Source organism: Pseudomonas mendocina (genome assembly GCF_003008615.1).
GTDB classification, from domain to species: domain Bacteria; phylum Pseudomonadota; class Gammaproteobacteria; order Pseudomonadales; family Pseudomonadaceae; genus Aquipseudomonas; species Aquipseudomonas mendocina_C.
This window is the reverse complement of record NZ_CP027657.1, coordinates 2,767,887-2,881,313: the sequence shown is the minus strand read 5'-3', so window position 1 is coordinate 2,881,313 and position 113,427 is coordinate 2,767,887. Positions and strand designations below refer to the sequence as shown.

At 62.6% G+C, this 113,427-nt stretch carries 114 protein-coding genes and 1 other RNA gene (2 of these 115 running past the window's edge); 84 read left to right on the top strand and 31 right to left on the bottom strand.

Annotated elements, in window-relative coordinates; all coding sequences use genetic code 11:
• The 7 genes from purU to C7A17_RS13395 form a co-directional block, all read right to left on the bottom strand.
• Positions 1–572: the 5' portion of a formyltetrahydrofolate deformylase gene (purU, locus tag C7A17_RS13425; RefSeq protein ID WP_106738508.1), read on the bottom strand. Its footprint begins 292 nt before the window's first position; only the first 572 of its 864 coding nucleotides appear in the window; it begins with the start codon at positions 570–572; the stop codon falls past the left edge of the window.
• 123 nt (positions 573–695) lie between these two features.
• Entirely contained in the window at positions 696–1,325 is a 630-nt protein-coding gene (locus tag C7A17_RS13420) for a sarcosine oxidase subunit gamma (protein ID WP_106738507.1), read from the bottom strand.
• On the bottom strand, positions 1,318–4,341 hold the full coding sequence (locus tag C7A17_RS13415; protein WP_106738506.1) for a sarcosine oxidase subunit alpha: 3,024 nt from the start codon (positions 4,339–4,341) through the stop codon (positions 1,318–1,320). The genes C7A17_RS13420 and C7A17_RS13415 overlap by 8 nt, the downstream gene beginning before the upstream one ends.
• Positions 4,338–4,664 carry a sarcosine oxidase subunit delta gene (locus C7A17_RS13410; protein ID WP_064495107.1) on the bottom strand — a complete coding sequence of 109 codons (327 nt, stop codon included), beginning with the start codon at positions 4,662–4,664 and terminating at the stop codon, positions 4,338–4,340. Before C7A17_RS13410 ends, C7A17_RS13415 begins: the two co-directional genes overlap by 4 nt.
• A gap of 194 nt (positions 4,665–4,858) precedes the next feature.
• The gene (locus tag C7A17_RS13405) at positions 4,859–6,109 is read right to left on the bottom strand and encodes a sarcosine oxidase subunit beta family protein (protein ID WP_106738505.1); all 1,251 of its coding nucleotides are present in this window, start codon (positions 6,107–6,109) and stop codon (positions 4,859–4,861) included.
• Between the two features lie 66 nt (positions 6,110–6,175).
• Positions 6,176–7,429: a serine hydroxymethyltransferase gene (glyA, locus tag C7A17_RS13400; RefSeq protein WP_106738504.1), complete on the bottom strand. Its 1,254-nt coding sequence runs from the start codon at positions 7,427–7,429 to the stop codon at positions 6,176–6,178.
• 691 nt (positions 7,430–8,120) lie between these two features.
• Positions 8,121–8,420, bottom strand: coding sequence for a hypothetical protein (locus tag C7A17_RS13395; RefSeq protein ID WP_106738503.1), 300 nt, complete (start codon positions 8,418–8,420; stop codon positions 8,121–8,123).
• Positions 8,421–8,660: 240 nt separating this feature from the next.
• Between C7A17_RS13395 and C7A17_RS13390 the strand changes: the two genes are divergently transcribed.
• On the top strand, positions 8,661–9,701 hold the full coding sequence (locus C7A17_RS13390) for a threonine aldolase family protein (protein ID WP_106738502.1): 1,041 nt from the start codon (positions 8,661–8,663) through the stop codon (positions 9,699–9,701).
• 115 nt (positions 9,702–9,816) lie between these two features.
• On the opposite strand, the gene gbcB is transcribed toward C7A17_RS13390, so the two are convergent.
• Positions 9,817–10,920 (bottom strand): glycine-betaine demethylase subunit GbcB, encoded by a 1,104-nt coding sequence (gene gbcB, locus C7A17_RS13385; RefSeq protein WP_106738501.1) that lies wholly within the window; start codon positions 10,918–10,920, stop codon positions 9,817–9,819.
• Positions 10,921–11,233: 313 nt separating this feature from the next.
• Between gbcB and gbcA the strand changes: the two genes are divergently transcribed.
• The 6 genes from gbcA (at position 11,234) to C7A17_RS26770 (ending at position 18,777) form a co-directional block, all read left to right on the top strand.
• Complete coding sequence (gene gbcA / locus C7A17_RS13375; RefSeq protein WP_106738500.1) at positions 11,234–12,526, top strand: glycine-betaine demethylase subunit GbcA; 1,293 nt, start codon at positions 11,234–11,236, stop codon at positions 12,524–12,526.
• 253 nt (positions 12,527–12,779) lie between these two features.
• On the top strand, positions 12,780–14,423 hold the full coding sequence (locus C7A17_RS13370) for a methyl-accepting chemotaxis protein (protein ID WP_106738499.1): 1,644 nt from the start codon (positions 12,780–12,782) through the stop codon (positions 14,421–14,423).
• Positions 14,424–14,661: 238 nt separating this feature from the next.
• On the top strand, positions 14,662–15,744 hold the full coding sequence (locus C7A17_RS13365) for a helix-turn-helix transcriptional regulator (protein ID WP_106738498.1): 1,083 nt from the start codon (positions 14,662–14,664) through the stop codon (positions 15,742–15,744).
• Between the two features lie 29 nt (positions 15,745–15,773).
• On the top strand, positions 15,774–17,342 hold the full coding sequence (locus tag C7A17_RS13360; RefSeq protein ID WP_106738497.1) for a hypothetical protein: 1,569 nt from the start codon (positions 15,774–15,776) through the stop codon (positions 17,340–17,342).
• Positions 17,342–18,223 (top strand): hypothetical protein, encoded by an 882-nt coding sequence (locus C7A17_RS13355; protein WP_106738496.1) that lies wholly within the window; start codon positions 17,342–17,344, stop codon positions 18,221–18,223. Before C7A17_RS13360 ends, C7A17_RS13355 begins: the two co-directional genes overlap by 1 nt.
• Before the next feature lie 329 nt (positions 18,224–18,552).
• Positions 18,553–18,777 carry a hypothetical protein gene (locus C7A17_RS26770; RefSeq protein WP_158704665.1) on the top strand — a complete coding sequence of 75 codons (225 nt, stop codon included), beginning with the start codon at positions 18,553–18,555 and terminating at the stop codon, positions 18,775–18,777.
• Between the two features lie 78 nt (positions 18,778–18,855).
• Here the strand turns inward: C7A17_RS26770 and C7A17_RS13350 are convergent, their stop codons facing one another.
• From C7A17_RS13350 to thiI, 3 genes are all read right to left on the bottom strand, one after another.
• Complete coding sequence (locus C7A17_RS13350) at positions 18,856–19,605, bottom strand: hypothetical protein (RefSeq protein ID WP_106738495.1); 750 nt, start codon at positions 19,603–19,605, stop codon at positions 18,856–18,858.
• A 164-nt stretch (positions 19,606–19,769) separates the two neighbouring features.
• Positions 19,770–21,590, bottom strand: coding sequence for a translational GTPase TypA (gene typA / locus C7A17_RS13345; protein WP_106738494.1), 1,821 nt, complete (start codon positions 21,588–21,590; stop codon positions 19,770–19,772).
• 130 nt (positions 21,591–21,720) lie between these two features.
• Positions 21,721–23,175 carry a tRNA uracil 4-sulfurtransferase ThiI gene (gene thiI, locus C7A17_RS13340; protein ID WP_106738493.1) on the bottom strand — a complete coding sequence of 485 codons (1,455 nt, stop codon included), beginning with the start codon at positions 23,173–23,175 and terminating at the stop codon, positions 21,721–21,723.
• Between the two features lie 329 nt (positions 23,176–23,504).
• Here thiI and glnA point away from each other — a divergent pair, with 329 nt between their 5' ends.
• The 5 genes from glnA to ntrC all read left to right on the top strand — a co-directional run bounded on the left by glnA (position 23,505) and on the right by ntrC (position 29,087).
• Positions 23,505–24,911, top strand: coding sequence for a glutamate--ammonia ligase (glnA, locus tag C7A17_RS13335; RefSeq protein WP_106738492.1), 1,407 nt, complete (start codon positions 23,505–23,507; stop codon positions 24,909–24,911).
• Between the two features lie 286 nt (positions 24,912–25,197).
• A complete protein-coding gene (locus tag C7A17_RS13330) occupies positions 25,198–25,761 on the top strand; it encodes a DUF4124 domain-containing protein (protein ID WP_106738491.1) in 564 nt (187 codons plus the stop codon).
• Between the two features lie 5 nt (positions 25,762–25,766).
• The gene (locus C7A17_RS13325; RefSeq protein ID WP_106738490.1) at positions 25,767–26,381 is read left to right on the top strand and encodes a DUF4124 domain-containing protein; all 615 of its coding nucleotides are present in this window, start codon (positions 25,767–25,769) and stop codon (positions 26,379–26,381) included.
• A 187-nt stretch (positions 26,382–26,568) separates the two neighbouring features.
• The gene (glnL, locus tag C7A17_RS13320) at positions 26,569–27,657 is read left to right on the top strand and encodes a nitrogen regulation protein NR(II) (protein WP_106738489.1); all 1,089 of its coding nucleotides are present in this window, start codon (positions 26,569–26,571) and stop codon (positions 27,655–27,657) included.
• On the top strand, positions 27,654–29,087 hold the full coding sequence (ntrC, locus tag C7A17_RS13315) for a nitrogen regulation protein NR(I) (protein ID WP_106738488.1): 1,434 nt from the start codon (positions 27,654–27,656) through the stop codon (positions 29,085–29,087). The genes glnL and ntrC overlap by 4 nt, the downstream gene beginning before the upstream one ends.
• Before the next feature lie 147 nt (positions 29,088–29,234).
• Here the strand turns inward: ntrC and C7A17_RS13310 are convergent, their stop codons facing one another.
• Complete coding sequence (locus C7A17_RS13310) at positions 29,235–29,633, bottom strand: NINE protein (protein ID WP_106738487.1); 399 nt, start codon at positions 29,631–29,633, stop codon at positions 29,235–29,237.
• A gap of 146 nt (positions 29,634–29,779) precedes the next feature.
• Here C7A17_RS13310 and C7A17_RS13305 point away from each other — a divergent pair, with 146 nt between their 5' ends.
• Positions 29,780–30,991 (top strand): putative DNA modification/repair radical SAM protein, encoded by a 1,212-nt coding sequence (locus tag C7A17_RS13305; protein ID WP_106738486.1) that lies wholly within the window; start codon positions 29,780–29,782, stop codon positions 30,989–30,991.
• On the top strand, positions 30,991–31,878 hold the full coding sequence (locus C7A17_RS13300; RefSeq protein ID WP_106738485.1) for a TIGR03915 family putative DNA repair protein: 888 nt from the start codon (positions 30,991–30,993) through the stop codon (positions 31,876–31,878). Before C7A17_RS13305 ends, C7A17_RS13300 begins: the two co-directional genes overlap by 1 nt.
• On the opposite strand, the gene C7A17_RS13295 is transcribed toward C7A17_RS13300, so the two are convergent.
• Both C7A17_RS13295 and C7A17_RS13290 read right to left on the bottom strand, forming a co-directional pair.
• Entirely contained in the window at positions 31,844–32,989 is a 1,146-nt protein-coding gene (locus C7A17_RS13295) for a PilT/PilU family type 4a pilus ATPase (RefSeq protein WP_106738484.1), read from the bottom strand. The genes C7A17_RS13300 and C7A17_RS13295 overlap by 35 nt on opposite strands.
• An 87-nt stretch (positions 32,990–33,076) precedes the next feature.
• Positions 33,077–34,111, bottom strand: coding sequence for a type IV pilus twitching motility protein PilT (locus C7A17_RS13290; RefSeq protein WP_106738483.1), 1,035 nt, complete (start codon positions 34,109–34,111; stop codon positions 33,077–33,079).
• Between the two features lie 75 nt (positions 34,112–34,186).
• On the opposite strand from C7A17_RS13290, the gene C7A17_RS13285 reads away from it, so the two are divergent.
• The 12 genes from C7A17_RS13285 (at position 34,187) to C7A17_RS13230 (ending at position 44,522) form a co-directional block, all read left to right on the top strand.
• Complete coding sequence (locus C7A17_RS13285) at positions 34,187–34,879, top strand: YggS family pyridoxal phosphate-dependent enzyme (protein ID WP_106738482.1); 693 nt, start codon at positions 34,187–34,189, stop codon at positions 34,877–34,879.
• 17 nt (positions 34,880–34,896) lie between these two features.
• The gene (gene proC, locus C7A17_RS13280) at positions 34,897–35,715 is read left to right on the top strand and encodes a pyrroline-5-carboxylate reductase (protein ID WP_106738481.1); all 819 of its coding nucleotides are present in this window, start codon (positions 34,897–34,899) and stop codon (positions 35,713–35,715) included.
• A 9-nt stretch (positions 35,716–35,724) separates the two neighbouring features.
• Positions 35,725–36,318: a YggT family protein gene (locus C7A17_RS13275; protein ID WP_106738480.1), complete on the top strand. Its 594-nt coding sequence runs from the start codon at positions 35,725–35,727 to the stop codon at positions 36,316–36,318.
• Positions 36,319–36,320: 2 nt separating this feature from the next.
• Entirely contained in the window at positions 36,321–36,611 is a 291-nt protein-coding gene (locus tag C7A17_RS13270; RefSeq protein ID WP_106738479.1) for a DUF167 domain-containing protein, read from the top strand.
• A gap of 186 nt (positions 36,612–36,797) precedes the next feature.
• On the top strand, positions 36,798–38,774 hold the full coding sequence (locus C7A17_RS13265) for a dynamin-like GTPase family protein (protein ID WP_106738478.1): 1,977 nt from the start codon (positions 36,798–36,800) through the stop codon (positions 38,772–38,774).
• Between the two features lie 128 nt (positions 38,775–38,902).
• A complete protein-coding gene (metX, locus tag C7A17_RS13260) occupies positions 38,903–40,042 on the top strand; it encodes a homoserine O-succinyltransferase MetX (RefSeq protein ID WP_106738477.1) in 1,140 nt (379 codons plus the stop codon).
• Positions 40,043–40,044: 2 nt separating this feature from the next.
• The gene (metW, locus tag C7A17_RS13255; RefSeq protein WP_106738476.1) at positions 40,045–40,665 is read left to right on the top strand and encodes a methionine biosynthesis protein MetW; all 621 of its coding nucleotides are present in this window, start codon (positions 40,045–40,047) and stop codon (positions 40,663–40,665) included.
• A 16-nt stretch (positions 40,666–40,681) separates the two neighbouring features.
• Complete coding sequence (locus tag C7A17_RS13250; protein ID WP_106738475.1) at positions 40,682–41,098, top strand: DUF4426 domain-containing protein; 417 nt, start codon at positions 40,682–40,684, stop codon at positions 41,096–41,098.
• Positions 41,091–41,699 carry an RdgB/HAM1 family non-canonical purine NTP pyrophosphatase gene (gene rdgB / locus C7A17_RS13245; RefSeq protein WP_394337067.1) on the top strand — a complete coding sequence of 203 codons (609 nt, stop codon included), beginning with the start codon at positions 41,091–41,093 and terminating at the stop codon, positions 41,697–41,699. Before C7A17_RS13250 ends, rdgB begins: the two co-directional genes overlap by 8 nt.
• Entirely contained in the window at positions 41,696–42,856 is a 1,161-nt protein-coding gene (gene hemW / locus C7A17_RS13240) for a radical SAM family heme chaperone HemW (protein WP_106738474.1), read from the top strand. Before rdgB ends, hemW begins: the two co-directional genes overlap by 4 nt.
• A 174-nt stretch (positions 42,857–43,030) precedes the next feature.
• Complete coding sequence (locus C7A17_RS13235; RefSeq protein ID WP_106738473.1) at positions 43,031–44,182, top strand: GGDEF domain-containing protein; 1,152 nt, start codon at positions 43,031–43,033, stop codon at positions 44,180–44,182.
• Positions 44,183–44,198: 16 nt separating this feature from the next.
• A complete protein-coding gene (locus C7A17_RS13230) occupies positions 44,199–44,522 on the top strand; it encodes a DUF3392 domain-containing protein (RefSeq protein WP_106738472.1) in 324 nt (107 codons plus the stop codon).
• A 24-nt stretch (positions 44,523–44,546) separates the two neighbouring features.
• On the opposite strand, the gene C7A17_RS13225 is transcribed toward C7A17_RS13230, so the two are convergent.
• Entirely contained in the window at positions 44,547–45,095 is a 549-nt protein-coding gene (locus tag C7A17_RS13225) for an AAA family ATPase (RefSeq protein WP_106738471.1), read from the bottom strand.
• Positions 45,096–45,127: 32 nt separating this feature from the next.
• Between C7A17_RS13225 and C7A17_RS13220 the strand changes: the two genes are divergently transcribed.
• Positions 45,128–45,556, top strand: coding sequence for an N-acetyltransferase (locus C7A17_RS13220; RefSeq protein ID WP_106738470.1), 429 nt, complete (start codon positions 45,128–45,130; stop codon positions 45,554–45,556).
• A 7-nt stretch (positions 45,557–45,563) separates the two neighbouring features.
• Here the strand turns inward: C7A17_RS13220 and C7A17_RS13215 are convergent, their stop codons facing one another.
• The 5 genes from C7A17_RS13215 to C7A17_RS13195 form a co-directional block, all read right to left on the bottom strand.
• Entirely contained in the window at positions 45,564–46,907 is a 1,344-nt protein-coding gene (locus C7A17_RS13215) for a DUF1329 domain-containing protein (RefSeq protein ID WP_106738469.1), read from the bottom strand.
• Positions 46,908–47,088: 181 nt separating this feature from the next.
• Positions 47,089–47,805, bottom strand: coding sequence for a tRNA (guanosine(46)-N7)-methyltransferase TrmB (trmB, locus tag C7A17_RS13210; RefSeq protein ID WP_106738468.1), 717 nt, complete (start codon positions 47,803–47,805; stop codon positions 47,089–47,091).
• Between the two features lie 86 nt (positions 47,806–47,891).
• Positions 47,892–48,686, bottom strand: coding sequence for a thiazole synthase (locus C7A17_RS13205; protein WP_106738467.1), 795 nt, complete (start codon positions 48,684–48,686; stop codon positions 47,892–47,894).
• Positions 48,687–48,705: 19 nt separating this feature from the next.
• Positions 48,706–48,906 carry a sulfur carrier protein ThiS gene (gene thiS, locus C7A17_RS13200; protein ID WP_106738466.1) on the bottom strand — a complete coding sequence of 67 codons (201 nt, stop codon included), beginning with the start codon at positions 48,904–48,906 and terminating at the stop codon, positions 48,706–48,708.
• A 244-nt stretch (positions 48,907–49,150) separates the two neighbouring features.
• The gene (locus tag C7A17_RS13195) at positions 49,151–49,522 is read right to left on the bottom strand and encodes a DUF423 domain-containing protein (RefSeq protein ID WP_106738465.1); all 372 of its coding nucleotides are present in this window, start codon (positions 49,520–49,522) and stop codon (positions 49,151–49,153) included.
• A gap of 160 nt (positions 49,523–49,682) precedes the next feature.
• On the opposite strand from C7A17_RS13195, the gene mtgA reads away from it, so the two are divergent.
• Positions 49,683–50,411, top strand: a complete 729-nt coding sequence (mtgA, locus tag C7A17_RS13190) for a monofunctional biosynthetic peptidoglycan transglycosylase (protein ID WP_106738464.1) — start codon at positions 49,683–49,685, stop codon at positions 50,409–50,411.
• Positions 50,412–50,535: 124 nt separating this feature from the next.
• On the opposite strand, the gene rpoH is transcribed toward mtgA, so the two are convergent.
• The 4 genes from rpoH to ftsY all read right to left on the bottom strand — a co-directional run bounded on the left by rpoH (position 50,536) and on the right by ftsY (position 54,558).
• Positions 50,536–51,390: an RNA polymerase sigma factor RpoH gene (rpoH, locus tag C7A17_RS13185; protein ID WP_106738463.1), complete on the bottom strand. Its 855-nt coding sequence runs from the start codon at positions 51,388–51,390 to the stop codon at positions 50,536–50,538.
• 143 nt (positions 51,391–51,533) lie between these two features.
• Positions 51,534–52,550 carry a permease-like cell division protein FtsX gene (gene ftsX, locus C7A17_RS13180; protein ID WP_106738462.1) on the bottom strand — a complete coding sequence of 339 codons (1,017 nt, stop codon included), beginning with the start codon at positions 52,548–52,550 and terminating at the stop codon, positions 51,534–51,536.
• The gene (gene ftsE, locus C7A17_RS13175; protein WP_037005342.1) at positions 52,550–53,218 is read right to left on the bottom strand and encodes a cell division ATP-binding protein FtsE; all 669 of its coding nucleotides are present in this window, start codon (positions 53,216–53,218) and stop codon (positions 52,550–52,552) included. The genes ftsX and ftsE overlap by 1 nt, the downstream gene beginning before the upstream one ends.
• Positions 53,215–54,558, bottom strand: a complete 1,344-nt coding sequence (gene ftsY, locus C7A17_RS13170) for a signal recognition particle-docking protein FtsY (RefSeq protein WP_106738461.1) — start codon at positions 54,556–54,558, stop codon at positions 53,215–53,217. The genes ftsE and ftsY overlap by 4 nt, the downstream gene beginning before the upstream one ends.
• A gap of 143 nt (positions 54,559–54,701) precedes the next feature.
• Between ftsY and C7A17_RS13165 the strand changes: the two genes are divergently transcribed.
• The 4 genes from C7A17_RS13165 (at position 54,702) to C7A17_RS13150 (ending at position 59,252) form a co-directional block, all read left to right on the top strand.
• Complete coding sequence (locus C7A17_RS13165) at positions 54,702–56,075, top strand: M16 family metallopeptidase (RefSeq protein ID WP_106738460.1); 1,374 nt, start codon at positions 54,702–54,704, stop codon at positions 56,073–56,075.
• Positions 56,065–57,525, top strand: coding sequence for a M16 family metallopeptidase (locus C7A17_RS13160; RefSeq protein ID WP_106738459.1), 1,461 nt, complete (start codon positions 56,065–56,067; stop codon positions 57,523–57,525). The genes C7A17_RS13165 and C7A17_RS13160 overlap by 11 nt, the downstream gene beginning before the upstream one ends.
• Positions 57,525–58,127 carry a 16S rRNA (guanine(966)-N(2))-methyltransferase RsmD gene (gene rsmD, locus C7A17_RS13155; RefSeq protein WP_106738458.1) on the top strand — a complete coding sequence of 201 codons (603 nt, stop codon included), beginning with the start codon at positions 57,525–57,527 and terminating at the stop codon, positions 58,125–58,127. Before C7A17_RS13160 ends, rsmD begins: the two co-directional genes overlap by 1 nt.
• A 141-nt stretch (positions 58,128–58,268) precedes the next feature.
• Entirely contained in the window at positions 58,269–59,252 is a 984-nt protein-coding gene (locus tag C7A17_RS13150; RefSeq protein WP_106738457.1) for a hydrolase, read from the top strand.
• Positions 59,253–59,310: 58 nt separating this feature from the next.
• On the opposite strand, the gene C7A17_RS13145 is transcribed toward C7A17_RS13150, so the two are convergent.
• The gene (locus tag C7A17_RS13145; protein ID WP_106738456.1) at positions 59,311–59,970 is read right to left on the bottom strand and encodes a TetR/AcrR family transcriptional regulator; all 660 of its coding nucleotides are present in this window, start codon (positions 59,968–59,970) and stop codon (positions 59,311–59,313) included.
• Between the two features lie 214 nt (positions 59,971–60,184).
• Here C7A17_RS13145 and C7A17_RS13140 point away from each other — a divergent pair, with 214 nt between their 5' ends.
• The 7 genes from C7A17_RS13140 to ggt all read left to right on the top strand — a co-directional run bounded on the left by C7A17_RS13140 (position 60,185) and on the right by ggt (position 67,051).
• Positions 60,185–61,615 carry a coniferyl aldehyde dehydrogenase gene (locus C7A17_RS13140; protein WP_106738455.1) on the top strand — a complete coding sequence of 477 codons (1,431 nt, stop codon included), beginning with the start codon at positions 60,185–60,187 and terminating at the stop codon, positions 61,613–61,615.
• A 41-nt stretch (positions 61,616–61,656) separates the two neighbouring features.
• Positions 61,657–62,202, top strand: coding sequence for a twin-arginine translocation pathway signal protein (locus C7A17_RS13135; protein ID WP_106738454.1), 546 nt, complete (start codon positions 61,657–61,659; stop codon positions 62,200–62,202).
• Between the two features lie 124 nt (positions 62,203–62,326).
• Complete coding sequence (locus C7A17_RS13130) at positions 62,327–63,919, top strand: GMC family oxidoreductase (protein ID WP_106738453.1); 1,593 nt, start codon at positions 62,327–62,329, stop codon at positions 63,917–63,919.
• 1 nt (position 63,920) lies between these two features.
• The gene (locus C7A17_RS13125; protein WP_106738452.1) at positions 63,921–64,292 is read left to right on the top strand and encodes a phosphopantetheine adenylyltransferase; all 372 of its coding nucleotides are present in this window, start codon (positions 63,921–63,923) and stop codon (positions 64,290–64,292) included.
• 77 nt (positions 64,293–64,369) lie between these two features.
• Positions 64,370–64,852: a pantetheine-phosphate adenylyltransferase gene (gene coaD / locus C7A17_RS13120; RefSeq protein WP_106738451.1), complete on the top strand. Its 483-nt coding sequence runs from the start codon at positions 64,370–64,372 to the stop codon at positions 64,850–64,852.
• A 158-nt stretch (positions 64,853–65,010) separates the two neighbouring features.
• The gene (locus C7A17_RS13115) at positions 65,011–65,262 is read left to right on the top strand and encodes a YfhL family 4Fe-4S dicluster ferredoxin (RefSeq protein WP_003464019.1); all 252 of its coding nucleotides are present in this window, start codon (positions 65,011–65,013) and stop codon (positions 65,260–65,262) included.
• A 106-nt stretch (positions 65,263–65,368) separates the two neighbouring features.
• The gene (ggt, locus tag C7A17_RS13110; protein WP_106738450.1) at positions 65,369–67,051 is read left to right on the top strand and encodes a gamma-glutamyltransferase; all 1,683 of its coding nucleotides are present in this window, start codon (positions 65,369–65,371) and stop codon (positions 67,049–67,051) included.
• Positions 67,052–67,056: 5 nt separating this feature from the next.
• Here ggt and C7A17_RS13105 read toward each other — a convergent pair whose 3' ends face one another.
• The 5 genes from C7A17_RS13105 to C7A17_RS13085 all read right to left on the bottom strand — a co-directional run bounded on the left by C7A17_RS13105 (position 67,057) and on the right by C7A17_RS13085 (position 71,913).
• Positions 67,057–68,892, bottom strand: a complete 1,836-nt coding sequence (locus C7A17_RS13105) for a Na/Pi cotransporter family protein (protein WP_106738449.1) — start codon at positions 68,890–68,892, stop codon at positions 67,057–67,059.
• A gap of 94 nt (positions 68,893–68,986) precedes the next feature.
• Positions 68,987–69,325, bottom strand: coding sequence for a multidrug transporter (locus C7A17_RS13100; RefSeq protein WP_106738448.1), 339 nt, complete (start codon positions 69,323–69,325; stop codon positions 68,987–68,989).
• A 76-nt stretch (positions 69,326–69,401) separates the two neighbouring features.
• Positions 69,402–69,980, bottom strand: a complete 579-nt coding sequence (locus C7A17_RS13095) for a lysophospholipid acyltransferase family protein (RefSeq protein ID WP_106738447.1) — start codon at positions 69,978–69,980, stop codon at positions 69,402–69,404.
• 176 nt (positions 69,981–70,156) lie between these two features.
• Positions 70,157–70,969, bottom strand: a complete 813-nt coding sequence (gene mutM / locus C7A17_RS13090; RefSeq protein ID WP_106738446.1) for a bifunctional DNA-formamidopyrimidine glycosylase/DNA-(apurinic or apyrimidinic site) lyase — start codon at positions 70,967–70,969, stop codon at positions 70,157–70,159.
• Between the two features lie 77 nt (positions 70,970–71,046).
• On the bottom strand, positions 71,047–71,913 hold the full coding sequence (locus tag C7A17_RS13085) for an HDOD domain-containing protein (RefSeq protein WP_106738445.1): 867 nt from the start codon (positions 71,911–71,913) through the stop codon (positions 71,047–71,049).
• A 193-nt stretch (positions 71,914–72,106) separates the two neighbouring features.
• Between C7A17_RS13085 and C7A17_RS13080 the strand changes: the two genes are divergently transcribed.
• On the top strand, positions 72,107–73,303 hold the full coding sequence (locus tag C7A17_RS13080) for a class I SAM-dependent rRNA methyltransferase (RefSeq protein ID WP_106738444.1): 1,197 nt from the start codon (positions 72,107–72,109) through the stop codon (positions 73,301–73,303).
• 338 nt (positions 73,304–73,641) lie between these two features.
• Here the strand turns inward: C7A17_RS13080 and C7A17_RS13075 are convergent, their stop codons facing one another.
• Positions 73,642–74,337, bottom strand: coding sequence for a LexA family transcriptional regulator (locus tag C7A17_RS13075; RefSeq protein ID WP_106738443.1), 696 nt, complete (start codon positions 74,335–74,337; stop codon positions 73,642–73,644).
• 163 nt (positions 74,338–74,500) lie between these two features.
• Between C7A17_RS13075 and C7A17_RS13070 the strand changes: the two genes are divergently transcribed.
• From C7A17_RS13070 to C7A17_RS12850, 44 genes are all read left to right on the top strand, one after another.
• A complete protein-coding gene (locus C7A17_RS13070) occupies positions 74,501–74,845 on the top strand; it encodes a helix-turn-helix domain-containing protein (protein ID WP_106742911.1) in 345 nt (114 codons plus the stop codon).
• Between the two features lie 93 nt (positions 74,846–74,938).
• Complete coding sequence (locus tag C7A17_RS13065) at positions 74,939–76,990, top strand: Mu transposase C-terminal domain-containing protein (protein ID WP_106742908.1); 2,052 nt, start codon at positions 74,939–74,941, stop codon at positions 76,988–76,990.
• A 16-nt stretch (positions 76,991–77,006) separates the two neighbouring features.
• The gene (locus tag C7A17_RS13060) at positions 77,007–77,729 is read left to right on the top strand and encodes an AAA family ATPase (protein WP_106738442.1); all 723 of its coding nucleotides are present in this window, start codon (positions 77,007–77,009) and stop codon (positions 77,727–77,729) included.
• Positions 77,729–78,115: a hypothetical protein gene (locus C7A17_RS13055; RefSeq protein ID WP_106738441.1), complete on the top strand. Its 387-nt coding sequence runs from the start codon at positions 77,729–77,731 to the stop codon at positions 78,113–78,115. Before C7A17_RS13060 ends, C7A17_RS13055 begins: the two co-directional genes overlap by 1 nt.
• A complete protein-coding gene (locus C7A17_RS13050; RefSeq protein WP_234035916.1) occupies positions 78,108–78,797 on the top strand; it encodes a DUF3164 family protein in 690 nt (229 codons plus the stop codon). Before C7A17_RS13055 ends, C7A17_RS13050 begins: the two co-directional genes overlap by 8 nt.
• A gap of 37 nt (positions 78,798–78,834) precedes the next feature.
• Positions 78,835–78,908: hammerhead ribozyme type II (locus tag C7A17_RS13045), an RNA gene on the top strand.
• Positions 78,909–78,996: 88 nt separating this feature from the next.
• Complete coding sequence (locus C7A17_RS13040) at positions 78,997–79,398, top strand: Mor transcription activator family protein (protein WP_106738439.1); 402 nt, start codon at positions 78,997–78,999, stop codon at positions 79,396–79,398.
• A 236-nt stretch (positions 79,399–79,634) separates the two neighbouring features.
• Entirely contained in the window at positions 79,635–80,090 is a 456-nt protein-coding gene (locus C7A17_RS13035; protein WP_106738438.1) for a lysozyme, read from the top strand.
• Positions 80,087–80,701, top strand: coding sequence for a DNA-packaging protein (locus C7A17_RS26765; protein WP_158704664.1), 615 nt, complete (start codon positions 80,087–80,089; stop codon positions 80,699–80,701). Before C7A17_RS13035 ends, C7A17_RS26765 begins: the two co-directional genes overlap by 4 nt.
• Positions 80,701–81,084 (top strand): hypothetical protein, encoded by a 384-nt coding sequence (locus tag C7A17_RS13025; RefSeq protein ID WP_106738437.1) that lies wholly within the window; start codon positions 80,701–80,703, stop codon positions 81,082–81,084. The genes C7A17_RS26765 and C7A17_RS13025 overlap by 1 nt, the downstream gene beginning before the upstream one ends.
• A gap of 675 nt (positions 81,085–81,759) precedes the next feature.
• The gene (locus C7A17_RS13015; RefSeq protein ID WP_158704663.1) at positions 81,760–82,323 is read left to right on the top strand and encodes a phage protein Gp37; all 564 of its coding nucleotides are present in this window, start codon (positions 81,760–81,762) and stop codon (positions 82,321–82,323) included.
• A complete protein-coding gene (locus C7A17_RS13010) occupies positions 82,320–82,547 on the top strand; it encodes a DUF2635 domain-containing protein (protein WP_106738434.1) in 228 nt (75 codons plus the stop codon). Before C7A17_RS13015 ends, C7A17_RS13010 begins: the two co-directional genes overlap by 4 nt.
• The gene (locus C7A17_RS13005; protein ID WP_106738433.1) at positions 82,547–84,034 is read left to right on the top strand and encodes a phage tail sheath subtilisin-like domain-containing protein; all 1,488 of its coding nucleotides are present in this window, start codon (positions 82,547–82,549) and stop codon (positions 84,032–84,034) included. Before C7A17_RS13010 ends, C7A17_RS13005 begins: the two co-directional genes overlap by 1 nt.
• Positions 84,035–84,049: 15 nt before the next feature.
• On the top strand, positions 84,050–84,406 hold the full coding sequence (locus C7A17_RS13000; RefSeq protein WP_106738432.1) for a phage tail tube protein: 357 nt from the start codon (positions 84,050–84,052) through the stop codon (positions 84,404–84,406).
• A gap of 3 nt (positions 84,407–84,409) precedes the next feature.
• Positions 84,410–84,766, top strand: a complete 357-nt coding sequence (locus tag C7A17_RS12995) for a phage tail assembly protein (RefSeq protein ID WP_106738431.1) — start codon at positions 84,410–84,412, stop codon at positions 84,764–84,766.
• Between the two features lie 120 nt (positions 84,767–84,886).
• Complete coding sequence (locus C7A17_RS12990) at positions 84,887–86,527, top strand: phage tail tape measure protein (RefSeq protein ID WP_106738430.1); 1,641 nt, start codon at positions 84,887–84,889, stop codon at positions 86,525–86,527.
• An 81-nt stretch (positions 86,528–86,608) separates the two neighbouring features.
• Positions 86,609–87,856 carry a DNA circularization protein gene (locus C7A17_RS12985; protein ID WP_106738429.1) on the top strand — a complete coding sequence of 416 codons (1,248 nt, stop codon included), beginning with the start codon at positions 86,609–86,611 and terminating at the stop codon, positions 87,854–87,856.
• Positions 87,849–88,910 carry a phage baseplate assembly protein gene (locus tag C7A17_RS12980; protein ID WP_106738428.1) on the top strand — a complete coding sequence of 354 codons (1,062 nt, stop codon included), beginning with the start codon at positions 87,849–87,851 and terminating at the stop codon, positions 88,908–88,910. Before C7A17_RS12985 ends, C7A17_RS12980 begins: the two co-directional genes overlap by 8 nt.
• Positions 88,904–89,437, top strand: a complete 534-nt coding sequence (locus C7A17_RS12975; RefSeq protein WP_106738427.1) for a phage baseplate assembly protein V — start codon at positions 88,904–88,906, stop codon at positions 89,435–89,437. Before C7A17_RS12980 ends, C7A17_RS12975 begins: the two co-directional genes overlap by 7 nt.
• Positions 89,437–89,886 (top strand): phage GP46 family protein, encoded by a 450-nt coding sequence (locus tag C7A17_RS12970; protein WP_106738426.1) that lies wholly within the window; start codon positions 89,437–89,439, stop codon positions 89,884–89,886. Before C7A17_RS12975 ends, C7A17_RS12970 begins: the two co-directional genes overlap by 1 nt.
• Positions 89,876–90,925, top strand: coding sequence for a baseplate J/gp47 family protein (locus tag C7A17_RS12965; RefSeq protein ID WP_106738425.1), 1,050 nt, complete (start codon positions 89,876–89,878; stop codon positions 90,923–90,925). The genes C7A17_RS12970 and C7A17_RS12965 overlap by 11 nt, the downstream gene beginning before the upstream one ends.
• Complete coding sequence (locus C7A17_RS12960) at positions 90,913–91,536, top strand: YmfQ family protein (RefSeq protein ID WP_158704662.1); 624 nt, start codon at positions 90,913–90,915, stop codon at positions 91,534–91,536. Before C7A17_RS12965 ends, C7A17_RS12960 begins: the two co-directional genes overlap by 13 nt.
• Position 91,537: 1 nt before the next feature.
• Positions 91,538–93,052 (top strand): phage tail protein, encoded by a 1,515-nt coding sequence (locus tag C7A17_RS12955; RefSeq protein ID WP_106738423.1) that lies wholly within the window; start codon positions 91,538–91,540, stop codon positions 93,050–93,052.
• Positions 93,049–93,549: a DUF4376 domain-containing protein gene (locus tag C7A17_RS12950; RefSeq protein WP_106738422.1), complete on the top strand. Its 501-nt coding sequence runs from the start codon at positions 93,049–93,051 to the stop codon at positions 93,547–93,549. The genes C7A17_RS12955 and C7A17_RS12950 overlap by 4 nt, the downstream gene beginning before the upstream one ends.
• Positions 93,546–94,031: a DUF1353 domain-containing protein gene (locus tag C7A17_RS12945; protein WP_106742903.1), complete on the top strand. Its 486-nt coding sequence runs from the start codon at positions 93,546–93,548 to the stop codon at positions 94,029–94,031. Before C7A17_RS12950 ends, C7A17_RS12945 begins: the two co-directional genes overlap by 4 nt.
• 807 nt (positions 94,032–94,838) lie before the next feature.
• Entirely contained in the window at positions 94,839–95,957 is a 1,119-nt protein-coding gene (locus C7A17_RS12940) for an ABC transporter ATP-binding protein (protein WP_106738421.1), read from the top strand.
• 22 nt (positions 95,958–95,979) lie between these two features.
• Entirely contained in the window at positions 95,980–97,053 is a 1,074-nt protein-coding gene (locus tag C7A17_RS12935) for an ABC transporter substrate-binding protein (protein ID WP_106738420.1), read from the top strand.
• Positions 97,054–97,172: 119 nt separating this feature from the next.
• Positions 97,173–98,408: an ABC transporter permease gene (locus C7A17_RS12930; protein WP_106738419.1), complete on the top strand. Its 1,236-nt coding sequence runs from the start codon at positions 97,173–97,175 to the stop codon at positions 98,406–98,408.
• A gap of 7 nt (positions 98,409–98,415) precedes the next feature.
• Complete coding sequence (locus C7A17_RS12925) at positions 98,416–99,270, top strand: ABC transporter permease (protein WP_106738418.1); 855 nt, start codon at positions 98,416–98,418, stop codon at positions 99,268–99,270.
• A 625-nt stretch (positions 99,271–99,895) separates the two neighbouring features.
• Entirely contained in the window at positions 99,896–100,522 is a 627-nt protein-coding gene (locus C7A17_RS12920) for a sensor histidine kinase (protein ID WP_199796427.1), read from the top strand.
• A gap of 9 nt (positions 100,523–100,531) precedes the next feature.
• A complete protein-coding gene (locus C7A17_RS12915) occupies positions 100,532–101,170 on the top strand; it encodes a response regulator (RefSeq protein ID WP_106738416.1) in 639 nt (212 codons plus the stop codon).
• A gap of 188 nt (positions 101,171–101,358) precedes the next feature.
• Positions 101,359–102,504, top strand: coding sequence for a methyl-accepting chemotaxis protein (locus tag C7A17_RS27265; protein WP_106738415.1), 1,146 nt, complete (start codon positions 101,359–101,361; stop codon positions 102,502–102,504).
• A gap of 8 nt (positions 102,505–102,512) precedes the next feature.
• Positions 102,513–102,881, top strand: a complete 369-nt coding sequence (locus C7A17_RS12905; RefSeq protein ID WP_106738414.1) for a response regulator — start codon at positions 102,513–102,515, stop codon at positions 102,879–102,881.
• A 10-nt stretch (positions 102,882–102,891) separates the two neighbouring features.
• Positions 102,892–103,212: an STAS domain-containing protein gene (locus tag C7A17_RS12900; protein WP_106738413.1), complete on the top strand. Its 321-nt coding sequence runs from the start codon at positions 102,892–102,894 to the stop codon at positions 103,210–103,212.
• Positions 103,213–103,218: 6 nt separating this feature from the next.
• The gene (locus C7A17_RS12895) at positions 103,219–105,390 is read left to right on the top strand and encodes a chemotaxis protein CheA (protein ID WP_106738412.1); all 2,172 of its coding nucleotides are present in this window, start codon (positions 103,219–103,221) and stop codon (positions 105,388–105,390) included.
• Positions 105,391–105,415: 25 nt separating this feature from the next.
• Positions 105,416–106,000 carry a chemotaxis protein CheW gene (locus C7A17_RS12890; RefSeq protein WP_106738411.1) on the top strand — a complete coding sequence of 195 codons (585 nt, stop codon included), beginning with the start codon at positions 105,416–105,418 and terminating at the stop codon, positions 105,998–106,000.
• 18 nt (positions 106,001–106,018) lie between these two features.
• On the top strand, positions 106,019–107,662 hold the full coding sequence (locus tag C7A17_RS12885) for a methyl-accepting chemotaxis protein (protein ID WP_106738410.1): 1,644 nt from the start codon (positions 106,019–106,021) through the stop codon (positions 107,660–107,662).
• A 3-nt stretch (positions 107,663–107,665) separates the two neighbouring features.
• A complete protein-coding gene (locus C7A17_RS12880; RefSeq protein ID WP_106738409.1) occupies positions 107,666–108,178 on the top strand; it encodes a chemotaxis protein CheW in 513 nt (170 codons plus the stop codon).
• A complete protein-coding gene (locus C7A17_RS12875; protein ID WP_106738408.1) occupies positions 108,175–108,996 on the top strand; it encodes a CheR family methyltransferase in 822 nt (273 codons plus the stop codon). Before C7A17_RS12880 ends, C7A17_RS12875 begins: the two co-directional genes overlap by 4 nt.
• The gene (locus C7A17_RS12870; protein ID WP_106738407.1) at positions 108,989–109,507 is read left to right on the top strand and encodes a chemotaxis protein CheD; all 519 of its coding nucleotides are present in this window, start codon (positions 108,989–108,991) and stop codon (positions 109,505–109,507) included. Before C7A17_RS12875 ends, C7A17_RS12870 begins: the two co-directional genes overlap by 8 nt.
• Positions 109,504–110,559, top strand: a complete 1,056-nt coding sequence (locus C7A17_RS12865) for a protein-glutamate methylesterase/protein-glutamine glutaminase (protein ID WP_106738406.1) — start codon at positions 109,504–109,506, stop codon at positions 110,557–110,559. The genes C7A17_RS12870 and C7A17_RS12865 overlap by 4 nt, the downstream gene beginning before the upstream one ends.
• A gap of 98 nt (positions 110,560–110,657) precedes the next feature.
• The gene (locus C7A17_RS12860) at positions 110,658–112,463 is read left to right on the top strand and encodes a sensor histidine kinase (RefSeq protein WP_106738405.1); all 1,806 of its coding nucleotides are present in this window, start codon (positions 110,658–110,660) and stop codon (positions 112,461–112,463) included.
• A complete protein-coding gene (locus C7A17_RS12855; RefSeq protein WP_106738404.1) occupies positions 112,460–113,089 on the top strand; it encodes a response regulator in 630 nt (209 codons plus the stop codon). The genes C7A17_RS12860 and C7A17_RS12855 overlap by 4 nt, the downstream gene beginning before the upstream one ends.
• A gap of 138 nt (positions 113,090–113,227) precedes the next feature.
• A protein-coding gene (locus C7A17_RS12850; protein ID WP_106738403.1) for a methyl-accepting chemotaxis protein crosses the window boundary here: on the top strand, positions 113,228–113,427 show its 5' portion. 955 nt of this gene lie beyond the right edge of the window; only the first 200 of its 1,155 coding nucleotides appear in the window; it begins with the start codon at positions 113,228–113,230; the stop codon falls past the right edge of the window.

Sequence of the window (113,427 nt, the reverse complement as noted above, 5' to 3'; positions counted from 1 at the left end):
ATCGCCCAGCCGTCCAGACGGCGGCACAACTCGGGCGACAGCACCTGCATGTAGCGGGCAAGCACCACCAGCTCCGCGCCGGTGTCCTCGATTACCTTCAGCACCTTGCGCTCCTGCGCCGGCTTGTCGGCCGGGTCGAGCGGGAAATGGTGATAGGGAATGCCGTGCCAACGCGCCAGCGGTTCGAGATCCGGGTGGTTGGACACCACCGCTACCACGTCCATGGCCAGTTGGCCGATACGCTGGCGATACAGCAAGTCATGCAGGCAGTGGTCGGCCTTGGACACCATCAGCACCACCTTGGCGCGGTAGCCCGGCGGGGTCAGCTCGACCTGCATGTCGAAGGGTGCCAGACGCTCGGCCACACCGGCGCGGAAGACGGCCTCATCGAAGTCCTGCGGCTGACGGAACTCGACACGGATGAAGAAGCGCGAGGACAACCGATCGTCGAAGCTGTGATGCTCGGTGACGTAGCAGCGCTGCTCGAAGAGAAAACGCGTCACCGCATCCACGGTGCCAAGCACGCTCGGGCAATGGGCGGTGAGAATCCAGGTGTCGGGGGTGCGGCTCATGGTAGGGGGCTCCGCTGAATGGCTCCCCTCTCCCATTCATGGGAGAGGGGCTGGGGGAGAGGCTAAAGCGGCCCTCTCCCGAACCCTCTCCCGCAGCGGGAGGGGGGACGGTTCGCGTGCGGTTCAGGCCTCGACCGCTAACCCATACTCGGCGCTGGCATCCTGCAGCCAAAGCCAGAAGTAGTCGGAGAAGCTGCGGCGAATCACCAGTTCCCAGGTCTCCTCGCCGGTATGGCGAATCACCAGCTGCGACTTGGCGAACACGGTGCCCACTGCCTTGCCAACCGGAAAGTTGCTCGGGTGCACGTCGTAGCTGGTGGACTTCATCAGCAGCTCGCGCACCTTCGGCCCGGACAGCTCCAGCAGGGTCTGCCCGCCGCTGACGTTGACCACCGAGATATGCTGGCCATCCAGCGCCTCGCGCAGCCGGCGCTCGACCTCGAACTCGCTGCCGCCAGGCACGATCAGCAGCCATTCGTCCGGGCCCAGCCACTGCAGCGAAGTATCGCCGTCAGCCACCAGGGTCAGCGCCACCGGTAGCTCCAGGCCCAGGGCCTTGTGCACACCGCCGGAGAAACCGGCGTCCTTGGCATCCCCGCGAATGACCAGATGTCCGCGCAGTTTCTTCTCGCGCAGGGTGATGCCGGCGTTCTTGCGGCCTTTGCCGACCAGCTCATGCAGGCCGGCGTGGTGCAATGGCGATTGCCCGGCGATGTCGGCAGGGCGTTGTTGGTAGACGTTGACGTTAGACATTCTGGCGATCCCCTTTCGGGTCATAGAACACGGAGCTGCAGATTTCGGCTTCGATCAGACTGCCATCGGCCAGCGGCGCAAACACACGCTCGCCCATGCGCTTGAGGCCGCCCTTGACCACCGCCATGGCGAAGCTGTAACCCATCGCCGCGCTCATGTAGCTGGAGGTGACGTGACCGACCATCTGCATCGGGATGGTTTGTTTCGGGTCGAACACCAGTTGCGCACCTTCCGGCAGCACCTTGTTCGGGTCGACCGGTTTCAGCCCTACAAGCTGCTTGCGGTCTTCGCGCAGGCAGTCGTCGCGGTTCATGCCGCGCTTGCCGATCCAGGAGAAAGGTTTAGTGCGACCGACGCACCAGCCCATGTTGAGGTCGTCCGGGGTCACCGAGGCATCGGTGTCCTGACCGACGATGATGAAGCCTTTCTCGGCACGCAGTACGTGCATGGTCTCGGTGCCGTAAGGCGTCAGGTCGAATTCCTTGCCGGCTTCGATGATCTGCTCCCACACGCCCAGGGCGTAGTCGGCCTGCACGTTGACCTCGTAGCTCAGCTCACCGGTGAAGGAGATGCGGAACACCCGCGCCGGCACGCCGCCGACCAGACCTTCCTTCCAGCTCATGAAGGGGAAGGCGTCCTTGTCCAGATCGATGTCGGTCACCTTGGCCAGCAGCTTGCGGCTGTTGGGGCCGGACAGGGTCATGGTGGCCCAGTGGTCGGTGACCGAGGTGAAGTACACCTTCAGCTCCGGCCATTCGGTCTGGTGGTAGATCTCCAGCCACTCCATCACGCGGGCAGCGCCGCCAGTGGTGGTGGTCATGACGAAATGGTTGTCGGCCAGGCAGGCAGTGACACCGTCGTCGAAGACCATGCCGTCTTCCTTGCACATCAGGCCGTAGCGCGCCTTACCCACGTCCAGCTTGGTCCAGGCGTTGGTGTAGACGCGGTTGAGGAACTCACGCGCATCCGGGCCCTGGATATCGATCTTGCCCAGGGTGGAAGCATCGAGGATGCCCACGCTATTGCGTACAGCCAGGCACTCACGAGCCACGGCGGCATGCAGATCCTCACCCTTTTTCGGGAAGTACCAGGGACGCTTCCACTGGCCGACGTCCTCGAACTCGGCACCGTTCTTCACGTGCCAGGCCTGCATCGCGGTGTAGCGCTTGGCATCGAACAATGCGCCACAGTGCCGGCCAGCCACAGCGCCGAAAGTCACCGGCGTGTAGTTCGGACGGAACATGGTGGTGCCCATCTGCACGATGCTGATACCCATCGAACGCGCGGCGATGGCCAGGCCGTTGATGTTGCCCAGCTTGCCCTGGTCAGTGCCGAAGCCCAGCGCGGTGTAGCGTTTGACGTGCTCGACCGACTCGAAACCTTCACGCGTCGCCAGCTCGATACCGGCAGCGGTGACGTCGTTCTGCAGGTCGACGAACTGCTTGGGTGCACGTGCCGTGGGCTTGTCGTGCGGCACCTGGAACAGCGCCAGAGTCGCCTCTTCCTGACGCGCCTCGACCTTCGGCAGACGGCCACTGACGGCCTTGTAGCCAGTATCGGCAGCCGCCTTGGCGCCTGCCTCGAAACCATTGGCGAGCACATCGCCGAGGGCGAACACACCGTTCACCGCGCCGGCATCGACACGTTGCTGAATGCCGTTGCCGGGGCCCGGCACGAAGCCAAGGATGTCCTCGCTCCACTCGGGACGACCGCCCAGATGCGAAGCCAGGTGCACCACCGGGCTGTAACCACCGGAGCTGACGATCAGGTCGCAGTCGACCACTTCACCGGGGCTGGTGACCTTGTGGGCCTTGACGTCGATGGCGCAGATTCGCGCGCCAGTGACGCGCTTGCTGCCACGCGCTTCGATCACCGCGCTGCCGGTGAGAATGCGCACGCCACGTGCACGCGCTTCCTCGACCCAGGCGCCGCGCGGGTTACTGCGCGCATCGGCGACAGCCACGACCTTGCGGCCGGCATCGAGCCAGTCGAGCAGCACGCGGTAGGCATAATCGTTGTTGGTCGACAACACCAGTTCCTGCCCTGGCGCCACCCCATAACGGCGCACGTAGGTCGACACGGCGCCAGCCAGCATGTTGCCGGGCACATCGTTGTTGGCGTACACCAGCGGCCGCTCATGGGCGCCACTGGCCAGCACCACACGCTTGGCGCGGACGCGGTGCATACGCTGGCGGGCCTGCCCCATCGGGGCGATTTCACCGAGGTGATCGGTCAGGCGCTGGTGGATGGTGAGGAAGTTGTGGTCGTGGTAGCCGTTGACCGTGGCGCGAGGCAGCAGGGTCACTTCCGGCAGCGTCTTCAGCTCGGCGATGGCCTGCGCCACCCATTCGGCGGCGGGCTTGCCGTCGAGGGTTTCGCGGGTGTCGAGCAGACTGCCGCCGAACTCTTCCTGTTCATCGGCGAGGATCACCCGCGCACCGCTACGACCGGCAGCCAGCGCGGCGGCGAGACCGGCAGGGCCGGCACCGACGATCAATACGTCGCAGTGCTGGTTGAGCTGGTCGTAGATGTCCGGGTCGACCTCGGTGGGCGAACGACCCAGGCCTGCGGCCTTGCGGATGTATTTCTCGTAGGTCATCCACAGGTTCTGCGGATACATGAAGGTCTTGTAGTAGAAGCCGGGCGGCATCATGCCACCGCCGACCTTGCCGAGGATGCCCATCAGGTCGGTGTTGACGCTCGGCCAACCGTTGGTACTGCTGGCCACCAGGCCGCTGTACAGCGCCTGCTGGGTGGCACGCACGTTGGGGATCTGCGCGGCTTCGGTGGAGCCGATCTGCAGCACGGCGTTGGGCTCTTCCGCGCCAGCAGCGACGATGCCGCGTGGCCGCGAATACTTGAAGCTGCGACCGACGATATCCACACCATTGGCCAGCAGCGCGGCGGCCAGGCTGTCGCCGGCGAAGCCCTGATAGGTCTGGCCGTTGAAGGTGAAGCTCAGCGGCTGGCTGCGGTCGATGCGACCGCCCTTGGCGAGACGATTGACCTGGCTCATGCCGTTACTCCTTCTACCACGGCTTGCTTGTCGGTGGCCGCGGCGGCAGTGACCGAGGGCTTCTCGCCGACCTTGTAGGTCTCGAGGATCTCGTAGGTCACGGTGTGGCGGGTGACGTTGAAATACTTGCGGCAACCGGCCGCATGCACCCACAGCTCGTGGTGGATGCCGCGCGGGTTGTCGCGGAAGAACATGTACTCGCCCCACTCGGCATCACTGCAGGCATCGGGGTCGAGCGGGCGGGCGATGTGCGCCTGGCCCTTGGCGTGGAATTCCTCTTCGGAGCGCAGTTCGCCACAGTAGGGGCAGAAGATGTGCAGCATGGTGGAGCCTCCGCTTGCTTTACTCCCCCCTCCCGCTTGCGGGAGAGGGGCTGGGGGAGAGGGCTGCTCTATGCACGCCATCCCCCGAGTCAGTTACTGGGAGCTGCGGTGCCGAACTCAGCACCCTCTCCCGCCCTTCGGGCACCCTTTCCCATGAATGGGAGAGGGTCATCAGCTTTGCGCTACGCGCGCTTTTAGTGAGCCACGGCAGCGGCGCCGTGCTCGTCGATCAGTGCGCCGGTGTGGAAACGGTCGATGGAGAACGGCTTGGCCAGCGGGTGCATCTCACCCTTGGCCAGGCTGGCGGCGAACACATGACCCGAACCCGGCGTGGCCTTGAAGCCGCCAGTACCCCAGCCGCAGTTGAAGAACAGGTTGTCCACCGGGGTCTTGGAAATGATCGGGCAGGCGTCCGGGCAGGTGTCGACGATGCCGCCCCACTGGCGGTTCATGCGTACCCGCGAGAGCACCGGGAACATCTCGACGATGGCTTGCAGGGTGTGCTCGATGGTCGGGTAGGAACCGCGCTGGCCGTAACCGTTGTAGCCGTCGATGCCGGCACCGATGACCAGGTCGCCCTTGTCCGACTGGCTGATGTAGCCATGCACGGCGTTGGACATGATCACGCTGTCGATGATCGGCTTGATCGGCTCGGACACCAGCGCCTGCAGCGGGTGGGACTCCAGCGGCAGGCGGAAGCCGGCGAGCCCCGCCATGTGCCCGGAGTTACCGGCGGTGACCACGCCGACGCGCTTGGCGCCGATGAAGCCCTTGTTGGTTTCCACACCGATCACCGCGCCGTTCTGCTTGCGGAAACCGATCACCTCGGTGTTCTGGATCAGGTCGACGCCCAGGGCATCGGCGGCACGTGCATAGCCCCAGGCCACGGCATCGTGACGGGCAACGCCACCGCGACGCTGCACGGTGGAGCCCATGATCGGGTAGCGGGTGTTCTTGCTGCAGTCGAGGTAGGGAATCTCCGCCTCGACCTGCTTGGCATCGAGCAGTTCGCCATCCACGCCGTTGAGGCGGTTGGCGCTGACGCGACGCTCGGCATCACGCATGTCCTGCAGGGTGTGGCAGAGGTTGTAGACGCCACGCTGGGAGAACATGACGTTGTAGTTGATGTCCTGCGACAGCCCTTCCCACAGCTTCATCGCGTGTTCATAGAGGTGCGCGGACTCGTCCCACAGGTAGTTAGAACGCACGATGGTGGTGTTGCGTGCGGTGTTGCCGCCGCCGAGCCAACCCTTTTCCACCACGGCGACGTTCTTCACGCCGAATTCCTTGGCCAGGTAATAGGCGGTGGCCAGGCCGTGGCCGCCACCGCCGACGATGACCACGTCGTACACCGGCTTGGGCGTCGGGTTGCGCCACATGCGCTGCCAGTTCTCATGGTGGCTGAACGAGTGCTTGAACAGGCCGAAGCCGGAATAACGTTGCATGGGCATGCTCCAGGGTTCTACTCCCCTCTCAGCGTTAAGCGAGAGGGGCCGAGAGAAAGGGTTGGCTTAGCGATACACCGGGTAGTCCGCGCACAACCCGGCGACCAGCTTGGCCACCTGCGCCTCGACATCGGCATCGCCGAGGTGATCGAGGATGTCGCAGATCCAGCCGGCCAGCGCCTGGCACTGGGCGACCTTGAAGCCACGGGTGGTGACGGCAGGAGTGCCAATGCGGATGCCCGAGGTCACGAACGGCGACTGCGGGTCGTTCGGTACGGCGTTCTTGTTCACGGTGATACCGGCACGTCCCAGGGCAGCGTCGGCCTCCTTGCCGGTCAGGCCCTGTTTGATCAGGCTGAGCAGGAACAGGTGGTTGTCGGTGCCACCGGAAACCACCTCGTAGCCGCGCTCGATGAACACCTTGGCCATGGCCTGGGCGTTGTCGATGACCTGCTGCTGGTAGGCCTTGAATTCAGGCTCCATGGCTTCCTTGAAGCACACCGCCTTGGCGGCGATGACGTGCATCAGCGGGCCGCCCTGGGCACCCGGGAACACCGCGGAGTTGAGTTTCTTCTCGATCTCTTCGTTGGCCTTGGCCAGGATCAGGCCGCCGCGCGGGCCGCGCAGGGTCTTGTGCGTGGTGGTGGTAACCACGTCAGCGAAGGGAATCGGGTTCGGGTACAGACCGGCAGCGACCAGGCCAGCGACGTGGGCCATGTCGACGAACAGCAGCGCGCCGACCTTGTCGGCAATGGCGCGGAAACGCGGGAAGTCGAGGGTCTTGGAATAGGCGGAGAAGCCGGCAACGATGATCTTCGGCTTGTGCTCCACGGCCAGGCGCTCGACCTCGTCGTAGTCGATCAGACCGGTAGCGGTGTCCAGCCCATACTGCACGGCGTTGTACAACTTGCCCGAGGACGACACCTTGGCACCGTGGGTCAGGTGGCCGCCGTGGGCCAGGCTCATGCCGAGAATGGTGTCTCCGGCATTGAGCAGCGCCAGGTAGACAGCACTATTGGCCGAGGAACCGGAGTGCGGCTGAACGTTGGCGTAGTCGGCGCCGAACAGCGCCTTGGCGCGGTCGATGGCCAACTGCTCGACCTTGTCGACGTACTCGCAGCCACCGTAGTAGCGCTTGCCCGGATAGCCTTCGGCGTACTTGTTGGTCAGGCCGCTGCCCTGCGCCTGCATCACCCGCTGGCTGCAGTAGTTCTCCGAAGCGATCAGCTCGATATGCTCTTCCTGGCGACGCTCCTCCTGATTGATCGCCGCGAGCAACTCGTCGTCGTAACCCTGAATCTGATCCTGCTTGCTGAACATCTCGACTCTCCTGCAGCGCCTGTGGGCGGCGGTCTTGGACGGACGGGCCGGCAAGGCCCTGTGCAGCGATGGTAGGGCCGCACCTGCCCCCTCAAATGCCTGCCAACGCCGCGAGAGCATTCGTTTGCGACATGCCCCTGTCGCAATCAGGCGCACCGACATCAGCTCGTCGGTTTGCGCACAAATCGCGGGGATCAAGCTGTGGATAAGCCGTGCATACAACGCCCGGCCCCAGCAATGGCAGGGGCTCCCGCAATAAGGTTATTTCCTGATCTATATCAATCAGTTAACAACATCAGCCATACACAGAAGCCGTGGACTAGGCTGTGGAAAAGCTGTCAGCAGATTGCTGCCGGCCTTGCACTCACTGCAATGCAGGGCTGCGCTCAATATCCATACACCCGTACCGCCGCCCGGGCTTATCCACCAGCGACATAGGCAGGAAAGGAGAATAGCTTGGGGATATGCACAGAAGATGTGGATGAAACTGTGCATAGGCTGTTCGACGAGCGCTTGCGGCCAGAGCTGCCGCGGCCTGCCGTGAGAAGGCTAAAAATCGAACAGGATCAACTAGATAGGCGTGGCTTGTGCACAAATACTGTGGGCGCCATTGTGCACTGCCTGTGGAAACACGTCGCCAGGCCAGAGCCCGCGGGGCTCTGGCGCAAGCGCACGTTATTTACTCAGCCACTTATGGCTTGAGTTTCTCTCCGCAACTGCTGGAGGCATTCACCAGGCGCTGCTGCATGGCCGGGTCAGGCGGAGACTGGCGGCTCATTTCCTGCAACTCGGCCTCGCTGAACTCGGCGCTGACCTTGTCGGCCGCACAATCGCAATAGGCTTTCAGTTGCGCATTTTCGTAGCCTGCCGGGGCACCAGCCACGCACTGCTGGACGAACTCGTTCTTGGCCTGCGCCGACCACTCGGCGGCGGAAACGGGCAGCGCCACGGCCAGAGGCAGGGCAAGGGCGAGCAGGTGACGATAAGTCATATGAAACTCCTTCTCTTGATTGCGGAGGGCGGATCGAGTGCCGCCCTCTGGTAGGTGTGAACCCCTCAAGACAGCTCAAGTTCCATCTGCAGGCCGAACGGTTGGCCACGCTCTGACCTGGCAGTACGCATCGACACAACAACTCGTCGCCGCTACGCAGGTCAGTCAGCGGGCTCAGGAGGTAAAGTGGCGCTTTTCGTCGGCAGCTCCGCCGACAGGCTTTTCAGAAGGAACGCGCCAATGCCCGACAATGCCCAGCAATTTGCCAGCGACAACTACTCCGGCATCTGTCCCGAAGCCTGGGCCGCCATGGCCGAGGCCAACCAGGGCCACCAACGCGCCTATGGTGATGACGAGTGGACGGCGCGCGCCGCCGATCACTTCCGCCGCCTGTTCGAGACAGACTGCGAGGTGTTCTTCGCCTTCAACGGCACCGCCGCCAACTCCCTGGCCCTGGCCTCGCTGTGCCAGAGCTACCACAGCGTGATCTGCTCGGAAACCGCCCACGTCGAGACCGACGAGTGCGGCGCGCCGGAGTTCTTCTCCAACGGTTCCAAATTGCTGCTGGCCAAGACCGAGAACGGCAAGCTGACCCCGCAGGCGATCCGCGAAATCGCCCTCAAGCGCCAGGACATTCACTACCCGAAACCACGCGTGGTCACTCTCACCCAGGCCACCGAGGTCGGCACCGTCTACCGCCCGGAAGAAGTTCGCGCCATCAGCCAGGTCTGCGAAGAGCTGGGCCTGCACCTGCATATGGACGGCGCGCGCTTCTCCAATGCCTGCGCCTTCCTCGGCTGCAGCCCGGCCGACCTGACCTGGAAGGCCGGTGTCGATGTGTTGTGCTTCGGCGGCACCAAGAACGGCATGGCCGTCGGTGAGGCCATCGTGTTCTTCAACAAGGATCTGGCCGAAGACTTCGACTATCGCTGCAAGCAGGCCGGCCAACTGGCGTCGAAAATGCGCTACCTGTCCGCGCCCTGGGTTGGCATCCTGCAGAACGATGTCTGGCTCAACTACGCCAACCACGCCAACCACTGCGCCCAGTTGCTGGCCAACCTGGTGGCGGACGTGCCGGGCGTCAGCCTGATGTTCCCGGTGGAAGCCAACGGTGTGTTCCTGCAACTGTCGGAGCCGGCCATCGCCGCCCTCACCGCCCGCGGCTGGCGCTTCTACACCTTCATCGGCGCCGGTGGCGCACGCTTCATGTGCAGCTGGGATACCGACGAAGCGCGCGTTCGCCAGCTGGCTGCCGATATCCGTGAAGTGATGAGCGCCTGACGACGCCATGACGCATACGTGGCAGGGGCTTGAGCCGCGACCGTAGCCCGGATGCAATCCGGGGAAATCGATCAATCGCCCCGGATTTCATCCGGGCTACAAACCTTCATGGCGATCAATAGTCGATCGCCACATCCCCCTTGGGCACGCTGCAGCACGACAGGATGTATCCCTCAGCCACATCCTCATCGGTGATACCGCCGTTGTGCTCCATCTCCACCTCGCCAGCGGTCTTCATCACCTTGCAGGTGCCGCAAATGCCCATGCCACAGGCCTTGGGGATATGCAGGCCAAGCTTGGCGGCGGCCGCGTGCACGGTTTCGCCGGGCACCACGCGGATGCTCTTGCCGGTGCTGGTGAACTCCACCTGGTTGAGTTCGCCAACCGGGACTTCCGGTGCGTCTGCAGCCTCGGCGGCCAGCTCCTTGACCTCGGCGCGAATCTCCGGCGGCGTCGGACCGAACGCCTCTTCGTGATAACGCGCCATGTCGTAGCCGGCGGCTTCGAGCAGGCGCTTGACCGCACTCATGTAGGGCGTCGGACCGCAGCAGAAGATCTCCCGATCCAGGTAGTCCGGCGCGATCAATTCCAGCATCGGCTTGTTCAGATAGCCGCGATAGCCAGCCCAGGCTTCGCCCAGACCATGCTTCTCGCAGATCACGTGCAGGCTGAAGTTACTGATACGTGCCGCCATGTGCTCCAGCTCGCGCTGGTAGATGATGTCCTTCGGCGAACGGGCGCTGTGTACGAAGACCATGTCGACATTGGCGTTGGTGTCGTAGAACCAGCGCGCCATCGACATCACCGGCGTGATGCCAACCCCACCGGAGAGGAACAGCACCTTGTCGGACGGGAAGTCGATGGCGTTGAACAGCCCGACCGGGCCGTGCACCGGCACCTCGTCGCCTTCCTTGAGGTTGTCGTGCAGCCAGTTCGACACCTTGCCGCCCGGCACGCGCTTGATGGTGATGGAGAAGCTGTAGGGCACCGAAGGCGAACTGGAAATGGTGTAGGAGCGCATGATCGGCTGGCCGTCGATCTCCAGCTCCAGGGTGACGAACTGCCCCGGCTTGAAGAAGAACAGTACCGGCTGATCGGCCATGAAGCAGAAGGTGCGCACATCCCAGGTTTCCTGGATCACCTTGACGCAACGCACCAGGTGGCGGCCGTTGGTCCAGGTCTGAGTGGTAACCGGGTTGAGGAAGGCGTTGGTGGTCATGAACGGCTCTCCACGCGGCCGGATATCGGCCCATATGCCACGGATTGTGCGAAAGGCCGCCGCTCGTCATTTATCTGCCTGCGACATCCGCATGCTTATCGCGACCTGCCTGATAGTACGGGGCCTGACGCGTCGGAAACGCATTCGGCCATGTCGCCCATGGATAAGGTTTGCCCCTCTGCCGGCTCCACACTCCGCCTCACCAAGCATGCTCGCCCACTGCAGGCGACAGCGAACGATCGAGACCTTGCGGCACAACCGTAACAGCCACTTTTTCCGGCAGGCGCACAGCGCCCGCCAATGAGGAGCCACCATGGACTGCACCCAAAACCTGAGCCTGGGCGACCCGCTGGAGCCCGTCCGCAAGGCCACTGCGCAGATGCTGCACGAACGCGACCATACGTTCTCGCTGCCGCAGCCCTTCTACAACGACGAGCGCCTGTTCCAGGTCGACATGCAGGAGATCTTCCATAAGGAATGGCTGATCGCCGGCATGACCTGCGAGATCCCGGCCAAGGGCAACTTCCTCACCCTGCAGATCGGCGACAACCCGATTCTGGTCATCCGCGGCGCCGAAGGCCAGATTCACGCCTTCCACAACGTCTGCCGCCACCGCGGCTCGCGACTGTGCGTCTCCGACAAGGGCAAAGTGGCCAAGCTCGTGTGCCCCTACCACCAGTGGACCTACGAGCTGGACGGCCGCCTGCTGTTCGCCGGCACCGAAATGGGCGCCGACTTCGACCTCAAGGACTACAGCCTGAAACCCGTGCAGTGCAAAACCGCTGGCGGCTTCATCTTCATCAGCCTGGCGGAAAATCCGCCGGCCATCGACGAATTCCTCGCGACCCTGGCTCACTACATGGAGCCGTACGACATGGAGAACACCAAGGTCGCGGTGCAGAGCACCATGCACGAGAAGGCCAACTGGAAACTGGTGATCGAGAACAACCGCGAGTGCTACCACTGCAACGGCTCGCACCCGGAGCTGCTCAACACCCTGCTGGAATGGGACGATGTCACCGACCCGCGTGCCAGCCAGGCGTTCAAGGATCAGGTCGCCGAGTGCACCACCCGTTGGGACAGGGACAAGATCCCCTACGCCCACGCCAGCTTCGGCCTGCGCAACCGCATCGTGCGCATGCCGCTGCTCAAGGGCACCGTGTCCATGACCATGGACGGCAAGCAGGGCAGCAAGAAGCTGATGGGCCGCATCACCGACCCGGATCTCGGCTCGATGCGCATCCTGCACCTGCCACACTCGTGGAACCACTGCATGGGCGATCACCTGATCAACTTCACCGTGTGGCCGATCAGCGCCCAGGAGACGATCGTCGTCACCAAGTGGCTGGTGCACAAGGATGCGGTAGAAGGCATCGACTACGACGTGGCGCGCCTGCGCCAGGTGTGGGACGCCACCAACGACCAGGATCGCCGCCTGGGCGAGGAAAATCAGCGTGGTATCAACTCCACCGCCTACCAGCCTGGCCCGTACTCCAAGACCTACGAGTTCGGCGTGATCAACTTCCTCGACTGGTACAGCGAGCGCATGCTCAACAACCTCGACGACACCCCGGCGCAATCGCTGCGCCAGGTCGCGGGTGAGTAATGACGCTCAGCCTGCTGCTGTTGATCGGGCTGGCAGCCTACGGCCTGCTGGCCTGTCGCCCCACCGGGCAGTGAAGAAAGCCCCGCCGCTCATCGAAGCGCCGGGGCTTTTCCATGACCGTTACAGCTAAGGAAGGCAGCAAGTATTCCCTCGCAATATGGCCACTCGCCATTCAAGTTGTGTCAGATTGTTCCGAAACAATAACGGGGCTGTCGCAGGGCGGCCAGACACTTCTCTGGATGGAACTGACTTCATGCTGTCGCCGCGCTCCCTGAGCTTGCAGACAAAAATCCTGCTGGCTTTCACCCTGGTCAACCTGATCAGCATCGCCGCCTTCATTAGCTACGCCCAGTACATGAAGTCCCAGGACATTCGCGAACAGATGGACAACCGCCTGCGCGCAGCGGCCCATGCGGTACCGCGCCTGCTCGGCAATGACTATCTGGAACGCGCCCGCACAACCGATGGCCTGCGAGACGGCGAGTACATGGCACAGGTACGCAACCTGGGCCAGTACGTGCAGGACGTCGACCTGAAGTTCGCCTACACCATGATGGTCGACGCTTCCGGCAAGGTGTTCTATCTGTCCGACGCGGCCAGCGCGCAGGAACTCGCTGGCGGTATCTACGGCGAGCATCTGGAGGAGTATGCCGACGCCAGCCCGGCAGTGACCCTGGCAGCACGCAGTGGCCAGGCGCAATTCGACGAGTACACCGACAGCTACGGTACCTTCCGCTCGATCTTTCTGCCGATGCGCACTGCCAGCGGCCAGCCCTATGTAGTGGGTGTGGACATCACCCTCACCAGCCTCGACCAGGCCATCAGCGACAGCCTGCACAGCCTGCTGCTGATCGGCGCCGGGACACTGGCTGTCGGCTTGCTACTCTCCTGGCTGGCCACGCAGATGCTGGTACGCGCGATTCGCCACCTGACCGGTCAGCTCAACCAGATCGCGCAGAACCGCGATCTGTCGCGCCCGCTGGCGGTGACCAGCGACGACGAACTCGGCCAGATGGGCACGCATCTATCCGGCCTGCTGCAGGATCTGCGGCAAACGCTGTCCGGCGCGCTGGGCATGGCCGACAGCAACCAGCAACTGGCCGACACCTTCCTGCATCGTGCCGACGACATCACCCAACAGATCCAGCAGGCCGCCCAGCAACTGGCCGATGTCGATCAACACGGCCATTCCATCCAGCAGGCAGCTGGCGAATCCTCCAACCATGCCGGCGCAGTGCGACAGAATCTGGAGCGCACCAGTACCGAACTGAGCCGCGCCCACCAGGAGCTGCAGAAGCTGATCGCCGACGTGCATGACAGCACCGACTCCAGCATCGAACTGGCCGGCGACCTCGACCGCCTCAGCCAGGAAGCGCAGCAGATCGGCCAGGTGCTGCAGATGATCGCCGGCATTTCCGAGCAGACCAATCTGCTGGCCCTCAACGCGGCCATCGAAGCTGCGCGCGCTGGCGAGGCCGGACGGGGTTTCGCCGTAGTCGCCGATGAAGTGCGCAAGCTGGCCAGCCAGACCCAGAGCGTGCTGGCCGACGCGCACAAGGTGATCGATCAGGTCACCGACGCCATCCGCCAGATCGCCCAACGCATGGGCAGCACCGCCGAGCGCTCGCGTGTCCTGGCTGGCAACGCCGACGAAGCCTTGGACGCCCTCGATACCCTGGTGCGGCAGATGGACGAAGTGAACCTCAACGTCGAACAGGCGCTGTCCAGTAGCGCGCACATCCAGCACGCCGTGGCCGACATGTCCGGTCGTCTGGGCGATATGCGTAGCGCCTTCGAGCACACCCGCCAGGACGTCGACGCGATCAACGACTCAGCGGCCGAACTGGGCAACACCGCGCGCAACCTGAAAAGCGGGCTGGGCGTATTCAGAACCTGATTCTGATGCGACGAGCCTCGCCCCCCACAATAACGCCCCTCTCCACGCGCGACACAAGCTGTCGCACGCCCGCGACAGAATCCGTCCATCGCCAACCGATCCCCGATTGCCGCCGATCAACCTCGAGTGAGGCTTTGCGCACAGAGAGCTAGCACATAGCCATCAATCGCGGTTACAGTGCCGGCAGCATGACGCCGGATTCCCGGCGATAAGGATCAATGAGACAAGGCTGTTGGTCATGCCCGAAGCAAAAGACACGCTACTGAGGCTGTTTAGCCTGCTGCGCCTGATACCTGAATACCCTCGCTACACCACTGCACCAACACTCCACGAAAAGCTGCGCGAACGCGGTTTTTCCGTTGACCTGCGTACCGTCCAGCGTGACCTGCAGCGCCTCTCTGGAACGTTCTCGCTGATCGACGAGGACGAGGGTGGCCGCAAGCAGTGGAGCCATTCCAAGAACGCCCCGTTGGATCTGCGCGACATGGAGCCGGCCACCGCCCTGGCGCTCTACCTGGCCGAAGGCCACCTGAAGAACCTGCTGCCACAAAGCGTGCTGGATCTGCTCGGCCCGCAGTTCAACAAGGCGCGCAACTACCTGGGCGAGCTGGAGCAGAACCACCTCGGCCATTGGGCACGTAGCGTGCGAGCACTGCCCAACGGCAAGGCACTGCTGCCAGCTGCAGTGGATGCCGGAGTCTGGCAGGAGGCCTCCACAGCCCTACTCGAACGCAAACAACTTCGCGTCACCTACCTGAGCCGCAGCAAGGCCGAAACCAAGGCGCTGATTCTTCATCCCGCCGGCCTGGTTTCACGCCATTCGACCAGTTATCTCATTGGCAGCGTTGACGGCTACGACGACCTGCGCCAGTTCGCCCTGCATCGCATTCTGCGCGCCGAGACACTGGATGCGGCAAGCCAGCTGCACCCACGCCCGGATATTGATTCCTACATCGCCTCTGGCGCCTTTACCTGGCGACAAGCTCCGGAAAGTGTAGAGCTGGTTGCCGATGTTCACCCCCAGGTTGCCTGGTTGCTGAGCGAAACACCGCTCAGCAACCAACAGACGCTGACGCCGATCGCCGGGAGTGACTGGCAGCACCTGCAGGCCCACGTACCACTCGATCAAGAGACACTGTGGTGGATCTTTGGCCTGAACGAGAACATCCATGTCCATGCGCCGACCATCTGGGTGCAGGAAATCCGTCAACGAATCGCCCGCATGAACAGCTTCTACGAAAATACCCTGGTGACAGCCAGCAACGAACACTTGCCCCACGCCCACGAGCATCGCAATACCTCCGTCCATCCGACCCCCTGAATGCCTGAACGAAAGGCCAAGGACACAACATGGCAATGCACAAGGACGACCTGATCATCGACATCGATGATCAGGTGGAAATACTCCTCAAGCAGATCAACGGCGCGCCAAACCAGCGCCAGCAGAGAGATTTCGTCGAAAGCTTCCAGAACATGATGATCGATCAGGTACTGGGGCCTTTCGGCCTGAGCAGGGCGCTATTCGATGACCGCGATGGAGGGGCGATCACTTCGCTGCATAACTTCGAAAAAGGCGTGGTCGCCAATGATGCCGACGGGGCGCGTCATACGGAATGGGTCAAGGCCAACGAAAAAAGCTTCGAGCGCAGCGATTACGATGCCCGCCTCGATGAGCGTTTCCCGGATATGAAGAGTCCAGACGGCAAATACCACGATGGCTACCGCAAGCCGGGTACCGAACTGCCCGAAGGGCCACGCACTGCGGCGCGCGACCACGTCGTACCGGCTAGCGAAGTGGAGCGCTCCTCCCGCGGGCACCTGGCACAGACTCGTGAAGAGCGGGTAGAAACCGCCACGCAAGACGAGAATGTGGTTCTGACCGGCTTCAACATGAACTCATCCAAAAGCGATGAAGACCTGCTGGTCTGGGCGCAGAAGCCCAACAGCAAGGATCCGAGCAAGACCAACTCCGAAGCCTACGACCTCGACGAAAAGGTTCTGAAGGAGAAGTACAAGGAAGCAAAGGCTGCTGTCGAAGGAACTCAGAAAAAAGCCGTGTTCATGAAACAGGGCAGCGAGCTTTTGGTCGAGGGCGGCAAAGCCGCCGGTTATCTCGCCATGCGCCAAGTGCTGGGCATGATCCTCAAGGATGTAGTACAGGGGCTGATCGATGACGTGCGATACCTAATACATGAGGGCTTCACCGGTGTCCGATCGCTGATTGAACTGGTCAAGGCACGCCTTCATGCAACCTTCAATACCCTGCGCGAAAAGTGGGCCGAATACCTCAAGGAAGGTGCCAGCGCAGGTTTCAGCGGTTTCTTCTCGACGCTAATCACCCTGGTGATCAACTCCTTCATCACCACCGCCAAGAATATCGTCACCCTTATTCGCGAAGCGGTTCTGGCACTGGTGCGCTCAATCAAAGTGATCGTGGCGCCTCCGGCAGAGATGAGCAAAGGCGAAATCGCCCTCGAAGTACTGCGCCTGCTTTCGGCAGCAGTTGCCACCTGCACTGGCCTCGCGCTAGAGGAAAGCATCAAGAAAGCCCTGGAAAGCATTCCTCTGCTGACTCCGGTCGCTGGCGAACTCGCCCCCGTCATCGCCGGCATCATTACCGGCGCACTAACCCTGTTCACCGTCCTGGCATTCGACCGGATCAAGGACGTGATCGCCTTCCGCAACAAGCAACTGGCTGACGTCCATCGCGGGCAGACCATCGGTTTCCTGAAGCTCAAACAGACCGTTCTGATCCTCGAGTCCGCATACGAGAACATGGCGATAACGGCTCATACGCTGCGTATCCAGTTCCAGGAAACCTGGGTCGAAGTACAGGAAAGCCGAGAAGAAACGCAAAGAAGCATTGGCTCTTACCAGAGTTCGGTAAGGGCGTTGGATGATCTACTGGAGCAATTTTGATGAGCGCCCAACCACTCGTATTGGCTAACAACAAGACCCCGGCCAGCGTTGCCTCCGATTTCCTGAGTGTCATCAAGGATATCGAGATCTGTATCGAGAACAGCAACAGCCAGGCCTCAGCCATCGAGAACCGAGGGCTGTTCAAGAGTGCGTTCTCAAGCTCGCGCAAGGATCTGGTGGACATTTCCCGTTCGCAGAACAAGATCAACGAAATGATGCTGGGGCTGATCCAGGAAGTGATCACTCTGAATGCGATGAGCTATTCGTTCCTCGCGGCCGTTATCGGCGAGCTCGAACAATCCTGCCGCAACGGCTGGAAAGATAGCGACGGACAGTTCCAGCAGCTGTCGGATACCGGGCGACAGTTCGCCGATCGCGCCAACGATATCTTCGTGAAGATTCTGGATGGTTCCAAATCCACCCAGAGCAAGATCGAGGTGAACCAACAGAATATTGCCGAACTACGCGACAAACTGCAGCTCAAGGCAGAGATGGTGCTCAAGCACACCGCCGAGATCGACAGCATCAAGAGCACACTGTCGAACAAGGCTATGCAGATGCAGAAGAGCCAGCAGGATATCAGCAGCATCCAGTCCTTGCTGGAAGTTAAAGCCGAACGCCTGAGTCATCTGGATGAGACGCTGGAGAAGAAGAAGCAAACACTGGAACAGCATGACAAGGCCATCCATGCACTGATCGAGGAGCTTCAGGAAAACAACCAGATGGACATGGCGCGGGAGCTTGTAATCCAAGACATGCGGGTACAACTGCAGACACTCGAGCAACGCACCAGACAACAGAAGGCCTTCATCATCGGCCTGTCGATCACCTGCCTGGCGCTCACATGCCTCAATGCCCTGAGCCTGTTCAAACTTTTTTGACTGTGCAACCAGAGGAGCCGCGGTCGGCTCCCTGGTTCTCCGAGACTCTCGAACTCCCTCACTAATCGACGACATAATCTGGCGCCCTCTCCATGCAGACTCGGCTCAAACAGAACGTTGGAGCCATGTCATGCCAATCGCACCTCACCCAAAAACCTTTATCTGTCGCGTATGCGAATGGCAGCGAACCACACTGCCAGCCAGGCGCTCAAGGATGCCGCCAAAGGTGCCGACTACGACTAAGATCGCCGTCTGGCCAACAGAGCCAACGCGTCATAGACCCCACCTCCTAACTGCCAGGGGCGCACCCGAAGATCTACGAGTTTGACGTGATCAACTTCCTCGACTGGTATAGCGAGCGCCTGATCTACAACATCGGCGCTCCCGGCGCAATCACTGCGCTAGTTCGCGAGCGAGTGATGACGTTAAGCCTGCTGCTGTTGATCGGGCTGGCCGTCTACGACCTGCGGCCCTGTCGACCGCTCCACAAACGAGCCGGACAGGATCATCTCCTCTGTCTTTTTTCTTGGAGAAGAGCAGCTGAAGCGCCATGACAACCAAAAACTAGAGTGAAGCATCTTTGATGAACCACAAAAAAGTGGCCTCTCTGGCTTCGAATCCAATAGGCAAGTCTAAATCGAGGCCCTGGCTGCACCGCGGCTCGCGCGCTCACGGCGTCTCTTGTTCGCCAGACTCAATCGACGTAACAGATGCCTCACCCGCCACCTTAGAGGCTTTTCAATAGCCTCGATCAACTGCGGGACTTCCTCAGCAAAATCGATGTCATCCGTTTCATCATGAATATCTACGAAGAGACAGCGCTCAATGGCCTTGTTGTCCTCAAGCGGCAAGCCGGCCATCAATCTGTAAAACGCCCAAAAGCTCTGGTTTCCCGTACGCTGATAGAACGCCACAGCATCGTTCAACGCTGAGCGGGCGCGCTCACGATCCTCACGCGCAATGCGCACGGCGAACAACTCCCCATAATTCTTAAAGGTGTATGCACTTCGCCCATCGCGTCCGTAGAAACGGGTTTTCTCACACGCAAAAACTTTGGTGATCGCGGCCTCGGAGTAGTAAACGTCGCTATAAAGCACAATCACACCTCCATCGCCTGCGATCGTATCTGCCGATAACAGACTGTGCGCCTTGGTTTCTCGCTGCAATGGGCACCAAGTCAAAACAGGGTACCTAGCCAGCACTTCGCTGGCAGTGAGCAGTAACGGAGATATGACGCCTCTCTCCTTGAGAAGACGCAGCGTACGCCCCAAGAGAGTCTCACCATTAACCGAGATCAATTGCTTAGGCGTAGAGGTTGCTGTCCACCGCTCCTGCTTGACACCATTTTCCGCGGCAAGAATTAAAACTGTCAGGCCATTCATTGGCATAAATCTCCTTAGCAAACGCCTTACTAGGCATCCCTCCAAAAGTGCAGACGACCAACAATATCAAATAGTTATTTAGCAGGCTCCTTAATGACTAAAAAGCCCCGCCAGATCGCTCTGACGGGGCTTTTCATTTACAACTCGACGCTAGCCGATGGCGATCAGGCCTTGGCTTTCTTGGCAGCGCGGGTGCGTTCGCCTTCGTCGAGGATCTTCTTGCGCAGACGGATCGACTTCGGCGTCACTTCGCAAAGCTCGTCGTCCTGGATGAATTCCAGAGCCTGCTCCAGGGTGAAGCGAACCGGCGGTACCAGGGCAATGGTTTCGTCCTTGCCCGAAGCGCGCATGTTGTCGAGCTTCTTGCCCTTGGTCGGGTTCACGCCCAGGTCGTTGTCGCGGCTGTTCAGGCCGACGATCTGACCGTTGTAGATTTCCTGGCCGTGCTCGACGAACAGCTTGCCGCGCGCCTGCAGGGTTTCCAGGGAATAGGTCAGCGCCTTGCCGGTATCGATCGACACCAGTACGCCGTTCTGACGACCAGACATGGTGCCCGGCTTGACGGTGTCGTAACGGTCGAAGATCGAGGTCAGGATGCCGGCGCCGTTGGTCAGGGTCAGGAACTGGTTACGGAAACCGATCAGACCGCGAGCCGGGATGTTGTACTCCAGACGCACACGACCTTTGCCGTCCGGCGACATGTTGGTCAGGTCGCCCTTACGCAGGCCCATTTCTTCCATGACCTTGCCCTGGGACTCCTCAGGGATGTCGATGGTGACGTTCTCGAACGGCTCCTGCTTGACGCCGTCGACTTCGCGGATGATCACTTCCGGACGACCAACACCCATTTCGAAGCCTTCGCGACGCATGGTTTCGATCAGTACCGACAGGTGCAGCTCACCACGGCCGGAGACCTTGAACTTGTCGGCGCTGTCGCCTTCTTCAACGCGCAGGGCCACGTTGTACAGCAGCTCCTTGTCCAAACGCTCCTTGATGTTGCGGCTGGTGACGAACTTGCCTTCCTTGCCGCAGAACGGCGAGTCGTTGACCTGGAAGGTCATCGATACGGTCGGCTCGTCAACGGTCAGCGGCTTCATCGCTTCGACGTGGTTGATGTCGCACAGGGTGTCGGAGATGAACAGCTGATCCATGCCGCTGACGCAGACGATGTCACCGGCAGTGGCTTCTTCGACGTCCACGCGGTGCAGGCCATGGTGACCCATCAGCTTGAGGATACGGCCGTTACGCTTCTTGCCGTCGACGTCGATGGCAGTGACCGGAGTGTTCGGCTTGACCTTGCCGCGGGCAATGCGGCCAACGCCGATGATGCCGAGGAAGCTGTTGTAGTCCAGCGCGGAAATCTGCATCTGGAACGGGCCGTCGAGGTCGACGTTCGGCGCCGGCACGTGGTCGACGATAGCCTGGTACAGCGGGGTCAGGTCTTCGGCCATGTCGGTGTGGTCAAGACCGGCGATGCCGTTCAGGGCGCTGGCGTAAACGACCTGGAAGTCGAGCTGCTCGTCGGTGGCGCCAAGGTTGTCGAACAGGTCGAAGATCTGATCCATGACCCAGTCAGGGCGCGCGCCCGGACGGTCGATCTTGTTGATCACCACGATCGGACGCAGGCCGGCTTCGAAGGCCTTCTTGGTCACGAAACGGGTTTGCGGCATCGGGCCGTCCTGGGCGTCAACGACCAGCAGTACGGAGTCGACCATGGACATCACGCGCTCAACTTCGCCACCGAAGTCGGCGTGGCCGGGGGTGTCGACGATGTTGATGCGGTAGTCGTTCCACTTGATGGCGGTGTTCTTCGCCAGAATGGTAATGCCGCGCTCTTTTTCCTGGTCGTTGCTGTCCATCACGCGCTCATCGTTGAGCTCGTTGCGCTCCAGGGTGCCGGACTGACGCAGCAGGGCGTCGACGAGGGTGGTCTTGCCATGGTCGACGTGGGCGATGATGGCGATGTTGCGGAGATTTTCGATCACTTGTGTGTTTCTCGATCAGAGGATGCGGTGTGCCGCCCAGCGTGGACGACGAATATGAAGAAAAGGGGATCAGTGAGCCGAACGGTCGGGAGGGCGATGGCGGATACTCCCGCCATTCAACCCCGGCGTTCTATGCCGGACGATAAACGCGCACATTGGCATGCCCCTCGCTCAGCAGATGGTGGGCATGCAGGCGACTCATGACGCCCTTGTCGCAATACAGCAGGTACTGGCGGTTCTCATCCAGTTCCTTGAATTTGTTGTTCAGCGCGTAGAACGGCAGAGCCTGCACCTCGACACCGGGTATGGCCAGCGGCTCATCTTCGGCGGCATCGGGGTGGCGGATATCGATGACGATCTGTCCGGCCAACGCCTCGGCGACCGTTTCGACCTGAATGTCCTTGCCCAACTCGTCGATCACGCGATCGATCGGCAACTGAGTGGCACGCTCCAGGGCACGTTCGAGAACGGCCATGTCGAACTGGGCCTCTTCCCTTTCCACGCGATAGCCGCGGGCGCGGGTGGTCGGATTGACCGAAATCACCCCGCAGTATTCGGGCATGTTCTTGGCGAACTCGGCGGTACCGATCTGCGTGGCGGTGTCGATGATGTCCTGCTTGTGGCTGGCGATCAGCGGGCGCATCACCAGCATGTCGGTGACCGAATCGATCACCGCCAGGTTGGTCAGGGTCTGGCTCGACACCTGGCTGATCGCCTCGCCGGTCACCAGCGCTTCGATCTCCAGACGTTCGGCAACACGGGTAGCGGCGCGCAACATCATGCGTTTGAGGATAACGCCCATCTGGCTGTTGTCGACCTTGCCGAGGATCTCGCCGACCACTTCCTCGAACGGTACGCTGACGAACAGCACGCGCTGCGAGCGACCGAACTTCTGCCATAGATAGTGCGCTACTTCCATCACGCCCAGCTCGTGGGCACGGCCGCCGAGGTTGAAGAAGCAGAAGTGGGTAACCAGGCCGCGGCGCATCATCTGGTAGGCCGCCACGGTGGAGTCGAAGCCGCCGCTCATAAGAACTAGGGTCTGCTCCAGCGAACCCAGCGGGTAACCACCGAGACCTTCATGGCGATGGTGCACGACGAACAGGCGCTGGTCGCGAATCTCCATGCGCACTTCGACTTCCGGCTTCTTCAGATCGATGCCGGCGGCGCCGCACTCCAGACGCAGACGGCTGCCGACATGGCGCTCGACATCCATGGAGCTGAACGACTGCTTACCGCCACGTTTGCAGCGCACGGCGAAGATCTTGCCCGGCAACTGATCGGCGTAATGACGCTTGCAGTGCTCGGTGATGTCGTCCAGGTCGCCCAGCGGGTACTCATTCACCTCGAGAAACAGACCGATGCCCGGCGTGCAGCGCAGGCGTTCGGTCATCTCGGCGAGCAGCTTCGGATCGTCAACCAGCGTTTCAACCTCGAGGTTGTCCCAGACACCCGTGACCTTCAATTCAGGGTCGAGATCGCGCAGCACGGAGCGAATGTTCTTCCCCAACTGGCGGATGAACTGCTTGCGCACCGGGCGACTCTTGATGGTGATTTCCGGGAAAACTTTGACGATCAGCTTCATGAATAGAGCGCCCGCTCGACGGGACGAAAAAACAGGGGCGCGGATTATAGCGGAAATTGCTCAAGCTTTGACCAAAAATCCTACACCCACAACGCATCGCACCAAAATCAAGCATCAGCACATTTAGCAGCACCTTAATGGTGCAAATATCTTCTTGAAAAACCTCCTCAGCCAGCGGAACGCCTGAGTTTCGGGCACTCTGCCCATTACAGGGCACTGGCATGCAATTTGCTCCCTTGTGAGGCAGGTCGCCCTGAAGGACTATCCCGCCGGGCTTCACCGTATCTTCAAGGCTTATCGATAAGAGCCTTTTCCACCTGGAGGACAACATGTCTAAGGCTGTTCAACTGATCAAAGAACACGACGTGAAGTGGGTAGACCTGCGCTTCACCGACACCAAGGGCAAGCAGCACCACGTGACCATGCCGGCCCGTGACGCCCTGGACGAAGACTTCTTCGAACACGGCAAGATGTTCGACGGTTCGTCCATCCATGGTTGGAAAGGCATCGAAGCCTCCGACATGATCCTGCTGCCGGTCGACGAGACCTCCGTACTGGATCCGTTCACCGAAGAGCCGACTCTGATCATCGTCTGCGACATCATCGAGCCGAGCACCATGCAGGGCTACGATCGCGACCCGCGCTCCATTGCCAAGCGCGCTGAAGAATTCCTGAAGTCGACCGGTATCGGTGACACCGTATTCGTCGGCCCGGAGCCTGAGTTCTTCATCTTCGACGAAGTGAAGTTCAAGTCCGACATCTCCGGTTCCATGTTCAAGATCTTCTCCGAGCAGGGTTCCTGGAACACCGACGCCGACATCGAAGGCGGCAACAAAGGCCACCGTCCTGCCGTCAAAGGCGGTTACTTCCCGGTTCCGCCGTGCGACCACGACCACGAAATCCGTACTGCCATGTGTAATGCCATGGAAGAAATGGGCCTGGTCGTCGAAGTGCACCACCACGAAGTGGCCACTGCCGGCCAGAACGAAATCGGTGTGAAATTCAACACCCTGGTCGCCAAGGCTGACGAAGTTCAGACCCTGAAGTACTGCGTGCACAACGTAGCCGACGCCTACGGCAAGACCGCTACCTTCATGCCGAAGCCGCTGTACGGCGACAACGGCTCGGGCATGCACGTGCACATGTCGATCTCCAAAGACGGCAAGAACACCTTCGCTGGCGAAGGCTATGCCGGTCTGTCCGAGACCGCTCTGTACTTCATCGGCGGCATCATCAAGCACGGTAAGGCCCTGAACGGCTTCACCAACCCGTCGACCAACTCCTACAAGCGTCTGGTTCCAGGCTTCGAAGCGCCGGTCATGCTGGCTTACTCGGCCCGTAACCGTTCGGCCTCGATCCGTATTCCGTACGTTTCCAGCCCGAAAGCCCGCCGCATCGAAGCGCGCTTCCCGGATCCGGCTGCCAACCCGTACCTGGCCTTCGCTGCTCTGCTGATGGCCGGTATCGACGGTATCCAGAACAAGATCCACCCTGGCGATGCAGCCGACAAGAACCTGTACGACCTGCCGCCGGAAGAAGGCAAGCTGATCCCGCAGGTTTGCGGCAGCCTGAAAGAAGCCCTGGAAGAGCTGGACAAGGGCCGTGCCTTCCTGACCAAGGGCGGCGTATTCTCCGACGATTTCATCGATGCCTACATCGAGCTGAAATCGGAAGAAGAAATCAAGGTTCGCACCTTCGTGCACCCGCTGGAATACGACCTGTACTACAGCGTCTAAGCCAGTCTCGCGCCGCCTTCGTGCGGCGCGTTTCGAAAGCCCCGCTCGGCACTGCCTGGCGGGGCTTTTTCATTGCCCCGTAGGGTGCTGCGCCATGCGCACCACCTGCGGTATCGGCTCGGGGTCGATGGTGCGCACGACCTAGGCGGCCCCGCGACACCCTACGCAACCGATACCCACAGCCCGAGCCGATTTGTAGCCAAACGTCACAGCCATAGCGCCCTGCGCTTGCCAGGAGCCAACAGCAGTGCAAGGCTTAGCGCATCATCCGAGGAAGGATTGGCCCATGCGCCCGCTAATCGCCTGCCTGCTACTTGCCCTGACCCTGCCGGCCAGCGCACAGATCTACAAATACATCGACTCCAACGGCAACACGGTCTTCACCAATCAACCACCGGATGGCACTGCAGCCGAGGCGGTAGAGCTGCCACCAACCAATACGGTCGAGATGCAGACACCCAGCGTGCCGGTCGATAGCAGCAACACCTCTACCCAGGACGAGGCGCCCTACGCCGTGCTGAGCCTGACCGGTATCCCGGACGAAGAAGCCATGCGCGCCAACAACGGTACCTTCATCGTCGGCGTGAACATCCAGCCGCGCCTGCAGCCAGGCCACCGCCTGCGCTTGATTCTCGATGGCGAACCCTATGGCCAGGCGAGCAACGTGCCGAGCCTGCAACTGACCAACGTCGACCGTGGCGAGCACAATCTGGCTGTTGCCGTCGTGGCTGGCGAACGCATCATCCAGCAAAGCAACACCGAGACCTTCACCGTGCAACGCATCAGCGTCAACAGCCCTGCCCGTCAACCTGCAACGCCGCCACGCCCAACTCCAAGACCTGCGAACTGATCACGATGCGTGCACTGCTGCTCTGCCTGCTGTTCATCACCCAAGGTACCCTGGCCCAGGTCTATACCTATATCGACGCCGAGGGTAACCGTGTATTCACCGACAAACCGCGCAGCAGCAATGCCGAGCGGGTGATCCTGGCACCGTCCAACAACATGCAGACGAACCCGCCCGCCGCGACGGCGCGCATGGATCCGCCCGCGGTCACCAAACAGACCGTGCACTACCAGTTGCTGCGCATCATCGTGCCGGAGCCGGACGCCTCGATCCACAATGGCTCGGGCGACATGATCGTCACGCTCAACAGCGAGCCCGGCCTGCTCCCCGGCCACAGCTATCGTCTGCTGCTCGATGGCGAGGTACAGGGCGAGGCGAGCCGTAGCCCGGTCTTCTCTCTGCAGCACATCGACCGAGGCACGCACCAGTTGGTGGCAGAAATCATCGACAGCGCCGGGCTCATCGTCGAGCGTACGCCAGCACAGCCTTTCCATATGCACCGCATGACATTGGCGCAGAAACGCAAGGTCAACCCCTGCAAGAAGGATGAATACGGCGTTCGCCCCGAATGCCCACTGAAGGACAAGCCCAAGGAAGACGTCAGCATCCTGCCCTTCTTCTGATCACAGAGCACCATTACGGTGCAATAAAACGCACCACCTCCTAAGCTATCCCTGTTTTGGGTCGCAGCTCCTCGCCCAGCAGCGCCGCAAGGCGGCCAAAACCTGGCAAAGCGCACAAAACATGCGTCTTTTCGGGGCTTTGGTTTGCTTCTTGCATTTTCCTGCCCATTGCCGGAACGCACTGCCTATGACTATCAACGACGCTCTGCACCGCCTGCTACTCGACAACCTGACCACCGCCACCCTGCTGCTCAATAGCCAACTGTGCCTTGAGTACATGAACCCGGCGGCGGAAATGCTCCTGGCCGTCAGCGGTCAACGCAGCCATGGTCAGTTCATCAGCGAACTGTTCACCGAATCGCCAGAGGCGCTATCGTCTCTGCGCCAAGCGGTGGAGCAGGCGCACCCGTTCAACAAGCGCGAAGCCGTACTGACCTCGGTCACCGGCCAGACGCTCACCGTCGACTACGCCGTCACCCCGCTGTACAGCAAGGGCGAGACCCTGCTGCTGCTGGAGGTGCACCCGCGCGACCGCCTGCTGCGCATTACCAAGGAGGAGGCGCAGCTATCCAAGCAGGAGACCACCAAACTGCTGGTGCGTGGCCTGGCTCACGAGATCAAGAACCCGCTCGGTGGTATTCGTGGCGCAGCGCAGCTGCTCTCGCGCGAACTGCCCAACGAAGATCTCAAGGACTACACCAACGTCATCATCGAGGAGGCCGACCGTCTGCGTAACCTGGTCGACCGCATGCTCGGCTCGAACAAGCTGCCGTCACTGGCGATGACCAACGTGCACGAGGTGCTCGAACGTGTCGCCAACCTCATCGAGGCGGAAAGCCAGGGCAGCATTACCCTGGTGCGTGACTACGACCCGAGCATTCCGGATCTGCTGATCGATCGCGAGCAGATGATCCAGGCCGTGCTCAATATCGTGCGCAATGCCATGCAGGCCATCGCCGGGCAGAGACACGACATGGGCCTGGGCCGCATCAGCCTGCGCACACGCACCATTCGCCAGTTCACCATCGGCCACACTCGCCATCGCCTGGTGGTCAAGGTCGAGATCATCGACAACGGCCCCGGTATTCCGCCGGAGCTGCAGGAAACCATCTTCTACCCCATGGTCAGTGGTCGTGCCGACGGCACCGGCCTGGGCCTGGCCATCACCCAGAACATCATTAGCCAGCACCAGGGTCTGATCGAATGCGAGAGCCATCCCGGCCACACCGTGTTCTCGATCTTTCTGCCGCTGGAACAAGGAGCGCCCACGCCATGAGCCGCAGTGAAACCGTCTGGATTGTCGACGACGATCGTTCCATCCGCTGGGTACTGGAAAAGGCCCTGCAACAGGAAGGCATGACCACCCAGAGTTTCGACAGTGCAGACGGTGTACTCGCCCGCCTGACCCGCCAACAGCCGGATGTGATCATCTCCGACATCCGCATGCCCGGCGCCAGCGGCCTCGACCTGCTGGCACGCATCCGCGAGCTGTATCCGCGCCTGCCTGTGATCATCATGACCGCGCATTCCGACCTGGATAGCGCGGTCGCCAGCTATCAGGGCGGCGCCTTCGAATACCTGCCCAAACCATTCGACGTCGACGAAGCCGTCTCCCTGGTCAAGCGCGCCTTCCAGCACGCCCAGGAGCAACAGAGCCTGGCCGTACCAGCCGCGCAGGCCCGCACCCCGGAAATCATCGGCGAAGCGCCGGCGATGCAGGAGGTGTTCCGCGCCATTGGCCGGCTTTCGCATTCCAATATCACCGTGCTGATCAACGGTGAATCCGGTACGGGTAAAGAGCTGGTAGCCCACGCCCTGCACCGCCACAGCCCGCGTGCGGTGGCACCGTTCATCGCGCTGAACATGGCGGCCATCCCCAAGGATCTGATGGAATCCGAGCTGTTCGGCCACGAGAAAGGTGCCTTCACCGGTGCAGCCAACCAGCGCCGTGGCCGCTTCGAGCAGGCCGATGGCGGCACCCTGTTCCTCGACGAGATCGGCGACATGCCGGCCGACACCCAGACCCGACTGCTGCGTGTGCTGGCCGATGGCGAGTTCTACCGCGTTGGCGGCCACACTCCGGTGAAAGTGGACGTGCGCATCATCGCCGCCACCCACCAGAACCTGGAAACGCTGGTGCAGGCCGGCAAGTTCCGTGAGGACTTGTTCCACCGCCTCAACGTCATCCGCATCCACATCCCGCGCCTGGCCGACCGCCGAGAAGATATTCCGACCCTGGCCCACCACTTCCTCGCCCGTGCCGCACAAGAGCTGGCGGTGGAGCCGAAGCTGCTCAAGAGCGAGACCGAGGATTACCTCAAGCACCTGCCGTGGCCGGGCAACGTGCGCCAGCTGGAGAACACCTGCCGCTGGATTACCGTCATGGCCTCCGGTCGCGAAGTGCACGTCGACGACCTGCCACCAGAGCTGCTGACCCAGCCGCAGGACGCCGCACCGGTCACCAACTGGGAGCAGGCCCTGCGCCTGTGGGCCGACCAGGCCCTGGCCCGCGGTCAATCCAACCTGCTCGATACTGCCGTACCGGCCTTCGAACGCATCATGATCGAGACCGCCCTCAAGCACACCGCCGGCCGCCGCCGCGACGCCGCGCTGCTGCTCGGCTGGGGCCGCAATACCCTGACGCGCAAGATCAAGGAACTGGGCATGAAGGTCGACGGCGCGGACGACGACGACAACGACGACTGAGTCAGCTAGCGTGACGAAAAAGGGCATCCCATGGGATGCCCTTTTTATTTGTAGTCACTGGCCGGCCATTGGTGGTGCGCACAGCGCACCCTACCCAGAGCGCGACGACCGTAGGGTGCGCCGCGCGCACCGCCTATTGAAACAAGCTCAACCGCGCTGCGCGTTCTTGATCGAAATCTGCGTGTTCAGCGTCCAGAAGTCATAGAGCACGCCGACCAGGAACAGGCCACCGGTGAACAGGTAAATGATCCCGGTGATCCACTTGCCCTGATACATGCGGTGCACACCGAACACGCCGAGGAAGGTCAGCAGAATCCACGCCACGTTGTAGTCGATGTCACCCGCAGTGAAGCGCAGATCGGCCTCGCGATCCATCGCCGGGATCAGGAACAGGTCGATGATCCAGCCGATGAAGAACAATCCCAGGGTGAAGAACCAGATGGTGCCGGTCACCGGCTTGCCGTAATAGAAGCGGTGCGAACCGAGGAAACCGAAAATCCACAACAGATAACCAATCAGCTTGCTGTGCGTGTCATGTCGTTGCATGGCGATCTCCTTGATCAATCTGCGCATATGACGCTGCCCTGCTGGCAAGGTTTCATGGCGCCGCTCCACACTCAAGTACCGTAAAGCGCTTGCCTGTCACAGATTCGCAGATTACTGTATATAAAAACAGTATTCGAGCCTTCTGCATGCAACTGATCGAGAAACTCACGATCCTCGCCGACGCCGCAAAATACGACGCCTCCTGCGCCAGCAGCGGCGCGCCAAAGCGCAGCTCGAAAGGCAAGGATGGCATCGGCTCGACCAATGGCATGGGCATCTGCCACAGCTACACACCGGATGGCCGCTGCGTAGCGCTGCTCAAAGTGCTGCTGACCAACTTCTGCCTGTACGACTGCCAATACTGCATCAACCGTCGCTCCAGCGATGTGCCGCGAGCGCGCTTCACACCCGAGGAAGTGGTGACCCTGACGCTGGACTTCTACAAACGCAACTGCATCAGCGGCCTGTTTCTCAGCTCCGGCATCATCCGCTCGGCCGACTACACCATGGAGCAGTTGATCCGTGTCGCCAAACTGCTGCGCCAGGAGCATCAGTTCCGCGGCTACATTCACCTCAAGACCATCCCCGAGGCCGCGCCGGAACTGATCGCCGAGGCCGGCCTGTATGCCGACCGCCTCAGCGTCAATATCGAGCTGCCCACCGAAACCAGCCTGGTACGCCTGGCGCCGGAAAAGAACGTCGGCAGCATCCACCAGGCCATGCACAACATTCATCAGGGCGAGCGCGAGGCCAGGGAAGAACACCGCGCGCCGCGCTTCGCCCCTGCCGGGCAGAGCACGCAGATGATCGTCGGCGCAGACGCCACCGACGACAGCACCATCCTGCACAACGCCCAGACGCTGTATCACGACTACCGCCTGCGCCGCGTCTACTACTCGGCGTTCAGCCCAATTCCACAGAGCCCGAAGACCGTTCCCTTCGAAGCGCCGCCTTTGCTGCGCGAACACCGCCTGTACCAGGCGGACTTCCTCATGCGCGGATATGGCTTCAGTGCCACGGAACTGCTCGCCGGCCCCGGCAACCTGGCACTGGATATCGACCCCAAGCTGGCCTGGGCACTGGCCAACCGCGAACAGTTTCCCGTCGATCTCAACCGCGCCGACGAATCGCTGATCGCCCGCGTACCGGGCATCGGCGTGCTCAGCGCACGGCGCCTGGGCGCGCTGCGTCGTGAACGGCGCATCCGTTATGAAGATCTGACCCGCCTGCGCTGCGTCCTGGAAAAGGCCAAGCCCTTCATCGTTACTCAGGATTACCGGCCACCGCGGGCCGAGCACGAGTCCGTGGTACTGCGTCAGCAGCTGCGCGATACCTCGGCGCAAATGGCGTTGTGGTGATGCACAGCCTGCGCTTCGACGGCACCTTCGCCACCTGGCGTCAGGCCGCACGGCGTGCCCTGCTGCAAAACCTGGCGCCGCATCAACTGCAGTGGCTGGACGAAGAAGCAGCACCTGGCCTGTTCGACGAAGCCGCCGAGCGCGCACCAGAGCCCAATGGCCGCCTGCGTGTCTCCCCCGAACTGCTCGATTTGCTGGAAAGCGCCGCGCAGTATCGCGGTGAGGAACGCTGGAGCCTGCTCTATCGTGTGCTCTGGCGCTTCGTGCAGGGCGAACGCAGCGCCGTGCTGGCGGGCGATCCCGACGGCAGCGAGCTGCACCGCCGGCTCAAGGCAGTGCGTCGCGAGGCCCATCACCTGCATGCCTTCGTGCGTTTCCAGCCGGGCAAGACAGCAGGCGCACCCGACTTCGTCGCCTGGTTCGAACCGGCGCACGATATTCTCGCCTCAGCCAGCGGACACTTCGCCGAACGCCTGGGCAAGCACAGTTGGCTGATCGCCACACCGCGCGATGGCGTCTACTGGAACGGCCAGAGCCTGCAGCATGAGCGCCGCTGCCCCGTGCAATGGCAAGCCTGGGCGCAGCAATCCGACGATGACGGCCAGGCACTGTGGCGGGCCTACTATGGCAGCACCTTCAACCCGGCACGGCTCAATCGCACGGTGATGCAGCAGCACCTGCCCCTGAGGTTCTGGAAGCACCTGCCGGAGGGGCCACTGATCCCGCAGTTGATGAGCGAAGCGCGCGCCGGTGCGCAACGCGACGGCCAGGCACTGGTGCTGGCCGGCAGGAAGGGAAAACGCATTGCCCAGGTGAACGAAGGGGACGCATCGCGTCCCCTCTCTGGCAGCATCAGCGGAAGCGACGCCCCGGATCTTCCTCGCTGACCTCCAGCGCCAGGCCCTGGGCCATGCTGGTCAGGTGGTCGCCGTCGGTTTCCGAACCGAGTTTGATCATCAGGCGCAGGTCGTTGGCCGAGTCGGCGTAGAGCAGCGCATCTTCGTAGGTGATCTCACCCTGGGTGTAGAGGTTGTACAACGCCTGATCGAAGGTCTGCATGCCCTGCTCGGTGGAGCGCTTCATCAGGCCCTTGAGCTCGTGCACTTCGCCCTTGCGGATCAGGTCGGCAGCCAGCGGGGTATTGATCAGCACCTCGATCACCGCGCGGCGCCCCTTGCCATCCGGCGTTGGCACCAGTTGCTGGGCGACGATGGCCTTGAGGTTGAGCGACAGATCCATCCACACCTGATTCTGCCGATCGGCTGGGAAGAAGTTGATGATGCGATCCAGCGCCTGGTTGGCGTTGTTGGCGTGCAGGGTGGCCAGGCACAAGTGACCGGTTTCGGCGAAGGCCACAGCGTGATCCATGGTCTCGCGGGTGCGCACCTCGCCGATCATGATCACGTCCGGCGCCTGGCGCAGGGTGTTCTTCAGTGCCACCTCGAACGACTCGGTGTCGATGCCCACTTCGCGCTGCGTGACGATGCAGCTCTGGTGCTGGTGGATGTATTCGATCGGATCTTCGATGGAGATGATGTGGCCGCTGCTGTTGCGGTTGCGATAGCCGATCATCGCCGCCAGCGAAGTCGACTTGCCGGTACCAGTGGCCCCGACGAACAACACCAGGCCACGCTTGGTCAGCGACAACTTCTTGAGGATTTCCGGCAGTTTGAGTTCGTCGATGGTCGGGATGGTGGTCTCGATACGACGCAGCACCATACCCACCAGGTTGCGCTGGTAGAAGGCACTGACACGGAAACGACCAATGCCACGGGCGCTGATGGCAAAGTTGCACTCGTGGTTCTCGGCAAAGTCGCGGCGCTGCGCCTCGTTCATCACGCCCAGAACGGTCTCGCGGGTCTGCTCCGGCGACATGGCGTTCTTGGTCACCGGCATGATCTTGCCATTGACCTTCATCGACGGTGGCACACCGGCAGTGATGAACAGATCGGAGCCGCCTTTTTCGACCATCAGGCGCAATAGTTTTTCGAATTCCATCTTCGGTCTCGCCAATCAGCTGCACGCCCGATAAAGGCCCTGAGCGGGCCTGACGACTGGCGGCGTGCGGCGCAGTCGCTGCGGCTTTTAGAAGTTCTCGGGGCTCTTGGCCTTTTCGCGCGCACTGTCGCGGCTGACCAGCCCCTTGGATACCAGCGTCTTCAGGCAGGCGTCCAGAGTCTGCATGCCCAGCGCACCGCCGGTCTGGATCGCCGAATACATCTGCGCCACCTTGTCCTCGCGGATCAGGTTACGGATGGCCGGCGTACCGATCATGATTTCATGCGCCGCCACACGACCACCGCCGATCTTCTTCAGCAGGGTCTGCGAAATCACCGCTTGCAGCGATTCGGAGAGCATCGAGCGCACCATCGACTTCTCTTCGGCCGGGAACACGTCGACCACACGGTCGATGGTCTTGGCAGCGGAGGTGGTGTGCAGGGTGCCGAATACCAGGTGGCCGGTTTCCGCGGCAGTCAGCGCCAGGCGGATGGTTTCCAGGTCACGCATCTCACCCACCAGGATGATGTCCGGGTCTTCGCGCAGCGCCGAACGCAGTGCTTCGGAGAAGCCGTGGGTGTCGCGGTGCACCTCACGCTGGTTGACCAGGCACTTCTTCGATTCGTGGACGAATTCGATAGGATCTTCGATGGTAAGGATATGGTGGTACTTGTTGCTGTTGAGGTAGTCGAGCATCGCCGCCAGGGTGGTCGACTTGCCCGAACCGGTGGGGCCGGTGACCAGCACCAGGCCGCGCGGCACGTCGGTGATCTTGCGGAAGACCTCGCCCATGCCCAGGTCATCCATGGTCAGCACCTTGGACGGAATGGTACGGAACACCGCACCGGCGCCACGGTTCTGGTTGAAGGCGTTGACCCGAAAGCGCGCCACGCCCGGCACCTCGAAGGAGAAGTCGGTCTCGAGGAACTCTTCGAAATCCTTGCGCTGCTTGTCATTCATGATGTCGTAGATCAGCGCGTGTACCTGCTTGTGATCCAGCGGCGGCAGGTTGATGCGGCGCACGTCGCCGTCGACGCGGATCATCGGCGGCAGACCCGCCGAGAGGTGCAAATCCGACGCGCCTTGCTTGGCGCTGAAGGCAAGCAGCTCAGTGATATCCATGGGACTCCCCAATTACAAGCAAGCAGGTAGAATGCCGCGAACCCTCTAAAGGTCGGGCTTTGTAGAGCGCAGGTAATGTCCACGATAGCAGAGAATATTGCAAAGGTCGGAGCGCGCATCCGTGAGGCGGCGCAAGCCTCGCAGCGCAATTTGGCGGAGGTCGGCCTGCTTGCGGTGAGCAAGACCAAACCGGCAGACGCCATCCGCGAAGCCCATGCCGCCGGTCTATCCGATTTTGGCGAAAACTACCTGCAGGAGGCCCTGGGAAAGCAGGTCGAGTTGAGCGATCTGCCCTTGATCTGGCACTTCATCGGCCCCATTCAGTCGAACAAGACCCGGCCCATCGCCGAACACTTCGACTGGGTACATTCGGTGGATCGTCTGAAAATCGCCCAACGCCTGTCCGAGCAGCGCCCCGCCCACCTGCCAACGCTGAACATCTGTCTGCAGGTCAACGTCAGCGGTGAAGACAGCAAATCCGGCTGCGCACCCGAGGATCTGTCGGCACTGGCCAAGGCCGTCGCGACCCTGCCCCACCTGAAACTGCGCGGCCTGATGGCGATCCCCGAACCCACCGATGACATCGCCGCACAACATGCCGCCTTCGCCCGCTTGCGCCAGCTGCGCGATGATCTGGCGTTGAATCTCGATACCCTGTCCATGGGCATGAGCCATGATCTGGAAGCCGCCATCGCCGAAGGTGCCACCTGGGTCCGCATCGGCACTGCTCTGTTCGGCGCCCGCGACTACGGCCAGCCCACTCACTGAATGAAGGAATTCCCCTAATGAGCAACCCGATCATCGTCTTCGTCGGCGCCGGCAACATGGCTGCCAGCCTGATCGGCGGCCTGCGCGCCCAGGGCGTGGCGGCCAACGCCATCCGTGCCAGCGAACCTGGTACCGAGCAGCGCGCGCGCCTGCAACAGGAACACGGCATCATCACCTTTGCGAATAACGCCGACGCCATCGAAGGCGCGGATCTGATCGTGCTGGCAGTCAAGCCGCAGATCATGAAAGCGGTGTGCCTGGATCTGGCCGCACACCTCGCACCGAACCAGGTGATCATCTCCATCGCCGCCGGCATCAGTTGCGCCAGCCTGGAAAACTGGCTGGGCGAGCGCCCTGTCGTGCGCTGCATGCCCAACACCCCAGCGCTGCTGCGCCAGGGCGTATCCGGCCTGTTCGCCAACCCGCGCGTCAGCGCCGCACAGAAAGCCCAGGCCGAACAGGTGCTGAGCGCCGTTGGTCTGGCGCTGTGGCTCGATAACGAAGCGCAGATCGACGCGGTCACCGCCGTGTCCGGCAGCGGCCCGGCCTATTTCTTCCTGCTGATCGAAGCGATGACCGAGGCTGGTGAAAAACTCGGCCTGCCACGCGAAACCGCTGCCCGCCTGAGCATCCAGACCGCTCTGGGCGCCGCGCGCATGGCCAGCGAGAGCGATGTCGACGCCGCAGAATTGCGTCGTCGTGTTACCTCGCCGAACGGCACCACCGAAGCGGCAATCAAAACCTTCCAGGCAGGTGGTTTCGAGGCGCTGGTGCAGCAGGCACTCAACGCAGCGGCCAACCGCTCGACCGAACTCGCCGAACAACTGGGTCAATAAGGAGACAGCATGTCCGGACTCATCGAAGCTCTCATCTATATCATCCAGACGCTCGGCAGCCTGTACCTGCTGATCGTGCTGCTGCGTTTCATCCTGCAACTGGTACGCGCCGATTTCTACAATCCACTCAGCCAGTTCATCGTCAAGGCTACTCAGCCGCTGGTGACGCCGCTACGGCGGATCATCCCCGGTTTCGCCGGTCTGGATCTGGCCTCGCTGATCCTGGCCATTCTGGTGCAGCTGGTACTGATGATCGTCACCCTGACGCTGATGGGCTACAACGTCGGCGGCTTCATCCTGCAGTTGCTGGTGTGGTCGCTGATCGGCGTAACCTCGCTGTTTCTCAAGGTGTTCTTCTTCGCCCTGATCATCAGCGTGATCCTCTCCTGGGTCGCACCGGGCAGCTACAACCCAGGCGCGCAACTGGTGAATCAGATCTGCGAACCACTGCTGGCACCATTTCGCAAGCTGCTGCCTAACCTTGGCGGCCTGGATATCTCGCCGATCTTCGCCTTCATCACCATCAACCTGATCGACCGCTTCGTGATCGGCGGGCTGGCGGCCTCCACCGGCCTGCCGCCGATGCTCAGCCCCTTCCTCTGAGCATGAGCTTCTACCGCTGGGACGGCGAGGATCTGATCCTCGACTGCCATCTGCAGCCCAAGGCGAGCAAGGACGAGTTCGCCGGGCTGCACGGTGAGCGGCTGAAAATCCGCCTCACCGCCCCGCCGGTCGACGGCAAGGCCAACGCCCATCTGCAGGCCTTCCTGGCCAAGGCCTTCGGTGTCGCCAAGAGTCAGGTGAGCCTGGAGAGCGGTGAACTCAACCGACAGAAGCGCCTGCGTATTCGCGCCCCGCAGAGCCTGCCGCCGATTCCCGGCCTGCAACGCACCTGACGACCACTCAGCCGCCTGCCCCGACCATAAGGCGGGACTGTACCAGCGGCCAATTGACGGCCGCCTGGCGCGTCGCATAATGCAAGCTATTCTCGCCAATGCCGTGCGTCCTGGCGGCCAACCCAACTGAACCGTCACGCAGACGCTAACCAGCAAGTGGATGATCTTGCCGAGAGGAGAGCCAGGATGAGCATGGAACGTCTCAGCCAGCAGGTTGACGCCTACGTTGCCTGGAAGCGCGAGCTGATGCGCGAGATCACGCGTTATCGCAGTTGGCTGGAGCACAATCGGCTCAACTCCGAAGCCGTACAGGCACGCCTCGAACGCGCCCTGAAGATCCTGCGCACCGACCACATCACCCTGGCTTTCGTTGGCGAGTTCTCACGCGGCAAGACCGAGCTGATCAACAGCCTGTTCTTCTCCGAATATGGTCAGCGCATGCTGCCCTCGCACGCCGGGCGCACCACCATGTGCCCCACCGAGTTGTTCTTCGACCCGCGCTCGGAGCGCCCCTACATTCGCCTGCTGCCGATAGAGACCCGTACGGCCTCGGCCAGCGTCGCCCAGTTCAAGCGCATTCCCAGGCACTGGGTGAACATCCCGCTGGACACCAGCGACCCCGCCAACATGGCCCTGGCTTTCAGCCAGGTGGCCAAGACCAAAGCCATGCCGGTGGAACAGGCGATCCAGCTCGGCTTCCACCCGGACATGCTCGAAGGCACCGGCAAACGCGGTCAGGTACTGGTACCGGCCTGGCGCCATGCGATGGTCAATTTCGACCACCCCTTGCTGCGCCAGGGCCTGCGCATTCTCGATACACCCGGCCTCAATGCCCTTGGCAGCGAGCCGGAACTGACCCTGTCGATGTTGCCCAACGCCCAGGCGATCATCTTCCTGCTGTCCGCCGATACCGGCGTCACCGCCAGCGACATGAGCATCTGGCAACAGCACATCCGCCAGCTCGACGAAGACGCGCAGACCAGCCTGTTCGCCGTGCTGAACAAGATCGATGTGCTGTGGGACGACCTGGCTGGCGAGACCTTCGTGCAGAACGCCATCAGCCAGATCCAGAACGCCACCGCCAAGCAGCTGGGCATCGCCAAGCAGGACGTCTTGCCGCTGTCGGCCAAGCAGGCGCTGCTGGCCAAGGTACGCAAGGACGAAGAATTACTGGCGCGTAGCCAGATGGCCAATCTGGAGAACTTGCTGTGCGAACGCATCGTCGCGCAGAAGGAGCGCCTGATCGAAGATCATGTGGTGCGTCAGGTACTGGCCTTGCTCAACAACAGCCAGCACGTGCTCAACCTGCGCCTGGAAAAGGTCAACGAACAGTTGGCCCTGCTCGGCAACCACCAGCAGGACAATGGCCAGTTGCTCTTCGAACTGACCGCCAAGACCAAGGAAGATCACAATCAGCACCACAAGCGCCTGCTCGGCCTGAAAACCAATCAGCGCCTGCTGCACCGCCAGGGTCAGTTGCTGCGCCATGCCGCACGTGCCGAGCGCCTGGAAGAGCACCTGAGCGAAGTCCGGCGCAACCTTACCGGCAGTTGGACCACCCTGGGTATCAACCAGGCCATCCTGCATTTTTTTCGCGTCGTCGAGCAGGATCTGCACAACCTGCAGCATGAAGCCGAGATGGCCAACAAGATGGTCGCCGCCATCTATCGCCGGCATAACGAAGACAACCCGCTGGGCGGTGTCGACGCGCCGCAGTTCAAGATCCAGCGCTACCTGCGTGAGTTGAAGAAGCTGCAAGCCAAGGGCGACCAGTTCCGCCTGCACGTGAAGACCCTGCTCACCGAACAGCGCAGCCTGACTCGGCGTTTCTTCGCCACCCTGGCCCAGGAAGTGATCGGCCTGCACCAGCGCCTGCGCCAGGACGCCGAGCAATGGGCGGCCGATGCACTGATGCCGCTGATGCAGCACACCCTGGAACACAAGCAGATGCTGGAAACCCACATGCTGCGCCTCAAGGCCCTGGCCCAGGAAACCCAGCAAACGCGCAAACGGAGCCTGCAACTGGCGCGCTATCAGGAAGAGCTGGAGCAGCAACTGGCCCAGGCCAGCGACATGCTGCGCGTGCTGCGTCGACCGGCGCCAGTGCAGCGCCAAGGCAAGGTGGTCAGCCTGCCGGTGATCGCGCGCCCACGCAGCCTGTAAATTCTATGTTCATGCGCGCCCTGCCCTCTCTTCCATAAATGGGAGAGAGGTGACCAGACCGCTCGCTTGCCGCTCGGGTCGGTGCTCTTTAGACTGGCGCCCTCCTCAGAGTCATTAGCAGCGCCTCAATGCCCACTGCATTCCCCGAAGATTCCGTCGGCCTGGTCAGCCCCCAGGTATTCCGCTTCAGCGAGCCGCTGGCGCTGGCCTGCGGGCGCAGCCTGGCCGAGTACGAACTGGTCGTCGAAACCTACGGCAAACTGAACGCCGCACGCAGCAATGCCGTGCTCATCTGTCACGCCCTGTCCGGCCATCATCACGCCGCCGGCTATCACAGCCCGGATGATCGCAAACCGGGCTGGTGGGACAGTTGCATCGGCCCCGGCAAGCCGATCGACACCAACAAGTTCTTCGTCGTCAGCCTCAACAACCTCGGCGGCTGCAACGGCTCCACCGGCCCCAGCAGCACCAACCCGGCCACCGGCAAACCCTACGGCGCCGACTTCCCGGTGATGACGGTCGAAGACTGGGTGCACAGCCAGGCGCGCCTGGCCGATGAACTCGGCATCGACCAATGGGCGGCGGTGATCGGCGGCAGCCTCGGCGGTATGCAGGCCATGCAGTGGACCATCAGCTACCCCGAGCGCGTGCGCCATTGCCTGGCCATCGCCTCGGCACCCAAGCTGTCGGCACAGAACATCGCCTTCAACGAAGTGGCGCGCCAGGCGATTCTCACCGATCCCGAATTCCACGGCGGACACTTCCAGGAACAGGGTGTGATCCCCAAGCGTGGCCTGATGCTGGCACGCATGGTCGGCCACATCACTTACCTGTCCGATGACGCCATGGGCGAGAAATTCGGCCGTGGCCTGAAGAGCGAAAAGCTCAACTACGACTTCCACAGCGTCGAGTTCCAGGTGGAAAGCTACCTGCGCTACCAGGGCGAGGAGTTTTCCGGGCGCTTCGACGCCAACACCTATCTGCTGATGACCAAGGCGCTGGACTACTTCGACCCGGCCGCCGCCCATGACGGCAACCTGGCGAAAACCCTGGCTGGAGCCAAGGCCGACTTCTGCCTGATGTCCTTCACCACCGACTGGCGCTTCTCCCCGGCACGCTCGCGGGAGATCGTCGATGCTCTGCTGGTCGCGAAGAAAAACGTCTGCTACCTGGAGATCGATGCTCCGCAGGGTCATGACGCCTTCCTCATGCCGATCCCGCGTTACCTGCAGGCATTCGGCAGCTACATGAAGCGAATCGAGGTATGAGCATGCGAGCGGATCTGGAAATCATCCAGGAATGGATCGCCCCGGGCAGCCGTGTGCTCGACCTGGGCTGCGGCGATGGCGAGCTGCTCGCCTGGCTGCGCGATCACAAGCAGGTCTCCGGTTACGGCCTGGAAATCGACCCGGACAAGATCGCGCTGTGCATCGAGCGCGGTGTCAACGTCATTGAGCAGAACCTCGACCTGGGCCTGGGCAATTTCGCCAGTAACAGTTTCGACGTGGTGGTCATGACCCAGTCGCTGCAGGCGCTGCACTACCCGGACAAGGTGCTGGCCGAGATGCTGCGCGTCGGCAAGACCTGCATCATCACCTTCCCCAATTTCGGTCACTGGCGCTGCCGCTGGTACCTTACGACAAAAGGTCGCATGCCAGTATCGGACTTCCTGCCCTATACCTGGTACAACACGCCGAACATCCACTTCTGCACCTTCGAGGACTTCGAGCGCCTCTGTCACGCCCAGGGTGCCCGCGTGGAAGAACGCCTGGCGGTGGATCGCGATCACCACCACGGCCTGGCAAGCCGCATCTGGCCTAACCTGCTGGGTGAAATCGGCATCTACCGCATCAGCGCCGCAGGCCTTTCCGGGCATCAGGTCGCGGTCTGAACAGAGGAGAATCATCATGCGTCGTCTCGTTCCCTTCCTCATCGCCCTGTGCCTGGCACTGCCAGCCGCCGCCGAACGCAAGCAGAGCTTTGGCGATCTCGACGTGCACTACAGCGTGTTCAATTCCAGCTTCATTCAGCCGGATATCGCTGCTGCCGCCGGTCTGACTCGCAGCAAGACTCAAGGCGTGATCAACGTCGCCGTACTCAAGGCCGGCAAGGCTAGCACCGCCGTGGTTGGTGGTGAAGTGAAGGATCTGCTCGGCAAGAGCACCGCCCTGACCTTCCGCCAGGTCACCGAAGGTGGCGCCATCTATTACCTGGCGCAGTTCCCCTTCAAGACCCGCGAAGTGCTGAGTTTCACCCTGGATGTGCGCCAGGGCGACGACGCACACCGCATTACCTTCAACCAGGAAATGTTCCCGGATGACTAATCCCGTGAGTGGTTTCAAGGAACTGGTGCTGGCCAGCCACAACGCCGGCAAGCTCAAGGAGCTGCAGGCCATGCTCGGTGATGCCGTACGCGTGCGTTCCATTGGCGAGTTCAGCCAGGTCGAGCCGGAAGAGACCGGTCTGTCGTTCGTCGAGAACGCCATCCTCAAAGCGCGCAACGCAGCACGCATCTCCGGCCTGCCGGCGCTGGCCGACGACTCCGGCCTGGCGGTGGATGCCCTCGGTGGCGCCCCCGGCATCTACTCGGCGCGCTATGCCGATGGCAAGGGCGATGCGGCCAACAACGCCAAGCTGCTCGACGCCCTCAAGGACGTACCGGATGCCGAGCGCGGCGCCCAGTTCGTCTGCGCCCTGGCGCTGGTACGGCATGCCGATGATCCGTTGCCGATCCTCTGCGAAGGCCTGTGGCACGGCAGCATCCTGCATGCCGCCCGCGGCGAACATGGCTTCGGCTACGATCCGCTGTTCTGGGTGCCCGAAGGTGAGTGCTCCAGCGCTGAAATGCCGCCCGAGCAGAAGAACCGCCTCAGCCACCGCGCCCGCGCCATGGCTCTGCTCAAGCAGCGTCTGGGGCTGGCATGAGCGAAACCGCTGGCGGGCGCTTCCTGCTCCCGCCCCTGGCGCTCTACATCCACATTCCGTGGTGCGTGCGCAAATGCCCTTACTGCGACTTCAACTCCCACGCCGCCGGGCCGCAACTGCCTGAAGAAGAGTATGTCGACGCGCTGCTTGCCGACCTCGACATCGACCTGCAGCACGTCCATGGCCGGCCGCTGACTTCGATCTTCTTCGGCGGCGGCACGCCCAGCCTGTTCTCCGACCGCGCCCTGGGCCGTCTGCTGGAAGGCGTCGAGCGGCGCATCGCCTTCGCGCCAGACATCGAAATCACCCTGGAAGCCAACCCCGGCACCTTCGAGCAAGCCAAGTTCAAGGGCTATCGGGCTCTGGGCATCAATCGCCTGTCCATCGGCGTGCAGAGCTTCCAGGAGGCCAAGCTCAAGGCACTGGGGCGCATCCATGATGGCGGCGAAGCCATCCGCGCTGCCGACATGGCCCGCGCCGCCGGCTTCGATAACTTCAACCTCGACCTGATGCACGGCCTGCCCGAGCAGAGCATCGAGGACGCCCTGTTCGACCTGCGCACCGCCATCGCCCAGGCACCGACGCACCTGTCCTGGTACCAGCTGACCATGGAGCCGAACACAGTGTTCTGGAACCAGCCGCCGGTGCTTCCCGAGGACGATCTGCTGTGGGACATCCAGGAAGCCGGCCAGGCCTTGCTCGCGGCCGAGGGTTACGCACAGTACGAAGTATCCGCCTATGCCCAGCCCGGCAAGCAGGCGCGGCACAACCTCAATTACTGGACGTTCGGCGACTTTCTCGGCATCGGTGCCGGCGCCCACGCCAAGCTGAGCACGCCGCACGGGCGCATTCTGCGCACCTGGAAGACCCGCCTGCCCAAGGATTACCTCGATCCAGGCAAGGCTTACCAGGCAGGTGAACGCGTGCTGGATAGCGACGAGTTGCCCTTCGAGTTCCTGATGAACGTGCTGCGCCTGACCGAAGGCGCGCCAGCCGAATTGTTCAGCCAGCGCACCGGCCTGTCCCTGCAGCAATTGGAACAGGCACGTCGCGAGGCCGAGCACCGTGGTCTGCTGCAAGGCGATGACACCCGTTTGGTCGCCACGGCAAAAGGACAGCTGTTTCTCAACGACCTGCTGCAGCTGTTCCTCGCCTAGCCTCGCAACGCCTCTCGAATGGTGGATGCGTAAGGCAAACGAAACCCGCCGCAGCCCGATGGACGGGCTTCTTCCGCCCTACACGCTACGCACTGCCGCGACTGTTCCTTGTCCAGGTTCCCTACAAATCCGGTAGTCTATGGCGCTTCACCATGCGCAGACAGGGAACCCGTCGTGCTCGACCCGCGCAGCATCGTCTTCATTCTCGCCGCCCTGAGCCTGCTGATGGCCATCGTGCTATCGGCCATGCCCAGCGCCGTGCGCGATCGCCAGCAGGGCGCGCGACACTGGAGCGCGAGCATGCTCTGCGTAGCGCTCGCCTCGGTACTGTACGGCTTGCGCGACATGGTGCCGGAGTCGCTGTCGATGGTAGTCGCCAACGCCTCTGCCATGGGCGCCACCGCACTGATCTACTACGGCGGACGCGCCTTCTTCGAGCAGCGGCGTCATGGCCGGCAACTGATCATCGCCCTGCTGATTGCCAACCTGGGGCTGGTCTACTGCCTCTACGTACAAGACCTGTACGCCATCCGCGTGGTGATTTTCTCCAGTGTCTCCGGAGTTTTGCTGTTCCTGTTCGGCCTCGACGTACTGCGCCACCGTCCACGAGAAACCGGGCGCGCCCAATTTCCCTATCTGTTCACGGCAATCACAGTGATCTTCGACGCACTGGTGTCGCTGGCCCGCATCATCAACGCCGTGCTGCACCCCACCGTAGGTAGCGACTTCCTCGCACCGACGCCGCTCAATGCCCTGTATTTCTCCACCCACGGCCTGCTGGCGATCTGCATCTCGGTAGGTTTCATCCTCATGCTCAACGAGCGCCTGCATGCGATGCTCGAACACCAGCTCAGCCACGATCCGCTGACCAATGCCTACTCCCGGCCGATGATCTTCGAGCTTGCACAGCGTGAGCTGAGCACCCTGCGCCAGCCACTATCGCTGTTGCTGCTGGATATCGATCACTTCAAGCAGGTCAACGACAACCTCGGCCACCAGGGCGGTGACGAGGTGCTCAAGCATTTCGTGCGCACGCTCACGGCCAACCTGCGCTCGAACGAGCCGCTGGGTCGCTATGGCGGCGAGGAATTCATCATCCTGCTACGCGACGTGGACGCCGAATCGGCGCGCATCACCGCCGAACGACTGCGCCAATGCGTTGCCGAAGCTCCGTATCGCTACTCGCAGAACGATTACCCGATCACCACCAGCATCGGTCACGCCACCGCATACGCGCAGGAAAGCCTGGAGCAGCTGCTGCAGCGCGCCGATACGGCGCTGTACCGCGCCAAGCGCGAAGGTCGCAACCGAGTCGAACAAGCCTGACCCTCTAGGAGCCCCAATGGATCTGATACTGGATCTGATCGTCACCCTGTCGCGCTGGAGCCGCAGCCACCTCGGCGATATCTCCCTGGCCATCATGGCCACCCTTCTGGTGCTGTTCGGCCCGGCGATCAACGCCTGGGTTCAACGTACCATCGGCAATCTCAACTTCGTGCTGCGCACCCTGTTGTTCGTGGTGTTCTGCGCCGTCGGCTATGGCCTGGCCATCGTCTTCCTCACGCCCTGGCTGGCCAAGGGCCTGGCGCATTTCAACAACTTCACCCTGGCGCCGGTGTTGATTCTGATCTTCGTGGTGATCGGCATACTTGCCGACCGCAATTAGCGAGCCTTGCCCTGCTTCACGAAGTCAGCCGCGCAGCCACGCCAGTGCCTGCTCGACCAATTGCGCAGGACTGTCATACGTCGAATCGAGCCGCAACAACGGACAGCTCAGTTGCCGCTCGATCCATGCCTCGTGCATGCGCAGGCTGCGGGTCTGCAGGTCGCCCTGCTCGTAGCCGGCCGCCCATTCGAGGAACGCCAGGCTCTGCGCATGCATGTCGCCACCCGGCTGGATGCGCTCGCCATAGCGCTGCGCTTCACGCTGACGCAGGCGACGCATGCGCTCTTCATCGTTCAGGCGCAGGAACAGCGCATGGCTGAACGACGGAATCAACGCCTCGCCCCAGCTGCACAGCGAGCCACTCAACACCCAGTTCGGCGCCTGCGCCGTGTGCTCGCGGATCATTTCCACACGCTGTTGCGGTGGACGCTTATGCAGGTAGGGCGGCTCGCTGGGCAACCAGTAGAAATCGTCGGTATCCAGGTGCAGCCAGCCGCAACGCTCGGCCAGCTCCCGAGCCAGGGTGCTGGTGCCAGAGCCGGACGCACCGAAGATATGTAACCGAACCGCCATGGATTCACCTCCTTTTCGAACAGGATTTCAAGATGATTCGCCCCTACCGCCCCTCTGACAGCGAAACCGTACTCACGCTCTGGCTCGATGCCTCGATCCAGGCACACGACTTCGTACCGAAGGCGTTCTGGCAGGAACAGCTGCCCGCCATGCGCGAGCACTACCTGCCGCAAGCCGAAACCCTGGTGCTGGAGGAAAATGGCCAGACGCTCGGCTTTCTGTCGCTGCATGAACAGCGCCTGGCTGCATTGTTCGTCAGCCCGGACGCCCAGGGCCGTGGCATAGGCCGCCAACTACTGGACGAAGCCAAGCGCAGGCGCGATAGCCTCGAGCTGAGCGTGTACTGCGCCAATACTCGGGCGGTGGCCTTTTACAAGGCCAACGGCTTCGTGACCGTTGCCGAAGCGCACGACCCGCACACCGGCCAGGCGGAGCTGACGATGCGCTGGTCGCGCGAATGAAGCAGGCTCAGTTACCTTCGCGGCGCAGCGCCTGCGGGGTGAAGTCGCGCGGGGTCAGCCTGGCATTGAAGTCGTACATCTTCTCGTTGTTGTCCAGGCCATCGGCGAAGTAGCGCCCCCCCTTGAAGTCGTAGATGGTCTCCAGGGTCGAGCCGAACATCGGTACGTCGTAGTAGCTGATCGGATGCGCCTCCTGCAGGCCGATCAACGCGCCGCTACGGTCATACAGGTCAACGGCGAGAATCTGCCAGCTGTCCTCGTCGAGGTAGAAACGACGCTTGCCATACGGATGGCTGAAGCCAGTGCGCAGATCCGCCTCGACCACCCAGACGCGGTGCAGCTCGTAACGCAGCAATTCCGGATTGATGTGCTTGGCCTGCAAAATCTCGGCATAGGGAATGCCCTTCTGATGCACGGCGTAGCTGTTGTAGGGCACCAGCATCTCGCGCTTGCCCAGCAGTTGCCATTCGTAGCGATCCGGCGCGCCGTTGTAAGAGTCGACCTGGTCGGCGGTGGCCATGCCATTGGTATCAGGCTGCAGGGTATCGTAGGCGAGCATCGGCAGACGGCGCACACGGCGCTCGCCGCGGTTGAAACGCCAGGCCTTGCGAATCGCCAGCACCTGATCGAGGGTCTCTTGCACCACCAGAGCCGAACCAGCCAGCTTGGCCGGGGCCACCACCTTGTACTTGTAATAGAACAGGGTGTTGTCGAGATCCTGCGGGGCAACGCCGTCACGACCATAGAGGAAGTAGACGTCGCGTTCGAGCTTGAGCAGGTTGTAGCTGCCATTGGCGAGCACTGCCGCCTGATTCGTGGCCATGCTGATCTGGTCGCCACGATAACGCATGATGTGGTTCCAGATGGCTTCCTGGCCGTTCTGCGGCAGCGGGAACGGCACGCCGGCAGCGGCGCCCTGCACACCGTTGCCACCGGAAATCAGTTCGGCATTCAGCGCATTGAAGCGTGTCGCGTCGTAGATACGCTGCGGTGCGGCAGCGCTGCGACGGGTCGGGAACACCCGCAGATAGAAGCTGGGATTCTGTTGCAGCAGGGCCTTGAGACCGACCGGCAACTGCTGCTCGTATTGCGCCAGGTTCTGACTGTCGACCCGATACAGCAGTTTGTCGTCGGCGTAGGGATCCGGGTGATGCATGCCCGGCTGATAATTGCCCGGCGGCGTCGCCATGCCACCCTCCCAGGCAGGAATGGTGCCGCTGGCGTTGGCAGCGCGCTCCCCCCCTAACGGGGTCAATTCCTGCCCGAGACGCGCGGCCTGGCTGGGGTCGACCTTGGCCTGAGCCTGAAACGCCAGGGCAGTCAGCAGAAGAATGGAAACCGATCTCAACACAATGCTCTCCTCGCGGCGCCACGACAACGGCACCGCTAATATCTGCACGCCTTGCAGGCGTACTTATCGTTGTTGTGTCTTGCGGTGAGGCGCCGTCCTGGCCGTCGGGTTATCCCGATCTAGTAGTGCATCCTGCTGGTTCTGATTCAGCTCGATCCACCCAAGGATCGCGACGTAATCCTCAGCTCTGGCGCTGGAACTTGAGATCCCATACACCGTGGCCAAGACGCTCGCCACGGCGTTCGAACTTGGTCACCGGGCGCTCTTCAGGGCGCGGCACATAGGTGCCATCGGCAGCCAGGTTGCGGTAGCCAGGCGCAGCGTTCATCACCTCGAGCATGTGCTCAGCATAGTTTTCCCAATCGGTGGCCATGTGCAGTACGCCACCGACCTTCAACTTGCTGCGCACTAGTTCGGCAAAGGCCGGCTGGACGATGCGGCGCTTGTGATGACGCGACTTGTGCCAGGGATCCGGGAAGAACAGCAGCACGCGATCCAGACTGGCGTCAGCCACGCAGTCACGCAGCACTTCCAGGGCATCGCAGCTGTAGACGCGGATGTTGCTCAGGTTCTGCACCATCGCGCCGCTCAGCAGCGCACCGACGCCCGGCTTGTGCACCTCGACGCCGATGAAATCCTGCTCAGGGGCGGCGGCAGCCATCTCCAGGGTGGAATGGCCCATGCCGAAGCCGATCTCGAAGGTACGCGGCGCGCTGCGACCGAACACCTGGTCGAAGTCGCGCAGACCATCTTCCAGCTCCAGGCCGAACAGCGGCCAGCCCTTCTCCAGGCCACGCTGCTGGCCTTCGGTCATGCGCCCGGCACGCATCACGAAGCTCTTGATGGTACGGCGCTGGCGACCGTCTTCGGTCAGTTCGGGCTGTTGGGTATCGGTCATGCTGTGCTCTTGTAGAGTGCTCACGATTCGCGAACGGAAGCCCTGCTTTCAACGCAGCAGGGCCGCCACGCGATGAATCGTCATCCTTAGTTGATCAGGCCAGTCAGCGGCGACGACGCACTGGCATAGAGTTTCTTCGGCATGCGGCCAGCCAGGTAAGCCAGGCGACCGGCTTCCACTGCGTGCTGCATGGCGCGCGCCATGAGAATCGGATCCTCGGCATGGGCGATGGCGCTGTTCATCAGCACCGCTTCACAACCCAGCTCCATGGCGATGGTGGCGTCGGAGGCCGTGCCCACGCCGGCATCGACCAGCACCGGCACCTTGGCCTCTTCGAGGATGATGCGCAGGTTGTACGGGTTGCAGATACCCAGGCCCGAGCCGATCAGGCCGGCCAGCGGCATCACCGCGATGCAACCGATCTCGGCCAGTTGACGGGCGATGATCGGATCGTCGCTGGTGTAAACCATCACGTCGAAACCGTCCTTGACCAGCACTTCTGCGGCCTTGATGGTCTCGATGACGTTGGGAAACAGGGTCTTCTGGTCGGCCAGCACTTCCAGCTTGACCAGGTTGTGGCCATCGAGCAGTTCGCGGGCCAGACGACAGGTGCGCACGGCCTCCACGGCGTCGTAGCAACCGGCGGTGTTCGGCAGGATGGTGTACTTGTCCGGGCTGATCACGTCGAGCAGGTTCGGCTCACCCGGGTTCTGGCCAATGTTGGTGCGACGCACGGCCACGGTGACGATCTCGGCGCCGGAGGCGGCGATCGCGTCGCGGGTCTCGTCCATATCCTTGTACTTGCCGGTACCGACCAGCAGGCGCGACTGGTAAGTACGACCGGCCAGGGTAAAGGGCTTGTCGCTGCGAACTTGGCTCATGGGAAACTCCTCAGAGGGATCAACCGCCGCCGATGGCGTGCACCACTTCCACCTGATCGCCTTCGGCGAGCAGCGTGGTCTCGTGCTGGCTGCGTGGAACGATGTCCAGATTGAGCTCGACCGCCACCCGGCGCCCGGTCAGATCGAGGCGAACCAACAGGTCGGCGACGCTCTGGTTATCCGGCAGTTCGAAGGGTTCACCATTCAACTGGATGCGCATGACGGCTCGGTCACAACTAGGAAGAGGGCCGGCATTCTAGCCCGTTAGCTGGCCACGACCAAGGCTAAAAGGCGCCATTCATCCTCATTTCTGACGCCAGAGTCAGAGTGTGTTTACAAAGCAGCGAGCAAAGGTCAGACAAGGCGAAATCAACCGAAAAAGCGGAGTGTACGAGCTGTACATGAGCATTTTGAGGCTGATTTCAACGCAGTATGGCCGAGCGCAGCAATTTGTAGACACCCTCTCAGCTCAGTTTCCAGGCCGCCAGCCCCAGGCAAACCCAGCCGAACAAGAAGGCCACACCACCGAACGGGGTGATGATGCCCAGCTTGCCGATGCCACTGAGCGTCAGCAGATACAGGCTGCCGGAGAACAGCAGGATGCCCAAGGCGAAGGCAACACCGGCCAGATTGACCAGACGGCCAGGGGCATGTAGCGCCAGCAGGCCAACACCGAACAGGGCCAGCGCATGGATCAGCTGATAGTGCGTACCTGTCTGGAACACCGTCAGGTATTCGGCGCTTAACCTGTGCTTCAGACCATGCGCCGCGAAGGCGCCCAGGGCCACCCCGGTAAAGCCGGCGAAAGCGGATAACAGCAGCCAGAGACGAGCCATGGAACCTCCTGGTGAGATCGACGTGCACGCAGTTTAACCATTGAGCCCGAAGGCGAAATGGTTGTTATTGTCACACCTGCGCGCAATCGTGCGGCTGCTCGGGAATTTCCCCGGCGATTTTTTGTTTTAATAGCGCCACCGCCAATCGTTGCGAGACCCCATGCTCCGAGCCCTGACCCGTCGCCTGCTGAAACTGCTGCTCTGGCTGATGCTGGCCAGCGCACTGCTGGTACTCGCACTGCGCTGGGTACCGCCGCCCGGCACGGCCTTGATGATCGAACGCAAGATCGAATCCTGGGGCGGCGAGCAGCCGCTGCAACTCAAGCGCCAGTGGCGTCAGTGGAACGAGCTACCGGATCACCTGAAGATGGCGGTGATCGCCGCCGAGGATCAGAAGTTCGCCGAACACTGGGGCTTCGACATGGGCGCGATCCAGGCGGCATTGACCCATAACCAGAGCGGTGGCTCGCTGCGCGGCGCCAGCACCCTCAGCCAGCAAGTCGCGAAAAACCTCTTTCTCTGGTCGGGCCGCAGCTGGCTGCGCAAAGGCCTGGAGGCCTGGTTCACCGCACTGATCGAGCTACTCTGGCCCAAGGAACGCATTCTTGAGGTCTATCTCAACAGCGCGGAATGGGGCGATGGCATCTTCGGCGCCGAAGCGGCCGCACAGCATCATTTCGGTGTCGGTGCGCCCTATCTGAATCGTCAGCAGGCCAGCCAACTGGCCGCCGTGCTGCCCAATCCACTGCGCTGGAGCGCAGGCCGCCCGAATGGCTACGTGATTCGCCGCGCCGCCTGGATTCGCCAGCAAATGAATCAGCTGGGTGGCAGTCACTACCTCAACCAGCTCAGGGCGCAGCGCCCGGAGTGGTGGCCGCGCTGGTTGTAGGATGATCGTAGGGTGCGCCATGCGTACCGCATATTCATGCGGATTGCCGGAGGTGCGCACAGCCCCCCTACTCTACAGGCATAAAAAAGCCGCACCTGGGTGCGGCTTTTTCTTTTGCGGCGGGTCAGGCGGCGATACAGCCCTTGAGCTTGTTCATCGCGTTCTTCTCAAGCTGGCGAATCCGCTCGGCCGACACGTTGTACTTGGCGGCCAGGTCGTGCAGCGTCGCTTTGTCCTCGGCCAGCCAGCGCTGGTAGAGAATGTCGCGACTGCGCTCGTCCAGGCTTTCCAGCGCTTCGTGCAGGTTGCTGCTGGAGCTGTCGCTCCAGTCGGCATCTTCGAGCTGACGGGCCGGGTCGTAGCGATGGTCTTCCAGGTAATGCGCAGGCGACTGGAAGGCGCTGTCGTCGTCGGCATCGGCTGCCGGGTCGAACGCCATATCCTGGCCGGTCAGGCGACTTTCCATCTCGCGCACTTCGTGCGGCTCGACGCCCAGGCTTTCGGCCACGGCAGTCACTTCATCGTTGTTCAACCAGGCCAGACGCTTCTTCTGACTGCGCAGGTTGAAGAACAGCTTGCGCTGCGCCTTGGTGGTGGCCACCTTGACGATGCGCCAGTTCTTCAGGATGAACTCGTGGATTTCCGCACGAATCCAGTGCACGGCGAAGGACACCAGGCGCACGCCCATTTCCGGATTGAAGCGCTTGACCGCCTTCATCAGGCCGACGTTGCCTTCCTGGATCAGGTCGGCCTGGGCCAGACCATAACCGGAGTAGCTGCGCGCGATATGCACCACGAAACGCAGGTGGGCCAGCACCATCTGGCGGGCGGCCTCGAGATCCTGCTGGTAGTAGAGATTTTCGGCCAGTTCACGCTCCTGCTCGGGCGTCAGCAGCGGGATGCTGTTAACGGCATGCACATACGCTTCCAGATTGGCGCCTGGAACCAGAGCATGAACAGGTTGCAAGGAAGTGGACATTCGAATCCTCCGATTCACGAAACTCGTGCAGTTTAGCACTGCGCTATCTGATGCAGGGCCTGTGGATAAGTTCCCTGATAGATAGTCAATATCAACCAAAACAATGACTTGTCAGCTTGCGTTCAGCTTCGCTGAATGGCGCCTCAGCGGGGAGCCAGTTCATTGAGGTGACGCGCCACAGCCAACCAGGCGCCAATATAGCCCAACAGCACGGCGCCGAGCAGCAGCGAAAAACCGTCGGACGAAGGTACGCCACCCAGCGCGAAATCGCTACCGTACAAGCCGGCCAAACGTACTACAGCATCGTTCAGCCAATCCAGCCCAAAGGCCAGCAGCAGCCAGGCGAAGATACCGGCGCCGAAACCATACAACGCGCCCATATAAAGGAAGGGACGTCGCACGTAGCCATCGGTTCCACCTACCAGCTTGATCACCTCGATCTCGGCGCGACGGTTCTCGATGTGCAGGCGGATGGTGTTACCAATCACCAGCAGCAGCGCCAGGATCAACAACAGGCTGAGGCCGAAGACGAAGCGATCACCCAGCTTGAGGATCGCGGTCAGGCGCTCGACCCAGACCAGATCGAGCTGCGCCTGCTCCACCTTCGGCAACTCCGCCAGACGTTGGCGCAGTGCCTCCAGCTTGGCCTTGTCAACTTCCTTGGGCGTTACCAGCACCACGCCTGGCAGCGGATTCTCTGGCAACTCCTTCAGCGCCTGGCCAAGGCCGGACAGCTGCTGGAACTCTTCCAGCGCCTGCTCGCGACTGATCCACTCGGCTTCGGATACGTCATCCATAGCCGCGATCTGCTCGCGCAGTGCCTGGCCATCGCGCTCGCCAGCGGACATGTCGAGGAACAGGGAAATCTGCGCCGCACGCTGCCAGGAGCCGCCGAGCTTCTCGACGTTGTCCAGCAGCAGCGACAGGCCCATGGGCAGGCTCAACGCCACGGCCATCACCAGGCAGGTGAAGAAACTGCCGATGGGCTGGCGCGCCAGACGGCGCAGGCTATCGACCAGGCTGGCGCGGTGGCTTTCCAGCCAGGCATTGAGCAGGGTACGAAAATCCGGCTCATCCGCCGGGCCATCCACCACCTTGTTACGCGGCGCCGCGCCGACACGTTCGGCCGGTTGCGGCGTAGGCATTTTCGATGCGCTCATCAGGCAGCCTCCCCATCACCGATCAGGCGACCACGTTGCAGGGTGAGCATGCGCTGGCGCATGCGCGCGATCAGCGCCAGGTCGTGGCTGGCAATCAGCACCGTGGTTCCCAGCTGGTTGATGTCTTCGAACACGCCCATGATCTCGGCAGCCAGGCGCGGGTCGAGGTTACCGGTGGGTTCGTCGGCCAGCAGCAGAGCTGGGCGATGGACGATGGCACGGGCAATGCCGACGCGCTGTTGCTGGCCAGTGGACAGATCACCCGGTGACTGCGCCGCCTTGTCGCTGAGGCTGACGCGCTCCAGCGCGGCACCGACACGCTTGGCGATCTCCGGCTTGGACAGACCGAGGATCTGCAGCGGCAATGCGACGTTGTCGAACACGGTGCGGTCGAACAGCAGTTGATGGTTCTGGAACACCACGCCGATCTGCCGGCGCAGGAAGGGAATCTGCGCATTGGTGATGGTCGACAGATCCTGCCCGGCCAGCAGCAACTTGCCGCTGGTGGGCCGCTCCATCGCCAGCAGCAGGCGCAGCAGCGTGCTCTTGCCAGCACCGGAGTGGCCGGTGACAAAGAGAAATTCGCCGGGGCGAACGCGGAAGCTCAGCTCGTGCAGCCCGACATGACCATTGGGGTAACGCTTGGCGACCTGCTCGAATCGGATCATGCCCGCTCACGCTCCTCGAAGAGTGCCTGGACGAAAGCCTGCGCCTCGAATGGACGCAGGTCATCGATACCCTCGCCCACGCCGATGTAGCGAATCGGCAGACCGAACTGCTTGGCCAGGGCGAAGATGACGCCACCTTTGGCGGTGCCATCGAGCTTGGTCAGTGCCAGACCGGTGAGGTTCACCGTCTGGTTGAACTGTTTGGCCTGACTGATCGCGTTCTGGCCGGTGCCGGCATCGAGCACCAGCAGCACTTCGTGCGGCGCCGTCTCGTCCAGCTTGCCGATAACCCGACGCACCTTCTTCAGCTCTTCCATCAGGTTGTCTTTGGTATGCAGGCGGCCGGCGGTGTCGGCGATCAGCACATCAACGCCGCGCGACTTGGCGGCCTGCACCGCATCGAAGATCACCGAAGCCGAATCGGCGCCGGTGTGCTGGGCGATCACCGCGATGTTGTTGCGTTCACCCCAGACCTGCAGCTGCTCCACGGCAGCAGCGCGGAAGGTATCACCTGCAGCGAGCATGACCTTCTTGCCTTCAAGCTGGAGTTTCTTGGCCAGCTTGCCGATGGTGGTGGTTTTGCCGGCACCGTTCACACCGACGACAAGAATCACGTAGGGCTGCCTGGCCGCGTCGATGACCAGCGGCTGCTCGACCGGTTTGAGCAGGGTCACCAACTCTTCCTGCAGCGCCTTGTACAACGCACCGCTATCGGCCAGCTCCTTGCGCGCCACGCGCTTGGTCAGGTTACCGATGATGGTGGTGGTCGCCTCGACGCCCACATCGGCGGTCAGCAGGCGAGTTTCCAGATCGTCGAGCAGGTCGTCGTCGATGGCCTTCTTGCCGAGGAACAGGCTGGCCATGCCTTCGCCGAGGCTGGCACTGGTCTTGCTCAGCCCCTGCTTGAGGCGGGCGAAGAAACCGGGTCTTTCCTGCGTGGCCGGCGCAGCGACGGGAGCCGGCGGCGTCACCACCGGCGCGGGCACGACCTCGACGATGGGCTCGGGCACCACTGGCGGCTCTTCGGCAACCATAGGGGCAGGCGCTTCGACAACCGCAGGCTCTGGCTGCGGTGGCTGCTCAAGAGCGACAGAGGCTGGAGCCTCAGGCTCGATAGCTGGATCTGCAGCCGGTGTTTGCTCGGGAGCCGGCGGCTCGGCAGGTTCCGCCGCTGACTCGAGCGGCTCGACGGGCGCAGCCACAGGCTGAACCGGCTCGGCAGGGGTATCTGCCGGTTTCTTGCGCCACCAGCTGAACAGAGATTTCTTTTCTTCGGTCACAGGCGGGGTCTGCGCGCCAGCCTCGGCCGGCGACTTCTTGTCGTCATTGGAACCAAACATGGGTCGCTTGCATCTCAGGGGAGCGGACAGCTAACAGGCTGTAAAGCCTTGCCGCGCCGCCCCGGAAAAGGATGGGGTATCCTAGCACCTCTTCGCCCGCCGGCGGTACGACCGCCCAGGCTATCCGACAGGTCTGACTTTCGATGAATGCCATTGCCCGCCGTTCCCTCGGCCTGCTGTTCGGCGCCCTTTGCGTGCCACTCGCGGCCTTCGCTTCTCCCGCTCAACCCACCCACGAATTCGAACTGGACAACGGCCTCAAGGTCATCGTCCGCGAGGATCACCGTGCGCCCGTGGTGGTCTCGCAAATCTGGTACAAGGTCGGCTCCAGCTACGAGACGCCCGGTTCCACCGGCCTGTCTCATGCGCTGGAACACATGATGTTCAAGGGCAGCCGCAAGTTCGGCCCCGGCGAAGCCTCGCGCATCCTGCGCGAACTGGGCGCCGAGGAGAACGCCTTCACCAGCGACGACTACACCGCTTATTACCAGGTGCTGGCCAGTGATCGTCTGGGCGTGGCCCTGGAGCTGGAAGCCGATCGCCTCGCCAGCCTGAAACTGCCGGCAGATGAATTCGACAAGGAAATCGAAGTTATCAAGGAAGAGCGCCGCCTGCGCACCGACGACCGCCCTTCCTCATTGGCTTACGAACGCTTCAAGGCAATGGCCTACCCGGCCAGCGGCTACAACATCCCGACCATCGGTTGGATGGCGGATCTGCAGCGCATGCAGATCGACGAGCTGCGCGCCTGGTATCAGAAGTGGTACGCACCGAACAACGCCACCCTGGTGGTGGTCGGGGACGTCAGCGTCGATGAGGTCAAGACTCAGGTTCAGCGCTACTTCGGCGACATCCCGCGCCGCGAAGTGCCGACCGCCAAGCTGCCGCTGGAGCTGGCTGCACCGGGTGAACGACGCATCACGCTGTATCTCAAGACCCAGTTGCCGAGCCTGATCATGGGCTTCAACGTACCAGGCATGGCCACTGCCGAAACGCCACGCCAGGTCTATGCCCTGCGTCTGGCCGCTGCCCTGCTCGATGGCGGCTACAGCGCACGCCTGTCCACGCGACTGGAGCGTGGCGAAGAGCTCGTTTCCGGCGCCAGCGCCTGGTACAACGCCTTCCCCCGTGGTGACAGCCTGTTCATCCTCTCGGCTACGCCCAACGTGCAGAAGGGCAGAACCCTGGAGCAAGCCGAAGCCGGTCTGTGGCGCGAGCTGGAGGAACTGAAGAAGGCCCCGCCGTCCGCTGCCGAGCTGGCACGCGTACGCGCTCAAGTCATCGCCGGCCTGGTCTACGAGCGCGACTCGATCACCAGCCAGGCCACCAGCATCGGCCAACTGGAAACCGTCGGCCTGTCCTGGCAACTCACCGATCAGGAGCTGACCGAGCTGGAAGCCGTGACCCCGGCCGATATCCAGCAGGCCGCCCGCACCTTCTTCGTCCGCGACCGCCTGAGCGTCGCCCACGTTCTGCCCGAAGAGTCCCGTCATGAGGAGTCCCGCCATGAAGACTGAGCACCGCCGCCTGGGCCTGCTCGGCCTGGTTCTGTCCAGCGCACTGGTGCTGGGCGCCTGCGCCAACCTCTCTGACAATGCGCCGACGGGCGATGCAGCCAAATTGCAGTCCCTGGCCGCACTCGACGGCAAGGCGCCAACCCGCCGCACCCTGGAGATCCAGACCTGGAACACCACGCAAGGCGCCAAGGTGCTGTTCGTCGAAGCACATGAGCTGCCGATGTTCGACCTGCGCCTGACCTTCGCCGCCGGCAGCAGCCAGGACGGCGACGTGCCGGGCCTAGCCACCCTGACCAACGCCATGCTCAACGAAGGCGTGCCAGGCAAGGATGTCGGCGCCATCGCCGCCGGTTTCGAAGGCCTCGGCGCCGAATTCGGCAATGGCGCCTACCGCGACATGGCCGTGGCCAGCCTGCGCAGCCTTAGTGCACAGGAACAACGTGAGCCGGCACTGGCCCTGTTCGCCGAGGTGTTGGGCAAGCCCACCTTCCCCGCCGACTCGCTGGCACGGATCAAGAACCAGTTGCTCGCCGGCTTCGAGTTCCAGAAGCAGAACCCAGGCAAGCTGGCCAGTCTGGAGCTGTTCGAGCGCCTGTACGGCAAACACCCCTACGCCCACCCCAGCGACGGCACAGCCCAGTCGATTCCGGCGATCAGCCGCCAGCAACTGCAGGCTTTCCATGCTCGCGCCTACACGGCCGGCAATGCGGTAATCGCGCTGGTCGGCGACCTGTCACGCGCCGAAGCCGAGGCCATCGCCAATCAGGTGTCGGCTGCCTTGCCGAAGGGCCCGGCACTGGCGAACATCGCCCAGCCACAAACGCCGAAGGCCGGCGCCAGCCATATCGAATATCCGTCCAACCAGACCCACCTGCTGATCGCCCAACTCGGCATCGACCGCCGCGACCCGGACTACGCTGCGCTGTACCTGGGCAATCAGATCTTCGGTGGCGGCGGTTTCGGCACACGCCTGATGAGCGAAGTGCGCGAAAAGCGCGGTCTGACCTATGGCGTCTACTCCGGCTTCAGCGCCATGCAGGCGCGTGGCCCGTTCATGATCAACCTGCAGACCCGTGCCGAGCTCAGCGAGGGCACTCTGAAACTGGTCAAGCAACTGCTCACCGACTACCTGCGTGACGGCCCCACTCAACAAGAGCTGGACAATGCCAAACGCGAGCTGGCCGGCAGCTTCCCGCTGTCCACCGCGAGCAATGCCGCTATCGTCGGGCAGTTGGCCTCGATGGGCTTCTACGACCTGCCCTTGAGCTACCTGGACGATTTCATGCGTGACGTGCAGAGCCTCACGACCGAGCAGGTGAAAGCGGCAATGGCCAAGCATCTCGACCCGGAAGCACTGGTGGTGGTCACTGCCGGTCCGACAGTGGCGCAGAAAGAACTGCCGCCGCCCACCGACCGCCCGGCCGAACAGACCAGCACGGTGCCGCACTGATGCGCGCACGCACACCGCAGAAATCGGCCGCCAAAGCTCATGGCGGCCAGGGTCAGTTGCGCATCATCGGTGGTGAGTGGCGTTCGCGGCGCTTCGCCTTCCCCGACGGGCCGGGCCTGCGCCCGACCCCGGATCGTGTGCGCGAAACCCTGTTCAACTGGCTGGCGCCTTATGTCGAGGGCGCCCATGTGCTCGACCCCTTCGCCGGTAGCGGTGCACTGCTGCTCGAAGCCCTGTCGCGCGGTGCCGCCAGCGGCCTGGCCTGCGACCTGAATCCAGCATCGGTTGCGGCATTGCGTGAGCACCTGGCGACATTGCAGTGCAGCAATGGCGAAATTCAGCTGGGCGACGCCCTGCAATTGCTGGCCCGCCCGGCACCGCGTCATTTCGATATCGCCCTGCTCGACCCGCCATTCCACAAGGATCTGCTGCAGGACGCCTGCACGCTGCTGGAGACGCAGGGCTGGCTGGCCGATAACGCCTGGGTCTATACCGAAAGCGAGACGACGCCTTCGACACTGGGCCTGCCCGGCAACTGGCGTCTGCACCGCGAAAAGCACACCGGCCAGGTGCATTACGCACTGTGGCAAAGAAACGCGTAGGGCGGACTCAGGAGCGCCAGCGAACAGTCCGCCTGGTTCATGCCACAAAGCCCCCTCTCTAGCACCTGCGTCATGAGAGACTCCGCAACGGCGTACTGCTTCGCGAGTACGCCCTACCCCAGAATAACGACCGACCACCTGATGAACACCGACTTTCGCCCCGCCTGGTGGCTCCCCGGCCCGCATCTGCAGACGCTGTGGAACCCCTTCTGTCGCAAGCCGCCGCAACTCGAACGGCAGCGCGAACGGCTGTGGCTGGACGACGGCGATTTTCTCGACCTCGACTGGCATGGCCCGCACGACGCCCATGCACCGCTGGTGCTGGTGCTGCATGGCCTGACAGGTAGTTCCAGCTCACTCTACGTGCTGGGCCTGCAACAGAAACTGGCCGCACGCGGCTGGGCCAGCGCAGCGCTGAACTGGCGCGGCTGCTCGGGCGAACCCAACCTGCTGCCGCGTGGCTACCACTCCGGTGCCAGCGAGGATCTGGCTTCGGCCGTGGCACATCTGCGCGCGCAACGACCGATGGCGCCGCTGTACGCCGTTGGCTATTCGCTGGGCGGCAACGTACTGCTCAAGTATCTGGGCGAAAGCGGCCCACAGAGCCAGTTGCAGGGCGCTGTGGCAGTGTCGGTGCCGTTTCGCCTGGATCAGTGCGCCGATCGTATCGGCCTGGGTTTCTCACGGGTGTACCAGGCGCACTTCATGCGCGAGATGGTCGCCTATGTGAACAACAAGCAGCGCCTGTTCACCGAACAGGGGCAGAGCGAGCGCCTGTCGGTGCTGGAGCGTCTCGGCCCGCTGGACGGCATGCGCACCTTCTGGGATTTCGACGGCCGCATCACCGCGCCGCTGCACGGTTTCGCCGATGCCCACGATTACTACCGCCGGGCGTCCAGCCGCTTCTACCTGGGCGACATTCGTACGCGGACGCTGATCATCCAGGCCGAAGACGACCCCTTCATCTTCCGCCACAGCCTGCCCGAAGCCAGAGAACTGGCGCCCGGTACAGAGTTCGAGCTGCATGCCAAGGGTGGCCATGTTGGCTTCGTCGAAGGTAGCCCGCGCCAGCCGGGTTATTACCTGGAGCGGCGTATCCCGCAGTGGCTGGCGAGCCACGGATAATCGCGGCTGAAGCCGCTCCTACGCGGACTGCATCCGGGCTATAGCGGCACCGAAGCAATCACCCCAGCACCTGCTCCAGCGGCACATGCAGCCGGGCATACAGCGCTTCGACCGCCTCGCGTGCCGAGGGCGCGATGTAGCCCCCCTCCAACGCCAGCACCTGATAGATACCTCGGCGCAGCATGTCCTGGCTGAGGTTGTCCGGGTTGGCCCCGGCGGTGCAGAGAAAGCGCACCCAGGAAGTCATGATGATCCAGCTGTTGAGCGTCAGCGCCTCGATCTGCGCCGGATTCATCAGCAGGATGCCCGCCTCGACGAACCCCTGATAAATCGATTGCGCGCCCACCAGACAGCGCCGCGCGAAGGCACGGTAGCGCTCAGCCAGTTCGGCGTCGGAATCCAGCAGGTGTTCCAGATCGCGGTGCAGGAAGCGGTAGTGCCACATCGCTGCCAGCAATGCTTCCAGATAGAAGGTCTTGTCCTCCACCGTCAGCGCGCGACCTTCGGGCAGACGCAGGAAGCTGTCGACCTGCGCTTCGTATTGAGCGAACAGCTCAGCGATGATCACCTGCTTGTTGCGGAAGTGGTAATACAGATTGCCCGGCGACATGCCCAGGTGCGCAGCGATGTGGTTGGTGGTGACGTTGCGCTCGCCCTGGCTGTTGAACAGGGCCAGGCTCTCGGCAACGATGCGGTCGCGGGTCTTGGGTGGCGCCATGACGCAGCTCGATCTCGACTTCAAAAGTGGCAAAGGTACAGGCGAAACAGCCGAAGTGTTACCCCCGGATGCACCGCACACGCTGCAGCAGGCCTTTGGTTAGGGTGCAGCGAGGACAGCGACGCGGCATCCTATTTGACACATTAGAGTAATTGCTCTAAAAATCCAGCTCAGTCTTCCCAAGCAGCCCGCTGGAACGTCGAGGAGAAACCCAATGGTCGCCGACATCGCCTACCTGCAGCACAGCCAACAGCAGATCAACCAGCTGGACAGCGTCTTCGCCCTGCAGCGTTCTGCCTTTGCTGCCAACCCGATGCCGTCGGCCGAACAACGCATCCAGTGGCTGAAATCCCTGAGCGAGCTGCTGACTCAGCAGCAGGATGCACTGGTGGCAGCGATCTCCAGCGACTTCAGCAACCGCTCGGCTGATGAAACCCTGCTCGCCGAGCTGATGCCCAGCCTGCATGGCATCCATTACGCGAGCAAACGCATCAAGAAGTGGATGAAACCCTCGCGACGCAGCGTCGGCATGCAGTTCATGCCCGCCTCGGCCAAGGTCATTTACCAGCCGCTGGGCGTGGTCGGCATCATCGTGCCGTGGAACTACCCGCTGTTTCTCGCCATCGGCCCGCTGACCGGTGCACTGGCCGCCGGCAACCGGGTGATGATCAAGATGAGCGAGTCCACCCCGGCCACCTCGCAACTGGTCAAGGATCTGCTGGCGCGCATCTTCCCCGAGGACCTGGTCAGCGTCGTTCTGGGCGAGGCGGAAGTCGGCATGGCATTCTCCAAGCTGCCGTTCGACCACCTGCTGTTCACCGGTGCCACCAGCATCGGCAAGCACGTGATGCGCGCCGCCGCCGAGAACCTGACCCCGGTGACCCTGGAACTGGGCGGCAAGTCGCCGGCCATCGTCTCCGCCGACGTGCCGCTGGCGGACGCCGCCGAGCGCATCGCCTTCGGTAAGACCCTCAATGCCGGACAGACCTGCGTGGCGCCGGACTACGTGCTGGTGCCGCGTGACCGCATCGACGGTTTCGTCAGCGCCTACCGCGAGGTGGTGCAGCGCTTCTATCCGCAGCTCAAGGACAACCCGGACTACACCGCGATCATCAACGAACGCCAGCTGGCACGCCTCAACGGCTACCTGCAGGACGCCGAGGCCAAGGGCGCGCGCATCGTTGCGCTCTACCCCGAAGCGCAGGGCCGGCGCCTGCCACAGAGCCTGGTGCTGGACGTCAATGACGACATGAAGCTGATGCAGGACGAGATCTTCGGCCCACTGCTGCCGGTGGTGCCCTACGACCGTATCGAAGATGCCTTCGCCTACGTCAATGCGCGCCCTCGCCCGCTGGCGCTGTACTACTTCGGCTACGACAAGCGCGAGCAACAGCGCGTGCTGCACGAAACCCACTCCGGCGGCGTGTGCCTGAACGACACCCTGCTGCACGTGGCCCAGGACGACATGCCGTTCGGCGGCGTCGGCCCGTCGGGCATGGGTCACTACCACGGCCACGAAGGCTTCCTGACCTTCAGCAAGGCCAAGGGCGTGTTCATCAAGCAGCGCTTCAATGCCGCGCGGCTGATCTACCCGCCGTATGGCAAGTCGATCCAGAAGCTGGTCTACAAGCTGTTCGTACGCTGATCAACGCGGGCACCGCCCGTATACGCCTGGTGATAACAACAATGAACGACACCACCCTCCACGCGCCGCAGCTGTCGCGGCGCAGCCTGCTCAAGGTCGGCCTGATGGGCACGGCGCTGCTCGGCACAGCCGGACTGACCGCCACGCTCAGCGGCTGCTCGGCCAGCACGCCGGCCAATGGTTACCTGATCCTGCGCAGCAGCGACCTGCCGTTTCTGCGTGCGCTGATTCCAGTGATGCTCGATGGCGCCGTCAGCACCGAGCAGATGCCGCAGGCCATCGACGGCACGCTGAAGAGCCTCGACAACAGCCTGGCGCATCTGTCGCCGGAGATGCTGAAACTTACCGTGCAGCTGTTCGACGTGCTGGCGCTGCCCATCACCCGCGGCCCGCTGACCGGGGTCTGGGGCAGTTGGGACAAGGCCAGCGGCGATGACGTGCGGCAGTTCCTCAAGCGCTGGCAGAACAGCAGCCTGAGCCTGCTGCGCATGGGCCATGCCTCGCTGCTGCAACTGGTGATGATGGCTTGGTACAGCCGCCAGGAAGCCTGGGCGCATTGCGGCTACCCCGGACCGCCCACGGTCTGAAGACGTGCCGCGGATTCCGTAGGGTGCGCCATGCGCACCACAAAACGGGGTTGCGCCTCGGTGCGCGCGGCGCACCCTACCCGCCCTGCCTCGCTGGCGGTGAATGACAAGAAGAGAGCCTGAAATGCCTGTACCCGATCTTTTCAAGCAAGGCCTGGCCAAGGGCTGGAAGACATACGACGGTTCGCGCCTGGAAAACGACCTGACTCTGGAGGCCGATGTCGCCATCGTCGGCAGCGGCGCCGGCGGTGGTACCACCGCAGAGATTCTCAGCGCCGCCGGCTACAAGGTGCTGCTGATCGAGGAAGGCCCGCTGAAGACCAGCGACGACTTCAAGATGCAGGAGGCCGAGGCCTACCCGAATCTCTATCAGGAAGGCATCGGCCGCATGAGCAAGGACGGCGCCATTACCATCCTGCAGGGCCGTGCCGTGGGGGGCACCACGCTGATCAACTGGACCAGCAGCTTCCGCACGCCGCCGCAAACCCTGGCGCACTGGGCCGAGACCCATGGTGTGAAGGGCCACGATGTGGCGTCCATGGCGCCCTGGTTCGAGAAGATGGAGCAGCGCCTGGGCGTCGCTCCCTGGGTGGTGCCGCCTAATGCCAACAACGAGGTAATCCGCACTGGCTGCGACAAGCTCGGCTATCACTGGGCGGTGATCCCGCGCAACGTGCGCGGCTGCTGGAACCTCGGCTACTGCGGCATGGGCTGCCCGACCAACGCCAAGCAGTCGATGCTGGTGACCACTATCCCTGCCACCCTGGATGCGGGCGGCGAGTTGCTCTACCTGGCACGCGCCGACAAGCTGGTAATCGAAGGTGACAAGGTGGTCGGCATCGACTGCCTGGGCATGGACGAGCGCTGCGTGGCGCCCACCGGCAAGCGCATCCGGGTCAAGGCGCGGCATTACGTGCTGGCCGGCGGTGGCATCAACACCCCCGGCATCCTGCTGCGCTCCGAGGTACCCGATCCGCACAAGCGCGTCGGCCGGCGCACCTACCTGCACCTGGTGAACTTCTCCGCGGCGCAGTTCGAGCAAGTGATCAATCCCTTCTACGGCGCACCACAGTCGCTCTACTCCGATCACTTCCAATGGGACGACGGCACCAGCGGGCGGCTGTCCTACAAGCTGGAAGTACCGCCGTTGCAACCGGCGCTGACCGCCACCCTGCTCGGCGAGTTCGGCCGCGAGAATGCCCTGCGCATGGAACAGTTGCCGCACACCAACGTGATGCTCGCCCTGCTGCGCGACGGCTTCCATCCGGACAGCGCCGAAGGCCGTGTGGAACTGCGCGGCGACGGCAGCCCGGTGCTCGACTACCAGATGACCGACTACACCTGGGACGGCGTGCGCCGCGCCTTCCTGACCATGGCCGAAATCCAGTTCGCGGCCGGGGCCAAGGCGGTGATGCCGATGCACGCCGATGCCGGCTACGTGAAGACGTGGAAGGAGGCCAAAGGCCTGATCGAGCAGCTCGATCTCGCGCTGTACCGCACCCGTCTCGGCAGCGCCCACGTCATGGGCGGCTGTGCCATGGGCGAAGACCCGCAGCAGGCAGTGGTCGACAGCCTGGGTCGCCATCACCAGCTCGGCAACCTGTCGATCCACGATGGTTCGCTGTTCCCCACCAGCATCGGCGCCAACCCGCAACTGTCGATCTACGGGCTGACCTCGAAACTCGCCACCTTGCTGGCCGAACGCCTGAAGGCCTGATATGAGCAAGCTGATCGGCTTTCTGTTGGTGGTGGCCGGCATCATCCACCTGCTGCCAGCAGTCGGCGTGCTCGGCGGTGAGCGCCTCAATGCACTGTATGGCCTGGCCCTGGACGAGCCGAACCTGCAGATACTGATGCGCCACCGCGCGGTGCTGTTCGGCTTGCTGGGCGCCCTGCTGCTGGCGGCAGCGTTCATTCCGACGCTGCGCAGCGCGGCCCTGATCGGCGGGTTGATCAGCGTGCTCGCCTTTCTCCTGCTGGCATGGAGCGCCCCCGTCTACAACGAGGCTTTGCGCCGCGTGGTGATCGCCGACTGGATCGCCCTCGCCTGCCTGATACCGGCACTGCTGCTGCACCTGCGCAGCCATTGAGCTTTCGTCACGCTTGGCCGCGAGGGAAACGCTGCGCTACCATCCGCGACTCTTGCCGCCTCGAACAGGACGAAGCGATGAATCGAGTGTTGTACCCGGGTACCTTCGACCCCATCACCAAAGGCCATGGCGACCTGGTCGAACGCGCCTCGCGGTTGTTCGACCACGTCATCATCGCCGTCGCCGCCAGCCCCAAGAAGAACCCGCTGTTCCCGCTGGAACAACGCGTCGAGCTGGCCCGCGAGGTGACCAAGCATCTGCCGAACGTCGAAGTGGTGGGTTTCTCCTCGCTGCTGGCGCACTTCGTCAAGGAACAGAACGCCAATGTGTTCCTGCGCGGCCTGCGCGCGGTATCTGACTTCGAGTACGAGTTTCAGCTGGCCAACATGAACCGCCAACTGGCGCCGGACGTCGAGAGCCTGTTCCTCACCCCGTCGGAGAAATACTCGTTCATCTCCTCGACCCTGGTACGCGAAATCGCCGCCCTGGGGGGCGATATCTCCAAGTTCGTTCACCCGGCCGTCGCCGACGCCCTGAACGAGCGCTTCCGCAAGAGCTGAAGCCAAGGCACCGTAGGGTGCGCCATGCGCACCTGATGGCCGCGGCAGTCTCACGGTGCACGACAAGGCCGCATGGCGCCCCTGCCGGTAATCCGGCACAATTCGCAGCATCGTTGCCCGTAAAGTGTCGAAGCCAGCGCCTCGACAGGAGTTGCCCCATGTCCCTGATCATCACCGACGATTGCATCAACTGCGACGTCTGCGAACCCGAGTGCCCCAACGGCGCCATTTCCCAGGGTGAGGAGATCTACGTGATCGACCCCAACCTGTGCACCGAATGCGTCGGCCACTACGACGAGCCGCAATGCCAGCAGGTGTGCCCGGTGGACTGCATCCCGCTCGACGAGAACAACGTCGAGAGCAAGGATGAACTGATGCACAAATACCGCATCATCACCGGCAAGGCCTGACCCTCCCGGGGAGGCCGCCGGTCTCCCGCGCGCCACATACGTTCTGCCCTCGCCCAAGCCAGGCTGTTAAGCTTCCAGCTTCTTTTAGCCGCCTCTGGTAGATCGCATGTTGCGCAAACTCCTGCTATCGACCCTGCTGCTCGGCGCCAGCCTGCTGGCCCAGGCAGCCCCGCAGCAACCCGCCATTGCCACTGCCCACCCCGCCGCCACGGCCGCCGCGCAGCAGATGCTCGACGCTGGCGGTAACGCCTTCGATGCCGCCATCGCCGCCAGCGCTGCACTGGCCGTGGTCGAGCCCTACGGTTCGGGCCTCGGTGGTGGCGGCTTCTTCCTGCTGAGCAGTGCCGGCGACACGGCGGGCTATGACTTCCTCGATGCCCGTGAACGCGCGCCGCTGGAGGCCAAGCCGAATCTCTACGTGCGCGACGGCCAGGTGCAGCGCGAGCTGTCGCTCAATGGCGCACTGGCTGCCGCCATTCCAGGGCTGCCGGCGGCACTGGTCGAGCTGGCCGAACACCACGGCCGCTTGCCGCTGAAAACCAGCCTGGCACCGGCAATCCGCCTGGCCAATGAGGGCTTCGCGGTCGATCGCGTCTACCGCGAACGCGCGTCCTGGCGCCTGGCTGCGCTGCGTGACGATGCCGAAAGTGCCAAGCTGTTCCTCGACCAGGGTGACATCCCCGCTGAAGGTCAGCTGCTGCGCCAGACCGACCTCGCGGCCACTCTGCAGGCGCTGGCCGAACGGGGCCGCGAGGGCTTCTACAACGGCCCCGTGGCCGAACGCCTGGTCACGGGCGTGCGCCATGCCGGTGGCATCTGGACGCTCGATGATCTGCGCGAGTACCGCATCGTCCGCCGTGAACCGCTGCGTTTCGCCCTCGAAGACGGCCGCGAGCTGATCAGCGCACCGCCCCCCTCGGCCGGTGGCGTGGCCCTGGCACAGAGCCTGGCGATGCTCGAGCAATTGCCCTGGCGCGACGCCGAACCGGTGCAACGCGTGCACTATGTGGTCGAGGCGCTGCGTCGCGCTTACCGCGACCGCGGCCTGCTGGGCGACCCGGACTTCGTGCAAAACCCGCTGGAGCAACTGCTCTCGCCGGGACACCTGGCGGTACTCGCCGGCAGCATCGACCCCGAACGAGCCACTCCCAGTTCCAGCCTGCCGCCTGCCGGCACCTGGCACGAAGGCGACCACACCACCCACTTCGCCGTGCTCGATGCCGAAGGCAATGCGGTCGCGGCCACGCTGTCGATCAACCTGCCGTTCGGCGCAGCCTTCACCGTGCCCGGCACTGGCGTGCTACTCAACGACGAGATGGACGACTTCGCCGCCGACGTACAGGGCGCCAACGCATACGGCCTGGCCGGCAGCCAGGCCAACGCGATTGCCGGCGGCAAGCGGCCGCTGTCGTCAATGAGCCCGAGCTTCATCGAGAGCAGCGACGAATTCACCGCCTTCGGCACCCCTGGCGGCAGCCGCATCCCGAGCATGGTGCTGCTGTCGATGCTCGAATACCTGGACGACAAGCCCATCGAGCGCTGGCCGGCGGTGGCACGCTACCACCACCAGTTCCTGCCCGATGTGATCGAGCATGAGCCGGACACCTTCAGCGATGAGCAGGTCGCCGAGCTGCAACGGCGCGGTTATGAACTCAAACGCCTGGATCGGCAGTACGGCAACCAGCAGGTGCTGTTCTGGGACAAGGTCAGCGGCGAGGTGCAGGCAGCAAGCGATCCGCGCGGGATCGGCACCGCAGTTCCACGAGCCTCGGACGAAGGCTCGGACTGAGCGAGTCAGGAGAGCCTGATCAGGCTCTCCTGCTCATCACCGAACTTGCGCAGCTCACGGAACAAGGCCTGCTCGCTGCCCAGCATCAGCACGTTGCGCAGGCTCTGGAAGATACGACTAGCATAGCCCAGGTCATTCATCAGCGAGCTGGTCTGCAGGCCATCGAGATGACCGTAACGTACCTCGGCGAACAGCCGCTGGCGGAACTGTGCATCGAAGTCTGCCGCCTGCTCGTCGAGCCAGCGCAGGCGTGATTGCCACATGTCGTCAGGCATGTCAGAGCGCGCCAGCTCGCGCACCTCATGCAAGGTCGCGAGCAGATGGCGGCGTAGCTCCACATAGGCCTCACGCACCGCCGACGGTGGCGCGTCGAGGTAATGGCCAAGGTTCTTCTGCAGGTGCTTGGCATCCTTGACCGCGTCCACCAGTTGCAGCGCCGCCAGCTGGCAACTGACCCAGAATTGCTGGTGCGCCTCGTCCATCGGCAGTTCCATGCGCCCCATGAAACTCAACAGGTCGCTATACACGCCCTTGATGTGAAACTGGTAGAGGTGCTCGGCATCGAAGCCACCCTGTGCGGGCTTGGCCTGCAACACCCGCTCATCCCCCTTGGCCTGCGCCAGTTGATCGACCGGCAGATACAACGCATGGCAGATCACTTCCAGGCTCAAGCGCCCGAGGTGGCCCAGCTCCTGCACCACCGCGCCGGACGCCGCATCGACCGAATCCAGAGCGCGCTCGTTCAGATAACGGGCACGGGTGCGCTCGGGTTCGGCCACCCGCTCGGGCGCCAGTTCGGTAATCAACACCTGCGGTTCGACGCGCTCCGGCAGCCAGCGGATCAGGTACTGCGCCAGGTGCCCCTGCAACGGCCAGAACAGCACCACGCCCATGGCATTGAACAGGGTGTGGAACATCGCCAACTGGATCAGGCTGTTGCCTCCCAGGCCCATGGGCTCGGCCAAGGCATGCACCAGCCAGGTCAGCGGGCCGAGCAGGCAGAAGGCGATAACACCGGTGGTGACGTTGAACAGCACATGAGCCAGCGCCAGACGCTGACCACTGCGATTACCGCCCAGCGAACCGACGAAGGCGGTGGTCACGCTGCTGCCGATGTTCGAACCAATGGCGATGGCCAGACTTTGCCCCAGCTCCAGCTGGCCACTGGCCAATGCCGCCAACGTCAGCATCAGCGTGGCGTGGCTCGATTGCAGCACCACCGTGATGGCCATGCCGATGGCGGTGAACAGCAGAGCACCGCGCAGCCCACCCTCCTGATAACCGGTCATGTCCAGGCCATCGCCGAAGCTGGCGAAGCCTTCCTTGATCTGGTCGATGCCGAGAAAGATGAACGCGATCCCCAGTACGATGCGCCCGGCCGCCTTGCTCTTGGGCCCGAAGAAACCCGCCAGCACGCCGAACACCAGCAGTGGCAGCGCCAATGGACTGAGGCTGAGGTTCTGCCCCGCCAGCGCCAGCAGCCAGATACCGCTGGTGGCCCCCAGGTTGGCACCGAACAGAATGGCGATACCGCCGGCCAGCTGGATCAGCCCGGTGCTGATGAAGGCGATGGTCAGCAGCGATACCAGGGTGCTGGACTGCAGCAACAGGGTGCCGCCGACACCGAACAGCAGGCTCTTGAACGGCGTCGAGGTGCTGCTCCCGAGTATCTGCTCCAGCTTGCTGCCGGCCAGTTGGCGCAGCCCTTCCTCCAGGCATTGCATGCCGAACAGGAAGATCGCCAGCCCCGCGCACAGTTGCAGCCAGCCCTGGCTGAACCAGAACGAGGCGATCAGCCCCGACACCACCAGCAACACCATCACCCAGCGCAGGTACTTCATTACCACCGTTGCATCCTTTTTTCGGCGTTCAAACGCAAGCGGCCTCTCGCCTCGAGAAGGAGGCGAGAGGCCGCGACATGCGAATTACAGCAAATCAGTCGTGCTTGTAGCCACTGCTGGTGCAGCCCAGGCAGCGTACGAAGGCCTCTTTGCCTGGCTCGACCACCAGTGCCTGAGCGGCTTCGCCAACGTTACCACCAAGAGCTGTGAACGGCAGGCTGACGACAAAAGCTGCAGCACCGATCGCTGTAGCACCGATCAGCAGCGGGCGAGCGATGACCAGGTCGCCGATCATGGAAAAGGCTTTAGGAGCCTCGACGGTGTAGAGCGGATCGCCGCTGGCGTTCTGCTGAACCACTTCCGCTTGCGCCGATAGCGCCAGCAGGCCAGAGGTCAGCGCCAGGACAGCAGCGGAAGTGCGGAACGCTTTCATGAATCGATCCTTCAGGTTATTCGGGAAAGTGCCAGTAACTATAACAGCGCATTGGTAATTGTCAGCGTGACGGACGTCAATCGCCATGAAAGGCGTATTCCGGCTTTTTCGGCACATAAGGACGAAAGAACACCAGCATCGCGGCCAGATCGGCCTTCTCGTCACCCGTTGGCTGAAAAGTCGGGCCGATCACCACACGGCGATTCTGATAGTCCAGCGCCCCGAGCACGATGGGCACACCCGCGCCCAGTGCGATGTGGTAGAAGCCCATCTTCCAGCGCTCGACCTTCTTGCGCGTGCCCTCGGGCGAGAGCACCAGAATGAATTCGTCATGTTCGCGAAAGGCCTGCACCGCCTGCTCTACGGTATTGAGCTTACGGTCGCGGCGGATCGCGATGCCGCCCCAGGCGCGCATCAGGCCACCGAATGGCCAGCGGAAGATGCTGTGTTTGCCGAACCAGCGCGCATTCAGACGCAGCACGAATTTCAGCGCAATGAAGATCACGAAGTCCCAGTTGGAGGTGTGGTGAGCGCCAATGGCGACGAACTTATCGAGGTTCGGCAACTGCCCTTCGATACGCCAGCCCATCAGTTTCAGCACGCTGCGCCCCAGCCATTCGGCGGCCGGATTGCGCGGCAAGTAGTTACCGGACATCGATCAACCTCGGTGTTTCTTATTGTTTTCATACCAGAACGTGTTTTACGAGCTCGCGAGCTAGAGCCATACAAGGCAAAAACAGGTGAGGAAGCGGAGTGTACTTTTGTACATGAGCATTCCGAACCTGTTTTTAACGCAGTAGGGCCGACGCGCAGCAGATCGTAAACAGGTTCTCAGCGTTGGCACTTAGGACAGTACACACTCGCGCGCTGGCCCAGTTTGACCTCGCGCAGGGTGCTGCCACAGACCTTGCAGAATTCGCCGCCGCGCCCGTAGGCGAACAGTTCCTGCTGGAAGTAACCGGGCTGGCCATCACCACCGACGAAATCGCGCAACGTGGTGCCACCGCGCTCGATGGCATGGGCGAGAATGCGTTTGATCTCCTCGGCCAGGCGCAAGTAGCGCGCCCGCGAGATGGCGCCGGCCTCGCGGCGTGGATCGATACCGGCGGCGAACAGCGCTTCGGTGGCGTAGATGTTGCCGACGCCGACGACCACGGCGTTATCCATGATGAAGGGTTTCACCGCCATGCTTCGCCCGCGCGACAGCTGGAACAGCCGCTCACCGTCGAAGAGTCCACCCAGCGGCTCAGGGCCGAGCTTGCTCAGCAGTTCGTGGCGCAGCGGGTCTTCGCTCCACAGCAGCGCGCCGAAACGACGGGGGTCGGTGTAACGCAGCGCCAAGCCCGACTCCAGCTCGATATCTACGTGCTCATGCTTGGCCGCGGGCAGGCCACACTCGACCAGACGCAGGCTGCCGGACATGCCCAGGTGGCTGATCAAACTGCCCACTTCGGCCTTGATCAGCAGGTACTTGGCGCGGCGCTCGACGCATTCGATGCGCTGGCCGGACAGGCGCACGTCCAGATCCTCAGGGATCGGCCAACGCAAACGGCGCTCACGCACGATCACGCGACTGACGCGCGCGCCAATGAGGTAGGGCGCGATACCGCGGCGAGTGGTTTCGACTTCTGGTAATTCGGGCATGACGGCACTACTGGTGTGAAACGGCGGGCAACCTTAGCAGGCAGAATAGGGCTAACGGTAGATACCGAGCGCAACCCTCAGTCCGCGCCAAGATCACGGATGCTCTCGCGCAGGTTCTCGAAGTCGTATTCGGACAGGCCGACGTAATCCAGCACCAGCGCTTCGATGCTTTCCCACTCATGATCTTCACTCTGGTTGCCCAGCACCTGATAACTACGGCAGATGTGCTCGGCCATTTTCAGGATGGCCAGAAGGTTCTTCAGTTGCGCATCGCGGCCATTGTCATCGCTGAAGATCGCCAAGGCGTTGTGGTGATTGGCGATCGCCTCACACAGGTGCATCGGCAGGTTCCACGACTTGGCAGTGAAATAGCCGACCACCGCGTGGTTGGTATTGAGCAGGCGGTTTTCGGTATCGACCACGCGCCGCTCACGGCTGGCACTGGCGTAGGATTCCTCAAGCACGTCCATGTAGCTGGGGAAGCGCTTGAGCATCAGCGGGATGCCGCAATTGTGGAACAACCCCAGCGTGTAGGCCTCGTCCATCGATTCGCAGCCGATACGCTTGGCCAGTGTCATGCAGGTCATGGCCACATCCTGGGCGGTATCCCAGAAGCGGTTCAGGGTGACGATAGTCTCGTCGCTCATCTCCCCGCGGATCGACAAGGCGTTGACCATGTTGATCACCGAGTTGCTACCCAGCAGGTTGACCGCCCGCTGGATCGAGCTGACCTTGTTCACCAGGCCGAAGTAAGGCGAATTGACGATCTTCAACAACGCCCCGGACAGTCCTGGATCCTGGCTGATTAGCCGCGAGATGGCCTTGAGATCGGGATTGGGCATGACCTGCTCGAACTGCAGATCGACCATGATCTGCGGCTGCGGCGGCACACTGATGCCCTGCAGAAATTTCTGGATCTGCTCGGCGGAAAGTTCTTTGTCCATGGGCGCGGAAGGAAAAGGTGATAGAGCGCACAGTCTACCCTGCGCGTGAGGGGTTTTGCCCACCCCTGCGACGGGAAATCTGCATGCAATAGATTCATTCGAGCAGACCGATGGCAAGGCACTTTCCATCGCCTCGCAAGCAGCCACCGAGCAGCTCGTTTAGAATGCGCGTTTTTGCCCGACGGAGCCCACCATGTCCCTGCCCAGCCTGCGCCTGAAAGCCAATGCCGACCGACGCCTGCGCGCCGGCCACCTGTGGGTCTACAGCAACGAAATCGATGTTGCTGCTACACCGCTGCACAGTTTCGAGGCTGGCGATCAGGCGATCCTCGAAGCCGCTGGCGGCAAGCCGCTGGGCATCGTCGCCATGAGCCCGAACAACCTGATCTGCGCCCGCCTGCTGTCACGCGACATCAAGCACGTGTTGGATAAGTCGCTGCTAGTGCATCGCCTCAACGTTGCCCTGAGCCTGCGCGAACGCCTGTTCGACCAGCCCTGCTACCGCCTGGTGTACGGCGACTCCGACTTGCTGCCAGGCCTGGTGGTCGACCGTTTCTTCGACATTCTGGTGGTGCAATTGGCCTCGGCAACCATGGAGCGCCACAAGGACGACGTGCTGGCCGCGCTGATCCAGGTGCTCAAGCCCAGCGGCATCCTGCTCAAGAACGACTCCGCCGCGCGCGACGCCGAAGGCCTTGAGCGCTACGTCGACACCGCCTTCGGCGTGGTGCCGGAGTGGGTCGCCCTGGAGGAGAATGGCGTGAAGTTCGAAGCACCGGTGATCGAAGGGCAGAAAACCGGCTGGTTCTACGACCACCGCATGAACCGCGCGCGCCTGGCGCCCTACGTAAAGGGTAAGCGCGTGCTCGATCTGTTCAGCTACATCGGCGGCTGGGGCGTGCAAGCGGCGGCCTTTGGCGCCAGCGAAGTCTTCTGCGTAGACGCTTCAGCCTTCGCCCTGGACGGCGTCGAGCGCAACGCCACGCTCAACGGCTTCGCCGAGAAGGTCACCTGCGTGGAAGGTGACGTGTTCGCCGCCCTACGCGAACTGAAATCCGCCGAAGAACGCTTCGACGTGGTGATCGCCGACCCACCCGCGTTCATCAAGCGCAAGAAGGACATCAAGAATGGCGAAGCGGCCTACCGCCGCCTCAACGAAACCGCCATGCGCCTGCTCAACAAGGACGGCATCCTGGTCAGCGCCAGCTGCTCCATGCACCTGGAAGAAGACAACCTGCAGAACATCCTGCTGACCAGCGCGCGTCATCTGGATCGCAACATTCAACTGCTCGAGCGCGGCGCCCAGGGCCCGGATCACCCGGTACACCCAGCGATCAACGAGACCCGCTATATCAAGAGCCTCACCGTTCGCCTTCTGCCCAACAGCTAAGACCAAACTCTTGCATGGTGCGCTGCCGTGCGCACCAGAAGGGGAGACTCGCCTCGAAGATGCCCCTATTAATCGGTGCGCACAGCTGTGAGCTTGCAGTTGTATTGGCACAGCTACTTGGAGGAGGTGTCGAAAAGATGAGATGGGTTGCCACGTTACAGCTGGTGCGTCGAACAGCAGGACAACGATGCAATCTCGGATCGGCAGTGCCAAAGCTGAAACAGACAGAAGCCATGGCCATTCGTAGAGTGTTTGGCATTGGTGGCAGGCAGGATGTCAAAACCTGCCGCCTAAAATAGCCGAGCTCCCGCAAGAGCAATCCTGAAGACTACCAGTCTTCAGACCATCCAGCCTCCGGCCCAGACAACACGACCAATGATCTGTAGTTCCGCCAGACGATCCTTGGGAACCGTCATGGGCTGGTATTCCCTATTGTGGCTGATGATCAGCACCGAACCATCGAACTGACGCTGTAAGCGCTTGGCATACAGGTGGTCATCCAGCAGAACTACATACACGCCTTCGCCTTCCAGCGTATTGCGGCGTTGATCGACCATGACCGTGTCGCCATCCTCCAGCAGCCCGGTCATTGAGTCTCCGTCGACCCGCAGACACGCCAGATCGGCCGGATTGAGGCCTTTCTTGCGCAGGCTGTAGCGCGTGAACGACAAGCTCACGAGGATGCGGCTGCGCTCGTTCCAGGCGCCATTTCCAGCACTGCAACGGGCATCGTAGAGCGGCACGTAGGCGTAAGTGTCTTCCTCGGCCTTGCTGGTCGCGCCAAACGCCAGCCACAACGGGTCGACCCCATTGGCCTGGGCTATCTGCGCGAGGCGGTCGAGGGTGGGGTAGGTTTCCTTGCTCAGATAACTGCGTATCGCTCCTTCAGAAAGCCCACATTTACGCGCAAAAGCGCGTGCACCTGTGTTGCTCATCATCTCCTTGAGACGCTCTCCAAAGCATCCGATTCCGCCAAGAGGAATGGGATGATCTGGCTCATGGCTATCCTTTTCATCCGATTCTGCGTAACTCATTGATTTACCTGGCCTTGCGCTTTTATTCGCACTGATTGCATTTAAAAAACAACCGGATGCGCTTTTATCCGATTGACTTGCTCTTTTTTTAGCGTACCTTATGCCCTAGGTCACGTTAGACATCCCAAAAAACCGCCCTCGCTGGCGGTCACCGGACATGAGCATGAACACAGTAGAAGTCGATATTCCCGCTGCGCCTTCTCATCGATGGGAATGGATCAAGTTTCAGCTGCGACTGAGGGGCACCTCGCTAGCCGATATCGCCAGAACGCTCAAGGTCACTGGCTCCGCGGTAAAAAATGCCAAACACCTGCCATACCCGCGGGTCGAGCGTGCCATCGCCAGTGCTCTGGGCCTGTCGCCAGCGCTGATCTGGCCCGAGCGTTGGCTGTCCAAGGAGCAGCCCAAACGCTGCCGGCCAGGCCGTGGCGAGGCCATGGCAGGCAACGCCCAAGAGAATACCCCAGCTTATGACCTTGGGCACCGTAAAACAGGGACGGAGAAATAAACATGCATCACGGAAAAGACAGCCATGGCGGCATTCTTGCCTTGCCGAGCTGCGCCCTGGCAGACCAGTTCCTGCGCGCTGGGGGCAAAGGCCATGCATAGCTGGTACACCGCCAAGGAGCTGGCCGGCTTGCCCGGCATGCCGGGCACCGACCGCAATGTCAGGTTGCTGGCCGAGCGCAAGAGCTGGGAGGGCAGGCGTAGGGCTGGATCGAAAGCCATCGAGTACAGCTTTTCCATACTGCCCCTTGAGGTGCAGACCGCCCTCGTTGCACGTTCGGTACAGGGCGATTTGCCTGCGCCGCCCCCTCGCCCCACCGCTCATCATCTGCTGATTGCGCCTCAGCGCGATGGCGCCTCACGTCTGACCGATGGACAGCGCGAGGTGATGGCTGCTCGGGTGGCGCTCATCCGCGAGATCGAACGCTTGAGCCAACTGGTTAGCCAGCAGCAAGCGATCATGACCCTGGTCGAGCTGGCGCGTAGTGGTCACCTGAGCGCGTACCTCGACGAGCGCGTCGAGCGGGCCAACGATCGCAAGAATGCCGAGCGCAGCCTCAGTGAACGAACGTTGAAACGCTGGCTGGCGGACTTTCGCAGACGGGGCGAAATTGCCCTGGCTCCCGTGCGGCGCAAACCGGACATGAGCGTGCCGACCTGGGCGCCGGTGTTCCTCCGCCACTACCAGCGCCCGCAGAAGCCGAGCATTGAGGCGGCATATGCGACCTTTCAGGTCGAATATCCCGGCTGCCCAAGCATCCATGTCGTGCGCCGCTTCCTGGCCAAATTGGCGCCCCAGGTACGCGAGCAGGGGCGGATGGGCAGCAGGGAACTGAAGTCCCTCAAGGCATTCAACCGCCGCGCTGCCGATATGCTCTGGCCCAATGATGTCTGGATCGCTGACGGTCATACCTTCGATGCCGAGGTAATCAACCCGCTGACCGGACAGATATTCCGTCCCGAGATCACGCTGGTGATCGACTGGGGCACCCGCCGCATCGTCGGTTTTTCCGTCAACCTGGCCGAGTCGACCATCGCCACCCTCGATGCCCTGCGCGACGGGGTAAGCCGGGTTGGCATGTACAAGGTTCTGTATGTCGACAACGGCAGCGGCTTCGACAACGCCGTCGTCTATGAGGTGAACGACCGCCTGGGTGGCACCATCACCCATTCGCTGCCCTACAACTCGCAAGCGCGTGGTGTCATCGAGCGCCCACACAAGACCATTCTGGTACGTCTGGCCAAGGCCTATGCCAGTTATGTCGGCGTCGATATGGACAGCGAGGCAGCGACTCGAGTCCACCGCCTGTCACGCAAACAACTGGCCTCTGGTAGCCAGCCGAAACAGATTCCCACCTTCGAGGCCTTTTTCGCGGATCTGCAGAACGCCCTCGACCAGTACAACAGCACCCCGCACCGCGGGTTGGCGAAATGCCGCGATATCCACAGCGGGAAGTTGCGCAACCAGAGCCCGTTGGAGTCCTGGCAATCAGCGCTGACAGAAGGCTGGGAGCCGCTCAAAGCCGATGCAGATGTGTTGTCCGCATTGATTCGACCACGGGTGGTACGAACCACCCATCGGGCCGAGGTGCGCTTCAGCGGCAGCATCTACTTCCTGGCAGAGCTGGAACCATTGCATGGCCAGCAAGTAAGCGTGGCCTATGACTTTCGTGATGCCAGCCGCGTGTGGGTACACACCCTGGAGGGTGAGCTGATCGGTGAGGCGATGCTAAACGGCAACAGCACCCCGGCCATGCCACAAAGCCTGTTGGACAAGGCCGCCGCGAAGCGCGAGCGCGGTCAACTGGCGCGCCTGGTCAGGAAGGCCAAGACCGTGACCGGTCATGACGTGGAGCTATGCGTAATTACACCAGAAGCGCGTATTGCCGAGCTGTCTGCTGAACAGTTGGACGCTGCCCGCGAACAGGCCGCCTTGGAGCAGGTGCGCCGGCAGGCCGAATTCGAGGTGCCGGAAAACGCCATGGCTCGCTATGACCTTTGGCAGGAGCTGGATGACCGCCATCGTGCGGGCCAGTACCTGGGTGAAGAACAAGCTCGCTGGCATACGGCTTACCCGCAGCACACCGACTTCAAATCCATTCAACGCATGTACGACACCTACGCGGCCGAGCAGGCTCGCGACTGAACAGAGGAGTTCTACCATGAGCATCCCGAAAATCGTCCCTCTTACCAACGTCGGCCTGTTGTCGGCCGCCATCGAGCGCGCCCAGCAGCGTCCGGCCGGCCTGCCGGGCCTGGTGGTGATGTACGGCGCCAGCGGCCTGGGCAAATCGGTGGCCGCAGCCCACGCCGCCAGCCTGCACCGCGCCTACTACGTGGAATGTCGTGATACCTGGAGCAAGAAGGCCTTTCTGCTGGCGATTCTCTGCGAGATGTCGCTGACGCCGGCACGTACCCTGTCCGAGATGGTCGATCAGATCGCCGAGCAGTTGGGGCTGTCCGGCCGACCGCTGATCATCGATGACGTGCAATACCTGCTGGACAAGGCGCTCGCCAATGTCCTCACCGATATCTACAACGCGAGCCAGGGCGCCATCGTCCTGATCGGGGAAGAAAGCCTGGTGCCCAGCCTGATCAAGCTCGAGCGCCTGCACAACCGGGTTCTCGAATGGGTACCCGCGCAGGCCGCCAGCCTGGCCGATGTCAGGCGCCTTGCCTGCGAGAGTTACCCGGGCCTGGCTCTGGCCGAGGATCTGCTGGCTGATCTGACCAAAGCCACGCGTGGCTGCCTGCGACGCATGGCGGTGAATCTGCATCGGGTCAACAGCGAGGCCTCGGCCAGCGGCATGGACACTGTCAGCCTCGCCGCCTGGGGCAAACGCGGCTGGTTCACCGGCCAGGCCCCCGTGCGGAGGCTGGTGTGATGGCGACCGGTAGCGGCAGCAGTGTCGACATCCGTGCCTGGGGCACACAGCCACCTCTATTCATCACCCTGCTGGCCAGGGAGGTCGAGCAGAGCAACCGTACCCTCGCAGGCAAGCGACTGGGACTGAGCCGCACGGCGGTGTCTCTGGTGCTGATCAACCGCTATCCAGCGGCGACCACCGCTGTCGAACAACGGGTGCTGGAAACACTGGGCCGCATCCAGTGCACGGCTCTGGGCAATGCCATCACTGCAGAGCAGTGCCAAAGCCATCACCAACGCAAGGCGCCCACCCATAACCCCCAGGCCATGCAGCTCTGGCGTGCCTGCCAGCACTGCGCCAACAACCCCAACTGCGCCCGGCGCAAGGAGCGCAACCATGTCTAAGCCACTATCGGAGGATTCACGGATGAACATGCAACAGCCCCTGCCCATGGGCTACCGCCAGGATGCACAGGGCCGCTTGATTCCGGAGAGCATGATCAAGCCCATCGACCAGGAGCGCGATGCCCTGGTGCGCCGCCTGGTCGATCAGGCCGGCACCCTGAACAACGCCCTGGCCAGTTTCAAGGCCACGGTATTCGGTGATGTACGTGCCTTCATCGAAATGAGTTTCGAGGAGTACGGCGCCCGGGTCGGCGGCAAGAAGGGCAACGTCACCCTGCTGAGTTTCGATGGCCGCTACAAGTTGCAGATCTCCGTGCAGGACTCGATCAGCTTCGACGAGCGCCTGCAGGCCGCCCGGGCGTTGATCGACGAATGCCTGGCCGAATGGACCGAGGGAGCCCGGCCGGAGGTAGTTACCCTGGTCAACGATGCCTTCCGCACGGACACCAAGGGTGAGATCCGCACGGCGCGGGTGTTGGCCCTGCGTCGCCTGGAGATCAACGACGAGCGCTGGCAGCGGGCGATGAAGGCGATCGGCGAGGCCTGCCAGGTGATCGGCTCCAAGGAGTACCTGCGTATCTACGAGCGCATCGCTGACAGCGAACAGTATCGGCCTATCAGCCTGGATATCGCCGCAGTGATCATGCCCGGCATGGCTGGCCAGCAGGCGCTGAGCGCCTGATCTGCGACCTCACCACCTATTGATATCAAGAGAAATCGAGCGAAACCGCTTCCGGCCCTGCCGGAGGTGATCTGCCCAGCGTGGTGGCTGGGTACTGATGAGCAGCCGAGTGAACATCGACCAATGCACACGCACGGCCTTCCTGGCCATGCACAGCCTGCTCACAGGCCTATGAGGCCACACGCCACAGGAGGGTGGTATGAGCGATAAAGACCTGCTCGGCGACGAGCTGTCGAAAGAGATTCTGGAGCATCTGCAGACGCCGGCGATCCGCGCCAAATGGCCGAAGGCACTGGCCGACCTGGTCAGCGTGATAGAGGCGGCCTACCTGCGCGCCGGCGATGCCCCCGAGGCCGCCCGAACCCGGGCCTTCGTCACGGTGCGCGCCTTGTCCCGCTATGCCGGCGGCCGTCAGCTGTACATGCCCAAGGGCGATGTGCTGGAGCGTGCACTGCGCGATCGGGATATCTGGGCCAGATACAAGGGTAACAATGTCGACGATCTGGCCGAGGCATTCGAGCTGACGGTGGTGCAGATCTATTCGATCATCGCCGAGCAGCGCGCCCTGCATCGGCAACGGTTGCAGCCTTCGCTGTTCTGAACAAAAGGCTTTACAGAGGGCGCCTGGCCGCCATTGAATAAGCCTGCGCCGAGCCCCACTGGTCTGCCTGGTTGCTGTAGCAAAGCGCTTTAATCCCGAGCGGCGATTGCCGCGTCTTACTGTCACTGCTCCTTTTGCATCGGAGCAAGCGCAGTGTCCGCGTTCCATCTTGATTACCCCAACGGCGACTTCTGCTCGGCCGAGTCGGCATGCGCCTGCCCGGCAGGGATGGGCAAATGAACGGCAAGGCCCGTCTCGCCGCGGGTGCCCTGGCCATCGCCCTGCCGCTGGTGGGCTATTTCGAAGGCCGTAGCCTGGTGGCCTACCTCGACCCGGTCGGTATCCCGACCATCTGCGACGGCATCACCCAGGGCGTGGCCCTCGGCCAGAGCAAAACCGACGCCGAGTGCGATGCGCTGCTGGCTGCCGAACTGGGGCGGGCTGTCGCCACCGTCGATCGCCTGATCCGCCAGGCGCAACCCGATAGCCGCCGGGCCGCGCTGGCGTCCTTCGTCTACAACGTCGGTGGTGGCGCGTTCGAACGCAGCACCCTGCTGCGCAAGCTCAATAAGGGTGATATCGCCGGTGCATGTGCGGAGCTGAGTCGCTGGGTATATGCCGGAGGGCGCGTACTCCCCGGCCTGGTCAAGCGCCGCGCAGCGGAGCGCAAGCTGTGCGAGGCCGGACTGTGAGCAGCTATCTGCGCCTCTGGCTGCCACTGCTGGGCGCACTGGCCCTGTATCTGCTGATCGGTTTTATCGAGCAGTCGGCCCATGACGCCGGTTATTCCAAGGCGAGGGCCGAAGGTGAGCTGGAGCTGGCCCGATTGCGCAGTGCCCACCAGCAGCAGGAACTGCAGCGCGCGCGCAGCGCCGCGGATGCCGCCGAGGCGGCGACAGACCGCCTGCGACAAGAACTGGCGCGTAACGACCGGCTTGCCGCAGATCTGGCCGAGCAGCAACGCCAACACCGCCGAACCACCGACCGACTTTCCGGGGAGATTGCCCGTGTCAACGACCTGTACCGCACGGCGCTCGATAGCGCGCCTGAACCTCTGCCTGCTTGCGTGTTCACTCGTGGCTTTGTCCGCCTGTGGGACGAAGCCAGCGGCGCCCATATGCCCGCGTCCGCCGATCCCGGCCGAGCTGCTGCGCAAGGCGCCGAAACCCGAGCCCTTGAGCAGCTCGATTCAGGCCTCGGCCAGCGCGCGCTCCTCGCCCACCATATCCGCTACGCCGAGCAGTGCCGCAACACTGCCGCGCAGCTGGATGCCCTGATCGACGCCATGGAGGGTCTGCACTGATGTCACTGGAGCTTGCCGAACTGATCGGCTGGGCAATTTCGTTGCTGTCGATCTTCACCACGGTGGTGGTCGGCCTGGTGAAACTGCTGCTCAACAGTTTCGAGAAGCGCCTGGCCGAGCGCTTTTCCGCCCAGGATGAAGCGCGCAAGGCGGCCAACCAGCACTGGGCGGAAAACTTCGCCAAGGTGCGTGATCGCCAGGACAAGGATGCCGAGATCGTAGTGCAGCTGGAGCGTTCGTTCCTGCGCTTCCAGGCCGAACTGCCGCTCGAATATGTGCGACGCGAGGATTGGGTACGCGGGCAATCGGTGATCGAGGCCAAGCTCGATGGCCTGGCCCTGAAGTTCGAAAATATCCTGCTCAAGGGATCGCGACATGAGTGATCGCGCCAGCTAGGGCCGATATCCCCCACTGACCTCCGGGGCTGTAACTCTGCAGCCCTCAGCCACCCCTGCTACTTCCCCCTTCTGCTTACCACTCATGGGCGACAAGCCCAGGGCTTCGATCGAAGCCTGCTCCTGCCCTCCGTCGTTTCTCCTCTCTGCCAGGCAAACCCCACCGTTCAAGGCCATGCAGCCGTTTCCGCCAGCAGGCGGGCGGCTCTGCATATCTCGGTCGTGCCCTCTAACAGCCCCGCCCATCTTTCTCCTTCGGCCATCGCCAGGCCTGTTCGATCTGGTCGCCCGTGGCGAGTCTCTGCCGGGTTCCAAGCTCTGAGCGCCACCTTCATCCACGTTGACGGCCAAACAGGCGTTAGACCCCCGTTAGATTCGCGTGCCGGTGCATGGCCAGGCAGTCAGGCGCCTCGGGCCGCCGCGCCTTCTCCATAAGGACTGCATAGACGGTCGCTCCATCTGGCCGGATTACCTCGTCTGCAGCAGCAAAACCCTTTAATCCCGGGCACCGGGGCCGGCGCTCCAAGATGGCCCCATGAAAACGAAGCCATCCACTCCAGCCGCCGCATCCCCTCTCGCCCGCCAGACGGCTAGCGAGCAGGGCCCTGCCGGCGATATCGACTCCCTGCCATGGCGTGCGCCGCACGCAGTCGAGGTGCGCCAATGCTGAGCGCGATCGAAGACGCCATCGCCGAGCGCTGCCACAAGGTCGCTGGCGCTTATGTCTCCACAATCCAGGAGCTGCCAGGTGCCTGGGACGACAGCAGCCTGGCGGAGATCCTCAGCGATCTGCCCGGCATCTATATCAACTGGTCGGGCGGCGCTGCCGCTGCCGGTTCACGTGCCCTGCTCGACAGCCAGTACGGCGTCTACATCGTCACCGGGCAGAACAGCAACGAACGCGTCCGGCGTCGTGGCGACGCCAGCATGGTCGGCGCCTACCAGTTGCTGGAGCGCGTCGTGCCAGGCCTGCACGGCCTATCCATCGAGGGTATCGGCACGCTCCAGCTGGAGCGCCTGGAGAACCTCTATTCGGCGCAGGCCGAACAGCACGGCGTGGCCATCTACGGCGCCTTCTTCGTGCTCAACAAGCTGCTGTTCCCAGCTGCCCTGAGCAGCGCCGGCCTCGCTGACTTCACCCACTACCACAGCAACAGCAAGGTGCCGGACGGTCCTGACAGCGAAACCCATCTCACCCTGCCCGCGGGCAGCGAGGTACAGCCATGACTCAACGAAACATCAAACCAGCCCACGCGGGCCTGATCGTGCGGCGCCCGGAGAACGCCCGCCCTATCGCCGCGCAAGGCGAACAGGTCGAGTGGTCTGCCTACTGGCAGCGCCGCTGGAACGAAGGCGACATCGTCGATGCGCCGCACAGCACACAAGCAAGACAGGAGCCACCGAAGGTGAAGCGATCCCAGGTTGCAATCAAGAAAGGAGGTGCCAAGTAATGGCCATCAGTTCCACTGTATTCAATGAAATCCCCGCGGCGCTACGCATTCCGGGCTGGTACGTCGAGTTCGACAACCGCCTGGCCGGCAACGCCGTGTTTCAGGGCAAGCTGCTGGTGCTTGGGCAGATGCTCGAAAGCGGCAATGCCCAGCCCCTGGTGCCGGTGCGGGTAACCCGCCAGGGCCAGACCGACGAACTGTTCGGCCGTGGCTCGATGCTGGCCGAGCAGTTCCAGGCCATCAAGAACATCGATCTGTACACCGAAACCTGGGCCCTGCCCATGAGCGATGCGGCCCTGTCCATCAAGGCCAAGGGTGCCATCGTGGTCGCCGCTGGCCCGGCAGAAACCCGGCCGCTGGCCCTGTACATCGCCGGCTACCGTGTCTGGTGCGAGATGGTGGCGGGTGCCAACCCGGTCGCTACGGCGCAAGCCATCGCCGATGCCATCAACGCCGACGGCCGTCTGCCGGTGTTGGCCAGCATCGCCAGCGAAACCCCGGAGCGAGTGGACATCACCTGCCGCTGGGGCGGTGAAACCGGCAACGCCATTTCCCTGGGTGACAGCCTCAAGGGCGAGGAGCGCACCGCCGGCCTGAGCCTGACCTATACCGCTCCGGCAGGGGGCGCGGTCAACCCCGACCTGCTCGATGCCGTGGCGGCCATGGGTGGCGAATGGTGGAACTGGATCTGCCTGCCTTACACCGATGCCACCTCGCTGGAAGCGATCGAGGTCGAGCTGGCCAAGCGTTACGGCCCGATGCGCCAGATCGGCGGCCGCGCCTTCGCTGCCTTCCGTGGCAGCCATGCCGCTGCAGCCGCACTGGGCAACAGCCGCAACTCGCCGCACCTGTCGGTCATGGGCATGGGCGCCTCGCCCAGCGCGCCGTGGATCTGGGCTGCAACCAACGCCATCGTCGCTGCCAAGGCCCTGGCCGTCGACCCGGCACGTCCGCTGCAACGCCTGCCGCTGCCTGGCCTGATCGGCCCGCGCGAAGATCAACGCTGGGACGACGCCGAGCGCAACCTGCTGCTGTTCGACGGTATCGCAACGCATACCGTGGCGGTCGACGGCACCGTGCAGATCGAGCTGCAGATCACCACCTACCAGCGCAATGCGGCGGGCGTGGCGGATGACAGCTACCTGCTGATCAACACCCCCGAGACCCTGGAGCGCATTCGCTACGAGCAACGCAGCACGTTCGCCCAGAAATACCCACGGCACAAGCTCGCCGCGGATGCCGATCGCGCGCTGTACGACCCCAGCCAGCCGGTGATGACACCCAAGGTGTGCAAGGGCGAGCTGCTCGGCCTCTACCTGCAGACGTTCATGGGCGAGCGTGCCTGGGTACGTGACTACGAGGGCTACAAGGAAAGCCTGCAGGTCGATATCGACCCGGACAACCCGAACCGCCTCAACGTCATCGATCAGCCAATGCTGATCGGCCAATACAGCGTCCATGCCCAGCAGACGCAGTTCCGCCGTTAATCAGAGGAGAACCACATGAGCGGAAAAATCACCGGGATCGCCACGATTCGCATCGATGGCCGTGAATTCCCCACCGAGAAAGGGGCGACCCTCAACCCTGGCGGGGTCAAGCGCACCACGCGCATGGCCGGCAACCGCGTGCATTACAACGAGGAAGCCGTGGCGCCGACGCTGCAGTGCTCGGTGCTGCATACCGATGAGATCGATCTGATCGACCTCAACGCCATCACCAACGCCACCGTGCTGGTCGAGTGCGACAACGGCCAGGACTACCTGCTGACCGGTGCCTTCGTGACCGAGACCGCAGAGCTCACCACAGCCGAAGGCAAGGTGCGCCTGAACCTCGCCGCGCACCGCTGCGAAAGGATCTGAGCCATGACCAGCGATTTTCTTGCCGGTCTCGGCCTGAGTGAAGCAGAGCGTGGGCGTATCCAGGATCTGGGCGACTCCCTGCGGGTCACCCTGCTGGCGCCCATTACCTACCGCCACAGCAAGCTCGAGGGTGAGCGCACGCTCACCGAGCTGAGCCTGGTCAAGACGCTCAAGGGCAAGCACCTCAAGGCCATGGATCAGGCCGGCAGTGGCGGCATTGCCCAGAGCCTGGCCCTGGTCGGGGCCCTCGCGGGGGTGCCGGCCCAAGCCATGGACGAACTGGATGCGCGCGACATGGAGGTCGTGCTGGCGGTAGTCGAGCCTTTTTTGCCCAAGCCCCGGCGGACTGGGATGTCCTGATCCGCGTCGTGGCGACGGCATTTGGCGGTTTCAACCCGCTTGACCTGTTGGAAATGGAGCTGAGCGACCTGCGTTGGTGGCTCGGTCAGGCGGAAAAGTTGGCAGAGGAAATGAAACGACATGGCGGATGAAATCAGAGTAACGGTGACCCTGGATATGCAGGATCGGTTGACCCCGGCCCTGAACCAGGCTGCCGAAGCCTCGGCTGGCGCCTTCGCTCGGATCGCTTCGTTCGGTCAGCGCCTGGCCGCCATAGGCACCGTCGCAGCAGGGATTGGCGGGAACGTCGGGCGTATGGTCGACGGCTTCGCCACCCTTGGCAACGAGGTCCAGAGCAACTCGGAGCGCCTTGGCGTCGGGCTCGGCTGGCTGCAGGAGTGGCAGTACGCCGCCCGGCAGTTCGGCGCCGACAATGGCGCCCTGGTCTCCGGCCTCAAGGAACTCAGCCTGCAAGCCGAGGAATTCCTGGCCACCGGGGGTAGCAGCGCGGCCGAGTCGTTCAAGCGTCTGGGTATTGGCGCTGAGGATCTGCAGGCCACGGCCGGAGACACCGAGAAGCTCCTCGAACTGGTGGCTTCGCGCCTAGGCCGTATCGAAGCCAGCGCGGCACCGCGCGTGATCGGCGAACTGTTCGGCCGCGACGGCGAGCAACTCATCACCCTGCTGCGCCAGTCTGGCGATGAGCTGGATCGGCTGCGCCAGGCAGGCCGAGACAATGGCGCCATCATCAGCGATGAGGATGTCGAGCAGTCGCGCCTGTACATCCAGCAGATGAACCAACTGACCAGCACCCTGCAGTCGATCAAGAACACCGTGCTGGGCGCGTTGCTGCCGACCATCAACCAGTGGCTCGGCAGCCTCAACGAGCTGTCGCAGGCCAACCGCCAGGCGATCTCGCAGCAGATCGTGCAAGGGCTGCAGCAACTGGCTGCCGGCATTCAGGCGTTGGCCAGTGCCTTCACCTGGGTCGCAGGAATGGCGGGCGGCTTCGTCCCCCTGATCACCCTGGTCGCGGAGCTGATGGCCGGCAGGTTCGTGTTTTCGCTGTTCTCCGGTGCCGTGACCTTGCTGCAGTTCGGCAGCGCGCTCGGTGAGATGGCCAGCAGGTGGATTCCGCTGGCGATAGACGGGATTCGCGCATTGTCCGTGGCGCTGTTCACCACACCGATCGGCTGGATCGTGCTCGGTATCACCGCGCTGGCTGGAGCGGCGTACCTGATCTACAGCAACTGGGGCGCTATCGCCGAGTGGTTCGCTGGCCTGTGGGCGCAGATCAGGGCGTTCTTCGACCAGGGCATCGGCGCAATCCTCCAAGGCCTGCTGGCCTTCACCCCCGCCGCACAGTTGCTCAAGGCGGTCGATGCGGTGTTCGAACTCTTCGCCGGCCGCTCGCTGAGCCAGCTCGGCCGGGACTGGATCGGCGGCCTGGCCAGCGGTATCGGCGAGCGCTTCGAGCAACTGACCAGTTGGCTGCGGCAGAAGATCGGCGAACTGACCCTGTTGATGCCGGACTGGGTCGTCAAGCGCCTGGGCCTGCAACGCCCCGATGAACCCGAGGCCGCTGCCTCGACCCTGTCGGGTCTGGGCCAACCGCTGCTGGGCAATCGTCAGTCGCCCCTGCTGGCGCCCCGCTACACCGATGTGGGCGGAGAACTGCGAATCAGGATCGATGCGGACGGCAACCCACGGGTGTCGTCGATGAAGGCCAATGGTGGCCTGGGCTACAGCCTGGATAGCGGCTTGCTGGGGGTGATGTCGTGAGGCACTGCACTCCCACCCGAGCGGCTGGCCGGGCCTGCCGGCACCTGTTTCCCCTCGAACTTTTTATCTGGAGCCCTATCGATGTCCTGGCGTGACCGTATAGACCCCGAACTACGCGGCAGCTACGGCGGCGTGCCGTTCTACGTGACGAGCTCGAAAGCCTCTGCTGGCCGCCGCTGGACGGAAGAAGAAAAACCCAATGCCGACGGTGCCTTCTTCGCGGACAAGGGCCGCGCGATCAAAAGCTGGACTCTGCAACTGTTCGTCGCAGGTGAGAATTACGACGAGCAGCGCGACAAGCTGCTGGATGCGCTGAATGCGCCGGGTGCCGCTGAGTTGGTGAACCCCTTTCTAGGCGGGAAGCCAATATCCGCAGTGGCCACCTCGGTGTCTTTCGATGAAAGAACCAGCCTCGGCGGCATGTGCGAGTTCACGGTGACCTTCAAGGAATCCGGCCTGCCAGCGAGCCTGGACACCACATTGGATACCCAACGTGAGGTCGGTCAGGCTGCCACGCTTGCTGAAGCGGTGACCGAGAAGGACTTCCTCGATCGCTGGAGCGTAGAAGGTCTGACAGGCCGCTCGCTGGCGAGCATCGAGCAAGCCCTGGCGTCCGAAATCGACAGCCTGGATCAGATCGCAGGGGGTATAGCCGAAGAGATCACTCAGGTGATCCGTTTCCCGATGAATATCGCCGGGTTGGTTCTGGGTGGTTACAACCGTATCCGCAACGCGGTAATGCGCCCGCTGCATGCCCTGAATCTGTACAGCGGCAACAGTCTGTTGTCCCTGGATGGTGCGGCCCCCCTGCGCCTGGCTCTTGGTACGCCGGCCAGAACCGTGCGCAGGCTGCGTGAGCTGGCCAGCGCAGGCAGCCAAGTGCTGCTGCCTGCGGCGGACAGCCCGGAGAGCATCCGCATAGCCGGCAATCTTCTGGCCGCCAGCCAGCTCAACGGTCGCCTGGCGGCGACGACTGCGGCACGGGTGGTGGCGGAGACAGACTGGCTGTCGCGCCAGGATGCCGCAGCGGCCGGCCGCGATGCCCTGGCCCTGATCGACCGTGAGCTGAAGACGGCCGAGCCGATCAGTGACGAGGTCTACAACGCCCTGGTCGAGCTGCGCGCAGCCTTGTCGAACGACCTGCGCACGCGTGCCCTGGCCATCCCCAACCTGACCGAATACACGCCGCAGCTCACCCTGCCGGCCCTCTTGGTCGCCCATCGCCTGTACGGCGATGCGAAACGCGCCGACGAGATCTGCGTACGTAACAACGTCCGTCACCCCGGCGCCCTGCGCGGTGGGATGACTCTGGAGGTGCTCAGTGAGTGATGAGCCCGTCATTCTGCAGATCGGCAGTGAACGCCACTCCGGCTGGCAAGAGGTGCGCATCCGCCTGTCCCTGGAGCAGATCGCCGACGAGTATGCGCTGACGCTGAGCGAGCGCTGGAGCGAACCACAGGGCAAGCGACCGCTCTCGCCCGATGTGCCCTGCACCTTGTCGGTTGGCGGCGAGCTGCTGCTGACCGGACACCTGGAAGACGTGCGCCTGGGCTATTCCGCCTATCAGCACACAGTCGTCGCCAGTGGCCGCAGCAAGGCCGGTGACCTGATCGACTGCAGCGGCCGTGAACGACGCCTGGATGGCCTCACACTGGCGCAGATTGCCCAGACCCTGGCACAGCCCTATGGCATCGAAGTGCTGGACACCCTGGGCGCCGCCAGGCCGTTTCGCTCGTTCGTCCTTGAGGACGGGCAGCCCATTGCCGAGGCCATCGAGCGCGCCGCACAGCTACGTGGTGCCAGGGTGGTCAGCGACGCCCAGGGGCGCCTGCTGATCGTGCATGCCGTGCAGCGCGAGGTGCGTACCCCGCTAATTCTGGGCAAGAACATCCGCCAGGCCGCCGCCACCTTCAGCAATCGCGACAGGTTCAACCATTACTTGGTCGAGGGGCAGACACCTGGCGACAACCAGTGGCACGGCCTCGACGCCTCCAGCCCGAGCGGCAGCGCGCTGGATCCGCGGGTGCGCCGCCCACGCAGCACCCTGCTGCTGTGCGATATCCCAGCTGACAGTCGTGACTGCACGGCCCGCGCCGAGCTGGAGGCGCGCATGCGCTGGGCCAAGGGGCGCACCGTCAGCTACAGCCTGAGCGGCTGGATGCATGAGCAGGGCATATGGCGACCAGGGGATCTGGTGCAGGTACAGGATGGCTACCTGGGGCTGAACGAACGACTGCTGGTCAGCGAGGTGCAACTGCTGGATGGCCCGCAGGGCCGGCACACCGAGCTGCGCGTCGCTCCTGTCGCCGCGTTCGAGCCAGTGCCCATCGCGCCACTGGCAACAGCTGGCACAAACAACGAAGCGAGGAGCTGGGGATGGTGATCGATCAGCGCAGCATGTCCCGTCTGCTCAGCCCGCTGTGGCGCCGCCTGCGTCTGCTGGTGAGCCGCGGTGTACTGCAGATGACGGAAGACGAAACGACCCTGCAGAACGTGCAGGTCACCTTGCTGGGCGAGTCTCCGGCCTGGGCCGAGCGCTTCCAGCAGTACGGCTATACCGCGGTGCCGCATGTCGGCGCCGAGGCCCTGGTGGTGGCCGTCGGCGGTGCCCGCGCCCACCTGGTGGCGGTTGCCGTGGATGACCGGCGCTACCGCATGGCGTCGCTCAAGAGCGGTGAGGTGGCCATCTATGACGACCTCGGCCAGTCCGTGCACCTGACCCGCGAAGGCATCGTGATCAAGGGCGCCGGCTTGCCCCTGGCCTTCGTCGATTGCCCGCTGGTGAGCATGGATGGCGACCTCGAGGTCGCCGGCGAAGTACGTGACCACAGCAGCACCATGCAGACCATGCGTGACCGTTACAACGCCCACCACCACGGCGGGCCTGGCCCTTCACCGGAGATGTCTTGATGGACGTTGCCCTGCTTTACGACACGAAGGCCAAGGCCTTCGACCTGGCAATCGCCAACGGCGATCTGGCCCGCGACGAGAGCCTGGAAACCGCAGTGCTCCTGTCGCTCTACACCGACCGTCGAGCCTTGCCGGCGGATCAGCTGCCCGACGGCGGCAACGATCGCCGTGGCTGGTGGGCCGATGCCTATGCAGACCGCCCGTATGGCTCGCGCCTGTGGTTGCTGTGGCGGGAAAAGGAAATGGACAGCGTGTTGCGCCGGGCCGAGGAGTACGCCCGCGAAGCGCTGACCTGGCTGACCGAGGACGGCATTGCCAGTGCCGTGGAGGTCGAGGCGATTCACCTGCGCCGTGGCGTGCTGCAACTGATTGTGGGCATCCAGCGCCCGGTCGGTGCCGCACTGGAGCGCCGTTATGACTATGTATGGGGAGTGAACAATGGGATTTAAGCGACCGACGCTGCCTGAACTGATCGAGCGCGTCGACAATGATCTGGTCTCGCGCCTGCCGGGTAGCCAGGCACTGCTCGCCAGCCGCCTGACGCGCATCCTGGCCACCAGCGAAGCGGGCGTGGCCCACGGCCTCTATGGCTACCTGCAGTGGCTGGAGCGGCAGCTGTTTCCCGAGACCTGCGACGACGACCTGCTGCACCTGCACAGTGTCGGCGTGCCTAGGCGTCAGGCCGCCACGGCCAGCGGCCCGGTGCAGTTCACCGGCAACGCCGGAGTCGTGCTGGATGCCGGCACCCTGCTGCACGCCGACAGCCGGGAGTATCGCCTAACCCAGGACACCGTGCTGCTGGCCGGCAGCGCAACCGCTGAGGTCGAAGCGTTGCAAGCCGGGCGTGCAGCCGATCTGGCGGTGGGCAAGCAGTTGAGCCTGATCTCGCCGGTGGTTGGCGTGAATACCCTCGCCACCGTCGTGGGTGCGGGTATCAGTGGTGGTGAGGATATCGAGGGTTTCGACAGCTGGCGCGAGCGGATCATGCGTCGCCGCGCCCGTATTCCCCGTGGCGGCGCCGAGGGCGACTGGGCCGAATGGGCCCTTCAGGTACCGGGGGTCAGCCGCGCCTGGGAAGATCCGCTTGGCATGGGGCCGGGCACCGTGGTGCTGCGCATCATGGCCGACGCAGCGCCAGGTGGGCCGATGCCTTCCCAGCAACTGCTCGAGGAGGTCTTCAGCCATATCCAGACGCAGCGCAACGTCACCGCCCACGTCTATGTGATCGCGCCGGTGCCCGTGGCCTTCTCGCCGCGGCTGCGTATCTCGCCGGACAACAACAGCACCCGCGCGGCTGTCGAGCAGTCCCTGCAGAACCTTGTGCTGAGCAGTGGAGAGCCGGGCGGCACGTTGTCCATCTCGTCGATTCGCACCGCCCTCGGCACGGCTGCCGGGGTCACGGACTACGAGATGGAATGGCCGACCAGCAACGTGCTGCATGCCCATGGCCATCTGCCGATCTGGGGAGGTGTGCAGTGGCTGGCCTGAGCGCTGACGATTACCGCCAGCAGCTGTTTGCGCTGCTGCCGCCAGGCATCGTCTGGAATGCCGCGCCGGACTCAACGCTGCAGCGCCTGCTGGCCGGCCAGGCCCGCGAGTTCGCCCGTATCGACGAGCGCGCACTGGCCTTGCTCGGCGAAGCCGACCCACGCCAGGCGCTTTACAGCTTCGAGGACTGGGAGGCGAGCTACGGCCTGCCATCGGCCTGCGCCCCGGCCGGACAATCCATGGCCGACCGGCGCGCGGCGCTACTCGGACGCATCGTCGGTCGTGGCGGCATGACTCGCCAGGACTACCTGGATCTGGCCGAGGGCCTCGGCTACGTCGGCACCCAGGTACTGGAGTTCCGCGAAGCCACGGTGGAGGTGGATACCGCGACCGGGCACCTCGGTGCCGTGATCGACGATGACATGAATGGTGCGCACTGGAATCAGACCTGGCGTGTCCTGCTGCCCAACGGCGTGATCCGCGAGTCGGTGGTTGGCGAGGCGGCGGTCGGCGATCCGCTGCGCTCCTGGGGCGATGAACTAATCGAATGCTCACTGCGGCATGCCGCGCCGAGCTGGCTAATCCTGCAAATCGGATATCTGGAGGAATGACATGGAAAAAATAGGTGCATATACAGAACGGGCAACCGAGAGCGGCGAATGGCGCTCCGGTAATCCCGCCACGGGGCAGCAGGCAACACCAATGCTCGCCTCTTACTTCAACATGGTGCAGCGCGAGCTGGTGCAGGTGGTCGAGTCGGCCGGCATCGAGCTGGACAAAGACGACGACAGCCAGTTACTGCAGGCGATTCGTCGCCTACGCGGTGGCGCGGCCACAAACTTCGGTCAATGGCTTTGGAGCAGCAGCACGGCAGGTAATCCTGGCGCCGGGCGCATCGCTCTGAACAATGCCACGCCAGGCTCGGCCACCACGTTGTTCATTGAAGAGATCAGCGCCGAGGACGTCGACTTTGCCCAAAGCCTGGGGCTGCTGCGTGCCGGCGACACCATCACGCTCCAGGAACGCGATACGGCCGAGCTGTCGCACCGCCTGCGCGTGACTGGTCTGGCTGTTGATCATGGGACTTACCGCTCAATTCCGGTTGACTATGTCAGTGGCTCGGGTGGTTTGCCCGAGGCTGATGCCATCGTCTCGGTGCTGTTGACCCAGGCCGGGGCCTCTGACGCATCGATCCCACTCTTTATGGCCCAGTGGTGGCCGAACCGCGCCAGTATCCCGGCCGGCTACGCCCCAGCTGATGGGCAGTTGCTCTCGCGTGCGACGTTCCCTGATGCCTGGGCAGGAATTCAGGCCGGCAACGTCCCTAGCGTCGCCGATGCGACCTGGCTCAGCACCGCGACCGAGCGTGGCAAGTACACCGCTGGCGATGGTTCTACATCGTTCCGCCTGCCGGATTACAACGGCAAAGCGGCAGGCTCACTGGGCGCTGTATTCATGCGAGGTGATGGTGCGCTGTCTGCTGCGGTGGCTGGTGCGATTCAGGCTAGTCAGATGATGGATCACCGCCACGCAACCGCAGAATTTACCGCCGGCAGGCTTGGTAACTCGACTGCAGCGACTGGCCCTAGCCAGTCGGGGCTCGGTGTCACGTCAAACGATACAAATGTTCGTGAGCTGATGCTTACGAGCAGCGCCGTGTATGCGGGCGCGCATGGGGCTCCGTCAGTGGGCGCAGAAACCCGCCCCCTTAATGTCACGGGCTGCTGGATCATCAAGATTTTCGGCAGCGTGACCAATCCTGGCAGCGCTGACGCGGCGCAGTTGGCTTCTGACTACGCTGCACTGGTTGGCCGAGTCGCGGCTCTGGAAACACGGCCAAGAGGCCTTGGGGATGGGCAGACTTGGCAGGACGTCACTGCCAGTCGAGCAATTGGCACGATCTATACGAACACCACCGGCCGCTCTATTGAAGTTCTGATCGGTGCTAGCAGCGACGGCAACTCCAGATTGACGGCGCAGGTCGGTAGCCTCCCTGAATTCGGAAATCAGTCATACGCAGCCCCAGGGACAGACATGGTTAGCGTGTCGTTTGTCGTTCCAAACGGGTGGACATACCGCCTGAATTCCCTGACTGGAACACTGCTTTGGCTGGAGATGAGGACATGATGATGAAGTATTTCAAAGACGTTGCTGGCAACGTTTACGCATTCGAGGCGGATGGTTCGCAGGACGAGTTCATTCCGGCAGGCCTGGCCGCGATGACTGGTGCTGAGATCGAGGAGCACCTAAACCCAGTCACCCAACCGACAGCGCTGGATGTTGATATAGAGCGCGACCGCCGGATTGACGCCGGCGTCGAGTTCCAGGACGTGATGTTCCAGAGTCGTGCTACCGACCGCGAGAACATCGCAGGCGCTGCGCAGTTGGGCTTTATGGCCGTCGTAGGTGGTGCCCAGCCCGACGATCTGCGCTGGTCGAACCCTGATCAAGACTTCACCTGGATCGCCAGCGACAACAGTCTTGTGCCAATGGACGCGCAAACCGTGGTGGCCTTCGGTAAGGCGGCGGCCGAGCGTAAACAGGCTCTGATCTTCGCCGGTCGCCTGGTCAAGGGCATGGAGCCAATTCCAGCCGACTTCACCGACGACAAGTGGTGGCCATGACGAATCACTTCCAGGAACCGTTGCGAGTAGATCTGGCGACCAATGGCGGCGACGCTCGCTTACTCAGCAGCTTCACCTATCGAGACCAGGCTCACGGCACCATCAGCGTGCCGGCTGGTTTCGAGACGGACTTCGCCAGCGTCAAGCCGCTGCGCACCATCGCCTGGATACTGCTGGCCCTGAGCCTGGTAGTCGGCTGGTTCTGGCCGAGCATGGGCGCCTTCATCGGCTCACTTGGCTATGGCGCCTTTGCGCTCTATGCCGGCGTGGTCGGCTACGGCGATGCAGCGGCAGTCATTCATGACCGCCTGTACTTCACTGCAGAGCTAGGCCGAAAAGAGGCTGACCAGGTGTTCTACAACGCCCTTCGCTCCAGTGGTGTAGCGCGCTGGCGGGCCTGGCTCATGTGGGCGGGCGTCCGACTGGGCGGCGCCAGGCGTTACGGCAGTTTCCGCTGGAGGGGCATCAGCGCCACGAAGTAAAGAAAGAGCGGCCCGTTTCGAGTGTTACAGCACCTGAACGGGTCGCCGACTAGCAACGCTAGCCTGCAAGTCGAGCAAAACTCCCGCCCCTAGCAAGAAACGCATCTGTCCGCGCGTAATCTAGAGACAAAGCTATAGCCGATAGGCGCTGTGGTCTGGTCTATAAGACCACAAGCGTCTTCCACCTCGAGCTCCACTGCACAAACGGGTGTGGCGAGAGCAATCACGAAATGCTGTTGACGGTACATACCAAGTCTGTGGGCAGACGTTGCCTATCTGCCTCGTCAGAAATATGCGCCATAGTCCACTCCAGTCCGCTACCTCTGCCATTTCCCACGCAGCAGTCACCCTTTCCTGATCGACAACAGTCATAGGCAGTCGAGGATGCCAAATACCCCGCGCAAAACTGACAACCTCTCCTGAGAGGATCGTGCCAAATAAGCTGTGCGTCTATGCCAAAACCGTCGCGCCCTTACACCAACGCCCCCTCCGTAGCGACACGCGCCGAAACAGGGACGTTCTCCAGAGCGTGCACCTGCCAAGTGCGTGTCGACAGGTGCCCCTTTCCTCCCGGCACTGTTACCTCTCCCCACACCCGCCTCGCATCTCGTTCAAGCTGGGCTAGGCTTCAACCTACGTAGCAGAGCGCTATCAGCCGATCACCGGTCGGCTGGCTTGCTTATTGCTTTTAGCTATCAGCATAACGATCCCCCACACGAAAGGGGCGAATCGACTCAGAAGTTGGAGCCCTGGCCACGAGCTGGCTCCATATTTGCGGCATCTCTTGGATAAATGCCGGGGAGGATTATGACTGCGCAAGCTGGGAACGACGCGTTCCTGCGATTCACCAACGTAAAGAAGACCTACGATCACAAGACCCTGGTGGTCAAGGACTTCAACCTCAACGTGGCCAAGGGGGAATTCATCACCCTGCTCGGCCCCTCCGGCTCCGGCAAGACCACCTGCCTGATGATGCTCGCCGGATTCGAAGACGTGACCAGCGGCGAAATCCTGATCAACGGCCGCAACGTTACCAGCATCGCACCCTACGCTCGCAACATCGGCATGGTCTTCCAGCAATACGCGCTGTTCCCGCACATGACCATCCGCGAGAACCTCGCCTACCCCCTGAAGATTCGCAAGCTGCCCAAGGACGAGATTCGCGCCAAGGTCGAGCAGTACCTCGCCCTGGTCGAATTGCAGGCCTTCGGTGGCCGCTACCCGGGCCAGCTCTCCGGCGGCCAGCGCCAGCGTGTGGCCCTGGCGCGCGCACTGATCTTCGCCCCTGACATCGTGCTGATGGACGAGCCGCTCGGTGCGCTGGACAAGAAGCTGCGTGAGCAGATGCAGTTCGAGATCAAGCGCCTGCACGAGCAACTCGGCTTCACCGTGATCTACGTGACCCACGATCAGACCGAAGCGCTGACCATGAGCGACCGCATCGCCGTGTTCAACAATGGCGTGGTGCAGCAATGCGCGCCGCCGCATGTGCTTTACGAGCGACCGGCCAACATGTTCGTCGCCGACTTCATAGGTGAAAGCAACAAGTTGCCCGGCGTGATCGAAAGCGTCGGCGAGGATCGCGTCGAAGTACGCCTGCAAGATGGCGGCCTGGTCAGCACGCTGAAAGCCAACTGCACGGAAATCGGCCAAGCCACCACCGTTTCGGTACGCCCGGAAAAACTCAACTTCACCGACCGCCTGGGCGGCGCGGGCAATCAGGTCAAGGCCCGCTTCGTCACCCGCCACTACGTCGGCGAATACATCCGCTACCACTTCGAAACCGCCAGCGGCAGCGAGCTGGTGGTGAAGAACCTGAACGACAGTTCAGCCCCGCAACTCAGCACTCAGGAAGAGGTCGCCCTGGCCTGGCTGCCGGAAGACAGCCAGGCGCTGGATCGATCGGAAGTCCCCACCCACAACTAGTAGAAGCAAATGGAGCACAGCAATGGCTAGATCACTGACTACCAGCGTTTCCACCTTCGCCCTGGTGGCGGCACTGGGACTGGCAACGGGCAGCGCAACCGCCCAGGACAGCCTTACCGTGGTGTCCTGGGGCGGCTCCTATGGCGCCGCGCAGAAGAAACACGTCATCGATCCCTATCAGAAAGATACCGGGGTCAAGGTACTGTTCGAGGACTACTCGGGTGGCGTTGCCGAGATCAAGGCCCAGGTCGAATCCGGCAACATCCAGTGGGATGTGGTCGACTTCGAAGTGATCGACCTCGAGCGCGCCTGCTCCGAAGGCCTGCTGGAAACCCTCGACCACAGCGTTCTGCCACCCGGCATCGACGGTACCCCGGCAGCGCAGGACTTCATTCCCGAGGCCCTGGCCAGTGAATGTGCAGTGGGCAACATCGTCTGGTCGGTGGTTTTCGCCTTCAACGACAACACCATCGGCGGCACCAAGGCCACCAGCATCGGCGACTTCTTCGACACCGCCAAGATTCCAGGCAAGCGCGCCATGCGCAAACGCCCGCAGGTGAACATGGAGTGGGCACTGATGGCCGACGGCGTGGCGCCCGAGGAAGTCTACGAAGTGCTCGCCACGCCGGAAGGTCAGCAACGCGCCTTCGACAAGCTGGACAGCATCAAGAAGGACATCGTCTGGTTCGATTCCTGGTCGCAGGCTCCGCAGTTGCTCAACGACGGCGGCGCAGTACTGGTGCAATCGGCCAATGGTCGCTTCTACGACGCCATCGTGCAGGAGAAGAAGCCGTTCGAAATCGTCTGGGACGGCCACGTCTACGACCTCGATGCCTGGGCCATCGTCAAAGGCTCGAAGAAGAAAGACCTGGCGATGGAATTCATCAAGTACGCCACCGGCTCCAAACCGCTGGCCGGCATGCCGGACGTTGCCTACGGCCCGACCCGCAAGTCGTCCATGCCGCTGGCTGACCAGAACGCCACACCGCATCTGCCGACCGCTCACCTGGACAAAGGCATCCAGGCCGGTTCCGAGTTCTGGGCCGACTACGGCGAGTCGCTGGGCGAGAAATTCAATGAGTGGCTGCTGAAGTAAAACACCAGCGCCCTGTTTCCTCCGACCTGTGGGAGGGGCTTTAGCCGCGACCGTCGCCGCTGAAGCGCCTCCCACGGGAACCGGGGGAGCAGTTGGGCTGAATCCATCGGAGTAACGCCTTGTCATCCCTGACCACCAGCGAAGCCGGCCAAGCCGCCAGAGCCCGTCGCAAGAAACGCCTCGCCGCCTTTCTCTTCGTGGTACCGCTGCTGCTGTTCATCATCGTCACTTTCGTCGCCCCGATCGGCACCATGCTGTGGCGCAGCGTGTATCACCCGACCGTGGCCGAACTGATTCCACTGACCCTGGCCGAACTCGAACGCTGGGAAGATCACAAGCAACTTCCGGACGAGAAGACCCTGCAGGTCTTCGTCAGCGAACTGCATGCACTCAACGAACAGCGTCTCTCCGGCAAGCTTTCGGAGGAGTTCAACCGCGCCTATACGGGCATGTCCAGCGTGGTCAAATCCACTGCACGGCGCATCGGTCGGCTGGATGCACAAGCACTGCAGACCCAGGGTGTGCAAACCCTGCTCGACGCCCATCGCAACTGGAGCAAGCCCGAGTTGTGGTACGCCATCGAGCGTTCCGGCAAGGTCTATACCTACGACTACTACCTCACCGCCCTGGATCTGGAGCTGCACCCCGACGAGGGCATCCAGATGCGTCAGGACACGCAGATCTACCTGCAGCTGTACTCCAAAACCCTAAACATGGCGCTGGTCATCACCCTGCTCTGCGCCCTGCTCGGTTACCCACTGGCCTACTACCTCGCCGGCCTGCCGTCGAACCGCGCCAACCTGCTGCTGGTGCTGGTGCTGCTGCCGTTCTGGACATCCCTGCTGGTGCGCACCACCTCATGGATAGCCCTGCTGCAGACCAATGGCGTGATCAACTCCTTCCTCATGGGCATCGGTGTGATCAGCCAGCCCTTCGAGATGCTCTACACCTCGTTCGCCACCGTGGTGGCAATGACCCATATCCTGCTGCCGTTCATGATCCTGCCGCTGTACAGCGTCATGCGTGGCATCGACCCCAGCTACATGCGCGCCGCCCTGAGCCTGGGCGACAAGCCTATCCCGGCGTTCGTCCGCATCTACTTCCCGATGACTCTGCCCGGCCTCAGCGCCGGTGCGTTGCTGGTGTTCATCATCTCGGTGGGCTACTACATCACCCCGGCACTGGTCGGCGGTACAGATGGGCAGATGATCAGCAACATCATCGCCTTCCACATGCAGCGCTCGAACAACTGGGAGCTGGCCGCTGCGCTAGGCTCGCTGCTGCTCGGGCTGATCCTGTTGCTGTACTGGGTGTACGACCGTTTCGTCGGCGCCAGCAACATCAAGTTGGGATGAGACGCCTATGAAAATCCCCGCCTACTACGGCTTCTGGCACCACCTCGGCAACTGGCTGCTCAAGGCCAGCTCCTGGCTGGTGCTGCTGTTCCTGATCCTGCCGATCCTGGTGATCGTGCCGTTATCGTTCAACGCCGAGCCGTTCTTCAGTTTCACCGAAGGCATGCTCACCCTCGATCCGGAGGCCTACTCGCTGCGCTGGTACCGGGAGATCCTCAATGACCCGAAGTGGATTCTGGCGATCAAGAACAGCTTCTTCATCGGTATCCTCTCCACCATTCTGGCCACGATTCTGGGCACCTGCGCCGCCGTAGGCCTGGCCCGCGACGAGATGCCGTTTCGCCGCTTCATCACCGCTCTGCTGCTGTCGCCGATGATCGTGCCACTGATCATCACCGCCGCCGGCATGTTCTTCTTCTACTCCAACCTTGGCCTGGCCGGCGGCTACCTGGGCGTGATCCTGGCGCACGCGGCGCTGGGCACGCCCTTCGTCATCATCACCGTCACTGCGACGCTGACCGGTTTCGACTACAGCCTGGCACGCGCAGCGCTGAACCTCGGCGCCACGCCGATTCGCGTGTTCTTCGACGTGATCATGCCGCTGATTCGCCCCGGAGTGATCTCCGGCGCCCTGTTCGCCTTCATCACCTCGTTCGATGAAGTGGTGGTGATCCTGTTCATGGCCGGCCCGCAGCAGCGCACCATCCCGAGGCAGATGTTCTCGGGCCTGCGCGAGCAGATCAACCCGAGCATCCTGGCCATCGCCACGCTGCTGATCCTGGTATCCATCGCCCTGCTGGTGACCATCGAGCTGCTGCGTCGCCGCGCAGAGCGGATGCGTGGCATCGAGATTCCACAGTGAACCAGGCCTCCTGAACGGCTTCTCTGCTGTCGCCCTGGCTCATGCCCTAGGGCGACACATCGCTATCGGTAACGCCAACATCCCAGCGTGAGGCTAATTTCCCGCTGTCCTCACGAGCTGCACGGGCGATATGCTAGGTTCTCAACCATGCAGAGCTCGTACCATGATCACTCCTTCGCATGAAGGTATCAGCCATCTGGTGGCCGATGCCCTTGCCCCGCCTAGACACATCCTCAGACCGCTAGAAGCTCGTTTACGGGAACAGATGCAGTTAAAACGTTAACTGCGCCTGACTTTCTCTGAACGGCACCGGTCTTCATCCAGGTGACTGGAAGCAGAAACAGGCACGTGCCAAGTCAGGAGCCTGTCTCACACGAGTGAAGACTCACACTTTCGGTCACGTCTATCGACGTTGGGCATCCTTCCTTCCCTGCAGCTCGCACACGACGAAGAATCCCCAACATCCGTGCCAGCACTGCGGTGGATTGCCCTCCCCGCGCAGAGAAGAGATAGAGCTAACGTGAACATAACAACGACGCTCTCCCGCTACGACCTCCCTCCTCGCAAACAGAAAACTTCAGACACCGACAGCATCTGCCCTCGTTGCCATTCGAAGCAGACCAGGTTGTGCGCCCTAGCCCGTGTTCAGGAACGCAAGCGCATCGCCCGCGAGCTGCACGACGAACTGGGACAGCAGTTGACTGCCTTGCAACAAGGGCTGGGCGTATTGCGTATCCACCTGGGCCAGGATCGCCCCGATATGCAAGGCCATATCGAGCGCCTGACCAGCATCACCCACAGCGCCATCGATGTGGTTCGTGAAATCCACAACGGCCCACCTATCAGGCAACTGCAGCACAACCTGAGCAGTACGCTCGAAGGTCTGATCGAGGAGTTCAGGCAATTGTCGGAGATCGACTGCCGCTTCAACCAACCCAAACAGAACGTCGATCTGGAGCCCAGTCGCGCAGCACATCTCTATCGCATCGTGCAGGAGTCGCTGACCAACATTCTTCGCCATGCCAATGCCAGCCGAGCCGAGGTAAGCCTGGAACGTCGCGAGAACGATTATGTCCTTGAGATATTCGATGACGGCCAGGGCTTCACCCTCAGCGACATCCTGCCCGACTCCACTGGGATTTCAGGCATGCGTGAGCGTGGCAAACAACTCGGCGGCCCCGTGATCATCTTCAGCCACCCCGGCCAGGGCACCATCGTCCAGGCCATATTCCCTGTAAAAATCAATACATAAGGAATGCCTATGATCAATCTGATGATCGTCGACGATCACACGATCATGCGCGAGGGCCTGAAACGGCTATTCGAACTGGACAAGGACATCCACATCGCCGAAGAGGCGGCCAACGGCCTACAGGCGCTGGAGCGTCTGAGAGCGACGCACGTAGACCTCCTCCTGCTCGATATCAGCATGCCCGGCCTGAGCGGCGAAGCGCTCATATCGCGGGTCATCCATCAACACCCGCACCTGCCCATTCTGGTGCTCAGCATGCACTGCGATCCCCATGTCGCCATACGTGTGTTGCGCTCGGGGGCCACCGGCTACCTGACCAAGACTCAATCGCCGGAGACACTGATCGCCGCGGTAAAAAAGGTCAGCACTGGTGCGCGCTACATCGATCCGGATCTGCTCGAACAGATCGCACTGAACAGCCTCAAGCCCAATCCGCCGAGCGGGCTGGACAGCCTGACCAACCGAGAGTTCCAGATCATGCGACTACTGGCAGATGGCCTTAGCGTCAATCAGATCGCCGAGCAGCTGATGATCAGCAACAAGACCGTCAGCACGCATAAGATAAATCTGATGGAGAAGATGGGCTTTTCCAGCAATGCCGACCTGATCAAATTCGCCAGCAAACTCAGCACATCCGAGCCAGGCTGAGGATTTCCCTAGCATCAACCGGGATAAATTCACGCGTAAATCCAGCACATCCCGATGCCCCCTGCCAAAGTGCCTCATGCATGCTCCGACTGTCGACGGAACGATGACAGGCACCCTGCAGGAACTTCCCCTTCTAGCCTGGCAACTGTTCCGCGATCACCTGACCCCAGCAGTCGCGGAGCCAAGAAGTGCGCGATCAGAACCTCCCCCTGGTTATCCCATCGCTAACGCTGCTGGCCGGCATCGTGGCTGTTGTTCTGGTCGGCATTGGCTGGCTGGATACCCTCCCGGCGCTGCTTGGCCTGCTGGCGGTTGGCGGTGTACTCCTCTTCCAGCAGATCCGACACAGAGCAGCGCCACAACCCGCTGCAGTCCAGAGCGTTGACGAGCAACACCCGCAGCAGGACGTGGAGGAGCTTTGCGAACAGACGTTGCCGCTGTGGTCGCAACAGATCCACTCCGCGCGCAGCCATACGGAAGAAGCCATCAGCGCCCTGAGCGAGCGCTTCGCCAACCTCGCCGTGCGTATTCAGCAGAGCCTGGGCAACGGCCCCGAGCGCGAGGCCGGCAACCGCCTGGTCGCACTGCTGTCCACCAGCCAGCATGAGCTGGACATGATCATCATGGCGCTGCGCGAAGCACTGGCCAGCAAGGAATCCCTGCTCAAGGAGGTCATGGAGCTGTCGAGCTTCACCGACCAGTTGCAGGAGATGGCCCAGGACGTCGCCGATATCGCCAAACAGACCAACCTGCTGGCGCTCAACGCCGCTATCGAGGCCGCGCGTGCAGGCGAAAGCGGTCGAGGCTTCGCTGTAGTCGCCGACGAGGTGCGCAAGCTGTCCACCATGTCCGGCAGCACTGGCCAGCGCATCGGCGAGACCGTAACCATCGTCAATAGCGCCATCCACAAGACCCTGAACATCTCCCGCGAATACGCCAAGACCGACGCCGTCACCCTGAACAACGCCAGCGACGTGATCAAAGGCGTGATCACCCGTTTCCACCAGAGTGCCGGTGGCATCGTCAGCCACAACGAAGCGATGCGCAGCCAGAGCGAAGCCGTCGGCCAGGATATCGCCGAGGTGCTGGTATCGCTGCAGTTCCAGGACCGCATCAGCCAGATGCTCGGACATGTGAGCGGCGACATCGACAAGCTGTTCGAGCACATCCACACCCGTCACGAACAACGCCGGCTCGGTCATCAACCTGCGCCCCTGGACATCCCGCGCTGGCTGGATGAGCTGGCCCAGACCTACACCATGCCCGAGCAGCATGACATTCACCGGGGCGAAGCGCCCGGCAAGCGTAACGATTCCGAAATCACTTTCTTCTGAGGTACCCCATGGGCAAGACCGTACTCATCGTCGACGACTCCGCCTCCATCCGCCAGGTCGTCAGCATCACGCTCAAGGGCGCTGGCTACGACGTGATCGAAGGCAGCGACGGCAGGGACGCACTGGGCAAGCTGGATGGACGCAAGGTGCACCTGATCATCAGCGACGTGAACATGCCGAACATGGACGGCATCACCTTCCTCAAGAACGTCAAGCAACTGCCCGCCTACAAGTTCACCCCGGTGATCATGCTCACCACCGAGGCCGGCGAAGCGAAGAAGGAAGAAGGCCGCGCAGCCGGTGCCAAGGCCTGGGTGGTCAAGCCTTTCCAGCCGGCGCAGATGCTCACCGCCGTCTCCAAGCTGATCCTGCCTTGAGGCCGACGCCATGACAGAAGCGTCGGGCGAGAACCTGTACCGCATCCTCCCTCTGGAAGGCGGGCTGACCATCTATAGCGTCAGCGAACACATGGGGCTGCTGCTTCGCGCCCTGGCGCCCGGCGCGGAAGTCGAACTGGATCTCTCGGCCCTCGACGAACTCGACTGCGCGGGGCTCCAGCTATTGGTGCTGACCAAGCAGGAAGCCAGCCGCCAAGGCTGTCAGTTACGCCTTAGCCACCACAGCCCGGCAGTGATCGAGGCGTTCGAACTCAGCGGGCTCGCCTCCTTCTTCGGCGACCCCATTCTGATCAAGCCCAGCGACGAGTGACGCAGTATGGATATGGACGAAGTACTCAAGATCTTCATCGCTGAAAGCCGAGAACTGCTCGAACTGATGGAAGAAGCACTGCTCCTGCTGGAAAGTGCTCCCGAAGACGCCGACACCATCAATGCGATCTTTCGTGCCGCCCACACGATCAAGGGCTCGGCGGGACTGTTCGGCCTCGATCTCATCGTCGACTTCACCCATATTGCCGAGAGCGTCCTCGACCGCATCCGCAACGGTGAACTGCACTTCGATGAAACGCTCACCGCGCTGTTCCTGCAGGTTGGTGATCACCTCGGCAAACTCATCACCCACCTCGACGAAGGTCATGATCTCGAACAACTGGACGCCGAGAGCCTGGAGCAGAATCGTCTGCTCGGGGAGCGTCTGAGCGCCTACATGGCGCCACCCAGAAATCCCGGCGGACTGCCTGCCAATCATGAGCGGATCGAACGCAGCAACCAGGACGGTCTCAGCGCCGACCACTGGCACCTGTCACTGCGTTTTGGCCCCGACACCCTGCGCAACGGTATGGATCCGCTGTCCTTGCTGCGCTACCTCAATACCTTTGGTCGCATCGTCAATATCGTTCCGTTGCTTGACCGCGTACCGCCAGCGGCGGAGATGGATCCTGAAACCTGCTACCTCAGCTTCGAGGTCGCCTTCGCCAGTGACGCCGACAAGGCCACTATCGAAGGCGCCTTCGAGTTCGTCCGCGAAGACAGCCTGATCCGCATCCTGCCTCCGCACAGCAAGTCCAACGAATACCTCGAACTGATCCGCGCCCTTCCCGAAGAAGACATGCGCCTGGGTGAAATCCTCATGCGCTGCGGCACCCTCACGGCCGCAGAACTGCAGGACGTACTCCACGCCCAGGTTCAGGGACAGCAAGAAGCCGAAACCCGTCCCATCGGCCAGGTGTTGATGGAAGAAAGCCTGGTGCAGCCACCGGTGATCGCAGCGGCGCTGCAGAAGCAGCAGCAGGTCAAGGAAAGTCGCAACAACGAGAACAACCTGATCCGCGTCGACGCCAGCAAGCTCGACCAACTGATCAACCTGGTAGGCGAACTGATCATCGCTGGTGCCGGCGCACGCATGACTGCCCAGCAATGTGGCCACGCCGAGATGCTGGAGTCCACCGAACAACTTTCACGCCTCGTGGAAGAAGTACGCGACTCGGCATTGACCCTGCGCATGGTGCAGATCGGCGCCACCTTCAACCGCTTCCAGCGGGTGGTACGCGACGTGTCACGCGAGATCGGCAAGGACATCACGCTGTCCATCAGCGGTGGCGAAACCGAGCTGGACAAGACCGTGGTCGAGCGCATCACCGACCCGCTCACTCACCTGGTACGCAACGCCATGGATCACGGCATCGAGGCGCTGGCCGTGCGTCAGGCACGAGGCAAGCCCGCACAGGGCAACGTGCGCCTGAACGCCTACCACGACGCTGGCAGCATCGTGTTGGAAGTGACCGACGACGGCGGTGGTCTCGATCCTCAGCGGATCCTCGCCAAGGCCCGTGATCGCGGGCTGATCAGCGACGGGCAGACACTGACCGACAAGGAAACATTCAACCTTATCTTCGAGCCCGGATTCTCCACCGCCGAGCAGGTCAGCAACCTCTCGGGGCGCGGCGTCGGTATGGATGTGGTCAAGCGAAACATTTCCGCCCTGCGCGGCAACATCGAACTGGACAGCCACCTCGGTGAAGGCACCTGCGTACGCATCCGCCTGCCGCTGACCCTGGCCATCATCGACGGTTTCCTGGTCGGTGTCGGTCAGGCCGGCTACGTGATCCCGCTGGATCTGGTCGAAGAGTGCATCGAGCTCGAAGCAGGCGCATGCCGTGACCGCGGACACATCTCCCTGCGCGGCGAAGTGCTGCCCTTCATTCGCCTGCGCGAGCTGTTCCATGAGGAGGGTCAGCCCCCGAGACGCGAGAACGTGGTGGTCGTCAGCTATGCCGGCCAGCGCGCCGGCCTGGTCGTCGACCACCTGATGGGTGAATTCCAGACCGTGATCAAACCCCTCGGCAAGCTGTTCGGCAACTGCCGGGGCGTCGGTGGTTTCACCATTCTGGGCAGTGGCGCCGTGGCCCTGATCCTCGACATCCCCAGCCTGCTGACCGACCTCGCCCAACCAAGCACCAGCGCCCTGGCTGCGGCCAGCGAAGCCTGAACTCAACGACAGAGCCCACACCACCATGAGTCTTCCCAGCAGTCCGGCCAATGTCGAGCAACCCACAGCGGCGAGCGGCGTTACCGCACTCGTCCCTCTGGCGCCTGAGCCGAGTGCGCCGCAGCAGTACCTGACGTTCGAGCTCAACGCGCGTCGTTATGCACTGGATGGCCTGTGCGTGCGCGAGATCATCGAGTACCCGCAACTGACACGCGTGCCCATGGCCGCGACCTGCATTCACGGGGTCATCAACCTGCGAGGCGCCGTGGTGCCGGTCATTGATCTGGGGTTGCGCTTCGGCCAAGGCCCCAGCCATATCGACAAGCGCACCTGCATCATCATCGTCGAGGTGACGGACGACGAGGACGCCCATGTACTGGGCATCATCGTCGACGCCGTCAGCGAAGTGCTCGAAGTGGCCGCCAGCCAGATCAGACCGGCGCCGGCCTTCGGCAATCCCGTGCGTGCCGATTTCATCCACGGCATGGTTCGCCAGGGTGACGAATTCATCGTTCTGCTGACCATTGAAAACACCCTGGCGGTTGCCGAGATAGCGGCTTCCGGCAGCAGTACCCCCGCCCGACAAGCGCCTGAGCGCCCGACCAGGTAATACGGAGAGAGACTAACCATGTTCAAGAATATGAGAGTGGCGACCAAGCTGGGCCTGGGCTTTGGCTCGGTCGTGGCCCTGCTGGTGCTGGCAACCGTGCTGGGGATCATGCGCATGAGCGCGATCAATGCCGCCAACGACTTCATCGTCTCCGACCGCTACCCGAAGATCGTGCAGTCCAACACGATCAAGGAAGAGACCCTCAACCAGGCACGCCTGATACGGGATCTGATCATCCGCGACGACCCGACCGCCGATGCCAGGAACATGGAAGGGATCACCGTCAGCCGCGAACGCCGCGCCAGTGCCTTCGAAGAGCTGCAGAAAACCGTGAACACACCACAGGGCCGCGACCTGCTGGCCCGCATCAATGCCGCCCGCACGCAGGTCGGGCAGCGCTATGAGGAGCTGTTCACCTTCATAGACGACTCCGACCGCGCCCTGGCCTATCTCTATGACCAAGTGGTGCCGGCCAACAACGAACTGCTGGCTGCCGCCCAGGCCATGGTGGACTTCCAGAGCCAGCTGATGGACAAGAGCGCGGACGAAGCCACGGTGCTCTACGAAGAATCACGCATGCAACTGATGATCATCGGTGGCGTGGCAGTGCTGATTTCCGTTCTGCTCGCCTGGCTGATCACTCATAGCCTGCTGCGCCAGTTGGGTGGCGAACCGGGTTATGCCGCAGAAGTGGTGACTCGTATCGCCGAAGGCGACCTGAGGGTGGAGGTCTCTACCCGCAACGGCGATACCACCAGCATGCTCGCCGCGATCAAGAGCATGTCCCAGCGCCTGGCCCAGATCATCTCCGAAGTACGCAGTTCCGCCGATGCACTGACCAGCGCCTCCGAAGAAATTTCCGCAACGGCGCAGAGCATGAGCCAGGCGGCCTCCGAGCAGGCGGCCTCGGTGGAAGAAACCAGTGCTTCGATGGAACAGATGTCGGCCTCCATCGCACAGAACACCGAGAACGCACGCATCACCGACGGCATGGCCAGCAAGGCCAGCGGCGAGGCACGCGAAGGTGGCCAGGCGGTCAAGGAAACCGTCAGCGCGATGAAGACCATCGCCGACAAGATCGGTATCGTCGACGATATCGCCTACCAGACCAACCTGCTGGCCCTCAACGCCGCCATCGAGGCCGCACGTGCCGGCGAGCATGGCAAAGGCTTCGCCGTGGTAGCGGCTGAAGTGCGCAAGCTGGCCGAACGCAGCCAGGTGGCCGCTCAGGAAATCGGCGAGGTGGCCAAGTCCAGCGTGCAGTTGGCCGAACGAGCCGGCACCCTGCTTGACGAAATCGTGCCGTCCATCGCCAAGACTTCCGATCTGGTACAGGAAATCTCCGCAGCCTCCGAGGAGCAGAGTTCCGGCGTCGGCCAGATCAGCACGGCGATGAACCAGCTCAATGAGATCACCCAGCAGAACGCATCTTCGTCCGAAGAGCTCGCTGCCACTGCAGAAGAAATGAGCGGCCAGGCGGAGCAACTGCAACAGCTGATGGACTTCTTCAAGCTCAACAGCACGGCAACCGGGCGCAGCCAGCAGCGCCACGTCCAGGCGCAGCGTCCGAGTCACACCGCGCGCACGCAGCAGCTCGACGACGATACCGCGATGCCCATGGCAGGCGGCCTGCCAGCTGGTTACGTGCGCTTCCAGGAGTAGCCGATGGCTGCCGCAATCAGCAATGCCGCCGGCCAGTACCTGACTTTCACCCTGGCTCAGGAGCTGTTCGCCGTCGATATCCATGCCGTACGCGAGATCATCGAGTACGGCCGGCTGACCAGCGTGCCGATGATGCCGCCAAGCATACTTGGCGTCATCAACCTACGTGGGGCCGTTGTTCCGGTCATTGATCTCGGGCTGCGCTTCGGTGGTAGTGCCACCGTGATCGGGCCACGTACCTGCATCGTCATACTGGAAATCGCCTCGAATGACGGGTTACGCGTCATCGGCATGGTGGTCGACGCGGTCAACGAAGTGCTGGAGCTGGGCAACGGACAGATCGAACCTGCCCCTAGCTTCGGTAATCACATCCGCGCGGACTTCATTCGCGGCATGGGCAAGCTGGATGATCGCCTGGTAGTGCTGCTCGATGTCGGGCGGGTGCTATCTGATGATGAAATAGCGCTGCTGGAGCAAGCCAGCGCACACCGCGGGACGATGCAGGACAATCCATGAGCAGCAGCACGGCCGTCGCCCTGAGTGACCTGGAGTTTGCCAAGTTTCGCCAGTTGATCTACGAGATCGCCGGTATCAGCCTTTCCGATGCGAAAAAACCGCTGGTAGCCGGGCGACTGAGCAAGCGCCTGCGCGAGTTCGAACTCGATAGCTACGGCGAGTACTTCCGCCGTCTGAGTCAGAGTCCGGCAGAACTGCAGACCTGCGTCGATCTGCTGACGACCAACGAAACTTACTTCTTTCGCGAACCCAAGCATTTCGACTTCCTGCGCGAGCGCCTGGAGAAACCGGGACTGATCCCCAGCGGGCGTCCCTTACGCATTTGGAGTGGTGCCTGCTCCAGCGGCGAGGAGCCCTACAGCATCGCCCTGCTGCTGGCCGACGTACTCGGTGAAAAACCCTGGGAGATCCTTGCGTCGGATATCAGCCAGCGGGTGCTGGATCGCGCCCGTGCCGGCGTCTATCGTGTACAGGATAGTGAAGATATCCCGCGCCGGATGCTGATCAGCCACTGTTTTCGGGGTGTAGGCGTCAACGAGGGCAACCTGCTCATCGATCCGGCACTGCGTCGGCGTGTGCGCTTCGAGCAGATCAATCTGAACAACCCATTGCCGGAAGTCGGTCTATTCGATGTGATCTTCCTGCGTAACGTCATGATCTACTTCGATGGTGAAACCAAGCGTCAGGTCGTGAAGCGCCTGCTGAGTCGCCTGCGCCCAGGTGGTTACTTTCTGATCAGCCACTCGGAAAGCCTCAACGGCATCGATGAGACGCTCAAGGTCGTGAAACCATCGATCTACCGCAAACCCGATGCCTAGGCCTGCTGCACCACGTGATGTTTACCTGCAACCCGGCGATTTGCACTTCGCAGGCGTCGGCACGCGCATCCGCACCCTGCTCGGCTCTTGCGTCTCGCTGGTGTTCTGGCATCCGCGACACCGACTGGGCGGCATGTGCCATTACATGTTGCCAACCCGAGGCATGTCGGGCTCGAAGCTCGATGGTCGCTATGGCGACGAAGCCATGCTCCTGCTGCTGGAGGCCATCAGCGCTCGGGGCACCCGGGCCAATGAGTATCACCTGCGTATTTTCGGAGGTGGCAACATGTTCCCCAACGTCGGCGCGCGAGTCACTCGCCATGTCGGCCAGCAGAACATCGACATGGCACATCAACTGATTGCCAGACACGGTCTGGTGAGTCATGGCGAACACGTAGGCGGCACTGGGCACCGACACCTGATCTTCGATATCTGGAGCGGCCAGTTGGCCCTGAAGCAATCCCCCCTCGTAGCTGACAGTGGATGTCCCACTGGAGTACAACCCGCATGAAACCCATCAAAGTCATGATCGTCGACGACTCTGCCGTCGTCCGCCAGGTGTTGGCCTCGGTGCTGGCAGCCGATCCGGCGATCGAAGTTCTGGGCACTGCTGCCGACCCGCTGTTCGCCCTGAGCAAGATGGAGCGTGAATGGCCGGACGTGATCGTCCTCGACGTGGAAATGCCGCGCATGGACGGCATTACCTTCCTAAAGAAGCTCATGGCCGAGCGCCCGACGCCAGTGGTGATCTGCTCGACGCTGACCGAAAAAGGCGCCAGCACTACCATGCAGGCTCTTGCCGCCGGCGCCGTGAGCATCGTCACCAAGCCCCAGGTCAACCTGAGCAAGTTTCTGGTCAATGCCAGCGATGACCTGCTCGGCGCGGTGAAAGCAGCCGCACGCGCCAACATGCGCCAGTTGGCCAAGAGCAAAGTCCCGGTGCAGCCCAAACTGGGCGCCGATGCCGTGATCCCCGCCGGACAACCGGCCATGGCCCGCACCACCGAACGGGTCGTGGCCATCGGCACCTCCACCGGCGGCACCCAGGCACTGGAATACCTCCTTACCGCCCTACCGCGCGTCTGCCCGGGTATCGTCATCGTCCAGCACATGCCGGAGCGCTTCACTGCCGCCTTCGCCGAGCGCCTCAACGGCCTGTGCCAGATCGAAGTGCTGGAAGCGCGCCATGGTGACCGGGTCATGCCCGGCCGTGCCCTGATCGCCCCCGGCGGCCGCCACATGCTGCTCAAGCGCAGTGGCGCGCAATACATGGTGGAAGTGGTCGACGGCCCGCCCGTGAGCCGGCACAAACCCTCGGTGGATGTGCTGTTCCGCTCCACCGCTCGCGCCGCCGGAGCCAACGCTACCGGCATCATCATGACCGGCATGGGTGACGATGGCGCCCGTGGCCTGCGCGAGATGTTCGAGGCCGGTGCCCAGACCTTCGGCCAGGACGAAGCCAGCTGCGTGGTCTACGGCATGCCCAAGGAAGCCAAGAAGCTCGGCGCGGTCAGCCGTGAGATTCCACTGGAGCAGATCCCCGCCCTCATTCTCCGCGGCTAGCGGCACAACATTGAGCGTCTCGGTCATCCAGACACACTGAAAAGCCGTTCCTTCCTAAACTGTCCCATACTGAGGAAATCGGTCATCGGGGGAAGGCCTTGAAGGACAACCAAGCAGAAGACGCTCTGATCGGCGCCGCCTGGCGATCAGCGCCACTTGGCCTGGCGCTGCTGGATACCCATGGCGGCCTGCAGCAGGCCAATCCGACCCTGCAGGCCTGGCTTGGCGAGACGCAGCCGGAATCCACGCCACGGCTTCTGGTGCAGTGGCTGCACCCCCAGGATCGGGATACCTTCACCTACGCGCTGGAGCGTGCCAAACGCCAACAGGCCGATGTGCCCTGCGGCGAGCTGCGCCTGTACTGTGGGCAGGACGACTACCGATGGTTTAGAACCAGTGTCTCCGGGGTATCGGTCGGCGGTGCGGGCGTCGATCAGTTCCTGATTCGCCTCAGCCCACCGCGCTCGACCCAGGAACGCGCCGAACTGGTCTACCTGCTCAGCTTCGCGCTCGACTTCACAGCGGACGGCGCCCTGCTGCTCGATGATGACCTGAACATCCGCTACCTCAACGAAGCGGCCAGCGGCCTGCTTGGCCAGGCTCGTAAGTACCTGCTGGGACAGGGCATTGGACAGGCACTGGCACCATTGGCCCGACACACCGACGAGGCCCTGCAGGATCTGGTGCACAGCCGCCAGGCGCTGCAACTGGAACTGAGCCATCCCCTGGACGGCACCCGCCGCCACGTGGCCGTGAAGTTCACCCGTTTCCACTATGACCGGCGTGGTTACAGCCTGGCACTGCTGCACGATCTCACCGAGCAGCAACGCCTGACCGACACCCTGCGGCAAAACGAACGCCAATTCCGTGCGCTGATCGAGAACACCCACGACGCAATCGGCCGTCTCACCCCGGACTTCCGCCTGATCTACGCCAACCCGGCTCTGGAGGCGCTATGCCGGCTACCTCTGGTCGAGGCCAGGGGTCGGCCTGCACGGGACGCCTTCGGCGACAACTCCCAGGTCGACATCATGTCCGACATGGTGCGAGAAGTTGCCCACAGCGGCGTGTCGGTGGAGGAAGAGCTGATCCACGGCATCGACGGCCCCGTCGAGCAACAGCTTCACTACCTGGTGCAGCTGGTACCCGAGCGCAATGACAAGGGCGAGATCACCAGCGTACTGTCCCTGGCACGGGACATCACCAACATCCGCAAAGCCGAGCGCCGACTGGCCGACAGCAACCAGCAACTGCGCGATCTGGCTAGCCGCCGGGAATCGGCCCGCGAAGAGGAACGCAAACTGATCGCCCAGGAAATCCACGATGAACTGGGCCAGCACCTGACGGCCTTGCGCATGGGGATTTCCCTGCTACACCTGCAATTCGGCGCGCAGGCACCGGGATTGAACGAGGCCGTGGAGGGCCTGATGGGGTTGTGCGACCGCACCATACAGGTCGTACGCTCCATCGCCACGTCCCTGCGTCCAGCGGTTCTCAACATGGGACTCTACCCAGCACTGGAATGGCTGATCGATGATTTTCGCCAACACACCCGAATTGCCTGCGAACTCACCACCCACAGCGAAGAACCTGCCTTGACCGACGACCAGGCCACCACTGCCTTTCGCATCGTCCAGGAGGCGCTGAACAACGTCGCCCGTCACTCCGGTGCCACACGTGCGGTGGTAAGTCTCGAGCGTATCGACGATGCCTGCCGTCTGGACATCACCGACAACGGCCGCGGCTTCGACCCGACCGCGGTCAACAAGCGCTCGCTGGGCCTCACGGGCATGCGCGAGCGCGGCATCAGTCTGGGTGGCGAAGTGGTGATTTTCAGCCATCCCGGACAAGGCACCACTGTCCAGGCAACCCTCCCCATCAAGTCGAACCAGGAACCCTCATGACGCGGATCATGATCGCTGACGATCACACCATCATGCGCAATGGCCTCAAGCAACTGATCGAGTTCGACAGTCGCCTGCAGGTGGTCGCGGAAGCGGAGAACGGCGGCCAGGTGCTGGAGCACCTGCGCCAGATAGAAGTCGACCTGGTCCTGCTGGACATGAGCATGCCCGGCATCAGTGGCGAGGATCTGATCTCGCGCATTCACGGCCATTACGCCAAGCTGCCGATCCTGGTGCTGAGCATGCACAACGAGCCCCAGATCGCACAGCGCGCGCTACGCGCCGGCGCCAGTGGCTACCTGACCAAGGATCACAACGCCGAAACCCTCCTCGCGGCCATCAACAAGGTCGCCAACGGTGGACGCTACCTGGATCCACGCATCGCCGAGCAACTGGCCTTCGCCAACGCCGAACCGCGCGACACCGGCCTGGACAGCCTGTCGGATCGGGAATTCCAGATCCTGCGTCTGCTCGCCGATGGCCTGAGCGTCAACCAGATCGCCGAGCGCCTGGCGATCAGCAACAAGACCGTCAGCACCCACAAGACCCGGCTCATGGAAAAGATGGGATTCAACTGCAACGCCGACATCATCCGCTATGCAATGACCGAACGCTTGTCGAGGTAGGAAAAGCCCTACAAAAAAACGGAGTGTCCCTATGCCATCATCGGGATACGCCGATCCTCCAACCGCCACGCACACACCATCCTGATAGCCAAGACCGGGTAGCCCATACCCGACTCCGCTGCTCGATGGAGTGTGAACGTGACCGCTCAGACCACCGCCCCCCGAATCTCCTGGCTACCCGCGGCCCTGGCCAGCCTTGGCAGCCTGTCGCTCGCCGGAATGATCCTTGTGCTACCCAGCGACTATTGGCTGGCCGCCGCGCTGCTGCCCGGCGCCCTGGTACATGCCAGCGTGCGCAGCCTGGCGAGACAACAGGCCATGGCCGTCGCGCAGGCCTA

Bases quoted from the DNA above. Each gene is read 5' to 3' on its own strand.
- C7A17_RS13420 (WP_106738507.1), bottom strand. From the start codon at position 1,325: ATGTCTAACGTCAACGTCTACCAACAACGCCCTGCCGACATCGCCGGG.
- C7A17_RS13415 (WP_106738506.1), bottom strand. From the start codon at position 4,341: ATGAGCCAGGTCAATCGTCTCGCCAAGGGCGGTCGCATCGACCGCAGC.
- C7A17_RS13410 (WP_064495107.1), bottom strand. From the start codon at position 4,664: ATGCTGCACATCTTCTGCCCCTACTGTGGCGAACTGCGCTCCGAAGAG.
- C7A17_RS13405 (WP_106738505.1), bottom strand. From the start codon at position 6,109: ATGCAACGTTATTCCGGCTTCGGCCTGTTCAAGCACTCGTTCAGCCAC.
- glyA (WP_106738504.1), bottom strand. From the start codon at position 7,429: ATGTTCAGCAAGCAGGATCAGATTCAGGGTTACGACGACGAGTTGCTC.
- C7A17_RS13395 (WP_106738503.1), bottom strand. From the start codon at position 8,420: ATGACTTATCGTCACCTGCTCGCCCTTGCCCTGCCTCTGGCCGTGGCG.
- C7A17_RS13390 (WP_106738502.1), top strand. From the start codon at position 8,661: ATGCCCGACAATGCCCAGCAATTTGCCAGCGACAACTACTCCGGCATC.
- gbcB (WP_106738501.1), bottom strand. From the start codon at position 10,920: ATGACCACCAACGCCTTCCTCAACCCGGTTACCACTCAGACCTGGACC.
- gbcA (WP_106738500.1), top strand. From the start codon at position 11,234: ATGGACTGCACCCAAAACCTGAGCCTGGGCGACCCGCTGGAGCCCGTC.
- C7A17_RS13370 (WP_106738499.1), top strand. From the start codon at position 12,780: ATGCTGTCGCCGCGCTCCCTGAGCTTGCAGACAAAAATCCTGCTGGCT.
- C7A17_RS13365 (WP_106738498.1), top strand. From the start codon at position 14,662: ATGCCCGAAGCAAAAGACACGCTACTGAGGCTGTTTAGCCTGCTGCGC.
- C7A17_RS13360 (WP_106738497.1), top strand. From the start codon at position 15,774: ATGGCAATGCACAAGGACGACCTGATCATCGACATCGATGATCAGGTG.
- C7A17_RS13355 (WP_106738496.1), top strand. From the start codon at position 17,342: ATGAGCGCCCAACCACTCGTATTGGCTAACAACAAGACCCCGGCCAGC.
- C7A17_RS13350 (WP_106738495.1), bottom strand. From the start codon at position 19,605: ATGAATGGCCTGACAGTTTTAATTCTTGCCGCGGAAAATGGTGTCAAG.
- thiI (WP_106738493.1), bottom strand. From the start codon at position 23,175: ATGAAGCTGATCGTCAAAGTTTTCCCGGAAATCACCATCAAGAGTCGC.
- glnA (WP_106738492.1), top strand. From the start codon at position 23,505: ATGTCTAAGGCTGTTCAACTGATCAAAGAACACGACGTGAAGTGGGTA.
- C7A17_RS13330 (WP_106738491.1), top strand. From the start codon at position 25,198: ATGCGCCCGCTAATCGCCTGCCTGCTACTTGCCCTGACCCTGCCGGCC.
- C7A17_RS13325 (WP_106738490.1), top strand. From the start codon at position 25,767: ATGCGTGCACTGCTGCTCTGCCTGCTGTTCATCACCCAAGGTACCCTG.
- glnL (WP_106738489.1), top strand. From the start codon at position 26,569: ATGACTATCAACGACGCTCTGCACCGCCTGCTACTCGACAACCTGACC.
- ntrC (WP_106738488.1), top strand. From the start codon at position 27,654: ATGAGCCGCAGTGAAACCGTCTGGATTGTCGACGACGATCGTTCCATC.
- C7A17_RS13310 (WP_106738487.1), bottom strand. From the start codon at position 29,633: ATGCAACGACATGACACGCACAGCAAGCTGATTGGTTATCTGTTGTGG.
- C7A17_RS13305 (WP_106738486.1), top strand. From the start codon at position 29,780: ATGCAACTGATCGAGAAACTCACGATCCTCGCCGACGCCGCAAAATAC.
- C7A17_RS13300 (WP_106738485.1), top strand. From the start codon at position 30,991: ATGCACAGCCTGCGCTTCGACGGCACCTTCGCCACCTGGCGTCAGGCC.
- C7A17_RS13295 (WP_106738484.1), bottom strand. From the start codon at position 32,989: ATGGAATTCGAAAAACTATTGCGCCTGATGGTCGAAAAAGGCGGCTCC.
- C7A17_RS13290 (WP_106738483.1), bottom strand. From the start codon at position 34,111: ATGGATATCACTGAGCTGCTTGCCTTCAGCGCCAAGCAAGGCGCGTCG.
- C7A17_RS13285 (WP_106738482.1), top strand. From the start codon at position 34,187: ATGTCCACGATAGCAGAGAATATTGCAAAGGTCGGAGCGCGCATCCGT.
- proC (WP_106738481.1), top strand. From the start codon at position 34,897: ATGAGCAACCCGATCATCGTCTTCGTCGGCGCCGGCAACATGGCTGCC.
- C7A17_RS13275 (WP_106738480.1), top strand. From the start codon at position 35,725: ATGTCCGGACTCATCGAAGCTCTCATCTATATCATCCAGACGCTCGGC.
- C7A17_RS13270 (WP_106738479.1), top strand. From the start codon at position 36,321: ATGAGCTTCTACCGCTGGGACGGCGAGGATCTGATCCTCGACTGCCAT.
- C7A17_RS13265 (WP_106738478.1), top strand. From the start codon at position 36,798: ATGAGCATGGAACGTCTCAGCCAGCAGGTTGACGCCTACGTTGCCTGG.
- metX (WP_106738477.1), top strand. From the start codon at position 38,903: ATGCCCACTGCATTCCCCGAAGATTCCGTCGGCCTGGTCAGCCCCCAG.
- metW (WP_106738476.1), top strand. From the start codon at position 40,045: ATGCGAGCGGATCTGGAAATCATCCAGGAATGGATCGCCCCGGGCAGC.
- C7A17_RS13250 (WP_106738475.1), top strand. From the start codon at position 40,682: ATGCGTCGTCTCGTTCCCTTCCTCATCGCCCTGTGCCTGGCACTGCCA.
- rdgB (WP_394337067.1), top strand. From the start codon at position 41,091: ATGACTAATCCCGTGAGTGGTTTCAAGGAACTGGTGCTGGCCAGCCAC.
- hemW (WP_106738474.1), top strand. From the start codon at position 41,696: ATGAGCGAAACCGCTGGCGGGCGCTTCCTGCTCCCGCCCCTGGCGCTC.
- C7A17_RS13230 (WP_106738472.1), top strand. From the start codon at position 44,199: ATGGATCTGATACTGGATCTGATCGTCACCCTGTCGCGCTGGAGCCGC.
- C7A17_RS13225 (WP_106738471.1), bottom strand. From the start codon at position 45,095: ATGGCGGTTCGGTTACATATCTTCGGTGCGTCCGGCTCTGGCACCAGC.
- C7A17_RS13220 (WP_106738470.1), top strand. From the start codon at position 45,128: ATGATTCGCCCCTACCGCCCCTCTGACAGCGAAACCGTACTCACGCTC.
- trmB (WP_106738468.1), bottom strand. From the start codon at position 47,805: ATGACCGATACCCAACAGCCCGAACTGACCGAAGACGGTCGCCAGCGC.
- C7A17_RS13205 (WP_106738467.1), bottom strand. From the start codon at position 48,686: ATGAGCCAAGTTCGCAGCGACAAGCCCTTTACCCTGGCCGGTCGTACT.
- thiS (WP_106738466.1), bottom strand. From the start codon at position 48,906: ATGCGCATCCAGTTGAATGGTGAACCCTTCGAACTGCCGGATAACCAG.
- C7A17_RS13195 (WP_106738465.1), bottom strand. From the start codon at position 49,522: ATGGCTCGTCTCTGGCTGCTGTTATCCGCTTTCGCCGGCTTTACCGGG.
- mtgA (WP_106738464.1), top strand. From the start codon at position 49,683: ATGCTCCGAGCCCTGACCCGTCGCCTGCTGAAACTGCTGCTCTGGCTG.
- rpoH (WP_106738463.1), bottom strand. From the start codon at position 51,390: ATGTCCACTTCCTTGCAACCTGTTCATGCTCTGGTTCCAGGCGCCAAT.
- ftsX (WP_106738462.1), bottom strand. From the start codon at position 52,550: ATGAGCGCATCGAAAATGCCTACGCCGCAACCGGCCGAACGTGTCGGC.
- ftsE (WP_037005342.1), bottom strand. From the start codon at position 53,218: ATGATCCGATTCGAGCAGGTCGCCAAGCGTTACCCCAATGGTCATGTC.
- ftsY (WP_106738461.1), bottom strand. From the start codon at position 54,558: ATGTTTGGTTCCAATGACGACAAGAAGTCGCCGGCCGAGGCTGGCGCG.
- C7A17_RS13165 (WP_106738460.1), top strand. From the start codon at position 54,702: ATGAATGCCATTGCCCGCCGTTCCCTCGGCCTGCTGTTCGGCGCCCTT.
- C7A17_RS13160 (WP_106738459.1), top strand. From the start codon at position 56,065: ATGAAGACTGAGCACCGCCGCCTGGGCCTGCTCGGCCTGGTTCTGTCC.
- rsmD (WP_106738458.1), top strand. From the start codon at position 57,525: ATGCGCGCACGCACACCGCAGAAATCGGCCGCCAAAGCTCATGGCGGC.
- C7A17_RS13150 (WP_106738457.1), top strand. From the start codon at position 58,269: ATGAACACCGACTTTCGCCCCGCCTGGTGGCTCCCCGGCCCGCATCTG.
- C7A17_RS13145 (WP_106738456.1), bottom strand. From the start codon at position 59,970: ATGGCGCCACCCAAGACCCGCGACCGCATCGTTGCCGAGAGCCTGGCC.
- C7A17_RS13140 (WP_106738455.1), top strand. From the start codon at position 60,185: ATGGTCGCCGACATCGCCTACCTGCAGCACAGCCAACAGCAGATCAAC.
- C7A17_RS13135 (WP_106738454.1), top strand. From the start codon at position 61,657: ATGAACGACACCACCCTCCACGCGCCGCAGCTGTCGCGGCGCAGCCTG.
- C7A17_RS13130 (WP_106738453.1), top strand. From the start codon at position 62,327: ATGCCTGTACCCGATCTTTTCAAGCAAGGCCTGGCCAAGGGCTGGAAG.
- C7A17_RS13125 (WP_106738452.1), top strand. From the start codon at position 63,921: ATGAGCAAGCTGATCGGCTTTCTGTTGGTGGTGGCCGGCATCATCCAC.
- coaD (WP_106738451.1), top strand. From the start codon at position 64,370: ATGAATCGAGTGTTGTACCCGGGTACCTTCGACCCCATCACCAAAGGC.
- C7A17_RS13115 (WP_003464019.1), top strand. From the start codon at position 65,011: ATGTCCCTGATCATCACCGACGATTGCATCAACTGCGACGTCTGCGAA.
- ggt (WP_106738450.1), top strand. From the start codon at position 65,369: ATGTTGCGCAAACTCCTGCTATCGACCCTGCTGCTCGGCGCCAGCCTG.
- C7A17_RS13105 (WP_106738449.1), bottom strand. From the start codon at position 68,892: ATGAAGTACCTGCGCTGGGTGATGGTGTTGCTGGTGGTGTCGGGGCTG.
- C7A17_RS13100 (WP_106738448.1), bottom strand. From the start codon at position 69,325: ATGAAAGCGTTCCGCACTTCCGCTGCTGTCCTGGCGCTGACCTCTGGC.
- C7A17_RS13095 (WP_106738447.1), bottom strand. From the start codon at position 69,980: ATGTCCGGTAACTACTTGCCGCGCAATCCGGCCGCCGAATGGCTGGGG.
- mutM (WP_106738446.1), bottom strand. From the start codon at position 70,969: ATGCCCGAATTACCAGAAGTCGAAACCACTCGCCGCGGTATCGCGCCC.
- C7A17_RS13085 (WP_106738445.1), bottom strand. From the start codon at position 71,913: ATGGACAAAGAACTTTCCGCCGAGCAGATCCAGAAATTTCTGCAGGGC.
- C7A17_RS13080 (WP_106738444.1), top strand. From the start codon at position 72,107: ATGTCCCTGCCCAGCCTGCGCCTGAAAGCCAATGCCGACCGACGCCTG.
- C7A17_RS13075 (WP_106738443.1), bottom strand. From the start codon at position 74,337: ATGAGTTACGCAGAATCGGATGAAAAGGATAGCCATGAGCCAGATCAT.
- C7A17_RS13070 (WP_106742911.1), top strand. From the start codon at position 74,501: ATGAACACAGTAGAAGTCGATATTCCCGCTGCGCCTTCTCATCGATGG.
- C7A17_RS13065 (WP_106742908.1), top strand. From the start codon at position 74,939: ATGCATAGCTGGTACACCGCCAAGGAGCTGGCCGGCTTGCCCGGCATG.
- C7A17_RS13060 (WP_106738442.1), top strand. From the start codon at position 77,007: ATGAGCATCCCGAAAATCGTCCCTCTTACCAACGTCGGCCTGTTGTCG.
- C7A17_RS13055 (WP_106738441.1), top strand. From the start codon at position 77,729: ATGGCGACCGGTAGCGGCAGCAGTGTCGACATCCGTGCCTGGGGCACA.
- C7A17_RS13050 (WP_234035916.1), top strand. From the start codon at position 78,108: ATGTCTAAGCCACTATCGGAGGATTCACGGATGAACATGCAACAGCCC.
- C7A17_RS13040 (WP_106738439.1), top strand. From the start codon at position 78,997: ATGAGCGATAAAGACCTGCTCGGCGACGAGCTGTCGAAAGAGATTCTG.
- C7A17_RS13035 (WP_106738438.1), top strand. From the start codon at position 79,635: ATGAACGGCAAGGCCCGTCTCGCCGCGGGTGCCCTGGCCATCGCCCTG.
- C7A17_RS13025 (WP_106738437.1), top strand. From the start codon at position 80,701: ATGTCACTGGAGCTTGCCGAACTGATCGGCTGGGCAATTTCGTTGCTG.
- C7A17_RS13015 (WP_158704663.1), top strand. From the start codon at position 81,760: ATGCTGAGCGCGATCGAAGACGCCATCGCCGAGCGCTGCCACAAGGTC.
- C7A17_RS13010 (WP_106738434.1), top strand. From the start codon at position 82,320: ATGACTCAACGAAACATCAAACCAGCCCACGCGGGCCTGATCGTGCGG.
- C7A17_RS13005 (WP_106738433.1), top strand. From the start codon at position 82,547: ATGGCCATCAGTTCCACTGTATTCAATGAAATCCCCGCGGCGCTACGC.
- C7A17_RS13000 (WP_106738432.1), top strand. From the start codon at position 84,050: ATGAGCGGAAAAATCACCGGGATCGCCACGATTCGCATCGATGGCCGT.
- C7A17_RS12995 (WP_106738431.1), top strand. From the start codon at position 84,410: ATGACCAGCGATTTTCTTGCCGGTCTCGGCCTGAGTGAAGCAGAGCGT.
- C7A17_RS12990 (WP_106738430.1), top strand. From the start codon at position 84,887: ATGGCGGATGAAATCAGAGTAACGGTGACCCTGGATATGCAGGATCGG.
- C7A17_RS12985 (WP_106738429.1), top strand. From the start codon at position 86,609: ATGTCCTGGCGTGACCGTATAGACCCCGAACTACGCGGCAGCTACGGC.
- C7A17_RS12975 (WP_106738427.1), top strand. From the start codon at position 88,904: ATGGTGATCGATCAGCGCAGCATGTCCCGTCTGCTCAGCCCGCTGTGG.
- C7A17_RS12970 (WP_106738426.1), top strand. From the start codon at position 89,437: ATGGACGTTGCCCTGCTTTACGACACGAAGGCCAAGGCCTTCGACCTG.
- C7A17_RS12965 (WP_106738425.1), top strand. From the start codon at position 89,876: ATGGGATTTAAGCGACCGACGCTGCCTGAACTGATCGAGCGCGTCGAC.
- C7A17_RS12955 (WP_106738423.1), top strand. From the start codon at position 91,538: ATGGAAAAAATAGGTGCATATACAGAACGGGCAACCGAGAGCGGCGAA.
- C7A17_RS12950 (WP_106738422.1), top strand. From the start codon at position 93,049: ATGATGATGAAGTATTTCAAAGACGTTGCTGGCAACGTTTACGCATTC.
- C7A17_RS12945 (WP_106742903.1), top strand. From the start codon at position 93,546: ATGACGAATCACTTCCAGGAACCGTTGCGAGTAGATCTGGCGACCAAT.
- C7A17_RS12940 (WP_106738421.1), top strand. From the start codon at position 94,839: ATGACTGCGCAAGCTGGGAACGACGCGTTCCTGCGATTCACCAACGTA.
- C7A17_RS12935 (WP_106738420.1), top strand. From the start codon at position 95,980: ATGGCTAGATCACTGACTACCAGCGTTTCCACCTTCGCCCTGGTGGCG.
- C7A17_RS12925 (WP_106738418.1), top strand. From the start codon at position 98,416: ATGAAAATCCCCGCCTACTACGGCTTCTGGCACCACCTCGGCAACTGG.
- C7A17_RS12915 (WP_106738416.1), top strand. From the start codon at position 100,532: ATGATCAATCTGATGATCGTCGACGATCACACGATCATGCGCGAGGGC.
- C7A17_RS12905 (WP_106738414.1), top strand. From the start codon at position 102,513: ATGGGCAAGACCGTACTCATCGTCGACGACTCCGCCTCCATCCGCCAG.
- C7A17_RS12900 (WP_106738413.1), top strand. From the start codon at position 102,892: ATGACAGAAGCGTCGGGCGAGAACCTGTACCGCATCCTCCCTCTGGAA.
- C7A17_RS12895 (WP_106738412.1), top strand. From the start codon at position 103,219: ATGGATATGGACGAAGTACTCAAGATCTTCATCGCTGAAAGCCGAGAA.
- C7A17_RS12890 (WP_106738411.1), top strand. From the start codon at position 105,416: ATGAGTCTTCCCAGCAGTCCGGCCAATGTCGAGCAACCCACAGCGGCG.
- C7A17_RS12885 (WP_106738410.1), top strand. From the start codon at position 106,019: ATGTTCAAGAATATGAGAGTGGCGACCAAGCTGGGCCTGGGCTTTGGC.
- C7A17_RS12880 (WP_106738409.1), top strand. From the start codon at position 107,666: ATGGCTGCCGCAATCAGCAATGCCGCCGGCCAGTACCTGACTTTCACC.
- C7A17_RS12875 (WP_106738408.1), top strand. From the start codon at position 108,175: ATGAGCAGCAGCACGGCCGTCGCCCTGAGTGACCTGGAGTTTGCCAAG.
- C7A17_RS12870 (WP_106738407.1), top strand. From the start codon at position 108,989: ATGCCTAGGCCTGCTGCACCACGTGATGTTTACCTGCAACCCGGCGAT.
- C7A17_RS12865 (WP_106738406.1), top strand. From the start codon at position 109,504: ATGAAACCCATCAAAGTCATGATCGTCGACGACTCTGCCGTCGTCCGC.
- C7A17_RS12855 (WP_106738404.1), top strand. From the start codon at position 112,460: ATGACGCGGATCATGATCGCTGACGATCACACCATCATGCGCAATGGC.